The 105620-nt window shown below is 74.7% G+C and carries 56 protein-coding genes; 17 read left to right on the top strand and 39 right to left on the bottom strand.

The window, feature by feature from the left end:
* Positions 1 to 212 precede the first annotated feature (212 nt).
* From ddaH to ACFVHI_RS12030, 23 genes are all read right to left on the bottom strand, one after another.
* Positions 213 to 1052 carry a dimethylargininase gene (gene ddaH, locus ACFVHI_RS12140; protein ID WP_380338278.1) on the bottom strand — a complete coding sequence of 280 codons (840 nt, stop codon included), beginning with the start codon at positions 1050 to 1052 and terminating at the stop codon, positions 213 to 215.
* A gap of 253 nt (positions 1053 to 1305) precedes the next feature.
* A complete protein-coding gene (locus ACFVHI_RS12135; RefSeq protein ID WP_063349723.1) occupies positions 1306 to 1530 on the bottom strand; it encodes an MbtH family protein in 225 nt (74 codons plus the stop codon).
* Positions 1527 to 12551 (bottom strand): amino acid adenylation domain-containing protein, encoded by an 11025-nt coding sequence (locus ACFVHI_RS12130; RefSeq protein ID WP_380338275.1) that lies wholly within the window; start codon positions 12549 to 12551, stop codon positions 1527 to 1529. The genes ACFVHI_RS12135 and ACFVHI_RS12130 overlap by 4 nt, the downstream gene beginning before the upstream one ends.
* Positions 12552 to 12555: 4 nt before the next feature.
* Complete coding sequence (locus ACFVHI_RS12125; RefSeq protein ID WP_380338272.1) at positions 12556 to 17973, bottom strand: amino acid adenylation domain-containing protein; 5418 nt, start codon at positions 17971 to 17973, stop codon at positions 12556 to 12558.
* A complete protein-coding gene (locus tag ACFVHI_RS12120; protein ID WP_380338269.1) occupies positions 17970 to 22574 on the bottom strand; it encodes a condensation domain-containing protein in 4605 nt (1534 codons plus the stop codon). Before ACFVHI_RS12120 ends, ACFVHI_RS12125 begins: the two co-directional genes overlap by 4 nt.
* Positions 22575 to 22593: 19 nt before the next feature.
* Positions 22594 to 24489, bottom strand: a complete 1896-nt coding sequence (locus ACFVHI_RS12115; RefSeq protein ID WP_380338266.1) for a non-ribosomal peptide synthetase — start codon at positions 24487 to 24489, stop codon at positions 22594 to 22596.
* Complete coding sequence (locus ACFVHI_RS12110) at positions 24486 to 25439, bottom strand: 3-hydroxyacyl-CoA dehydrogenase family protein (RefSeq protein WP_380338263.1); 954 nt, start codon at positions 25437 to 25439, stop codon at positions 24486 to 24488. Before ACFVHI_RS12110 ends, ACFVHI_RS12115 begins: the two co-directional genes overlap by 4 nt.
* A gap of 35 nt (positions 25440 to 25474) precedes the next feature.
* Positions 25475 to 26665, bottom strand: coding sequence for an HAD-IIIC family phosphatase (locus ACFVHI_RS12105; RefSeq protein ID WP_380338260.1), 1191 nt, complete (start codon positions 26663 to 26665; stop codon positions 25475 to 25477).
* Entirely contained in the window at positions 26662 to 27768 is a 1107-nt protein-coding gene (locus ACFVHI_RS12100) for an acyl-CoA dehydrogenase family protein (RefSeq protein ID WP_380338257.1), read from the bottom strand. The genes ACFVHI_RS12105 and ACFVHI_RS12100 overlap by 4 nt, the downstream gene beginning before the upstream one ends.
* A 58-nt stretch (positions 27769 to 27826) precedes the next feature.
* Positions 27827 to 28108, bottom strand: a complete 282-nt coding sequence (locus tag ACFVHI_RS12095; RefSeq protein ID WP_079135959.1) for a phosphopantetheine-binding protein — start codon at positions 28106 to 28108, stop codon at positions 27827 to 27829.
* Positions 28105 to 29127, bottom strand: coding sequence for a 3-oxoacyl-[acyl-carrier-protein] synthase III C-terminal domain-containing protein (locus ACFVHI_RS12090; protein WP_063349716.1), 1023 nt, complete (start codon positions 29125 to 29127; stop codon positions 28105 to 28107). The genes ACFVHI_RS12095 and ACFVHI_RS12090 overlap by 4 nt, the downstream gene beginning before the upstream one ends.
* Before the next feature lie 105 nt (positions 29128 to 29232).
* On the bottom strand, positions 29233 to 30654 hold the full coding sequence (locus ACFVHI_RS12085; protein WP_380338253.1) for a PLP-dependent aminotransferase family protein: 1422 nt from the start codon (positions 30652 to 30654) through the stop codon (positions 29233 to 29235).
* 80 nt (positions 30655 to 30734) lie between these two features.
* The gene (locus tag ACFVHI_RS12080) at positions 30735 to 32438 is read right to left on the bottom strand and encodes a 2-isopropylmalate synthase (protein ID WP_380338250.1); all 1704 of its coding nucleotides are present in this window, start codon (positions 32436 to 32438) and stop codon (positions 30735 to 30737) included.
* A gap of 54 nt (positions 32439 to 32492) precedes the next feature.
* Positions 32493 to 32987, bottom strand: a complete 495-nt coding sequence (locus ACFVHI_RS12075; RefSeq protein ID WP_244293482.1) for a flavin reductase family protein — start codon at positions 32985 to 32987, stop codon at positions 32493 to 32495.
* 5 nt (positions 32988 to 32992) lie between these two features.
* Positions 32993 to 34255 carry a cation:proton antiporter gene (locus tag ACFVHI_RS12070; protein ID WP_380338247.1) on the bottom strand — a complete coding sequence of 421 codons (1263 nt, stop codon included), beginning with the start codon at positions 34253 to 34255 and terminating at the stop codon, positions 32993 to 32995.
* 30 nt (positions 34256 to 34285) lie between these two features.
* On the bottom strand, positions 34286 to 35830 hold the full coding sequence (locus tag ACFVHI_RS12065) for a tryptophan halogenase family protein (protein ID WP_079135958.1): 1545 nt from the start codon (positions 35828 to 35830) through the stop codon (positions 34286 to 34288).
* 261 nt (positions 35831 to 36091) lie between these two features.
* The gene (locus ACFVHI_RS12060) at positions 36092 to 36865 is read right to left on the bottom strand and encodes an alpha/beta fold hydrolase (protein WP_363375474.1); all 774 of its coding nucleotides are present in this window, start codon (positions 36863 to 36865) and stop codon (positions 36092 to 36094) included.
* A gap of 55 nt (positions 36866 to 36920) precedes the next feature.
* Positions 36921 to 41531, bottom strand: a complete 4611-nt coding sequence (locus ACFVHI_RS12055; RefSeq protein ID WP_380338243.1) for an amino acid adenylation domain-containing protein — start codon at positions 41529 to 41531, stop codon at positions 36921 to 36923.
* 11 nt (positions 41532 to 41542) lie between these two features.
* Positions 41543 to 54019 carry an amino acid adenylation domain-containing protein gene (locus tag ACFVHI_RS12050; RefSeq protein ID WP_380338240.1) on the bottom strand — a complete coding sequence of 4159 codons (12477 nt, stop codon included), beginning with the start codon at positions 54017 to 54019 and terminating at the stop codon, positions 41543 to 41545.
* Positions 54016 to 60360: an amino acid adenylation domain-containing protein gene (locus ACFVHI_RS12045; RefSeq protein ID WP_380338237.1), complete on the bottom strand. Its 6345-nt coding sequence runs from the start codon at positions 60358 to 60360 to the stop codon at positions 54016 to 54018. Before ACFVHI_RS12045 ends, ACFVHI_RS12050 begins: the two co-directional genes overlap by 4 nt.
* A gap of 18 nt (positions 60361 to 60378) precedes the next feature.
* On the bottom strand, positions 60379 to 61593 hold the full coding sequence (locus ACFVHI_RS12040) for a serine hydrolase domain-containing protein (RefSeq protein ID WP_380338234.1): 1215 nt from the start codon (positions 61591 to 61593) through the stop codon (positions 60379 to 60381).
* 298 nt (positions 61594 to 61891) lie between these two features.
* Positions 61892 to 64462: an FtsX-like permease family protein gene (locus tag ACFVHI_RS12035; RefSeq protein WP_063349709.1), complete on the bottom strand. Its 2571-nt coding sequence runs from the start codon at positions 64460 to 64462 to the stop codon at positions 61892 to 61894.
* A 3-nt stretch (positions 64463 to 64465) separates the two neighbouring features.
* Complete coding sequence (locus ACFVHI_RS12030) at positions 64466 to 65200, bottom strand: ABC transporter ATP-binding protein (RefSeq protein WP_063351478.1); 735 nt, start codon at positions 65198 to 65200, stop codon at positions 64466 to 64468.
* 298 nt (positions 65201 to 65498) lie between these two features.
* On the opposite strand from ACFVHI_RS12030, the gene ACFVHI_RS12025 reads away from it, so the two are divergent.
* Complete coding sequence (locus tag ACFVHI_RS12025; RefSeq protein ID WP_244293481.1) at positions 65499 to 66767, top strand: sensor histidine kinase; 1269 nt, start codon at positions 65499 to 65501, stop codon at positions 66765 to 66767.
* Positions 66755 to 67399 carry a response regulator transcription factor gene (locus ACFVHI_RS12020; RefSeq protein ID WP_363375491.1) on the top strand — a complete coding sequence of 215 codons (645 nt, stop codon included), beginning with the start codon at positions 66755 to 66757 and terminating at the stop codon, positions 67397 to 67399. The genes ACFVHI_RS12025 and ACFVHI_RS12020 overlap by 13 nt, the downstream gene beginning before the upstream one ends.
* 69 nt (positions 67400 to 67468) lie before the next feature.
* On the opposite strand, the gene ACFVHI_RS12015 is transcribed toward ACFVHI_RS12020, so the two are convergent.
* From ACFVHI_RS12015 to leuC, 5 genes are read right to left on the bottom strand one after another with little or no spacing between them, the layout of a single operon-like run.
* On the bottom strand, positions 67469 to 68761 hold the full coding sequence (locus tag ACFVHI_RS12015; RefSeq protein ID WP_380338229.1) for an MFS transporter: 1293 nt from the start codon (positions 68759 to 68761) through the stop codon (positions 67469 to 67471).
* Positions 68762 to 68790: 29 nt separating this feature from the next.
* Positions 68791 to 69819 (bottom strand): TauD/TfdA family dioxygenase, encoded by a 1029-nt coding sequence (locus tag ACFVHI_RS12010; RefSeq protein ID WP_063349705.1) that lies wholly within the window; start codon positions 69817 to 69819, stop codon positions 68791 to 68793.
* The gene (locus ACFVHI_RS12005; protein ID WP_380338226.1) at positions 69816 to 71015 is read right to left on the bottom strand and encodes a pyridoxal phosphate-dependent aminotransferase; all 1200 of its coding nucleotides are present in this window, start codon (positions 71013 to 71015) and stop codon (positions 69816 to 69818) included. The genes ACFVHI_RS12010 and ACFVHI_RS12005 overlap by 4 nt, the downstream gene beginning before the upstream one ends.
* On the bottom strand, positions 71012 to 71695 hold the full coding sequence (leuD, locus tag ACFVHI_RS12000) for a 3-isopropylmalate dehydratase small subunit (protein ID WP_380338223.1): 684 nt from the start codon (positions 71693 to 71695) through the stop codon (positions 71012 to 71014). The genes ACFVHI_RS12005 and leuD overlap by 4 nt, the downstream gene beginning before the upstream one ends.
* Positions 71696 to 71730: 35 nt before the next feature.
* On the bottom strand, positions 71731 to 73131 hold the full coding sequence (gene leuC, locus ACFVHI_RS11995; protein ID WP_380338220.1) for a 3-isopropylmalate dehydratase large subunit: 1401 nt from the start codon (positions 73129 to 73131) through the stop codon (positions 71731 to 71733).
* A 329-nt stretch (positions 73132 to 73460) separates the two neighbouring features.
* Here leuC and ACFVHI_RS11990 point away from each other — a divergent pair, with 329 nt between their 5' ends.
* From ACFVHI_RS11990 to ACFVHI_RS11970, 5 genes are all read left to right on the top strand, one after another.
* Entirely contained in the window at positions 73461 to 73880 is a 420-nt protein-coding gene (locus ACFVHI_RS11990; protein ID WP_159398537.1) for a hypothetical protein, read from the top strand.
* Between the two features lie 715 nt (positions 73881 to 74595).
* On the top strand, positions 74596 to 75225 hold the full coding sequence (locus tag ACFVHI_RS11985) for a hypothetical protein (RefSeq protein ID WP_063349701.1): 630 nt from the start codon (positions 74596 to 74598) through the stop codon (positions 75223 to 75225).
* Between the two features lie 119 nt (positions 75226 to 75344).
* Positions 75345 to 76148, top strand: coding sequence for a winged helix-turn-helix domain-containing protein (locus tag ACFVHI_RS11980; RefSeq protein WP_363375505.1), 804 nt, complete (start codon positions 75345 to 75347; stop codon positions 76146 to 76148).
* Between the two features lie 166 nt (positions 76149 to 76314).
* The gene (locus ACFVHI_RS11975; protein ID WP_107452943.1) at positions 76315 to 77085 is read left to right on the top strand and encodes an ATP-binding cassette domain-containing protein; all 771 of its coding nucleotides are present in this window, start codon (positions 76315 to 76317) and stop codon (positions 77083 to 77085) included.
* A 293-nt stretch (positions 77086 to 77378) separates the two neighbouring features.
* A complete protein-coding gene (locus ACFVHI_RS11970; protein WP_380338215.1) occupies positions 77379 to 77600 on the top strand; it encodes a hypothetical protein in 222 nt (73 codons plus the stop codon).
* Between the two features lie 178 nt (positions 77601 to 77778).
* On the opposite strand, the gene ACFVHI_RS11965 is transcribed toward ACFVHI_RS11970, so the two are convergent.
* The 4 genes from ACFVHI_RS11965 to ACFVHI_RS11950 are packed head-to-tail and all read right to left on the bottom strand — an operon-like array spanning position 77779 to position 81842.
* On the bottom strand, positions 77779 to 78786 hold the full coding sequence (locus tag ACFVHI_RS11965) for a hypothetical protein (RefSeq protein WP_380338212.1): 1008 nt from the start codon (positions 78784 to 78786) through the stop codon (positions 77779 to 77781).
* Positions 78783 to 79148, bottom strand: coding sequence for a PadR family transcriptional regulator (locus ACFVHI_RS11960; RefSeq protein ID WP_063351477.1), 366 nt, complete (start codon positions 79146 to 79148; stop codon positions 78783 to 78785). The genes ACFVHI_RS11965 and ACFVHI_RS11960 overlap by 4 nt, the downstream gene beginning before the upstream one ends.
* Before the next feature lie 47 nt (positions 79149 to 79195).
* Positions 79196 to 81103 carry an ATP-binding protein gene (locus ACFVHI_RS11955; RefSeq protein ID WP_380338209.1) on the bottom strand — a complete coding sequence of 636 codons (1908 nt, stop codon included), beginning with the start codon at positions 81101 to 81103 and terminating at the stop codon, positions 79196 to 79198.
* A complete protein-coding gene (locus ACFVHI_RS11950; protein WP_380338206.1) occupies positions 81093 to 81842 on the bottom strand; it encodes a response regulator transcription factor in 750 nt (249 codons plus the stop codon). The genes ACFVHI_RS11955 and ACFVHI_RS11950 overlap by 11 nt, the downstream gene beginning before the upstream one ends.
* A 143-nt stretch (positions 81843 to 81985) precedes the next feature.
* On the opposite strand from ACFVHI_RS11950, the gene ACFVHI_RS11945 reads away from it, so the two are divergent.
* Complete coding sequence (locus ACFVHI_RS11945; protein WP_380338203.1) at positions 81986 to 82966, top strand: M20/M25/M40 family metallo-hydrolase; 981 nt, start codon at positions 81986 to 81988, stop codon at positions 82964 to 82966.
* 23 nt (positions 82967 to 82989) lie between these two features.
* Positions 82990 to 84432 (top strand): M1 family metallopeptidase, encoded by a 1443-nt coding sequence (locus tag ACFVHI_RS11940; RefSeq protein ID WP_380338201.1) that lies wholly within the window; start codon positions 82990 to 82992, stop codon positions 84430 to 84432.
* Positions 84433 to 84479: 47 nt separating this feature from the next.
* Here the strand turns inward: ACFVHI_RS11940 and ACFVHI_RS11935 are convergent, their stop codons facing one another.
* The 6 genes from ACFVHI_RS11935 to ACFVHI_RS11910 form a co-directional block, all read right to left on the bottom strand.
* Positions 84480 to 85745, bottom strand: a complete 1266-nt coding sequence (locus ACFVHI_RS11935; protein WP_380338199.1) for a hypothetical protein — start codon at positions 85743 to 85745, stop codon at positions 84480 to 84482.
* Entirely contained in the window at positions 85745 to 86101 is a 357-nt protein-coding gene (locus tag ACFVHI_RS11930; RefSeq protein WP_159398533.1) for a type VII secretion target, read from the bottom strand. Before ACFVHI_RS11930 ends, ACFVHI_RS11935 begins: the two co-directional genes overlap by 1 nt.
* A 272-nt stretch (positions 86102 to 86373) precedes the next feature.
* On the bottom strand, positions 86374 to 86574 hold the full coding sequence (locus ACFVHI_RS11925) for a hypothetical protein (protein ID WP_380338197.1): 201 nt from the start codon (positions 86572 to 86574) through the stop codon (positions 86374 to 86376).
* Between the two features lie 283 nt (positions 86575 to 86857).
* The gene (locus ACFVHI_RS11920; RefSeq protein WP_380338195.1) at positions 86858 to 87052 is read right to left on the bottom strand and encodes a hypothetical protein; all 195 of its coding nucleotides are present in this window, start codon (positions 87050 to 87052) and stop codon (positions 86858 to 86860) included.
* A 314-nt stretch (positions 87053 to 87366) separates the two neighbouring features.
* Positions 87367 to 87564, bottom strand: a complete 198-nt coding sequence (locus tag ACFVHI_RS11915) for a hypothetical protein (RefSeq protein ID WP_380338192.1) — start codon at positions 87562 to 87564, stop codon at positions 87367 to 87369.
* Positions 87565 to 88388: 824 nt separating this feature from the next.
* Positions 88389 to 88802 carry an RHS repeat-associated core domain-containing protein gene (locus tag ACFVHI_RS11910; RefSeq protein ID WP_159398530.1) on the bottom strand — a complete coding sequence of 138 codons (414 nt, stop codon included), beginning with the start codon at positions 88800 to 88802 and terminating at the stop codon, positions 88389 to 88391.
* Between the two features lie 43 nt (positions 88803 to 88845).
* On the opposite strand from ACFVHI_RS11910, the gene ACFVHI_RS11905 reads away from it, so the two are divergent.
* From ACFVHI_RS11905 to ACFVHI_RS11890, 4 genes are all read left to right on the top strand, one after another.
* On the top strand, positions 88846 to 89325 hold the full coding sequence (locus ACFVHI_RS11905; protein WP_380338189.1) for a ricin-type beta-trefoil lectin domain protein: 480 nt from the start codon (positions 88846 to 88848) through the stop codon (positions 89323 to 89325).
* A 161-nt stretch (positions 89326 to 89486) separates the two neighbouring features.
* Entirely contained in the window at positions 89487 to 90020 is a 534-nt protein-coding gene (locus tag ACFVHI_RS11900) for a PadR family transcriptional regulator (RefSeq protein WP_363374032.1), read from the top strand.
* A gap of 2 nt (positions 90021 to 90022) precedes the next feature.
* Positions 90023 to 90703: an ABC transporter ATP-binding protein gene (locus tag ACFVHI_RS11895; RefSeq protein WP_063349686.1), complete on the top strand. Its 681-nt coding sequence runs from the start codon at positions 90023 to 90025 to the stop codon at positions 90701 to 90703.
* Positions 90700 to 93198: an ABC transporter permease gene (locus tag ACFVHI_RS11890; RefSeq protein ID WP_380338186.1), complete on the top strand. Its 2499-nt coding sequence runs from the start codon at positions 90700 to 90702 to the stop codon at positions 93196 to 93198. The genes ACFVHI_RS11895 and ACFVHI_RS11890 overlap by 4 nt, the downstream gene beginning before the upstream one ends.
* 53 nt (positions 93199 to 93251) lie before the next feature.
* Here ACFVHI_RS11890 and ACFVHI_RS11885 read toward each other — a convergent pair whose 3' ends face one another.
* Entirely contained in the window at positions 93252 to 94235 is a 984-nt protein-coding gene (locus ACFVHI_RS11885) for a helix-turn-helix transcriptional regulator (RefSeq protein WP_063349685.1), read from the bottom strand.
* Between the two features lie 341 nt (positions 94236 to 94576).
* On the opposite strand from ACFVHI_RS11885, the gene ACFVHI_RS11880 reads away from it, so the two are divergent.
* The 4 genes from ACFVHI_RS11880 to ACFVHI_RS11865 form a co-directional block, all read left to right on the top strand.
* On the top strand, positions 94577 to 95818 hold the full coding sequence (locus ACFVHI_RS11880) for an IS256 family transposase (RefSeq protein ID WP_380338183.1): 1242 nt from the start codon (positions 94577 to 94579) through the stop codon (positions 95816 to 95818).
* Between the two features lie 367 nt (positions 95819 to 96185).
* Positions 96186 to 96314: a hypothetical protein gene (locus ACFVHI_RS11875; RefSeq protein WP_279634940.1), complete on the top strand. Its 129-nt coding sequence runs from the start codon at positions 96186 to 96188 to the stop codon at positions 96312 to 96314.
* Between the two features lie 61 nt (positions 96315 to 96375).
* Positions 96376 to 96588: an MbtH family protein gene (locus ACFVHI_RS11870; RefSeq protein WP_063349684.1), complete on the top strand. Its 213-nt coding sequence runs from the start codon at positions 96376 to 96378 to the stop codon at positions 96586 to 96588.
* Between the two features lie 181 nt (positions 96589 to 96769).
* A partial coding sequence (locus ACFVHI_RS11865; RefSeq protein ID WP_380338179.1) for an amino acid adenylation domain-containing protein occupies positions 96770 to 105620 on the top strand: 8851 nt, incomplete at its 3' end.

Raw genomic sequence — 105620 nt, 5'->3', positions numbered from 1 at the left:
CCATTAACCACCTCAAGACGGAATCCTCGATACTGGTTTGTGTCGTGGGCTGGTAGTTGTTTATACGAGACTGACGCCGCCGGGCGGGGCGGACCTCCTCGGGGGGAGGCCCGCGCGGCCCGTCGCGTTGGTGCGCGGTGGGTCCTACGGCCCGAGTCCGCCCCGTTCGCCCGCCCCGGCGTCACAGGGGTGGGCGAAGGGGCGGGCGGCGGTCAGGCGCGGTGGCGCAGCTCCAGCGTGCAGCACTTGACGCTGCCGCCGCCCTTGAGCAGCTCGGACAGGTCGACGCCGATCGGCTCGAAGCCGCGCTCCCGCAGCTTGTCGGCGAGGCCGGTGGCCGCCTCCGGCAGGAACACGTGCCGGCCGTCGCTGACCGCGTTGAGGCCGAACACGGCGGCGTCGCCGGCGTCGGCCAGCACCGCGTCGGGGAACAGCCGGCCCAGCACCTCGCGGCTGCCGGCGGAGAAGGCCTCGGGGTTGTACATGATCTCGTCGCCGTCCAGCACGGCCAGCGCGGTGTCCAGGTGGTAGTAGCGCGGGTCGATCAGCTCCAGACCGATCACCGGGCGCCCGAAGAACTCCTGGGCCTCGGCGTGGCCGGCCGGCGTGCTGCGGAAGCCCCGCCCGGCGAGCACGTACTCGGCGGTGACCAGGAAGTCGCCCTCGCCCTCGTTGACGTGCTCCGGGTCGTGCAGCTCGGGGTAGCCGTTGGCGCGGAACCACTCCAGGTAGGCGGGGCCCTCGGCGGCGCGCTCGGCGTTGCGGAAGCGGGCGCCGAGCACCTTGCCGTCCACCACGGTGGCGCCGTTGGCCGCGTAGACCATGTCGGGCAGGCCCGGGATCGGGTCGATCAGGTCGACCCGGTGACCGAGCTCCTGGTAGAGCGCGTACAGCCGCTCCCACTGCGCCACGGCGAGCCCGGTGTCGACCGGCTTCGCCGGGTCCATCCACGGGTTGATCGCGTAGGTGACCTCGAAGTGGCTGGGGCGGCACATCAGGTAGTGCCGGGGCCGGGCCGTGCGCTCGGCGGGGCGCGGGGTGACAGCGTTCATCGGTGACTCCTCGTGAGGGCTTCGGACAACGGGCGGTGGCGCTGCGGTCCGGACGGGCGGCAATCGGGTGCCTGCGGGGCTCCGGGGCCGGCTCGCCGGCGGCGCGGCCGGACGTGGGGGAAACCCAGGCGCGCCGCACTCGTTCCTGCGGGCCGGCCCCGCGCCCGTCCCTGACATGCTGTCAGTTCGTTTGCGGGGGGCGGAAGATCCTTAAGCCAGGGTGGAACAGCCCTGATGGACCGGCCGATCGCGCTCAGTCGACGCGGGCGTCCATCGCCTCGGCCAGGCTGCGCGGACGCAGGTCGGTCCAGTTCTTCTCGACGTAGTCCAGGCAGGCCTGCCGGGATTCCTCGCCGAACACGCTGCGCCAACCGGCGGGCACGTCGACGAAGGCGGGCCAGAGGGCGTGCTGGTTCTCCTCGTTCGCCAGGACCAGGAACGCGCCCTGCTCGTCGTCGAAGGGGTTGGTGCTGCTCATCGGACCCTCACTTCGTGGTTGTGGTCGTGCACTTGGGCAAGGTCGTTCAACTCGTCGGCCGGCTCGTCGTCGAGCCCGCCGTCGACCTCGTCGTTCAGCTCGTCGTTCAGCTCGTCGTTCAGCTCGTCGCAGAACTCGGTGACCCGCCGCCGGAAGGCGGCCACCACCCGCCGGGCGGTCGGCTCGTCGCAGCCGTCCAGCGCGTGTACCAGGTCGCACTCCAGCCCGCCGGGTGCGCCGTCCGCCGTCCGCCGCTCCACCAGTTGGAGCAGCAGGTCCACGGCGGTGCGGGCCACCGGGACGGGCCGCTCGGCGACCGCCACGGCGTCGGCCCACCGCCCGCCGTCGGCCGGCTCGGCCCGCACCAGGTGGGAGACCGCCACCCCGAACAGCGGCTGGCGGCCCGCCTGCCGGGCCGGGTTGACCAGTTCCACCACCCGGTCGAACGGCAGGTCCTGATGGGCGTGGGCGGCCAGCAGCCGCTCCCGGACCCGCCCGACCAGGGTGCGGGCCGTCGGGGCGCCGGAGGTGTCGACCCGCAGCACCACGGTGTTGACCAGGCAGCCGACCACGCCGTCCAGCACCTCGTCGTCCCGGCCGGCCAGCGGCACCCCGATCGGCAGGTCGTGCCCCGCGCCGAGGTCGCCCAGCGCGGCGGCGAACGCCGCCTGCACCACCATGCCGGTGCCGGCCGAGCAGGCCCGGGCGGCGGCCGCCAGCCGGCGGTGCTCCCCCGGGTCCAGGGCGAAGCGGACGGTGCCGGCCGCGCCCGGCCCGGCGCCCGGGGCGCCGGTGGCGTCCGGCAGGCCCCGCCACGGCGGCAGGGCGGCCAACGCGCCCTTCCAGTAGGCGGCCTGCCGGGCGGCCGGGCTCTCCGGGCGGTCCTCGTCGCCGAGCCGCCGCCGCAACCACAGCGCGTGGTCGGCGTACTGGACGGCGGGCGACGGCCAACGCGGCGCCCCGCCGACCGCCCGGGCCCGATAGGCGAACCGCAGGTCGGCCAGCAGCGGTTCGAGCGCGTGCCCGTCCACCGTCGCGTGGTGCAGCACCAGCAGCAGGGTGTGCCGGTCGGGGCCGCTGCGCAGCAGGGCGGTGCGCAGCGGCGGTTCGGTCAACAGGTCGAAGCCGCGGTCGAGTTCGGCGGCGATCCAGGCGTCCAGCCGCTCCGGCGGGACGTCGAGGAGGCGGGGCGCGGCGGACGGGACGGCGGCGAGGACGGCCTCGGCGAGGTCGGCGTCGGCGGGCGGGTCGTCGGCGGGCGGGGCGGCGGTGGGCGCGAGGATGCGCTGCTCGGGGCCGTCCGGGCCGTACGGCAGGACGGTCCGCAGGGCCTCGTGCCGGGCCACCAGGTCGCCGAGGGCGGCCCGCAGCGCGGCGGGGTCGAGCCCGCCGGTGAGGTCGAGGGCCAGGGTGGTGAGGTAGTCCGGGCGGTGCTCGCCCAGGTAGTTGGCGGTCCACAGGCGCAGTTGGGCGGGGGCGAGCGGCAGCCGGTCGGGCCGGGCCGTCCGGTCGCCGAACGCCGGGGCGCTGCCTTCGGCACCGTCGGCACCTTCGGTACGGGCGGCGCGGTCGAGCCGGTGGTCCAGCCCGGCCACCGTGGGCGCGTCGAACAGCTCACCGAGCGGCACGTCGACCCCCAGGGTGGACCGGATCCGCCCGGCCAGCCGCATCGCGGCGATCGAGTTGCCGCCGAGCGCGAAGAAGTCGTCCTCCGGCGCGACCGCCGGCACCCGCAGCACCTCCGCGAACAGCGCCGCCAGCACCTCCCGGCGGGGCGAGCGGGTCGGCGCCGGGGCCGACCGCTGCGGCGGGCCCAGGGCGGTCGTGTCGACCTTGCCGTTGGCGTCCAGCGGCAGCGCGTCGACCGGGACGAGCACGGCGGGCACCAGGTGGCGCGGCAGCCGCCCGGCGAGCCGGCGGCGCAGTTCACCGGCGGCCACCGGCCGGTCGGCGACCACGTACCCGACCAGCGAGCGGCCCGCCGGGCCCGCCCCGTGCGGCACCACCCGGGCGGCGGTGACCTCCGGCTCGGCGCACAGCGCGGCCTCGATCTCGCCCGGCTCGATCCGGAACCCGTTGATCTTCACCTGCCGGTCCGCGCGCCCCAGGAAGTGCAGCCGGCCCTCGGTGTCCCACCGGCCCAGGTCCCCGGTGCGGTACAGCCGGCCGCCCGGCGGGCCGTACGGATCGGCGACGAACCGCTCGGCCGTCCGGGCCGGGGCGCCGTGGTAGCCCGCGGCCAGGCCCTCGCCGCCCAGGTGGATCTCGCCGGGGACGCCCGGCGGCACCGGGCGCAGCGCGGCGTCCAGCAGCAGCACCCTCGTCCCCGCGAGCGGGCGGCCGATCGGGACGGCCCCGCCCTCGCGGACCGGGCCCGCCGGGACTTCGTGGCCCAGGGCGAAGGTCGTGCTCTCCACCGGCCCGTACAGGTCCAGCAGCCGCTGGCCGGGCGCGGCCCGCCGGGCCCGGGCGAGCGCCGCCGGGGGCACGACGTCGCCGCCGGTGCAGATCAGGCGCAACCGGGCCAGGGCCGCCGGGATCTGCTCGGTCAGCAGGTCGAACAGGCCCGCCGTCAGCCAGGCCGCGGTGGCGCCGCCGCGCTCGACGGCCCGGGCGTAGTCCGCCGGGGTCAGCTCCCCCGGCGGGGCCACCACCACCTGGCGGCCGGTCAGCAGCGGCATCAGCAGCTCGTACACCATGGCGTCCCAGGCGTGCGGCGAGTGGAACAGCACCCGGTCGTGGTCGGGGCCGTGCCACAGCGGGTCGTCGGCCAGGGCGAGGATGTTGCGGTGGGTGACCGCCACGCCCTTGGGGCGGCCGGTCGAGCCCGAGGTGTACAGCAGCTGGGCGACCTGCCCGGGCCGCACCTCCACGCCGGGGTCGTCCGTACTCCCGCCCGCCCGCCGGGCCGCCGCCAACAGCTCGGCGTCCAGGAGCAGTTCGGTGCCCGCCTCGGCGGCGAGCGCGCGCAGCCGCTCGGCCGGGAACCCCGGGTGCAGCGGGACGCAGACGGCACCGAGCTTGGCCAGCGCCAGCATCGCCACCGGCACCTCCGGGCTGCGCGGCAGCCGCACGGCGACCCGGGTGCCGGGCCGCACCCCGAGGGCCGCCAGGTGGTGGGCCAGCCGGTTGGCGTCGGCGTTCAGCGCGCCGTACGTGGTGGTGGCGTCCGTGGCGGTACCGGTGCCGTTCGCGGTGGCGCCGTCGACGTGTCGCAGGGCGATCCGGTCCGGGTGGTCGGCCGCCAGCCGCTCGAACCGCGCGCCGACCGACACCGGTTCGGCGTCGGCCGCCGGGCCGGTGCCCCAGGCCCGCAGCCCCGCCCGCTGGACGGGCGGCAGCAGGTCGACCCGGCCGGTGGTCAGCGCGTCCGCGCCCGGACCGGCCAGGGTGGCGCAGGCGGCCGTCAGCAAGGTGCGCAGCCGGTCCGCGTCGAGGTACCGGTCCAGTTCGGCGGGGCGCAGTTGGAGCCGCACGTCCAGGCCGCCCTGGCGCGGCAGCACCACCAGCGAGAGCGGGTAGTGGGTGCCGTCGAACGGTTCGACGGCGCCGATCCGCAGGCCCGGCGCGGGCTCGACGAACCCGGCCTCGTCCAGCGGGTAGTTCTCGAACACCAGTGAGCTGTCGAAGAGCCGCCCGGCGCCGGCGGCCTCCTCCACCGCGGTGAGCCCCAGGTGCTCGTGGTCCAGCAACGCGGTGCGCTCCCGCTGGAGCCGGGCGGCGAGCTCGCGCAGCGGCTCGCCCGGGTGCAGCCGGGCCCGGACCGGAACGGTGTTGATCAGCAGGCCCACGAGCCGCTCCGCCTCCGGCAGTTCGGCCGGACGCTGGGCGACGGTGGTGCCGAACAGGACGTCGTCACGGCCGGTGAGGTGGGAGAGCACCAGCGCCCACGCCGTCGCCACCAGGGAGCCGAGGGTCACCTCCCACTGCGCGGCGCGCGCCCGCAGCCCGGCGGTGAGCCCGGCGGGCAGGGTGAAGACGCTCGTCGACGGGCCGTCGTCGGCGCCCTCGCCGCCGGCCGGCGCGGGCCGGCCGACCCGGGTGGGCTCGGCCCCGGCGAGGGCGGCACGCCAGGCGCCGCGCGCGGCCGCGTCGTCGCGCCCGGCCAGCCAGTCGAGGTAGCGGCGGTAGGACGGCGCCGGGGGCAGGTCGACGCCCTGGTGCAGCGCGAGCAGCTCGCGCAGCACGATCGGCACCGACCAGCCGTCCAGCAGCAGGTGGTGGTGGGTGAAGACGAGCCGCCACCGGTCGGCGGCCAGCCGCAGCAGGGTGAAGCGGATCAGCGGCGGCGTGTCGACCGCGAACGGCCGACGGTCCTCCTCCACGAGCCGCCGGGCGGTGGCGGACTGCTCCCGCTCCGCCCGCCCGGTGAGGTCCACGGTGCGCCAGGGCAGCGTCACCTCGACCGGCACGACCTGCTGCGGCGGGCCGGACTCGCCGCTGGTGAAGGCCCCGGCGAGCTGCGGATGGCGCGCGAGCAACCGCCGGACGGCGTCCTGGAGCCGCTCCGGGTCGATCGCGCCGGTGAGGTCGAGGACGAGCTGCACGAGGTACGGGTCGCGGCGGCCGTCGTGGGCGGCGTAGCGGGAGTGGAACAGCAGGCCGGCCTGGAGCGGTGTGGCGGGCAGCAGGACGGCGGCGGGCGCGGCGGCCTCGGCGGAGGCTTCGGCGGACGTTTCGGCGGGCGCCTCGGACTGGGCGTCGGCTGCGGGCCCCTCGGCGCGGGGCGGGGCGGCGGACGACAGGGTGGTGAGGGCCTGCTCCCAGCGGGCGGCGAGTTCGGCCACCGCGTCGGCGGCCAGCACGCCGGCCGGCCAGGCCCATTCGACCCGCAGCCGCGGGCCGTCCGGGCCGGTCTCCACGAAGGCGTCGACCGAGAGGGTGTGGGCGAGCGGCAGGGTGGGGTCGGCCTCGCCGCGCAGGGTGCCGGGGACGGGCTGCCAGGGGCCGCGTCGGGTGGTGTCGAAGCGGCCCAGGTAGTTGAAGGCGATCGGGGCCGGGCGGTCGGGCAGCGTGCCGGACCGCTGGAGCAGCCCGTACGTCAGGCCCCGGTGGGGGGTGGCGCGCAGGCGCTGCCGGGCAGCCGCGACGGCGCGGGCCAGGTCGTCGGCGGGGGCCAGGTCGTCGGCGCGGGCCGCTCCCCCGGTGTCGGGCGCGGCCGGGCCGGTGTCCAGCAGGACGGGGTGGATGACCGTGAACCAGCCCAGCGTCCGGGAGAGGTCGAGGCCGTCGAGGGCGGCGAGTTCCGGGTCGCGGCCGTGGCCCTCGACGTCCACCAGGAGCGGGCCGTCGGCGCTGCGGGCGCGCCAGCCGTGCAGGGCGGCGGCGAGGGCGCCGAGGAGGATCTCCGGTACGGCGGCGCCGAGTCGGTCGGGCAGGTCGGTCAGCAGGGCGGCGGTCGGGCCGCCGCCCAGGGTGGTGCGCAGGGTCGCGGCCCCGGCCACGGTGTCCCGGGTGCGGTCCAGCGGCCGGGTGCCGATGGTCCCGGTGCCGGCGGTCAGCAGGCCGTGCCAGTGGTCGCGGTCGGCGGCGACCGCCGGGTCGGCCTCGGCGGCCCGCAGCGCACGGGCCCAGTCGGCGGCCGTGACGGGGACGGCGGCGAGGTCGGCCGGGTGGCCGTCGGCGGCGGCCCGGTGGGCCCGGGCGAGGTCGTCGAGCAGGATCCGCCAGGAGACGCCGTCGACGGCGAGGTGGTGGATCACCATCAGCAGCAGGCCGCCCCGGTCGCCGTCGAACCAGACCGCCCGCAGCAGGTCGCCCCGGTAGGGGTCGAGGCGGCGGCGGGCGTCGTGCCGCTGTTCCGCGACGAGTTGCAGCAGGGCGGGCGCCGGGTCGCGGCCGGGGGCGGTGGCGAGGCCCTCGCGGGCGAGGTCGATCCGGTGCAGCAGCGGGGCCGCCGGGACGGTCCCGGCGGGCCGGATCTCGAAGGCGAGCGGCTCGCCCGGGGCCCCGGTCAGGCGGGTCCGCAGCGCGTCGTGGTGGTCGACGAGCTGCTGGAGGGCGGTGCGCAGGGTGTGTTCGGTGGCGCCGGGCGGCACCTCGCACAGCAGGGACTGGGCGTAGCCGTGGATCGGTCCGCCGCGGGCCGCCAGCCAGTCCGCGATCGGGGTGGGCGGCAGCACCTCGCCCGGGGGCGCGGGCGCCGCCGGGCGGGCGGCCGGGGCGCGGCCGCCGTCCGGGGCGACGGCCGCGGCGGCGGCGAGGGCGCGCGGGGTCTGGTGGGTGAACACGTCCTTCGGCGTGATCAGCACTCCCGCCGACCGGGCCCGGGTGGCGAGTTGGATCGCCAGGATGCTGTCCCCGCCGAGCCGGAAGAACCCCTCCGACGGCCCGGGCCGCGCCCGGCCGAGGACGCTGCCGAACAGGGTCCGCAGCTGCTCCTCGGCGGGCGAGCCGCCCTCCGGGCCGGTGACGGGCTGCGGGCGGGCAGCCGGCCCTGGCGTGTCCGACAGGTCGAGGGTGCCAACGACGTCGAGGCCGTCGAGGCCGTCGAGGGTGTCGACGGGTGCCGCCGGGTCGGCCAGAGCCGCCGCCAGCAGACGGCCGAGGCCCTGCGCCAGGCGGTCGGCGGTCTCGGGGCGGAAGTGGCCGGTGCTGTACTCCAGGACGCCGCGCACCGTGCCGTCCGGCTGTTCGGTGAACTCGAAGAGCAGCGGGAACTTGGCCATCACCCGCTCGAACCGGTGCGGTGCGCCGGACAGGCCGGGCAGGGTGAGCGCGGGCCGGCGCCCGCCGTGCAGGGTGATCATCACCTGGAACAGCGGGTGGCGGCCGAGTTTCCGGTCGGGTGCGAGGGCGTCCACGACCCGGTCGAAGGGCGCCTGGTCGTGCGCGAAGGCGGTGAGGTCGGCGTGCCGGACGCGGTCGACGAGCTCCGCGAAGCCCGGGCGGCCCGAGAGGTCGGTGCGCAGGGCGAGCGGCTGGGCGAAGTAGCCGACCAGGTCGTCCAGGGCGGGGTCGGCGCGGCCGGCGGTGACCGTGCCGAGGACGAGGTCGGTGCCCGCTCCGGAGCGGGCGAGCAGGCAGGCGACGGCCGCGTGCAGCACCATGAACAGGGTGGCTCCCCGGCCGGCCGCCAATTCGGCCGCTGCGGCGACCAGTTCGGCGTCCCACTGGAACTCGGCGGCGGCCCCGCGCAGGGCCGTGCCGGGCGGCGGCTCGTGGTCCACCGGCAGCGCGGTGCGCCCCGGTGCGGCGTGCAGGGTCTCGCGCCAGTGCGCCAGTTCGGTGGCCAGCGGGCTGTCGGGCCGGCCGGCCGGGCCGAGCTCCCGGCCCTGCCAGAGCGTGAAGTCGGCGTACTGGAGCGGCAGTCGGGGCCACTCGGGGGCCCGGCCGCGGGCCCGGGCGGCGTAGCCGGCGGCGAGGTCGCGGGTCAGCGGGCCCAACGACTGTTCGTCGGCGGTGATGTGGTGCAGGACGATCAGCAGCAGGTGGGTGCCGGGCCCGGCGGTGAACACCACCAGCCGCCAGGGCAGGCCGTGTTCGAGGTCGAAGGGCCGGTGGACCTCCTCGTGCACCGCCGCGTCCAGGTCGGCGGGGTCGGGGTGCCGGACGGTCAGCGGAAGGGGCGGGTCGTCGAGGATCCGCTGGTACGGCTGCCCGTCGGTGGCCGGGAACACGGTGCGCAGGCTCTCGTGCCGCTGCTGGACGTCGCCTGCGGCGGCCCGTAGCGCGGCCAGGTCGAGCGGCCCGGTCAGCCGGGCGGCGAGCGGGACGTGGTAGGTCGACGCCTGCTCGCCGAGCCGGTGCAGGAACCACAGGCCGCGCTGGGCGTAGGAGAGCGGGATGCGCTCCGGGCGGGGGCCGGCCTGCGGGCGCTGCGGGCGCGCCCGGCCGGCCGCCGCATCGCCCTGGCGGGCGGCGCCACGGGCACCGATCCGGGCGGCCAGGCCGGCCACGGTGGGGGCCGCGAAGACGTCCCGGATGGTCAGTTCGGCGGACAGCTCGGCGGGCAGCTCGGCCCGGGCGCGGACCACCAGCCGGTTCGCCGAGAGGGAGTCGCCGCCGAGGGCGAAGAAGCTCTCGTCCGCGCCGAAGCCCTCGGCCCCGAGGAGTTCGCCGAACAGCCGGTGCAGCCAGGTCTCGTGCTCGCCGCTGGGCGCCCGGCCCCGGCCGTCCGCCGCCCTGGCCTCCCGGGCCCGCAGCCGGTGCTCGTCGAGCTTGCCGTTGGCGGTCAGCGGGAAGGCCTCGACGGCGACGAAGGCCGCGGGCACCAGGTGGTCCGGGAGCGACGCGTGGGCGTGGTCGGCGGCCGCGCGGACGGCCTCCTCGGTGCCGAGCAGGTAGGCGGTCAGCGCCTTGCGCCCGGGCTCCCGTTCGGTGGCGAGGACGGCGGCGCCGGAGATGCCGGGCCGCGCGGCGAGCGCGGCCTCGATCTCCCCCGGCTCGATGCGGTAGCCGCGGATCTTCACCTGCCGGTCGGTGCGGCCGAGGTGTTCGAGTTCGCCGTCGGGGCGGCGGCGGGCGCGGTCCCCGCTGCGGTACATCCGGCTGCCGGGCGGACCGTACGGGTCGGCGGTGAAGCGGCCGGCCGTCAGCGCGGGGCGGCCGAGGTAGCCGCGGGCGAGGCCGGGGCCGGCCACGTACAGCTCGCCGGGCAGGCCGTCGGGCACCGGCCGAAGGGCGGCGTCCAGCAGGTACGCCCGCAGGTCGGGCAGCGGCCGGCCGATGGTGGCGGCGCCCGAGGCCACGGCGGCGGCGTCGAGGTCGCCGGCCGTGACGTGCACGGTGGTCTCGGTGATGCCGTACATGTTGACGAGCCGGGGCGCGTCCTGCGGGTGCCGCAGGTACCAGTCCGCGAGCCGCCAGGGTTCGAGCTGCTCACCGCCGAAGATGACGTAGCGCAGGGCGAGCCGGGCGCTCGGGCCTGGGTGGGCGGCGTCGGCTGCGGCCAGCTGGGTGAACGCCGAGGGGGTCTGGTTGAGCACCGTGACGCGCTCGTCGGCGAGCAGGCGCAGGAACTCCTCGGGCGAGCGGGCGGTGTCCCGGGGGACGACGACCAGGCGGCCGCCGTGCAGCAGGGCGCCCCACAGCTCCCAGACCGAGAAGTCGAAGGCGTAGGAGTGGAACAGGGTCCAGGTGTCGTCCGGTCCGAAGCCGAACCGGTCGGCGGTGGTGGCGAGCAGCCGGGTGACGTTGCGGTGGGTGACCAGGACGCCCTTGGGGCGGCCGGTGGAGCCGGAGGTGTGGATGACGTAGGCGACACCGTCCGGGCCGGGGCGCTGCGGCTGCGTCCGGTCGGCGGGCTCGTCCGCGCCGTCGACGGGCAGGGTCTCGACGCCGTCGGGCAGCGCCGCCCGGGCGGAGTCGTCCGTCACCACGAGCCGGGGCGCGGCGTCCTCGATGGTCGCGCGCAGCCGTTCGACCGGGTAGTCCGGATCCAGCGGCAGGTAGCCGGCGCCGGCCTTCTGGACGCCGAGCAGCGCGACCACCAGGTCCGGCGAGCGGGGCAGGGCGACGCCCACCAGGTCGCCGCGGCGCACGCCCCGGGCGGCGAGCCGGCGGGCCAACCGGTCGGCGCGCAGGTCGAGTTCGCGGTAGGTGAGGACATCGCTCCCCAGCACCACGGCGGGTGCCTGCGGGCGGGCGGCGGCCTGCCGTTCGAACAGCGAGACCAGGGTGTCGCCGTCCGGCTCGGTCCGCGCCGATCCGGACGCGGGCGCGGGCGCGGGCGCGGGCAGGGCGACGGCTCCGCCGCCGGTGCGCAGCCGGCCGACCGGGAGCCCCTCGGGCGCCTCGGCCAGCGCCGTCACGAGGTCGAGCACCCGGTCCAGGTGGGCCCGGACGGTGTCCTCGGGGTAGTCGCCGACCGCGTCGGCGAACACCGGCAGGGTGGCGCGGCCGTTGTCGTAGACGCCGAGCGCGAAGTCCTCGGGCAGGCCCGGCGAGACCTCGTGCACGGTGGCCGGGATCCCGCCGAACCGCAGGCCCGGGTCGAGCGGCAGCAGGTTCAGGGTGGGGCCGATCAGCGGCCGGTCGCCCCGGGCGGCGGCGGTGTCGCGGAGCAGGTCCTCGAAGCGGTACCGCTGGCGGCGCAGCGCGGCGCGGACCCGGTCCGCCGTGGCCGTCACCAGGCCGCCGACGGTGGCGGCCGGGTCGACGGCGAGCCGCAGCGGGACGACGTTCGCCGTCATGCCGAGGGCCCGCCGGGCCAGCGCGGCGTCCCGGCCGCGGACGCCGAGGCCGATCACCGCCGTGCCCTCGCCGGTGTCGGCGTGCAGCGCGACGGCGAGCGCGGCCGGGAACAGCGCCGTCCAGCCCGCGCCGACGCGCTCGCGGACAGCGGCCCAGCGTTCGGCGGACAGCTCCGTCCGGACGGCGACCGGCGGGCGCGGGCCCGAGCCGGTCGGGGCGCCGCGCCCGCCCGCGAGGCGGGGCGGGTCGCCGAGGCCGGCCAACTCCTCGGCCCAGAAAGCGGCGTCGGTGCGGAACCGGGCGGAGGCGCGGTAGGCGGCGTCGTCGTCCAGCAGGGCCTGGAGCGGGTCGTGCACGCCGGTGGAGGGCGGCTCGCCCGCGTGCAGCGCCGTGTACTCGGCCGCCACCCGGCGCATCAGCCCGGCCCCGCCCACGCCGTCGCACAGGATGTGGTGCATCCGGAGGTACCAGAGGTACTCCGCCTCGCCGGTCCGCAGCAGGAAGTGGTCGAAGGGCGGGCGGGCGGTCAGGTCGTAGGGGTGGGCGAGTTCGGCGGCGAGGAACGCGCGGGCGGCGGCGGCCGGGTCCTCGTGGTGGCGCAGGTCCTGCCGGTGCAGCGGCCAGTCGGCGGCGTCCTCGATGATCTGGACGGCGCCGTCGGCGGTCGGCTCGAAGCGCACCCGCAGGCTCTCGCTGCCGGCCACCACGCCCCGCAGCGCGCGTTCGAACAGCTCCTCGTCGATCGCGCCGTGGAACTGGACGTACTGGCCGGCGGTGAACCGCCGCCGGGTGGGGTCGGCCTCGTGGCCGAACCAGATTCCCGACTGCGGGGCCGTGAGCGGCCGTCGTCGGGCGGGAGAGGCGGGAGAGGCGGGCGTGGCGGACATCCGGTCAGCTCCTTTCCGGCTCGTGCGGCTGGTGCGGCTCGTGCGGGCTCGGTGACCCGTGCGGCCCGGACGGGTCGCCGAGCCGGTCGAGCAGCGCCGGGGCGAGGTCGAGGAGGGCGGCCGGGCCGCCGAGGTCCTGGTGGCCGTGGTCGGTCCGGTGCCGCAGCAGCCGGCCGCCGCCGAGGTGGGGCAGCCAGCTCTCCGGGTCCTGGACGGGCCCGCTGGTCTCCGGGACGGCCTCGATGAGGAGCAGGTCGCCGCGGTACCGGCCGGGGCGGAAGGCGCGGCCGAGCCGGACGTTGTTGTCGTAGACCTCGGCGAGCGCGGTCAGGTGGTGTTCGGAGAAGACGGAGAGCGGCGAGTCGGAGTCCTTGGCGAGGACGAGGAACTCCTCGGCGGTCGGCGCGGGCGCGTCGGCGGGGCGGTCGACGCCGGTCAGCCGCAGCAGGGCGTTGCGGACGTGGCCCTGCTCGGCGAGCACCTCGGCCTCCGAGCGGGCGGGGAGGTCGGCGAGCACGTAGCTGTCGAGCATCGCGAGCAGGCCCACCTCCGCGCCCTGCTCCTGCAGCCGGGCGGCCACGGCGTAGGCGACCAGGCCGCCGAACGACCAGCCGAGCAGGTGGTAGGGCCCGTCGGGCTGGACGGCGCGGATCTCCCGCACGCAGTCCTCGGCCACCTCCTCCACGCTGGCCGGCAGCGGCCCCCGGCCGTCGAGGCCGCGGGACTGCAGGACGTAGAGCGGCCGGTCGCCGAGCGGCCCCAGCAGCGCCGCGTACGTCCAGCCGATCCCGGCGGCCGGGTGCACGCAGAACAGCGGCGCGCCGGTGCCGGTCGAGCGCAGCGGCAGCAGGGTGGCCAGCATGGGCTCCAGGCCGTCGGCGGGCGGCGCGGGGACGGCGGCGGCGACGGTGGCGTCGGTGGCGGGGAGCGGGGCGCGGGCGGGCCCGGCGGTCGCGGGCCAGGAGTCGAGCAGGCCGAGGGAGGCGACGGTGGTGTCCGGCTCGGCGACGAGGGCGTCGAGCAGCCCCAGCAGCCGGGCCAGCAGGGCGTCGGCGGCCTCGGCGTCGACGGCGTCCTCCCGGTGCAGGATGTCGAGTTCCAGTCCGCCGTCCCTCGGGATGGCCATCAGCGACAGCGGGTAGTGCGCGGCCGTCTCGCTGCCCGAACCGGTGATCCGCACCCCCGGGAGCGCGTCGCCCTGGTCGCCGGACTGCGGGAAGTTCTCGTACACCATGACGGTGTCGAAGAGTTCGCCGAGGCCGGTCGCCCGCTGGATGGCGGGGATTCCCAGGTGCTGGTGGGCGATCATCCGGACCTGCTCGCGCTGGACCCGGGTCAGCAGCCCGGCCAGCGACTCCTCCGGCCGCAGGGTGATCCGCAGCGGCAGGGTGTTGATCAGGAAGCCCATGACGGACTCGGAGCCCGGCAGCTCCGGCGAGCGGCCGTTGACGATGATCCCGAACACGGTGTCGGGGCGGCCGGTCCGCTCGGCCAGCAGCAGCGCCCAGGTGGCCTGGAGCACGGTGTTGAGCGTGATGCCCAGCCCGGCGGCGAGGGCGCCGAGCCGTTCGGTGCGCTCCTCGCCCAGGAGCCGGTAGCGGCGGCCCGGCCACCCGTCGGCGGGCGGCAGCCCGGGCGGCGTCACCAGGGTGGGTTCGATCGGCGCGGCCAGGGCCTCGCGCCACGCCCGGCGGGCGGCCTCGTGGTCCCGGCCGGCCAGCCAGGCCAGGTGGGCGCGCAGCGGCACCGGCTCGGGCAGTCCGGCCGGGTCGCGGTACAGGGCGAACAGCTCCGGCAGGAGGAGCTGGTTGGACCAGCCGTCGATCAGGGTGTGGTGGGCGACCACCTCCAGCCGGTACCGCTGCGCTCCCACGCCCTCTCCGGGGCCCAGCCGCAGCAGGGTGAAGCGGATCAGCGGCGGGTCGGCCGGGTCGAACCGGGTGGTCCTGGCCTCGGCGGCCAACCGCTCGGTCTCCGCCTCCTGTTCGGCCGCCGTGAGGCCGCTGAGGTCCAGCTCCGTGAACGGCGGCAGGCGGTCCGGGACGACCTGCACCGGGCGGCCGTCGGGGAGGCGGACGAACCCGGCCGCAAGGTTCGGGTGGCGGCGGCAGAGCGCCTCGACGGCGCGGCGCAGCGCCGCCGGGTCGAGCCGCCCGTCGAAGAGCATCCACAGCCGCATCACGTAGGCCCCGCCGCCGCCCTGGCTGTGCTGGGTGGGGAAGAGCAGCCGCTCCTGGAGCGGTGTCAGCGGCAGCACGTCCCGGTGGCCCGGGAACCGGGCCTGCAACCAGGCGCGTTCGGCGGCGTCCAGCGGGAGCAGTTCGCCGTCGGCGGGCCGGCCGGCGCCCTGGTCGGCGGGGTCGAGCGCGGTGGCGACGGCCGCGAGTCCGGCCGGGGTCGGGTGCGCGAACACGTCCTCCGGGGCGAGCGCCAGCCCGGCCCGGCGGGCCCGGCGGAGCAGCTTGATGGAGCGGATGCTGTCGCCGCCGAGGGCGAAGAAGCTGTCGTCCGGGCCGACTTCGGGCAGGCCGAGGACGCCGGCGAAGAGCTCGCGCAGCACCTCGACGGGGCCGGCGGCCGGGGCGGCGGCGGGCTCGGGCGAGGTCCCCGCCACGGCACCGGCGGCCAGGGCGGCGAGCGCGCTGCGGTCGGTCTTGCCGTTGGCGTTGGTCGGGAGGTCGTCGAGGAAGACCAGGACGGCCGGGACGACCGGCGCGGGCAGCACCTCGCGCAGCGCCGCCCGGACGGCCTCCGGATCGGCCGGGCGGCCCTCGACGGCGACCAGGAAGGCCGTCGTGCGGCGGTCGCCCTCGCCGTCGTCGGTGGCGACCACCACGGCCCGCCGGATGCCGTCCAGCTCCGTCAACCGGGCCTCGATCTCGCCGAGTTCGATCCGGTGGCCGCGGATCTTCACCTGGTGGTCGGTGCGGCCGGCGTACTCCAGCTCGCCGGCGGCGGTCCAGCGGGCGAGGTCCCCGGTGCGGTACATCCGGGCGCCGGGCGGGCCGAACGGGTCGGGCAGGAAGCGCTCGGCGGTGGCCCCGGGCCGGTGGGCGTAGCCCCGGGCCAGGTAGTCCCCGGCCAGGTAGAGCTCGCCGGTGACGCCGACCGGCGCGGGCCGCAGGGCCGGGTCGAGGACGTGGGCGCGCACGTTGCCGATCGGCACGCCGATCGACGGCTCACCGTCCGCACCGGGCGGGCACGCCCCGGCCGTGGCGTACACGATGGCCTCGGTGGGGCCGTAGAGGTTGAGCACCCGGGCGTCCGGGTTGCGGGCGTGCACCTGGCGGACCAGCGCGGCGGGCAGCGGCTCGCCGCAGAACACGTAGGTCGTCGCCCGCTCGCGCACCCACTCGGCGCGGGCGACCTGCTGGTACACCGACGGGACGGTGTTGACCAGGCTGCCGGACCAGTCCGGGCGTTCCAGCAGCGTGAGCAGGTTGTCCACCAGGTCGACGCTGCCGCCGGTGAACAGCGGCACCAGGAGCTCGAAGACCGACAGGTCGAAGGAGAGCGAGGTGGAGCCGAGCACCCGGGAGAGGGCCTCGGGGCCGAGCTCGGCCGCCGCCCAGGCGGCGAGGTTGGCCACGGCCCGGTGGGTGACCACCACGCCCTTCGGCGTCCCGGTGGAGCCGGAGGTGTGGATGACGTACGCCGCGTTGCCGGGCAGCGGGCGGGTGGGCGTCGCCCCGGCGGGCGCGGAGCCGGCGGGCGCGGGACCGGCGGTCTCGGTGGGAGTGGGCTCGACGGCGGCGGGCTCGTCCAGCAGGACGACGGACGGGCCGTCGGCGGCCGGCTCCGGCAGCACGGCGGCGGCCAGCTGCGCCGTGGTCAGCACCACCCGGGGGCGGGCGTCCGCGAGCACGAACTCCACCCGGCCGCGCGGGTGGCCCGGGTCGACCGGGAGGTAGGCGGCGCCGGCCTTCAGCACGCCCAGCACGGCCGCGACCAGGGCGGGCGTGCGGGGCAGCAGCACCGCGACGACGTCCTCGCGGCCGACGCCGAGGCCGGCGAGCAGCCGGGCGATCCGCTCGGAGCGCCCGTCCAGTTCGGCGTAGTCCAGCACCTCTCCCCCGCCGCGCACCGCGACGGCGGACGGGGTCCGCGCCAGCTGGGCGGCGAACGCCGCGGGCACGGTGGTCTCGGGCACCGCGTGTTCGGTGGCGTTGGCCTTCCGCAGCAGGGCGAGCTCGTCCCCGTCGGCGAGGTCGAAGGAGTGGATCGGCTCGTCGGGCCGGGCCGCCAGCCGCGCCAGCAGCCGGACCAGCCGGCGGTGGGCCGCCGGGTCGGCGCCGTGGCCGCCGGCGGCGACCCGCCACGCCCCGTCCCGGTCCGCCGGGCCGGGGGTGGGGTCGGCGCGCAGGAACAGGCCGGGCAGCGGCTCGCCCCAGGCGCGGGCCAGGACGGCGACCGTCCCGGGGCCGTACGCCACCCGCTCGGCGCTGTCGGCGATCCCGGTGACCAGGCCGTACCCGGAGGACGGGTCCCAGGGCAGGTCGAGGTCCGGCCGGTGGCCGTGGCGCCGGACCGCGCGCAGGGCGCGGCCGGCCTGCCGGAGGACGGCGGTGAAGCTGAGCCCGGGGGCCGGGGCCAGGCGCACCGGGACGACCAGGCCGCGGCCGCCCGGGCCGGGAGCCGGGCGCCAGTGTCCGAGCAGCAGCTCCCGGGCGCCGGTCAGCCGGTGCGCGTGGACGGCGGCGGCGGCGAGCAGCACCGCGGCGGGGCCCGCACCGCCGGCCCGGGCGGCCCGGGCCAGTGCGGCCGGGTCGGCCACCGGCAGCCAGGGCAGCTCGGCCGGCGGCGTGACGGCTCCGGCCGGGCGGGCGGCGGCGGGCTCGGGGCCGGCCGCCCCCAGGACCTCCCGCCAGTACGCCCGGTCGGCGGGCCGGTCGGCGTCCGGGTCCGGGGCGGGGGCAGGTACCAGGGCGGGGACCGGGGCCGTCTCGGCATCCGCGGCGTCCTCGGCGTACAGCTCGCCGGCCCGGCGGACGAGCGCGGCCAGCCCGGCGTCGTCGTCGACCAGCCGGTGGTGGCGCTGGAACCAGCTGAGCCCGCCGTCGGATCGGCGGATCAGCACGTGGCGCAGCAGCGGCCCGCCGAGCAGGTCGAGCGGGCGGACGAGCTCGGCGGCGAGCCAGCCGTCCAGTTCCTCCGGGTCGAGGTCGATCACCGCGACGGCGGGCGGCTGGGCCGGGTCGGCCGGGCGGAGCAGGCCGGGGCCGCCCCCGGCGGCGGCGCGGTAGCCGGTGTGCAGGTCCGGGCGTTCGGCCAGGGCCCGGGCCACGGCGCGGCGCAGCCGGTCCAGCCCGACCGGGCCCTCGAAGCGGACCAGGCGCGCCACGCAGTCGGCGGGAAGGAGCGGGGTGTCCCGCAGGACGGCACGCCGGGCGGCGTCGAGCGGGGTGGCGGTGGAGCTGCTCACAGGGCCCTCACGGTGTCGTCGTCGGGGTGCGGGGTCACGGTCTCGGGCGCGTCGCCGTGGTCGGCGTGGTCGGCGTGGTCCGCACCGTCGGCCTGGTCCGCGTAGTCGGCGTAGTCGGCCGCCACGTCGTGGACCGGGCGGTCGGGCTCGGCGAGCAGGCCGCGCAGCAGCTCGCGCAGGCCGGTGGCGAAGCCGGTCGCGGTCGGCGGGTCGAAGAGTTCGGGGGCGTAGTGCACGGTCAGCGCCGTGGGGGCGGCGCCGCTCTCCGCCCGCCACCCCAGGTCGAGTTCGACCCCGCGCGGGGCGGCGCCGTGACCGACGCCGTGGCCTCCGCCGTCGCCCCGGGAGCGGACCGGGGGCTCGGCTCCGGGGCCGGCCGTCCCGTCGGGGGTGGTGCGCCCGAGCAGGTCGGTGAAGGCGGGCTCGTCGGCGAGGTCGGCCCGCAGCAGGGCGCCGCCGGGCAGGCCGACCGCCACCTCGTCCTGGCCGGCGATCCACGAGAGCAGCACCAGCCAGCCGGCCCGCAGCACCCGGTCGGGGTGCGGGCCGAACCGGGCGATCGCGTTGCGCAGCGACTCGTCGACCGGGACGGTGACGCTGCGCTCGGTGTAGTCGGGGCGGCCCGGGCGGGGGCGGTCGGTGGGGACGTCGAGCCGGACGGGCCCGGGCGGGCCGGCGGGGGCGGCCGGCAGCGCCGCATCAGAGGAGACGGCCGCCGGCGCCCCGGCCCACAGTCGGGAGATCGGCAACTCGCCGTCGGCTGCGGCGAGTTCACGGAGCAGCGCCGTGTACTCCTCGACGAACGCGGCCGCCGTCGCCCCCGTGAACAGCTGGGTGCTGAACTCCAGGCAGGCGGTCATGGCGTCGTCGCCGACCCGGTCGGAGGTGATCAGGGTGAGGTCGAACTTGGCGGTGCCCGCCGGCAGGCCGCCGAACAGGTTGCCGGCGCTGTGGCCGATGTCGAAGTACCCGGTCGAGGTGCCCTCGATCTGCTGGATCGGCGGCAGCTCCTGGTGCACGAAGAACACGTCGAACAGCGGGCTCCGGCCCGGATCGCGCTCGTCCGTCAGCGCCTGGACGACCCGGTCGAAGGGGATCTCCTGGTGCTCCAGGGACTCCAGCACCACGGCGCGCACCCGGTGCAGGAAGGCGGTCACCGACGGGGCGCCGGACAGGTCGGCGCGCAGCGCCACGGTGCTGTTGAAGAAGCCGATCAGGCCTTCGAGTTCGGGCCGGTTGCGCCCGGTGGTCGGGATGCCGACGACCAGGTCGTCCTGCTCGCTGCGGCGGGCCAGCAGCAGGTAGAGGCCGGCGAGCAGGACCACGAAGAGGGTGACGGAGCGGTCGGCCGCGAGCCGCCGCAGCTCCCGCATCAGGGCGGCGTCCACGGTGAACACCGCGAGGTCGCCGGCGTGGTCCTTACGGGCCGGGCGCGGGTGGTCGGTGGGCAGCCGCAGCACCGGCGCGTCCCGCAGGGTCTCGCACCAGTAGGCGAGTTCGCCGTCCATAGCCGAGCCGGCCACCAGTTCGCGCTGCCAGGCCGCGTAGTCGGCGAACTGGACGGGCAGCGGCGCGAGCCGGTGCGGGCGGCCCTCGCGGCGGGCGGCGTACAGCTCGGGCAGCTCGCGTTCGAAGATCCGCGGTGAGGCGCCGTCGTTGACGGCGTGGTGCATGGTCACCTGGAGCACGTGCTGCTCGGGGGCCGTGCGGACCACGAGCACCCGCACCAGGGGGTCGTGGGCGAGGTCGAAGCGGTGCTCGGCGGCCTGCCGGACGAGTTCGCGGGCGGCGGCGAGCGGGTCCGGCTCGGCGGAGACGTCCCGGAGGGTGAAGAAGTCGCCGGGCTCCGGGCGGATGCGCAGCACCGGCTCGTCGTCCTCCTCGGCGAAGTTGGAGCGCAGCACCTCGTGGCGCAGCATCAGGTCGTGCCACATGCCGCGGACGGCGTCGACGTCGAGCGGGCCGCTGATCAGGCTGACCATCGGGAGGTTGTAGAGCGTGGTGTCGGGGTCGAGCTGGTGGTGGAACCAGATCCGGTCCTGGCCGAAGGAGGTGACGGGCGGTGTGTCGCGGGGGGTGATCGGCGGCAGGGCGGGGGCCGCGGGGGCGCCGGCCCGGCGGCGGATGAGGTCGGCGAACGCGCCGACGGCGGGGTGTTCGTAGACGTCGAGCAGCCGGGGGCGGAAGCCGAAGCGGGTCTGGATCCGGTCGGCGAGCTGGAGGGCGATGATCGAGTTGCCGCCGAGTTCGAAGTAGTCGGCCTCCGGACCGGGCGGCTGCTCGCTGTGCAGGAGTTCTCCGAGGACTTCGGCGAGCCAGCGTTCGGGGTCCTCGGCGGGGCCGGTCCCGGTGCGCTCGACGGCGGGCGCGGCGGGCGCGACGGACGCGACGGGCACCACGGATGCGACGGGCAGGGCGGGGGCCGCCGGTGCGGGCCGGATCCAGCACGGGGTGGCGGCCAGCGGGTGTCCGGGCAGGCGCAGCCGCCGGGCGGTGCCGGGCTCGGGGCCGAGCGCCGTCCAGTCCAGGTCCAGGCCGCATTCGTACAGCCGGCCGAGCAGCGCGGCAAAGCCTCCGTCGCCGTCACCGGCGGCCGTGACCAGCCGGGCGCCGTCCTGCCCCTCCGGGCCGAACCGCTCGGCGAGCAGCCGGCCGAGGACGCCGCCGGGGCCGGGGTCGAGGAACACCACCGGCCCGGCGGCGGCGAGCCGTTCGGCCGCCGCGACGAGCCGGTCCCGGTCGGGCGGCGCGGCCTCGGCGCCGGTGGCGGTGGCGGTGGCGAGTTCGCGGGTGTCCTCGGCGGTGAGGGTGCCGAGCAGGTACCGGGCGGCGTACCGGGAGACGCCGCTGCTCAGCACCGTCCCGACGGGTACGCCGCAGCGCGACAGCTCGCGATGGAGGGCGAGTTGGCCCGCGAGCAGCCGGGCCGCCGGGCCGGTGGCGGGCAGCGCGTCGGGCAGCTCCGCCGGGCCGGGGGCGTCGGGCACGGCGTCCGGGGAGAGCAGCAGGCAGACGGCGGGCGGCCTGGTCCGGCCGCCGCGCGGGGCGCCGCCGGCCGGTGCCGAGGCGTCGAGCCGGGCCGCCCGTTCGAGCAGGGCCCGGCCGAGCTCGGCGGTGTCGCGGGCCCACACCGCCGCCCGGTGCCCGTAGTGGGTGCGCCCGGAGTTGAGGGTGAGGGCGACGTCGTCGAGGTCGGTGTCGCGGGCGGCCGGGCCGGTCAGCGCGGCGCCGAGGTCGGCGCAGAGCCGGGCGAGCGCGGTGCGGCTGCGCGCGGAGACGCCGACGAGCCGGGGGGTGCCCGACCGGTCGCCGCGCGGCGGCACGGGCGGCCGCTGGACCACGCAGTGGGCGTTGATGCCGCCGAGGCTGTACGAGCTGACGCCGGCGATCCGCTCCTCGCCCTCCCAGGGGCGCAGCGCGGTGACCACCTCGACGGGTTCGAGGGCGGCCTCGTCGACGGGCCGGCGGAAGTGCAGGGACGGGTACAGCTCGCCGTGGCCGACCGCGAGGACGGCCTTGACCAGGCCGGCGATCCCGGCCGCGTGGTCGAGGTGGCCGACGTTGGTCTTCACCGAGCCGATCGGCAGCCGCCGGCCCCGCGCCCCGAACCCGCGCGGCCCGAACACCTGGGCCAGGCCCTCCAGTTCGACGGCGTCGCCGAGCCGGGTGCCGGAGCCGTGCGCCTCCAGGTAGCCGGCCAGGGCGGGGTCGAGCCCGGCGGAGCGCCAGGCCGCGCCGATCACCGCCGCGTGCGCGGGTGCGCTCGGGGTGCTGATGGTGGCGGCCGCCCGGCCGTTGTGCCGGACGGCGCTGCCGCGGATCACGGCGTGGACGGGCGTGCCGTCGGCGCGGGCCCGGCCGAGGGTGGTGAGCAGCAGGACGGCGCCGCCCTCGCCGCTGGCGGTGCCGTCGGCGTCGGCGTCGAAGGCCCGGCAGCGGCCGCTCGGGGAGACGAGTTCGGTCATGCCTTCGGTCTGCCGGGCGGGCAGGCCGCCGGGGCGCAGGCTGAAGCCGCCGGCGAGCGCGTACTCGGCCTCGCCGTCGCGCAGTTCGCGGCAGGCCTGGTGGACGGCGACGAGCGAGCCGTTGCAGCCGGTGTCGACGGCGTAGCAGGGGCCTTCGAAGCCGAGCACGTGGGCGATCCGGGCGGGCAGCGCGAAGGGCACGTTGCCGAGGGCGCTGAGCGGGCCGGGCTCGGTGGCGGCGCCGAGGTAGCCGGAGGCGGCGGCGCTGAGCACCACGGCGACCTGGCGTCCGCGCAGGGCGCCCGCGGCGTGGCCGGCGTCCTCGACGGCCTGGTGGGCGAGGACCAGCGCGATCCGCTGCTGGGGGTCCATCAGGGCGGCCTCGCGCCGGGAGAGGCCGAAGAAGGCGTGGTCGAAGGTGTGGACGTCGGCGAGGTGGCCCATCGGCAGGTAGCCCGCGTCCGGGTCGAGCCCGGTGGCGGCGGCCCGGGCGGCGGGCATGGCCCCGACGGAGTCCCGGCCGGCGGCGAGGTTGGCCCGGAAGGCCGCCAGGTCGTCGGCGTCGGGGAAGCGGGCGCCGATGCCGACGACGGCGATGTCGGTGTCGGCGGGGGCCGTCGCTGGGGTCCTGGTCACTGCTGCTCTCTCCCGTTCGTCAGACTTCGTACGCGGCGTCGGGCCGGGCGCCGCCCGTGGGCGGTCCGGCCGCCGGGGCGACGGGCTCCCGGGTGGCGGCCTCCGGGGCGACAGCCTCCGAGGCGACGGCCGCTGCCTGCTCGGCGACGGTGCGCAGGTCGAAGAGCCGGCCGACGCGGACGGCGCCGGGCCAGCGGCCTTCGAGGCGCAGGTGGAGTTCGACGATCCGGTGCGAGTTGCCGCCGACGGCGAAGAAGTCGTCGTCCGGTCCGAAGTCGCCGTGCCCGAGGACCTCGGTCCAGTAGCGCGTCACGAGCTGCGGGGCCCCGTCCGCCTCGGCGGGCTCGTCACGTCCGCCGGGCTCGCCGGGGTCTTCGGCGAGCAGGGCGCGCAGCGCCTGGAGGTCGGTCTTGCCGGACGGCGCGAGCGGGAAGCCGGCCACCCGGACGAATCGCTCCGGCCGGGCCTGGCCGCCGAGCAGGGCGGTGCAGTGCGCCAGCAGTTCGGCGGTGTCCGGCGCGGGGGCGGCGGGGTCGGCGGGGAGCCAGCACGCGGCCAGCGCGGTGGCGCCGTCGGGGCCGGTCACGGCGAGGACGGCGGCCTGCCGGACGGCGGGGTGGCGCTCCAGCGCCGCTTCGACGGCCTCGCGTTCGACCCGGACGCCGCGCACCTTGAGCTGCCCGTCGGCCCGGCCGCGGAACACCAGCGCCCCGGTGGGGTCGGCGGAGGCGAGGTCCCCGGTGCGGTACATCCGGGCGCCGGGGGTGGTGGCGAAGGGGTTGGGGAGGAAGCGCAGCGCGGTGTCGGCCGGGCGCCCGGCGTAGCCCTCGGCGACCTGCGGCCCGGCCACGTACAGCTCGCCGGTCCGCCCGGGCCCGACCGGGGCGAGCCGCTCGTCCAGCAGGTGGATCCGGTTGCCCGGGGTGGACCGCCCGATCGGGACGGGGTCGAGCGACGCGGGCGTGACCGGCTGGGCGAGCACGGTGACGGTGGTCTCGGTGGCGCCGTACTCGTTGACCAGCCGGGTGCCGGGCAGGACGGCCCGGTGCCGCTCGGCCTGCGCGGCCGACAGCGCCTCCCCGCCGACGATCCACTGCCGCAGGTGGACGTCGGCGCCGGCCAGGTGGGGCAGCACCAGCAGGTGGAACGAGGGCGGGCCGACCGCCACCTCGACCCGGTGGCGGCGGATCAGCGCGGCGGCGGCCTCCGGGTCGGGCAGGGCCCGTTCGTCGGGCAGCACCGCCGTGCCGCCGCCGCAGAGCGTGTGGAACAGCATCAACAGCGGCGCGTCCCAGGAGAGCCGGGAGGCGGTGAAGGTGGTCGCGGCGGGGTCCTCGGCGCGGGAGGCGACCAGGTGGGCGAGCGCGCCGCGGGAGACCAGGACGGCCTTGGGCTCCCCGGTGGTCCCGGAGGTGGTGACGGCGTAGGCCGGTGCGGTCGGGGGCACCACGGCGTCCGACCGGCCGGCGGCCACGGCCGGAGCAGGGGCCGGTCCGCTCTCGGCCACCGCCGTGACGGGCTGCCCGCAGCCGGTCGTCAGCTCCCGCACGGCGGCGGGCGGGGTGGCCGGGTCGCCGTCGTCGTACACCAGGACGGCGCAGCCGCTGTCCCGCAGCAGGGCGCGCACCATCGCGGCGGGGCGATCGGGTTCCAGGACGCACCAGGCGGCGCCCAGCCGCAGCGCGGCCAGCATGCCGACGACGGTGCGCACGCCCTGGCGGCGGTGGATCAGGACGAGCCTGCCGGGGGCGACCCCGACGGCGGCCAGTCGATCGGCCAACGCCATGGTTTCGATGTCGAGTTGACGATACGTCAGACTCTGCCCGCCGACCGCCACGGCGGTCCGGTCGGGCAGCGTGCGGAACCGTTCCCGGATCAGGTCGAGTACGTCGGGGGCCGGACGGCCGGCGGTCACGGGCGGGTCCCGTAGGCGTGGAAGCCCAGCCCGGTCTTGCGGCCGAAGTGTCCGCGCCGCACCAGGTCGAGCAGCAGGTCGCAGGGCCGGAACCGTTCGTCGCCGGTGGTCTCCAGCAGGACGTCGAGGGTGTCCACGATGGTGTCGAGCCCGATCAGGTCCGCCGTGCGCAGCGGGCCCATGGCGTGGCCGAAGCACTCCTGGAAGATCAGGTCGACGGTCTCCGCGTCGGCCACGCCCTCCTGCACCCGGGCGGCCGCGTCGTTGACCATCGGCATCAGCACCCGGTTGGAGACGAAGCCCGGCGAGTCGCGGACGACGTGGGCGCGGCGGCCGACCCCGGCGAGCAGAGCGAGGGTGGTCTCCAGCGTCCGGGCGGTGGTGGCCGGGCCCCGCACCACCTCGACCGTCTCCTTGAGGTAGGCGGGGTTCATGAAGTGCGTGGCGAGCACCCGGTCGGCCCGGTCGGTGTAGGAGGCGAGCCGCTCGACCGGGATCGCCGAGGTGCAGGAGGCGAACACCGCGGCGGGGGCGCAGACCCGGTCGAGCTCCCGGAGCACCTGCTCCTTGACGGCCAGTCGCTCGGAGGCGCACTCCACCACGAAGCCGGCCGCCGCCAGCCGCCCGAACTCGTCCGTCCAGTCGACCAGTTCGACGGTCTCCGCCGCCGAGGGGCGGGCCTCGCCAGGGGCCCCGGCACCAGCCTCACCGGGGGCCGGACGGCGGCCGAGCAGCCGCGCGGCGCGCAGGCCGTCCCGCAGCCGGCCGGGGCCGGCGTCGAGGGCGGCCCGCTGCCGGTCGACCACCACCACGGGGTGCCCGGCCGCGGCGAAGACCTGGGCGACGGCGGTGCCCATCGTGCCGGCGCCGACGATCCCGACCGGGATCCGGTCGGTGCGGGCCGCCCGGGCCTCGCCTGCCTCGCGGTTCTGGGTGTCTTGCGGGTGCACGGTGTCCTTCCTGGTCACGACGGATTGCGGCCCGGTCACGGCCGGTTCCGGGCCTCGGGGGCCTCAAGGGTGGCAGGGGCGTTGGGCGCCTCGGGGGCCTCGGGAGCGGAGGGGGCCTCGGGGGTGATCAGCCACAGGTGGCCCAGCGGCGAGGGCGGCGGGGCGGCGGGCGGGTAGCCGAGCAGCAGCCGCCCCTCCCCCTCCTGGCCCACCACGGTGAACCCGGCGAACCGGAGGTTCACCAGCATCACCCGGTTGACGTCGGTGGGCACGAACTCGGCCAGCGGGCGGCGCCCTTCGGCGAGCGCCGCGCGCACGACGTGCCCGATCAGCGCCGGCCCGATGCCCCGGGACATCACCCGGCAGGACAGCAGGAGCAGCCGCAGCACCTCGGCCGGCCCGGCCGGGCCGTCACCCTCCCGGTGCCCGGTCCGCTCGCTCAGCGCGAGGCCGATGGTGCCGTAGTCGCCGAACCGGTCGGTCAGTTCGGCGACCAGCACCCGGTGGTCGGGCGAGTCGCACAGGGCGCGCAGCTCCGTCAGGCCGTAGGTCCGGCCGGTGGTGTTGAGCTGGTGGGTGCGGACGGTGAGCTCGTGGGCGCGGGCGAGGTCGTCCGGACCGGCCTGACGGATCGTCAATTCCAGCCCCAGGGAGGCGAGGAACTCCTCGGGGGTGCCCTGGTGATCCTCCCGGGCCTGGGTGCGGAGCGCCTCGCCGCGGTAGCGCAGCCGGCGTTCGCGGGCGTCGGCGGTGACGAACTCGGGCCGGAACTCCGGCAGTTCAGCCAGCTCGGCGACCTGCTCGGCCGGGTAGCAGCGCACCACGGGGTGGGCGGCAGCCACCTCGGCGCGCTCGACCGGGTCGTTGTCGACGAAGGCCACGGTGTCCAGCCCGATGCCGATGGCCTCGGCGATCCGGCGCACCGCGCCCGACTTGGGCCCCCAGCCGATCTCCAGCACGGTGAACAGCTCGTGCAACCCGAGCCGTTCCAGGTGCGCGGTGGCGACGGCCCGGTCGCTCCGGCTGGCGACGGCGTGCAGGACACCGCGCTCGTCCAGCGCCCGCAGGGCGGCGGTCGCGACGGGGAACGGCGCCGGGTCGTCGCCCTCCAGCACGGTGCCGTCCCAAAGAGTGTCGTCGAGGTCCCAGACCAGGACCTTGACGGTCGACTCCGCCCTGCTCTGCTCCGCCCCACTCCGCTGCGGCCCCGGTTGAGCCCCGGTCATCGGCGCACCCCCTGGCGCAACAGGCGGTCGGCGATGTGCAGTTCGGCGACCTGCGGGCTGCCCTCGATGATCTCCATCACCTTGGCGTCCCGGTAGAACCGGCCGGCCCGGACGCCGGGCTCGCAGCCCGCCGAGCCGAGGATCTGGACGGCCCGGTCGGCGACCGCCTTCGCGGCCCCGGCCGCCGCGTACTTGGCGACCACGGTCTCGGTGGCGGCGCCCAGCGGCGAGCCGGCCCGGGCCTCGGCGGCCCGCTCGGCCAGCGCCCGGGCGGCCGCCGTGTCGACGGCGGAGCGGGCGAGCAGCGAGCGCACCAGCTGGTGCCCGGCCAGCGGCACGCCGCCCTGGACCCGGTGCGCGGCGTGCTCGGCGGCGTCGGCCAGGCAGGCCTCCGCCATGCCGACGCAGCCCCAGGCCACCGTGAACCGGCCGTGGTCCAGCGCCACGGCGGCGGTGTGGGTCAGGCCCAGCCCGGGCGGCGCCACCAGGTTCTCCCGGGGCACCCGCACCCGGTCGAAGGTGAGGTGGGCGATCCGCGCGGCGCGCAGGCCGAGTTGGCCGCCGACGGGCTCGCGGACGATCCCGGGCCGGTCGGCCTCCACCAGGACGGCCGTCGGGCCGGCGTCGGTGCGCCCCAGCACCAGGAACACGTCGGCGCTCTGCCCGAAGGTCACCCAGCGCTTGGCGCCGGTGACGACCAGCCGTTCGCCGTCGTCCTCGATCCGCGTGCCGACCTCGGCGAGCGCGCTGCCGGCCTCCCGTTCGGTGGCGGCGAAGCCGGCGAGGCGTTCGCCGGAGGCCAGTGCGGGCAGCCACCGCGCGCGCTGCTCCTCGCCGCCCCAGCGCAGCAGCGCCGCGGCCGTCATGCCCTGGACGGTGAGCAGCGCGCGCAGGGCGCCGCAGACGCCGCCCAGGTGCGCGACGGCCTCGCCCAGCTGGGCCGGGGTGGCGCCGGCGCCGCCGTGGCGGGCGGGCAGGTCGAGGCCGAGCAGCCCGGCGGCGGCCACCGCGCGGACGGCCTCGTCGGGCAGCGCGCCCTGCTCGTCCCAGCGGGCGGCCTCGTCGCGGACGGCGGCGGCCAGGTCGGCCGCGGCGTCGACCACCGAAGTCCCCGGGGCCACCGAAGTCCCCGGGTCGGACGGGGCGGACGGCCGGGTCTCGCTAGCCGTGGGCGGCACAGCCGGCCCCCGTCTCCTCGCCCGTGCCCAGGCCGGCCCGCTTGCGCTCGACCAGCGCGGCGATCCGCTCGGCGGTGCGGAAGGAGTCCAGGTCGAGGTCGTCCACCTCGATCCGGATGTCGAACCGCTCCTCGACGAAGACCACCAGCTCCAGCGCGAACAGCGAGTCCGCGAGCCCCAGTGCGAAGTAGTCCTCGTCCGGCGCCACCGGCCGGCGCAGTGCGACGGTCAGGAACTCCCGTATCTCGATTGCCGTGTCGGTCACGCGGTGCTCTCCCAGGGTCCGATTTCCACCAGCAGCAGGTTCCAGGCCGCCACCGGGCTGACGTTGACCAGGACGACCCGGTCGCCCTCGGCCAGCCGCCCGTTCGCCAGCGCCGTCCAGAGGTTGAGGAAGACGTCGTTCGGCCCCAGGTGGCCGTACCGGGCCAGGTTCTCCCGGCACTCCGGCAGGAGGTCGACGCCCAGCGACTCCGCCAGGAAGCGCAGTCCGCCCGCCGAGAGGTTCTGGCTGGCGTAGCCGGCGACGTCGGCGCGGTCGAGGCCGTGCCGCTTGAGCAGCCGCTCCAGGAGCGCGGTGAGCCGGTTCCTGGTCTCCACCGCGAGCCGGAAGGAGTAGCCGGGCAGGTCCCGGCACTCCTCCTGCCAGCTCTCCCAGGGGCGGTCCCGGTAGTCCACCCGGAAGAGGTCCCAGTACGCGCCGTTGGTCTCCTGGACCAGGTCGAGCACCCGCACCGGGCCGGTGCGGGCGAGCAGCAGGGCCTGCCCGGCGTCCCCGTTGACGGTGACGGGGTGCCGGTAGCGGCCGGGGGTGGCCGGGGTGGAGGCGTGCGCGACCAGGACGTGCCGGACGTCGGGGTCGGCGGCGAGCAGTCCGCGGGCGGCGAGCAGGGCCGGGCCGAGCGAGACGCAGCCGAGGCCGCCGACGCCGAAGGTGACGGCCCGGTCGGCGCCGAGCCGGGCCTGGAGCCTGGTCGCCTCGGAGCTGAGCAGGGTCTCGGGGGCCCGGGAGTCGACGACGATCAGGGCGTCCAGGTCCTGGGCGGCGAGCCCGGCGCCGGCCAGCGCGCTGCGGGCCGCCCGCTCGGCCAGCCCGGTCGGGCCGAGCTCGCGGTCGACGGCCACGGTGTCGATGCCCAGGCCGGCCAGCGTGGTTCTGCGCTCGCCGGCCAGGCCCGCCAGTTCGGGCAGCTCGCCGACCGGCACCCGCTGCTCCGGCAGGTGCCAGGCCGCCTCGCGCACCGCGAGCGGCGCGGGGGCGCCACCCGTCCTCGTCGTCACCATGCCGTGTCCTCGACTCTCCGCTGTCTGTCCGCTGTCCGGCCGGGCGTCCGTCCGGGGTCTCTCGGTGCCGTCCCTGCCGCGTTCCGGGCAAAGCCGGGGCGCGGCTCAGGCACTGCGCAGGCAGCCGTCCGCCGCCGACTCGGCGTAGGCCTCCCCCAGTTCCCGCACCGCCTCGGCGACGCCGCTGCGGGGCACCCCGGCGTACCCCACCACCAGGGCCGGCCCGGACTGCCAGGACCGGTGGTGGTAGGAGCGGCCGCCGCGCACCAGCACCGAACGGCGCAGCGCCCGGGCGACCAGCGCCGCCTCGTCCACCCGGTGCGGGAGCTGGACGTAGGCGTGCAGGCCGGCGAAGGCGCCCACGATCCGGGCCCCGGGCAGCCGTCGCCGCACGGCCTCGTGGAAGACCTCGCGGCGGGCCCGCAGCCGTTCGCGCTGGCGCCGCAGGTGCCGGTCGAGTTCGCCGCCGTCCAGCAGTTCGGCGAACGCGTGCTGGGTGAACACGTCGCAGCCGAGGTCCCGTTGGGATCGGACCTCCTCCAGGCGGCGGCGCAGCCGGGGCGGGGCGACCAGCCAGCCCAGCCGCATCCCGGAGGCCAGCGACTTGCTCGCGGTGCCCGCGTAGAGCACCCGGGAGGGGGACAGCCGTTGCAGCGCGGTGGGCCGGCGGCCGTGGTCCAGCCAGAGGTCGCCGTCGTAGTCGTCCTCGATGATCCAGCCGTCCACGTCCTCCGCCCAGCGGACCAGGGCGGCCCGCCGATCCGCGCTGAGCACGGCGCCGGTGGGGAACTGGTGGGCGGGGGTGACCAGCACCGCGCGGGCGCCGGTGCGGGCGAGTGCGGCCACGTCGATGCCGTGCTCGTCGACCGGGACGGACGGGCAGTCCAGGCCCGACTCGACGATGAACTGGCGCTGCTGCGGGTGGCACGGGTCCTCGACGGCGAGCGCGCCGAGGCCGGTGCGGGGCAGCGTGGCGCAGACCAGGCCGAGCGTCTGGGCGAACCCGGAGACCACCATGACGTGCTCGGGGGTGGTGTGCACGCCGCGCGCCCGCCCGAGGTAGCGGGCGAGTTCGGCGCGCAGCGCCGGGACGCCGGACACCGGCGGGTACCCGAGGTCGCGCGGGCCGAGCCGGCGCGCGGCCCGCTGGTAGGCGGCCAGCCACTCGCGCTGGGGGAAGGCGGAGGCGTCGGCGCCGCCGGCCCGCAGGTCCCAGCGGATCACCGGGGCGGGGCGGGCGTCGCCGAGCAGGGTCGGCATCCGGGTGCCCCGGTCCAGGTGGGTGGCGACCCGGGTGCCCGATCCCCGGGTGGCCTCCAGGTAGCCGCCGGCGACGAGTTGCCCGTAGGCCTCGACGACGACGCTGCGGGACACCCGGAGGTCCTCGGCGAGCTGACGGCTCGACGGCAGCCGGGTGCCGGGGTGCAGCGCCCCCTCGGCGATCTCCCGCTTGATGCCGTCCCGGATCTGGGCGGTCAGCGGGAGCACGTCCTCCCGTGCCACGTCGATCAAGGTGTTCCAGGGCATGTTTGGCTCCTCCCTCCCCCGCCCACGGCGGCCCTGTTAAAGCCCTGCGGACCTGTTAAGCCCTGCCCGGCCCGCCGGCCCTAGCGGGCCTCGGACAGACCGGCCCGCTCGGTGTCCAGCAGCGCCCGCAGGCACGCGACCCGGACGGCCCGCCCGACGGCCGTGCCCTCCTCCTGGGCGATGCCGACCCCCCAGTAGGAGTGGGAGTCCACGACGATCTCGAAGGCGGCGGTGACCGCGTTCAGCGGTGCGCCCGCCCGCTCCACGACGAGGCCCTGGATGACGGCGTCGAGCCCGTAGCCGGCCACCGCCTCGGCGGTGGCCCCGCTCCAGCGGGTGTCGCCGGGCTCCGCCGCCAGCGGCTCCGGCTCCGGCAGGCCGGGCACGGTCTCGGTGCCCAGCGCCACGTACCGCTCGACGAAGTGCTCCCACAGCTGGTCGCCGGTGATCTCGCCGCCGATCTCCTCGCAGACCGCCTGCATCTCGGCGGCGAAGTCGATCTGGAGGCGGCGCGGCAGCTCGATGCCGTACTCGGTGCGCAGCAGGTGGGCGATGCCGCCCTTGCCGGACTGGGTGTTGATCCGGATCAGCGCCTGGTAGTCGCGGCCGATGTCGCGCGGGTCGATCGGCAGGTACGGCACGTCCCAGACCTCCTGCCCGGACTCCTCGCGGGCGCGCAGGCCCTTGGCGATGGCGTCCTGGTGGGAGCCGGCGAAGGAGGTGTAGACGAAGTCGCCGGCCCACGGGTGGCGGGCGGGGACGGGCATCTGGTTGCAGCTCTCGACGATGCGGCGGATGCCGTCGATGTCGCTCAGGTCCAGCATCGGGTCGACGCCCTGGGAGAACAGGTTCATGGCCAGGGTGACCAGGCAGACGTTGCCGGAGCGCTCGCCGTTGCCGAACAGGGTGCCCTCGACCCGGTCGGCCCCGGCGAGGACGGCGAGTTCGGCGGCGGCGACGCCGCTGCCGCGGTCGTTGTGCGGGTGCACGCTGAGGATGGTGCGCTCGCGGTGGAGCAGGTTGCGGTGGGTGTACTCGATCCGGTCGGCGAACTCCTGCGGCGGGAACACCTCGACGGTGGAGGGCAGGTTGATCCGCAGCGTGTGCGCGGCCCGCGGGGCCCAGAAGTCGAGGACGGCGTTGCAGAGTTCGAGCGCGTAGTCCGGCTCGGTCTGGGTGTAGGACTCCGGCGCGTACTGGAGGTAGATCTCCGTGCCGGGGATCGAGTCCTGGAGTTTGAGGGCCTGTTCGGCCCCGTCGAGCGCCATGGCGGTGGTCTGCCGGCGGTCCTTGCGGAAGACCAGGCGGCGCTGGACCTCCGAGGTCGGGTTGAAGATCTGGAGGACGGCGCGGGGCACGCCCTCCAGGGCCTTGACGGTGCGTTCGATGAAGTCGCCGCGGATCGGCGTCATGACCTGGACGACGACGTCGTCCGGGATCGCGCCGGTGTCGACGAGGTGGCGGAGGAAGGCGTGGTCGTCCTGCGAGGAGGTGGGGAAGCCGACCTCGATCTCCTTGAACCCCATGGCGACCAGCAGGTCGAACATCCGCCGCTTGCGGGTGATGTCCATGGGGTCGGTCAGGGCCTGGTTGCCGTCCCTCAGGTCGACGCTGCACCACAGCGGGGCCTGTTCCGCGCGGCGGCCCGGCCAGCCGCGGTCGGGCAGCCCGACCGCCTGGTACGGCTGGTACTTCCGGACCGGCATCGCGCTGTGGCGCTGGATGCCCTGGTCGCGGGCGGGTGTGCCCTGCGGCGTGTCCGCGTCGGTGGGTTGAGCGGTCATCTCTCCTCCACAACGGTGGTCTGGGCGTCTTGTGGGGACGCTCTGCTAGCTCTGCTAGGCGGGCCAGGAGCTGAACTGTCTCCTCCCGTAGAGCAGCGGCGACGCGTCGCTGAGCTCGGTGATCCGGATGACCTCGCCGAAGACCATCCGCTGGCCGCCGACGGGGACCAGCTGGCTGACCCGGCAGTCGGCCACCGCGTGGGCGTCGTGGACGAGGTGGGGTCCGCCGGCGCCGGGGGGCAGCCGCCAGGTGGTGGCGTCGAACCGGTCCGGGTCGCCGGAGGCGAACAGTTCGGCGGTGCCGCGGCCCTCGGCGTGCAGCAGGTTCACCGCGAACTGGCCGCTGCGCAGCACGGCCTTCAGGGTCGGGCTCTCCGCCCGCATGCCGACCAGCAGGGTGGGCGGTTCGACGGTGACGCTGCACAGGGCGGAGCAGGTCATGCCCCAGGGCCGGCCGGCGTCGTCCAGCGAGGTGACGATGGCGACGCCGCTCGGGAAGCCGGACATGAAGGTCCGGAAGTCGGAGGGGGTTGAGGTGACGAGTTCCACGTGATTCACCACTCGACTGGGTAGGGGACCGGCTCCGCGGTCCGGGGCGCGTCCACGCTCGCCGTGCGCCGGTCGATGACCCACAGCAGCGGGCCGCTGAGCACCGTCGTGAACAGGGCCATCACGACGAGGGCGAGGAAGAGCGCCGGGGTGAGGATCCCGGCCTGGTAACCCGTCTGGAGGACGGCGAGCTCGGTCAGGCCGCGGGCGTTGAGGAACACCGCGATCCGCATGCTCTCCACCGGGGGCCGGCCGGCCGCCCGCGCGCCGTAGTAGCTGCCGACCAGCTTGCCGAAGATCGCGAGCACCACCGACAGGACGACGGCCTGCCAGGAGAACACGCTGAGCGGCGCCGAGGCGAGGCCCATGCCGGTCACCGTGAACAGCAGCGGCAGCACGATCCGGCCCCAGCCGCCGACGGTGTGGGCGGCCCTGGTCCAGGGGCCCGCGCCGTCGTCGCCCGGCAGCGCCAGGGCGACCAGGACGGCGCCGAGCACGTCGGTGAGGCCCAGCCGCGAGGTGGTCAGCGCCGCGGCCACGGCCGCGGCGGCGGTCAGCCCGATCGGCACCGCCACCGGGATCCGCTCGGCCCAGGCCCGGGGCCCGGGCAGGGCCCCGGCCCGGCGGATCAGCCAGGCGCCCAGCAGGCCGACGACGAACACCAGGTACGGGGTGATCTTCCCGCCGCCGTGCGCCAGGCCGACCGCGATCGCCAGCAGCGACCAGGTGACGGCGTCGATGGAGACCGCGACCGCCATGCAGAGCCGGCCGATCGCGGTGTTGAGCATGCCGCGGTCGTCCAGGATGCCGGCCAGCACCGGGACGGCGGTGACCGCCAGCGCGATCGCCAGCATCAGGACCAGCACCCCGGCCGGGGCGCCGCCGCGCAGCGCCGGGGAGCCGTCGGCCAGCACCCACGCGGCGAACGCGACGCCGCAACCGAGCGGCAGCAGCAGCGAGCCCACGGCGGTCAGTGCGATGCTGCGCCCGCCCAGCCGGCTGCCGCCGGCCCGGATCTCGTGGACGGCGCCCACCAGGAAGAGCGCGAGGCCGAGGTGGCCCGCCTTCTCCAGGAGGGCCCCGCCGTCCATGGTGGCCGGCTTCCAGTGCCACTGGCTCGCCAGCAGCGCCCCGAGCAGGAGGCAGGCCATGATCTCGCCGACGATCTCCGGCTGCCGCAGCAGCTTCGCCAGCCGGCGTCCGAGCAGTGCCACGGGGACGAGCAGAGCGAGCGTCACCGCGGCCGGTACGTACGGAAGACTGTCCATGGTGCCTCCTTTCTCGGGGAGCCGAAGGGGTCAGTGCATCTGGGCGAGGTACTCGTACTGGCTGGGCAGGCGCTTCAGGAGCTCGGCGGACTGGTCGCTCAGCAGCTGGAACTCCTTCTCCGCGCGGCTGCCGTCCTGCAGGGCGAGTGCGGGCGGGGCCTTGAGCTCGATGCCGCCGAGGCCGAGCAGCATGGCCAGGTAGGAGTAGGACTCGAACCCGTGGAAGTGCGGGAAGATGGTGGCCTCCGTCGGAGGCTTGGCCTTCCACAGCTCGATCCGCTCGGCCAGGCCGTCGGGCATCACCCGGGTCTTGGCGTCCCGCCAGTAGGCGTTGTCCTCGCGGGCCGCGGCCTTGTAGTGCAGGACGAGGAACTCCCGTACGCCGTCGATGGTGTTGCCGACGATGCGGTTGTAGGAGCGGCGCAGCCCCGGGTCCCAGTTGGCGTCCGGGAAGTGCTTGACCAGTTCCTCGATGCCCTGCTGGATGAAGAAGATGCCGGTCGACTCCAGGGGCTCGACGAAGCCGCTGGACAGGCCGATGGCGACGCAGTTGTTGACCCAGGCGTTGCGGGTGCGGCCGATCCGCATCCTGATGTGGTTGGCCTCCAGGCCCTCCGACTCCGGGCCGACCTTGGCCCGCAGCGTGGCCTCGGCCTCCTCGGGCGTCGCGTACTCGTCGGAGTAGACGTAGCCGGTGCCGATGCGGCCGAACAGCGGGATGGTCCAGATCCAGCCGGCGTCCGAGGCGGTGGCGGTGGTGCAGGGGCGCAGGCCGCGCTTCTCCATGTCGACCGGGACGCGCAGCGCCACCGCGCGGTTGTTGGGCAGGGTGTCCTGGAAGGAGTTGAACGGCTCCTCCAGGGTCTGGTTGATCAGCAGGCCGCGGAAGCCGGTGCAGTCGATGAAGAGGTCGCCCTCGATCAGGCCGTGCTCCTTGGTGCGCACGCCGCTGATCCAGCCGCGGTCGTCCTGGACGACCTCGACGACGTCGTCCTCGATGTGCTTGGCGCCGCGCTCGGTGGCGTACCCGGAGAGGAAGTCGGCGAGCAGCGAGGCGTCGAACTGGTAGGCGTACGGGAACTGGGTGTCCTGCTCCGTGAGGGTGTCGCGCTCGGTCGTGTTGCCGCCCTCCTTGAAGTCCTGCTCGAAGAGGGTGCCGTCGAGGTAGCGCGGGGACTTCTCGGCGTCGCAGATCGCGGCCATCAGGAACACGTCCTGATCGAAGCGGTCGCCGGAGCGGCTGTTCAGCCACCAGTCGGTGAGCGGCAGGCCGTCGACGACCCGGAGGCGCTCGAAGGGGTGGTAGAAGTAGTGGCCCTTGCGCCGCCAGTTCTCGAATCGGATGCCCAGCTTGTAGGTGGCATTGCACTTGGGCATCCAGACGTGCTCCGGCAGGCCCAGGTAGTTGAAGAAATGCCGGACGGTGCTGAAGGTCGCCTCGCCGACCCCGATGGACTTGATTCGCTTGGATTCCACCAGCGTGACGGAAATGCGATCGCCGAATGCGGCGCGCAGGTACGAGGCGGTCATCCAACCGGATGTCCCACCACCGACGATGACGACGTTGCCCAGCATTCCTGACCCTCTCAGCCGGTCGTTCAACCCGGAGCCCCGGGCTGTCCCATGGCTCGAAATCCTGCGGCAGCGGAGCCTCCGGAAAACAGGCTTTTAAGCCTCAGCGGAAACACGCACTCCAGCGCGTCCCGGCCTTCGCCGGGTGTTTTCCGGCATGCCGAACAGATGACACCCGATGGTTGGGGGTGCCATCTGTTCGGCGGAACTCGCCGGAATTCGGCGGGGGTTCGGCAGTGGCTGAGCCTGACCGGCAGGGCCGGCTCAGCCACCGTCCAGCAGGTAGTCGTGCAGCAGGGAGATGACCCGGGCCCGCTGCGCGGTCAGGTAGAAGTGCCCGCCGGGCAGCACGTGGAACGCGAACTCCTTGCCGGCCAGCGCCTCCCAGCCGCGGGCCCGCTCGACGCTCACCGTGACGTCGGAGTCCCCGGTGAGCACCACGACCCCGCAGTCCACCGGGCGCAGCGCGGTGGGCCGGTAGGAGTCGATCAGCAGGTAGTCGTTGCGCAGGATCGGCAGCACCATCTCCCGGATGTCCGGGTCGTCGAAGATCGACATCTGGGTCCCGCCGTGGCCCGCGACCGTGGCGAGGAGCTCGTCGTCGCCGCGGGGCAGGGCCGGCGCCCGCCCGGCCGGTCCGTCGCCGGAGCCGGCCGGCGCCTGCGGCGGCGGGTAGCCGGAGAGCACCAGCCGGGCCACCGGCAGGCCCTGCGCGTGCAGGGACTGCACGGTCTCGTACGCGAGCAGCGCGCCCATGCTGTGGCCGAAGACGACCGTCTCGACACCGGGGCGGTCGGTCTCCAGCAGCGCCTGCGTCAGCTGGGCCACCAGGGTCGCGGCGTCCTGGACGAAGGGGTCCTCGATCCGCTCCTCCCGCCCCGGGTACTGGACGAGCTGGAGTTCGACGGCCGCCGAGAGGTGGTTGGCCCAGGGCCGGTAGAAGCCCGCGCTGCCGCCGGCGTGCGGCAGGCAGACCAGTCGCCGGGTCGCCTCCGGGCGCGGCCGGGGGATCACCAGCCAGGGTTGGTCGTCGTTCAAACGGTCACTTCCTTCCGTCGGCCCCGCGGGGCCGTGTCCGTACCGGCCCGGCCGGTCATCCGCAGGCCCGGACGATCTCGCGCAGGGCCTCGTGCATGCGCTGGAGCAGGGCGGTGGCCGCCGCCTCGTCGAACCGGCCGCCCGCGTACACGCAGGACAGCTCCATCCGGCCGCCCTCGACCGCGGCGGCGACGTCCAGCTCGTAGGTGCGGGTCTCGCCCGGCTCGTGGTCGCCGCCGCCGTGGTCCAGGTGGCGCAGGATCAGCCGGTCCCCCTCGGGCAGCTGGTTGTCCCACTGGCCGAGGTAGTTGAAGCCGATCCGGGCCCTGGGCGCGGGGACCAGCAGGTCCTCCCGGGCCTCGGCGGCCGCCGCCAGCCGCAGGACGCCGTGGCCGATGCCGCGGCGCGGGACGGCCCGCAGCCGGCGCTTGGCCACCCGTACGGCGGCGGTCGGCGCCAGCTCCGCGGGCACGTCGAGCAGCACCGGGTAGATCGTGGTGAACCAGCCGACGGTGCGGGACAGGTCGACGCCGTCCAGGATCTCCTCGCGGCCGTGCCCCTCCAGGTCGATCACGGTGCCGCCGTCGCCGGCGTGGCCCTGGGCGGCGAGCGCCTGGGCGAGGGCGGTCAGCAGCACCTCGTGGACCTGCGCGCGCAGCACGCCGGGCACCCGGCGCAGCAGCGCCTCCGTCTCGTCCCCGGTCAGGGTGTGCCGCGCGGTGCGGCGGTCGCCGAACAGGCCGGTGTCCAGGGGCTCCCCGGCGGGCTCGGGCAGCGACCGCCAGTGCGCCAGCTCGTCGTCGAAGCCGCCGGTCAGGGCGTGCTCGCGCAGTCGGCGGGACCACTGGCCGAAGGAGGTGGAACGCGCGGCGGGCCTCGCGGGCCGGCCGGCCGCCAGGTCGGCGTAGGCGGAGCGCAGGTCGTCGAGCAGGATGCGCCAGGAGACGCCGTCGACCACCAGGTGGTGCGCGGTGAGGAACAGCCGGGCCGGGCGGTCCGGCCCCAGGTCGGCCAGGACGGCGCGCAGCAGCGGCCCGTCGGCCAGCCGCAGGCCGCTCTGGGCCTGCCGGAACGCCTCGGTGGCGCGCTCCTCGGCGTCCGGCGCCCCGGCGAGGTCGAGCCGCTGGAAGTCCCAGCAGCCGTCGGCCTCGGCCGCCACCTCCTGGGACCAGGCGCCCTCGGCGTCGCGGGTGTAGCGGGCGCGCAGCATGTCGTGCTGCCCGACCAGCGCGGCCAGGGCGGCGCGCAGGGCCTCGGTGTCGGCGCCCGGGACGAGTTCGAACAGCAGCGACTGGTTGAAGTGGCCCGGGTTGACGGTGTGGTGCTCGAAGAACCACTGCTGCACGGCGGTCAGCGGCACGGGCCCGGTGGCGTACGGGTCCTCCTCCGCCGGCCCGCTCTCCCCCGTCCCGGCGGCCTTGGCGAGCGCGGCGACGGTCTTGTGCTGGAAGAGGTCCCGGGCGGTGAAGTGCAGGCCCTCCTGGCGGGCCCGGGCGACCACCTGGGTGGAGAGGATGGAGTCGCCGCCGAGCAGGAAGAAGTCGTCCTCGGCGCCCACGTCCTCGATGCCCAGCACCGAGCGGAACACCTCGGCCAGCGCGGTCTCCACCGGGCCCTTCGGCGGGGTGGAGACCCTGGTCAGGGCCTCCCGGGCGTCCGGCAGGGCGTCCCGGTCGACCTTGCCGTTGGTGGTGAGCGGCATCGCGTCCATCGGGATCAGCGCGGCCGGCACCATGAAGGCGGGCAGTTCCTCGGTCAGGGCCTCGCGGACCTCGCGGACCGCCTCGCCCCGGTCGCGGCCGGGCGCGGCGACCAGGTAGCCGACGAGCTGCTTGCCGCGGTCGCTCTCGCGGACCACCACGGCGGCCTGGTCGACCGCGGGGTGACGCTGCATGGCCGACTCGATCTCGCCGGGCTCGACCCGGAAGCCGCGGATCTTGACCTGGTCGTCGGCCCGGCCGCGGAAGTCGATCCGCCCGTCGGGCAGCCAGGCGCCGAGGTCGCCGGTGCGGTAGAGCCGGGCCCCGGGGTCGTCCGCGAAGGGGTGCGGGACGAACCGCTGCTCGGTCAGCTCCGGGCGGCCCAGGTAGCCCTGGGCGACGCCGCGGCCGCCGAGGTGGATCTCGCCGGTGACGGCGGGCGGCACCGGGTTGCCGTGCGGGTCCAGCAGGTAGACCTCGGTGTTGGGCAGCGGCCGGCCGATCGACAGCCGGCTGCCGGCCTCCTCGTCCTGGACCTCGAACATGGTGGCGCCGACGGTGTTCTCGGTCGGGCCGTAGCCGTTGATGAAGCGGTGTACCCGCGACCACTTGCGGGCCAGGCCGACCGGGCAGCGGTCGCCGACGGCGAGCACCACCGAGCCGGCGGGCAGCGCCTCGGGCTCGACCGCCGCGAGGGCCGCGGGCGGCAGCGCGAGGACGGTGGGCCGGCCTCCCGCCATGGCGCGCAGCTGCTCGCTGCCCAGCGCCTCGGACTCGTTCGCCGGGAGGGCGAGCGCCGCGCCGGAGACGAGGGCGAGGAAGGTCTCCCAGACCGCGCCGTCGAAGCTGGGCGAGGAGAGCTGGGTCACCGTGTTCTCGGGGCCGGTGCCGACGATCAGCCGGGAGGCGTTGACGACGTTGGTCAGGCCGCCGTGACCCAGCAGCACGCCCTTGGGCGTCCCGGTGGAGCCGGAGGTGTAGACGATGTAGGCGAGCGCGTCCGGCCCCACCCGGTCGCCCTCGGGCACCGGTCCGGTGTGCGCGTCGAGCTGCGGGCGCAGGTCCTCCAGGATCAGCGGCTCGGCGGCGGACTCGCCCGCGTCGGCGGCCAGCGCGCGTTCGGTGAAGACGAACCGGGCGCCGGTCTCGGCCAGCATCAGCTCCCGGCGGGCGGCCGGGAAGCGCGGGTTCAGCGGCAGGAAGGCGGCGCCGGCCTTGAGCACCGCGAGGGTGGCGGCCACCTGGTCGGGGCCGCGCTCGCAGCACACGCCGACGACGTCGCCGGGGCGGGTGCCGCGGGAGCGCAGCAGCTCGGCCAACAGCCCGGCCCGGCGGTCGAGTTCGGCGTAGCTGAGGCGCTCGTCGCCGCGCACCACCGCGAGGCCGTCGGGGCGTTCGGCGGCCCGCTTGGCCACCAGCAGGTGCACCGGGTCCTGTTCGGGGAAGGCCACCGGGTTGCGGGCCCAGTCCACGGTGAGCCGGTTGTGCTGCTTCGGGTCGAGCAGGTCGAGCCGGCCCAGCTCCTGGTCGGGGTCGGCGGCGATCGAGCCGAGCAGGGTGGTCAGGTGGCCGGCGAAGCGGCGCACCGTGGCCTCGTCGTACAGGTCGGTGCTGTACTCCAGGGCGGACCAGAGGCTGCCGTCGGGGCGCTCCTCGAAGGCCACCACGAGGTCGAAGCCGGTGCTCGCCTGCGGCAGGGCGAGCTGCTCCATGGTCAGCCCGGGCAGGTCGAGGGTCGCCTCGGGGGCGTTCTGCAGGACGATGAGCACCTGGGCGAGCGGCATCCGGCTGGGGTCGCGCTCAGGCTGGACGGCGTCCACCACCCGCTCGAACGGGACCTCCGCGTGGTCGAAGCCGGCCAGCACGGTGTCGCGGACCTGGCCCAGGAAGTCCCGGAAGCCCAGGCCCGGCTCGATCCGGGCGCGCAGCACCAGGGTGTTGAGGAACAGGCCGACCAGGTCGGCGAGTTCGGGCTCGTCACGGCCGGCCACCGGGGTGCCGATCGCGACGTCCTCCTGCCGGGAGAGCCGGGCCAGCAACAGCTGGGTGGCCGCGGTGAGCGTCATGAACAGCGTCGCCGCGGCGGACTCGGTGAGCTCGCGCAGCCCGGCGACGGTCTCCGCCGGGACGCTGAACTCGTGGAAGGCGCCCGCCCCGGTGGGCACGGCGGGGCGCTGCCGGTCGGTCGGCAGCTCCAGCACGGGGACGCCGTCGAGCTGCTCGCGCCAGTAGTCGAGCTGCTCGTCGAGCCGCCCGCCGGAGGCCCGCTCGCGCTGCCACACCGAGTAGTCCGCGTACTGCGGCCCCGTCGCGGGCAGGTCGGGTTCGCGCCCCTGGAGCGCGGCCGCGTAGTACTGGCCCAGCTCGCGGGTGACGATCGACAGCGACCAGCCGTCGTGCGCGATGTGGTGGATGCTCAGGACGAGCACGTGCTCGCGGTCGGAGAGCCGGACGAGGAGGGTCCGCAGCACCGGGCCGGTGCGCAGGTCGAAGGGCCGGCCGGCCTCCTCGCGGACCAGTCGCAGCAGTTCCGCCTCCCGCTCCTCGGGCGTCCCGCCGCCGGCCTCCACGACCGGCAGCGGGATGTCCACGCTCGGGTGCGGGACCTGCACCGGGACGCCGTCCACCTGGTCGTAGGTGGTGCGCAGCGCCTCGTGCCGGTCGACGACGGCGGCCAGCGCGCCCTGCAGCGCGGCGCGGTCGAGGTCGCCGCGCAGCCGCAGCGCGAAGGAGGAGTTGTAGCCGACCGACTCCGGGTCGAACTCGTACAGGAACCACATCCGCTGCTGGGCGAAGGACATCGGCAGCGGGCGGTCGCGGTCGGCGGGGCGCAGCGCGGTGCTCGCGGCGGCCTCGGGGGCGGGCGTCTCGGTGCCCGCCAGGCGGTCCCGCAGCAGGGCCCGCAGGTGCTCGGGCAGGGCCGCTATGCGGTCCTCGCGGGACGTGGACGTCTGGGTTTCACTCATGTCGGTTGCCCCTACTCCGCCGCCGGCGCCGACTGGCGCGCGGCCTCTCGCTCCAGTTCCTCCAGCAGCGCGTCCTCGACGAGTCGCGCCACCCCCGCCACGGTGGGGTTCTCCAGGAGGCTGCGGAAGGCGATCCGGATGCCGAAGGTCTGCTTGATCCTGGTGATCGCCTGCACGCTGGTCAGGGACTGCCCGCCGAGGGCGAAGAAGCTGTCGTGCGCGCCGACCCGCTCCACGTGCAGGGTCTCGGACCAGATCCCGGCGATCAGCTTCTCGGTCTCGTCGCGCGGCTCCACCCACTCCTCGGCGGCCTCGACGGCCGTCTCGGCGGGGTCGGGCAGCGCGGCCCGGTCGATCTTGCCGTGCCGGGTGAGCGGGAAGGACTCCACCTCGGCGAAGGCGGCCGGCACCAGGTGGGCCGGGAGCCGCTCGGCGAGGTAGCCGGTGAGCTCGGCGGCGCCGGGGACGCCGCCAGCGGCCGGCCGCAGGTAGGCGACCAGGCGGGCGTGCTCGGCCTCGCCGCGGACCAGGACGACGGACTCGGCGACGCCCGGGTGGGCGTCCAGGGCCGCGGTGATCTCGCCCGGCTCGATCCGGTAGCCGCGCAGCTTGACCTGGTCGTCGAGCCGGCCGAGGAACTCCAGCCGGCCGTCGGACAGCCGGCGGACCCGGTCGCCGGTGCGGTACAGCCGCTCCTTGGGGTCGAACGGCGCGGCCAGGAAGGCCTGTTCGGTCAGGTCGGGGCGGCCCAGGTAGCCGCGGGCGAGGCCGTCGCCGGCCAGGTACAGCTCGCCGGGCGCGCCGACCGGGGCGAGGTTGCGCTCCGGGTCCAGGACGTAGGCCCGGACGTTCTGGACGGGCAGGCCGAGGACGGGCCGGGGGCTGTCGGCGACCCGGCAGACCAGCGCGTCCACGGTGGCCTCGGTGGGCCCGTAGAAGTTGTAGGCGATCAGGTCGGACTGGGCGCGCAGCCGGTCCCACTGGGCCTGGCCGATCGCCTCGCCGCCGAGCGCCGCGCCGCGCAGCGGGTGGCTGCCGGGGGCGAGCAGTCCGGCGTCGTCGAGCTGGCGGAACCAGGACGGGGTGGTCTGCAGGAAGTCGATCCGCTGCTCGGCGCGGTAGGCGACCAGGGCGTGCGCGTCGCGCCGCACCTCGTCGTCGACCAGGTGCAGTTCGTGGCCGGCGACCATCCACAGCACCGGGTTCCAGGAGGCGTCGAAGGACGCGGGCGCCAGGTGGGCGACCCGGACCTGCCGGTCGCCGCAGGCCTCGCGCAGCGGCTCGAAGACGGTCCGCAGGTGGCTGTCGAGCAGGTTCGCCAGGCTGCCGTGCTCGACCAGCACGCCCTTGGGCTTGCCGGTGGAGCCGGAGGTGTGGATGACGTAGGCGGCGTGCTCCGGGGCGAGGTCCGGGTCGGGGGCGGTGGCGGGCCGGGCCGCGATCGCGTCCCGCTCGCGCTCCGGGACGACCAGGGCGACGTCGGCGGGCAGCGCCAGCGTGGTGCTCGCGGCCTCGTCGGCGATCACCACCCGGGGCTTGACGTCCTCGACCAGCAGCCGCAGGCGCTCGGCCGGGGCGGCCGGGTCCAGCGGGGTGTAGACGCCGCCCGCCTTGAGCACCGCGAGCAGCGCGGTGATCAGGCCGGGGCCGCGCCGCAGGCAGACCGCGACCGGCACCTCGGGGCCGACGCCCCGGTCGGCGAGGTGGTGGGCGAGCCGGTTGGCCCGCTCGTCCAGCTCGGCGAAGGTGATCCGCTCGCCGCCGTGGACCAGGGCGACGGCCTGCGGGGTGGCGGCGGCCTGGCGGGCGAACCGCTCGGGCACCAGGGCGTCGGTGGTGAGCGCGGTGGCGGTCTCGTTGTGGCCGGTGAGCAGCCGCTCCCGGTGGGCGGGGGCCAGCGCGCGCAGCTCGGCGAGGGTGCGCTCGGGCTCGGCCGCGATCTCCTCCAGCAGGGCGCGCAGGTCGCCGGTGACGCGGTCGGCGGTGTCGGCGTCGAAGAGCCCGGGGTCGTAGGCGAGCCGGAAGGAGAGCTGCTCGCCGGCGAAGACCGCGAGCACCATGGCGTAGCTGGTGGGCTCCTGGGAGCGCACGTCACAGATCCGGATGCCCTGGTCGGAGCCCAGTTCGCCGTCGAAGGGGTAGTTCTCGACGACCACGTAGCTGTCGAACAGGTCGACCCCGGCGGGCAGTCCGGTCCAGCCGCGGATCTGCGCCAGCGAGACGTACTCGTAGCTGCGGGCCTGGACCTGGTCGCGCTGGAGGTCGCCCAGCCAGTCGAGGACGGGCTGTTCGGGGCGGACCTCGACCCGCACCGGCAGGTTGTTGATGAACAGGCCGATCATCGACTCGACGTCGGGCAGGTCGGCGGGGCGGCCGGAGACAGCCGAGCCGAAGCAGACCTCCCGCTCCCCCGCGTAGCGCGAGAGCGTCAGCGCCCAGGCGCCCTGGGCGAGCGTGTTGGTGGTGAGCCGGTGGCGCCGGGCGACCTCGGCGAGCCGCTCGGTGACCTCGGGCTCCAGCTGGAAGACGCTGGTCGCCTCGCTGCCCTGGCGGGCCGCCTCCTCGCCGGCCCGGTCGGCCGGCAGGGCGGTCGGGGCGGTGAAGCCGTCGAGCAGCTCGCGCCAGTAGCGCTCGGCGTCGGCCAGGTCCTGCTCGCCGAGCCAGGCGACGTAGTCGCGGAACGGGCGGCGGGCGGCCGGGCCGGGCCGGTCGTGGCCGGTGAGCCGGAGGTAGTCGTCGACCACCTCGGAGACCAGTTCGGCGCTGCTCCAGCCGTCCAGCAGCAGGTGGTGCGAGGTCCAGACGACCCGCAGGGCGCCGTCCGGCTCGTCGATCAGGGCCAGGCGCATCAGCGGCGCCACGGCCAGGTCGATGCCGCGGGTGCGGTCCTCGGCGAGGTAGGCGGCGAACCGCTGCTCGCGCTCGGCCGCCGGCAGGGCGCTCCAGTCCAGCCGCTCGACGGGCACGGTGACGTGCTCGCGGACCACCTGGAGCGGCTGGTCGGTGTCGACCCGGGCGAAGCCGGTGCGCAGCATCGGGGTCCGGTCGGCGAGGCGCTGCCAGGCCTCGGCGAAGGCGTCCGCGTCCACGCCGCCCTCCAGCAGGAAGGACAGCTGGCCGAGGTAGACGCCCTCGCCCTCCTCGGTGAGGCTGTGGAACAGCAGGCCGTGCTGCATCGGCGTGGCCGGGTAGAGGTCGGCGATCCGGCCCAGGGCGGTCAGTTCGTCCAGCAGCGGCTGGTCGACCCGGGCGAGCGGGAAGTCCGAGGGGGTGGCCCCGGAGGCGGCGGCGCCGGCCTCGCGGCAGTGCGCGACGATCCTGCGCAGGGCCTCGACCAGCTGGTCGCCGACCCGCTGGACGGTCTCGGTGGTGTGGGTCGCGGTGGAGTGGAACAGCTCGAAGCCGAGCTTGCCGTCGCGCACGTACGCCACGATGTCGAGCGGGTACTCCAGCAGTTCCCCGGGCGCCTGCTCGGTGCCGTAGCCGAGCCGCACGTCGTGCAGCAGGCCGCCGTCGTGGCCGTCGACGACCCGGCCGAGGTAGTTGAAGCCGACCTGGGCGCGGGGGCCTTCGGCGAGCAGCTCGCCGGGCGCCCCGGCCGGGCTGAGGTGGCGCAGCGCGCCGTAGCCGATGCCGCGCTGGGGGACGGCCCGCAGCTGCTCCTTGACGGAGCGGAGCCGGGCGCCCCAGTCGGCGCCGTCGGCGGTGTCCAGGGCGACCGGGAAGGAGGTGGTGAACCAGCCGGTGGTGCGGCTCAGGTCGACGTCGTCGAAGATCTCCTCGCGGCCGTGGCCCTCCAGGTCCACCAGGACGGCGGAGCGGCCGGTCCAGTCGGCGAGCACCCGGGCGAGCGCGGTCAGCAGGACGTCGTTGACCTGGGTGCGGTAGACCGCGGGGACCTCGCGCAGCAGCGCGTCGGTGCTCTCCGCGTCCAGGCCGACCCGGACGGCGGCGGCGGTGGCGACGGTCGGGGTGCCGGTGAGGTCGGCGGGCAGCGGCTCGCCGCCGGCGCGGCCGGCCGCGAACCAGTGGTCCAGCTCCTCGTCGAAGCCGCCGACCGCGGTGTGCTCGGAGAGCCGGCGGGACCAGTCGAGGAAGGAGGTGCCGCGCGAGCCGAGGTCGACCGGCCGGCCCTCGGCGGCCTGCCGGTAGGCCGTCTCCAGGTCGCCGAGCAGGGTCTGCCAGGAGACCGCGTCGACCACCAGGTGGTGGGCGGTGAGGAAGAGCCGGGCGCCGGCGGTGCCGCCGAGGTCGGCCAGCACGGCCCGCACCAGCGGGCCCTCGGCCAGGTCGAAGCCGGACTGGGCGGCGGTCGCGGCGGCCAGCAGCGCGCCCTCCGGGTCGGCCTCCAGGGTGAGGTCCAGCCGCTCCAGCGGCCAGCCGTCGCCGGGGGCGGCGATCTCCTGCTGCCAGCGGCCGTAGACGGTGCGGAAGCGGGTGCGCAGGGCGTCGTGGTGGGTGAGGAGCGCGTCGAGCGCGGTGCGCAGGTGCGCCTCGTCGGGGAGTTCGCGCAGCTCGGCCAGCACGGACATGGTGCTGTGCTGGGGGGCCTCGGTGTGGTGTTGGAAGAAGGCGCGCTGGATCGGGGTCAGCGGCGCCCTTCCGGTGACGGGTTCGGTGTTCACGCCGGCCGGCTCCTCGGGTTCGTGGGTCGAGATCGCGGCGGCGATCCCGGCGATGGTCTGGTGGCTGAAGATGTCCTGCGAGCTGAGGCGCAGTCCCAACTGCCGCGCCCGGGAGACGACCTGGATGCTCAGGATCGAGTCACCGCCCAGGTCGAAGAAGTTGTCGTCGACGCCGACCTCGGGCACCCGGAAGACCTCCGCCCAGAGCCCGGCGAGCGCCTGCTCGGCGGGGTTGCGGGGGGCCGTCCTGGTGGTGGCCGGGCGGTCGTCGGCGGCCGCGGCCGGCAGCGCCCGCCGGTCCACCTTGCCGTTGGCGTTCAGCGGCAGCCGGTCGAGCCGGACGAAGGCCTGCGGCACCATGTGGCGGGGCAGCGAGCCCTCCAGGTAGCGGCGCAGCTCGGCGCTCTCCGGTGCGGTGCCGGGCCGGGGCACGACGTACCCGGTCAGGACGGCGCCCGGCTCGGAGCGCAGCGCCGCGACGGCCTCCAGGACGTCGGGGTGGCGGCGCAGGACGGCCTCGATCTCGGCGAGTTCCACCCGGAACCCGCGGATCTTGACCTGGTCGTCGCCGCGGCCGAGGAACTCGACGTCGCCGGTGGGCAGGAAGCGGGCCTGGTCGCCGGTGCGGTAGAGCCGGCCGTCGGGGTGGGGCGTGAACGGGTCGGCGGAGAAGCGCTCCTCGGTGAGGTCGGGGCGGCCCAGGTAGCCCCGGGTGACGCCGCTGCCGCCGAGGAAGAGCTCGCCGACGACGCCGACCGGCAGCGGCTCCAGGTCCGCGTCCAGGACGTACATCCGGGTGCCCGGGATGGGCCGGCCGATCGGCACGGACGCGACGTCCGGCAGGCTCTGCGGGGTGACGGTGAAGTACGAGGACTCGACGGTGGCCTCGGTGACGCCGTAGGAGTTGAGCACGACGGTGCCGGGGGCGACGCTCTTCAGCAGCCGCCGGCAGTCGTCGGTGCGCCAGTTGTCCGAGCCGATGGCCAGGTAGCGCAGCGGCGGGAAGGCCCGGCCGGCGCGGGCGGCCTCGTCGGCCAGCGCGTTGGCCAGCGAGGGCACCGTCTCGACGTGGGTGACGCGCTGGCGCTCCATCAGGTCGAGCAGGCGCACCGGGTCGGTGGTGGCGTCCTTCGGGCAGAGCACCAGGGCGCCGCCGGTGGTCAGCGCGTGCGTCAGGTCGGAGACGAAGACGTCGAAGGCCATGCTGGCGAGGTTGAGCTGGCGGACGGGGCCGCGGTCGAGCCGGTAGGCCTCGCGCCAGGCCGCGGCGGCCCGGGCGACGCTGCGGTGCTCGACCGTGACGCCCTTGGGCTTGCCGGTGGAGCCGGAGGTGTAGATGACGTAGGCGAGGTTGTCCGGGGTCACCTCGGTGCTGGGCGCCTCGGCGGGCCAGCTGTCGATCTCCTCGCGGTCGGCGTCCAGGCAGAGCACGGTCGCGTCGCACAGCGGGAGCCGCTCGGCGAGGTCCCGCTGGGTGACGAGCATCGCGGCGGCGCTGTCGTCCAGCACCAGGCGCAGCCGCTCGGCGGGGTGGGTGGGGTCCAGCGGCAGGTAGGCGGCGCCGGCCTTGAGGACGCCGAGGGCGGCGACGACGGTGTCCGGGCCGCGGTCCAGGCAGATCGCGACGACGGTCTCCGGGCCGATGCCCTGGCCGACGAGGTGCTGGGCGAGCCGGTTGGCCCGGGCCTCCAGTTCCGCGTAGGTCAGCACGGTCTCCTCGAAGACCACCGCCTCGGCGTCCGGGGTCTGCTGCGCCTGCTCGGCGATCAGCTCGTGCAGGCAGGCGTCGGCGCCCGGGGTGCCGGTGTCGTTCCACTCGTACAGGACGCGGTCGCGGGCGCGCAGCGACAGCATCGGGACGTCGCCGACCCGCTGGCCGGGGGCGGTGGGCATGCTGCCGAGCAGGACGGCGAGCTGGTCGGCGAGCACCTCGGCCTGGGCGCGGTCGTAGAGCGCCGGGTCGTAGGAGAGCAGCAGGGTCAGCGAGCCGTCGTCGTCGTAGGCGGTGAGGTCCAGCGTGAAGCTGGTGGTGTCGACGGCGCGGACGTCGCTGAGGCGCAGTCCGTGGCGTTCGGCGGCGGCCCCGTTGCCCGGGTAGTTCTCGAACACCACCAGGGTCTGGAACAGCGCGCTGCCGCGCGGGACCTTGCTGCTGCGCTGGATCTCGGCGATCGAGGAGTACTCGAAGCGCCGGGATTCGGCCTGCTCGGCCTGGAGGGCCGCCAGCCACTCCACCAGCGGGGCGTCCTGGTCGACCTCGGTGCGCAGCGGCAGGGTGTTGAGCAGGTTGCCGACCATGGTGTCGGCGCCGGGCAGCTCGGTCGGGCGGCCGGCCACGGTGGTGCCGAAGCAGACGTCGCGCTGCCCGGAGTGGCGGGCCAGCAGGATCGCCCAGGCGCCCTGGACGGCGGTGTTGAGGGTGAGCCGGTGGCGGCGGACCATCGCGACCAGCGCGTCGGTCTCGGCGCCGGACAGGCCCACCCGGACCTGCCCGGCGGACTGGGACTCGTGGCCCTGGGGCACCGAGCGGCCGAAGGGCAGCTGGGTCGGCGCGTCCAGGTCGCCCAGCAGGGCGCTCCAGTGGGCGGCGGCCGCGGCCTTGTCCTGCCGGGCCAGCCAGGCGACGTAGTCGCGGAACGGCCGGCGCTCGGGCAGGGCCGGGGCCTTGCCCCTGCCGTCGGTGAGCGCCTGGTAGGCGGCGAAGAGGTCGGCGAACAGGTGCGAGGTGCTCCAGCCGTCCAGGACGGCGTGGTGGAAGGTCCACACGACGCGGACGGTCCGCTCGTCCTCGCGGGCGAGGGCGAGGCGCATCAGCGGCGCCCGGGACAGCTCGATCCCGGTGGCGCGCTCCTCGTCGATCAGCGCCTTGAGCCGGCGGTCCAGTTCGGCGGCGGGCAGGCCGGTCCAGTCGAGGTGGCGCACCGTCAGCCGGGCGGAGCGCTCGACCACCTGGACGGGCTCGGGGACGCCGTCCCAGACCAGCCGGGTGCGCAGCGCGGGGGTGCGGTCGACCACCTGCTGCCAGGCGGCGGCCAGCGCGTCGACGTCGCGGACGCCCTCCAGCCGGAAGGCGACGTGGTCGGAGTAGGCGCCGACGCCGTCCTGGTTGAGGGTGTGGAAGAGCATCCCGCTCTGCATCGGGGTCAGCGGGTGGATGTCCTCGACGGCGGAGCCGGCCGGCACCAGCCGGTCGACGGTCGCCTGGTCGAGGGTGAGCAGCGGGAAGTCGCCGGGGGTGGCGCCGCCGGCGCCGGGGGTCAGGCAGTGCTCGACGAGTTCGGTCAGGGCCGCCGCGAAGTCGTCGGCGAGCCGCTGCACGGTGGCCTGGTCGTGGCGCTGCGGCGCGTAGTGGAAGTCGAAGGTCAGCACGCCGTGCCGGACCTCGCCGACGATGTCCAGCAGGTGCGGCCGCTCCTCGTCCGGGTGGTGGTCCAGGCCGTAGTCGGGTTCGACGGCACGGAACAGCTCGCTCCCGGCCGCGGCGTCGCTCCACTGGCCGAGGTAGTTGAAGCTGACCTGGGGCTGCGGCGCCGCGGCCAGGGCGGCGGCCTGCGGCTGGTCGCCGCGCAGGTAGCGCAGCGGGCCGTAGCCGGCGCCGCGGCCGGGCACGGCGCGCAGCAGTTCCTTGGTGTCGCGGATGAGCCGGCCGAGCGGGCGGTCGGCCGGGGACTCCAGCAGCACCGGGAAGATCGAGGTGAACCAGCCGACCGTCCGGGAGACGTCGGTGCCGTCGAGGATCTCCTCGCGGCCGTGGCCCTCCAGGGTGATCAGGGTGCGGGCCCGGCCGGTGAAGCGGGCGAGCGCGCGGCCGAGCGCGGTCAGCAGGACGTCGTTGACCTGGGTGCGGTAGACGGCGGGCACGTCCTGGAGCAGTTGCCGGGTGCGCTCGGCATCGAGGCCGGCCGAGACGGCGCGGGTGTCGCCGACGCTGTTGCGGCCCTCCCGGTCGGTGGGCAGGTCGGCGGAGCCGGCCGGCACCGGGCGGGCCCAGTGCGCCAGTTCGTCGTCCAGGCCGCCGTCCCGGGTGAAGGCGGCGAGGCGGCGCGCCCAGCCGCGGTACGAGGTGCCGGCCGGGCCGAGGTCGACGTCCTCGCCGCGGACGGCCTGCCGGTAGGCGCTCTCCAGGTCCTCCAGGAGGATCCGCCAGGAGACGCCGTCCACGGCCAGGTGGTGCACGGTGAGCAGCAGCCGCGCGGGCTCGCCGGCGCCGTGGTCGAACAGCAGGGTGCGCACCAGCGGCCCTTCGGCCGGGTCCAGCGAGGCCTGCGCGGCCTCGGCGAGGGTGCGCATGGCGGCGGCGCGCTCGCCGGGGGCGGCCTGGTCGAGGGTGATCCGCTCGATCCGGGCCTCGGCCGGCACGGCGTCGGCGTCCGGCGCGGTGACGGTCTGGACCCGCCGGCCGTCGGGGCCGGTGGCGAAGCGGGTGCGCAGGGCCTCGTGCCGGCGGACGAGGCCGGCCAGGGCGCGGGCCAGCGCGGGTTCGTCGACCGCGCCGTCCAGGGTGATCAGCACGGACTGGTTGAAGTGGTGGGCGCCGCGGGTGTGGTGGGCGAAGAACCACTCCTGGACGGGGCCGAGCGGGGCCGGCTCGTGGTCGTCGGCGTCGACCTGGACGACCGGGGCCTGCTCCACCGGGCGGGCGGCGCGGGCGAGGTCGGCGAGCGACTGCCGGGAGAAGATGTCCTTCGAGGTGATGACGAGGCCGGCCCGGCGGGCCCGGGCGACCACCTGGATGCTCAGGATGGAGTCGCCGCCGAGTTCGAAGAAGTTGTCGTCGGCGCCGACCTTGCCGATGCCGAGCACCTCCGACCAGACCTCGGCGAGCGCCTGCTCGGCCGGGTCCTCGGGGGCCCGGTAGTCCTCCCGCTCCAGGGGGGCGTCCGGCGCCGGCAGGGCCCGGACGTCGACCTTGCCGTTGGGGGTGAGCGGGAAGGCGTCGAGGGTGGCGAAGGCGGTCGGGACGCTGTAGGAGGGCAGCCGCTGCTCGGCGAAGGCGCGCAGGTCCAGCGGCGCGATGACGGCGCCGGGCTCGGCGCGCAGGTAGCCGACCAGCCGCTTGTGGTCGCCGTCCGCGAGGGCGACCACCAGGGCCTCGGCCACCGCGGGGTGGGCCTCCAGGACGGCTTCGACCTCGCCGGGCTCGATCCGGTAGCCGCGGACCTTGACCTGGGTGTCGGCGCGGCCGAGGTACTCGACCAGGCCGTCGGCCCAGCGCACCACGTCCCCGGTGCGGTACATCCGCTCGCCGGGCTCCGCCGCGAACGGCGAGGGCTGGAAGCGCTCCTCGGTCAGCTCCGGGCGGCCCAGGTAGCCGCGGGCGACGCCGGGGCCGGCGATCCAGAGCTCGCCGGGCGTGCCGGGCGGGACGGGGCGGCGGCGCTCGTCGAGGACGTACACCGCCGTGTTGGAGATCGGGCGGCCGATCGGGATGGCGCGCACGCCGTCGGTCTCGCGGATCAGGTGGGAGACGGCGAAGGTGGTGGTCTCGGTCGGGCCGTAGCCGTTGACCAGCCGCTGCGGCGGGGCGCCGCCGGCCAGCAGTTCGGCGATCCGGCGCGGGTTGAGCGCCTCGCCGCCGACCAGCAGGTGGCGCATGCCGCCGAAGGCGGTGGGCTCCAGGCCGACGACCTGGTTGAAGACGCCGGCGGTGAGGAACATCGCGGTGGCGCCGGTCGAGCGCAGTGCGGCGGCGAAGGCCGGCGGGTCGAGCAGGACGTCCTTGGTGATGACGGCGATCCGCGCCCCGGCCACCAGCGGGCCCCAGAACTCGAAGGTCGCCGCGTCGAAGGTGGCGTCGGCGACCTGCGCCACCACGTCGTCGGCCGCCAGCGGGGCGTAGTCGGCGCCGCGGACCAGCCGGACGATGGAGCGGTGCTCGACCACGACGCCCTTGGGCCGGCCGGTGGAACCGGAGGTGTAGATGACGTAGGCGGCGCTCTCGGGCCCCGCGTCGGTGGCTGGCGGCCCGGCCGGGAGGGCGGCCAGCTCGGCGGTGCGCTCGGCGGGCAGCAGGGCCGGGACGGCCAGGTCGGGCAGCCGTTCGAGCAGCTCCCGGTCGGTGACGCAGAGCGCGGCCCCGGTGTCCGCGAGCATGAACTCCAGCCGGTCGGCCGGGTAGTCCGGGTCCAGCGGCACGTAGGTGCAGCCGGCCTTGAGCACGGCCAGCAGGGCGACGACCAGGCCGGTGCCGCGGGGCAGGCAGACCGCGACGTGCTGGCCGGGGCGGGCGCCGTGGTCGAGCAGCAGCCGGGCCAACCGGTCGGCCTGCTCGTCGAGTTGACGGTAGGTCAGCTCGCCTTCGGCGGCGGTGACGGCGATGGCGTCGGGGGTGGCCGCGGCCTGCTCGGCGACCAGCGAGTGGACGGTCCGGTCGGCCGGGTAGGGCACCCGGTTCTCGGCCCAGTCGCGGGTGACGGTGTCGAGTTCGGCGGCGGTGAGCAGCGGCAGGTCGCCGACCGGGTGGTCGGCGTCGGCGGCGACGCCCGCCAGCAGGAGCAGCAGCCGGGTGCAGAGCGCGTCGACGGTCGAGGCGTCGAACAGGTCGGTGTTGTACTCGACCGTCCCGCCCAGCGTGCCGTCGGCGGCCGGGGTGAACTCCAGCGTCAGGTCGAAGATGGAGGACACCGAGGGCGCGCGGAACTCCTCGACGGCCGGGCCGCCGAAGTCGGGCAGGGCCCCGGGGTCGTTCTGGAGCACGAGGGCGGCCTGCACCAGCGGGGTGCGGCTCGGGTCGCGCTCGGGCTGGATCTCGTCCACCAGCCGGTGGAAGGGGACGTCCTGGTTGCTGAGGGCGTCCCAGAGCTGGTCGGTGGTGCGCTCCAGCAGGTCGCCGAAGGCCTCGTCCAGGTCGATCCGGCCGTGCAGGACCAGGGTGTTGACGAAGAAGCCGACCAGCGGCTCCAGTTCGGTGCGGTCGCGGCCGACCGACACGGTGCCCAGGCCCACGGTGCGCTGGCCGGTGTGCCGGGCCAGCAGCACCTGGGTGGCGGCGGCGAGCACGGCGAAGAGCGTGGTGCCGCGTTCGGCGCCGAGCGTGTCGAGGCCGGCGGCGACCTCGGCGTCGACCTGGAAGGTGTGCAGGGCGCCGACGGTGGTGCGCACCGCCGGGCGGGGCCGGTCGGTGGGCAGCTCCAGCGGCTGGATGTCCGCCAACTCGTCGCGCCAGTAGTCCAGTTGCCCGGCCAGGCGGTCTTCGGTGCAGCGCTCGCGCTGCCAGCGGGAGTAGTCGCGGTAGCTGACCGGCAGCGGGGCGAGGGTGTGCGGGCGGCCCTCGACGGCGGCCCGGTAGAGCTCGCCGAGCTCGCCGGTCAGCAGGCCCTTGGACCAGCCGTCGGCGGCGATGTGGTGCAGGTTGAGGAAGAGCGCGTGGTCGTCCGGGCCGTGCCGCACGACCGTGGAGCGCAGCAGCGGGCCGCTGGCGAGGTCGAAGGGGGTGGCGAGTTCGCGGCGCAGCAGCGCGGCGAACTCGGCCTCCCGCTCGTCGGCGCCCAGCGCGCCCAGGTCCACCGGCTCGGTGTCCGGGGCGTAGGCGGGCCGGACCTCCTGGCGGGCCACGCCGTCCTCGGTGGTGAAGACGGTGCGCAGCGGCTCGTGCCGCTCGACCAGGCCGGTCAGCGCGGTGCGCAGCGCGGCCAGGTCGAGGCGGCCGCGCAGCCGCAGGCCGAAGGAGGTGGTGTACTCGACCGCGTCGGTCTCGAACTCCTGGAGGAACCAGAGCCGTTCCTGGCCGAAGGAGAGCGGGGCCGGGCCGTCGCCGCCGGGCCGGATCGCGTCGCGGTCGCCGCCGCCGGCGCCGGCGGCTGCCAGTCGCTGCCGCAGGATCTCGTCGGCGTCCTGGCCCTCGCTGTGTCGCTGCTCTGTCATCGGTTGCTCCCCCGCGCGCCACCGCGCGTCGTCGTCCGGTCCGCCGGTGTCCGGCGCACGTCTTCGAGTACTTGCTTGCGGACCTGGTCCGCGAGGGCCGCCACGGTGCGGGCGGCGAACACGTGCCGGGCCGAGACCCCGACGCCGAACACCTCCCGGATCCGGGCGGTGACCTGGAGGGTGAGCACCGAGTTGGCGCCGTGGTCGAAGACGTTGTCCTCGGCCCCCACGACGGGCACACCCAGCACCTCGGCCCAGATCCCGGCCAGTGCCGCCTCGGTCTCGTCCCGGGGCGCGGTGGGCTCGGCGGCCGGCCGCTGCTCCTCCGGCTCCGGCAGGGCCCGCCGGTCGATCTTGCCGCTCGTGGTCATCGGGAACGCGTCCAGGACGATGACGACCGGCGGGACCATGTAGCCGGGCAGCCGCTCGGCGAGCCGGTCCCGGATCTTCTCCGGGTCGGCGGCGCCGTCCGCGGGCACCACGTAGCCGGTCAGCACGGTCTGCCCGGACGGCTTGGTCCGGGCGACCACCGCGGTCTGCTCGACGCTCTCGTCGTCGAGCAGCGCGGTCTCGATCTCGCCCAGCTCGATCCGGTAGCCGCGCACCTTGACCTGGTTGTCGATCCGCCCGAGGAATTCGAGCGTGCCGTCGGGCAGCCAGCGGACCAGGTCGCCGGTGCGGTAGAGCCTCGCGCCGGCGGTCGCGGCGAGGTGGTCCGGGACGAACCGCTCCTCGGTGAGCTCCGGGCGGCCCAGGTAGCCGCGGGCCACCCCGGCGCCGCCGACGTACAGTTCGCCGGGCACGCCCACCGGGACGGGCTCGCGGTGCTCGTCGAGCACGTAGCCGGTGGTGTTGGCGATGGGCCGGCCGATCGAGGGCAGCCGCCCGACCGGGGCGTCCTCCTCCGCCTCCAGCACCGTGCCGGTGGTGAGCACGGTGGTCTCGGTCGGGCCGTACAGGTTGGACAGCGCCATCGCCGAGCCGCGCGGCAGCCGGCGGCGCACCACGTCGGCGCCGGTGAGGATGTGGCGTACCCGGCCCTGGTGGAGCGCGGGCTGGTCGAGCAGGCCCTCCAGGCGCGGGGCCGGGATGAGGATGAGGGTGATCCCCTGCTCGACGATCCAGCCGGCGAGCAGGTGCGGGTCCTCCAGGACGCGGTCGGAGGCGAACCGGATCTCCACGCCGCAGGCGAGGGCGCCCCACTGCTCCAGCACCGTCGGGTCGAAGCCGGGCGGCACCATCTGGGTGGCCCGGTCGCCGGGCCCGGCGTCGAAGAAGTCCCGGTACCAGTCGCACAGGTTGACCACGCCGCGGTGCTCGATCAGCACGCCCTTGGCCTTGCCGGTGGAGCCCGAGGTGTAGATCACGTACGCGAGGTCGGACGGGCCGACGGCGACCTCGGGCGGCCCGTCGTGCGTGCCGGGCCCGGTGTCCTCGACGTACAGCACCTCGACGCCTTCCGGCGCCTCGGGCCCGGGCAGGTCGCGCTGGGTGAGGAGCACCGGCACCCCGGCGTCCTGGAGCACGTAGACCGTCCGGTCGTCGGGCAGTTCGGGGTCGAGCGGCAGGTAGGCGGCGCCGGCCTTGAGCACGGCGAGCTGGGCGATCGTCATCTCGGCGGCGCGCCGGGTCCGGACGCCGACGACGCTGCCCGGGCCGACGCCGCGGTCGGCCAGCCGGTGGGCCAGCGCGTCCGTCAGCGCGTCGAGTTCGGCGAAGGTCAGGCTGCGGTCCTCGGTGGTGACGGCCGCGGCGTCCGGGGTGCGCCGGGCCTGGTCGGCGACCAGGCCGTGGATGGTCGCCGTGTGGAACCGGGCGCCGGTCGCGGTGGCGTTCCAGCCGGTGGTGACCAGCCGGCGTTCCTGCTCGTCCATCAGCGGCAGCTCGTCGACGAGCCGGTCCGGGTCGGCCGCCGCCATGCCCTCCAGCAGCACGGTGAGGTGGCGGGCGGTCCGGGCGACGGTCTCCGGGTCGAAGAGCGCCGTGCTGTACTCGACCAGGCCGCCGAGCCGCCCGTCGCGCTCCTCGAACTCGAAGCCGATGTCGAACAGCGCGTGCATCCGCGGCAGGGCGCTCTCCTCGACCCGCAGGCCGTCGGGGCCGGGCAGCGCGTCCTGGGCCCGCTTGAGCATCAGCGCGGCCTGGATCAGCGGGGTGCGGCTGGGGTCGCGGTCCGGCTTGAGCTCGTCGATCAGCCGGTCGTACGGCAGGTGCTGGTGGGTGAAGGCCTCCAGCACGCCCTGCCGGACGTCGGCCAGGAAGGCGCCGACGGTCGTGTCGGGGGTGGTCCGGGAGCGCAGCACCAGCGTGTTGACGAAGAAGCCGAGCACGTCCTCCAGTTCGCTGTGCTCGCGGCCGGAGACGATGGTGCCGACGGCGACGTCGCGCTGGCGCGCGTACCGGGACAGCAGCAGTTGGACGCCCGCCGTGAGGACGGTGAACAGGGTGACGCCCTCCCGGCGGCAGAGCCGGGTGAGGGCGGCCACCAGCTCGGGGCTCAGCTCGAACGGGTGGCCGGCGCCCCGGGTGGCGCGGGTGGCGGGCCGGGGCCGGTCGGTCGGCAGCTCCAGCGGCACCACGCCGTCCAGCCGGCGCTTCCAGTAGGCGAGGTCGGCGGCCTCCCGGGCGCCCCGCTCGCCGTGCTGGTGCACGGCGAAGTCGGCGTACTGCAGGGGCAGTTCGCTCAGCGCGGCGGGCCGGCCGGTGGCCTCCTGGCCGAGCAGGGCGACGAGCTCGCGGGCCATCACCTCCTTGGACCAGCCGTCGGTGACGACGTGGTGCATGTCGAGGACGAGCAGGTGCTCGGCGTCGGCCAGCCGGATCAGCCAGGGGCGCAGCAGCGGGCCGCCGCGCAGGTCGAAGGAGCGGCTCAGCTCGGTGCGCAGCAGCTGGTCGAGGTCGTCGACGCGCCCCTCGGCCGCGAGGTCGGTGAAGCGCACCGGCCGGTGGCCGGGGGCGTGGACGACCTGCACGCCCTGGCCGCCCTCGGTGGCGAAGGTGGTGCGCAGCGCCTCGTGCCGGGCCACCAGGGCGTCGACGGCGCGCCCGAGGGCGTCCCGGTCGAGCGGCCCGGTCAGCCGCAGGCCGAGCGGCGAGTTGTACTCGGTGCCCTGGGACTCGTAGTCGTACAGGAACCAGAGCCGCTGCTGGCCGTAGGAGAGCGGCAGCGGCCGGTCGCGGCCGACCGGCACCAGTCCGGCCCGGCGGGCGGGCTCGCTGCCCAGCCGGCCGGCCAGCCCGGCGACGGTGGGCGACTCGAACAGGATGCGGATCGGCACCTCGACGTCCAGCACCGAGCGGATGCGCCCGATCAGCCGGGTGGCGAGCAGGGAGTGGCCGCCGAGGTCGAAGAAGCTGTCCTCGACACCGATCGAGGCGACGCCGAGCACCTCGCAGAACAGGTCGCAGAGCTGCTCCTCGCGGGCGCTGCGCGGCCCGTGCCCGCTGCCGGCGGCGACGGTGCCCGGGTCCGGGAGCGCGGCCCGGTCGGTCTTGCCGTTGGGGGTCAGCGGGATCTCGGGGATCGGCACCACCACGGCCGGGACCATGTAGCCGGGCAGCGTGGCGGCGGCGTGCGCGCGCAGTTCGGCCGGGTCGGCGCCGCCCTCGCCGGCCGGCACCACGTAGGAGACCAGCCGGGTGTCGCCGGCCCCGTACTCGCGGGCGACGGTGACGGCGCGGGCCACCGCGGGGTGCCGCTCCAGGACGGCGTCGATCTCGCCGGGCTCGATCCGGAAGCCGCGGACCTTCAGCTGGAAGTCGGCGCGGCCGACGTACTCCAGGTTGCCGTCGGCGGCCCAGCGGACGATGTCGCCGGTGCGGTACATGCGCTCGCCCTCGGCGCCGTACGGGTCGGGCAGGAAGCGGTCCCGGGTGAGGTCCTCGCGGTGCAGGTAGCCGGTGCCGACGCCGTCCCCGGCGATGTACAGCTCGCCGGCGGCGCCGATCGGCACCAGGCGCAGCGCCTCGTCGAGGACCCGGACCCGGGTGTTGCCGATCGGCCGGCCGATGGTCGGCGCGCCGGGGCGGTCGTCCAGGCGGGCGGCGGTGGACCAGATGGTGGTCTCGGTGGGCCCGTACAGGTTGGTGACCTCGCTGCCGAGCGCGCGCATCCGCTCGGCGAGGGCGGCCGGCAGGGCCTCCCCGCCGACCAGCATCCGCAGGCCGCGCAGCGCCTGCGGGACTTCGTCGCACAGGGCCTGCCAGAGGCTTGGGGTGGCTTGCATGATCGTGGTGCCGGTGCGGCCGACCAGGGCGCCCAGCCCGGCGGGGTCGGTGACGGTCGCGCGGTCGGCGAGGACCACGGTGGCGCCGCCGACCAGCGGCAGGTAGAGCTCCAGGGCGGCGATGTCGAAGGCGATCGTGGTGACGGAGGTCCAGACGTCCTCGGCGGCGAGCGGGAAGAGGTCGGCCATCGAGACCAGGAAGTTGGTCAGCGCGTGGCGGCTGATGACGACGCCCTTGGGGCGGCCGGTGGAGCCGGAGGTGTAGATGACGTAGGCCGGGTCGGCGGCGGTCGCGGCGGGGCCCTGCGGCCCGGCGGGCTCCGTCGCCAGCCTGGCGCGCACCTCCTCGTCGTCCAGCAGCAGCCGGTGGGCGGCGGTGGCGGGCAGCCGCCCGGCCGTCGCGCTGTCGGTGACCAGTGCCGAGGGGGCGGCGTGGTCGAGGATGTAGCCGATCCGGTCGGCCGGGTAGTCGGGGTCGAGCGGCACGTAGGCGGCGCCGGTGCGGGCCACCGCGAGCAGGGCGACGACGAGGTCGGCGGAGCGCGGCAGCGCCAGGGCGACGAGCCGGCCCGGGGCGGCGCCGTGGCGGCGCAGCTCGCCGGCCAGCCGCTCGGCCCGGTCGTCGAGTTCGGCGTAGCTGAGCACGGTGTCGCCGGCGATCAGGGCGGTCCGCGCGGGCTGGGCGGCGGCCCGGGCCCGGAACAGTGCGGAGACGTCGGCGTCGGGCACCGGCCGGTCGGTGGCGTTCCACTCGGTCAGCAGGGCGTGCCGCTCGGCCGGGTCCAGCACCTCGTAGCCGTCCGGGTCGGCGTCCGGCGCGGCGACGGCGGCGGCCAGCAGGCGCGGCAGCGCATCGGTGAGCCGCCGGACGGTCGCCGGGTCGAACAGCTCGGTGCTGAAGGTCGCGGCCAGCCGCAGCCCGGAGCCGTCGGGCGCGCTGCGAAAGCGCATCTGGAGGTCGAACGGGGAGTGCTGGCGGGGAAGTTGGGCCACCTGGGCGTCGAGCGGGCCGAAGTCGAGCCGGGCGGGCAGGTCCTCGGCGAGGTCGAAGGCCACCTGGGCCAGCGGGTGGCGGTTGAGCGCGCGCTCGGGCCGCAGCTCGCCGACCACGGTCTCGAACGGGACGCCGCCGTGGCGCCGGGCCGTGTCGGCGACCGCCGCGCAGTCGCCGACCAGCTCGCGGAAGGAGGCGCCGGGGCGGCGGACGACCCGCAGCACCACCGGGTTGGCCAGCGGGCCGACCACGGCGGCGCGCCGGGCGTCGTCGCGGCCGGGCAGGCTGCCGACCAGCGGGACGTCGGCGCCGGCGCCGAAGCGGCCCAGCAGCGCCACGACGGCGGCGTGCAGCACCGCCTCGACGCCGGCGCCGCAGTCGGCGGCCAGGTCGGCGAGGGCCGCCGCCAGCGGGCCGTCCAGCTCGCTGCGGTACTCGTCGGCGGCGTAGCGGGTGACGGCCGGGCGCGGCCGGTCGACGGGCAGGTCGAGCTGCGCCGGCGCGCCGTCCAGGGCCGCGCGCCAGTGGGCGAGTTCGGCCGCGGCGTGCTCGGTGGGCCGCTCGGGGGCGCCGTTCAGCTCCCGGTCGGCAGCGGCCGCCGCGGCGTACTGCGGGGCGGGCTCGGACGCGCCGGGGGCGGCCGGGGCGGTGGCCGCCGCGTACGCCCGGGCCAGGTCGTCGACGATCACGGCGAGCGAGCGCTCGTCGGCCGCGATCTCGTGCACCGTCAGGACCAGTACGTGGGCGTCCGGACCGGTGGCCAGCAGCCGGGCCCGCAGCGGGGGCTCCCGGGTGAGGTCCAGGCCCTGGCCGGCCGCCCGGGTCAGCGCCTCGTCGAGCTCGTCGGGGGCGACCGGCTCGGGCCGCAGCCCGGCGAACGCCCCGCCGTCGGGGGCGGGTTCGGGGCGGCAGCGACCCTCGGCCTCGCGGTGCACGGTGCCCAGCAGCGGGTGCCGCCGGACCAGGGCGTCCAGCGCGGCGCGCAGCTGCTCCGGACCCAGGCCGCCGGCCAGCCGCAGCGCCACCGTGTGGGTGTGGCCGGCGGCGCCCTCCTGGAAGCGGTTCAGGAACCACAGGCGCTGCTGCGCCGGCGACAGGACACTGTCGTTGGTGATCGTCACGTTCGCTCTCCAGCCTGTTCAGGCGACGCGTCGCAGGACGCGGCCGCCGAACTGCATGTGGTCCGCGCGCCCGGTCTCCGGGTCGAGCAGGAAGCGGCCGAGGTGTTCCACCTCGGGCAGCCGCGGGTGCCGGGCGGCGAAGAAGCGCTCGCCTCGGCCGGTCAGGTCGTACTCCATCCCGTCGTCGTCGACCAGGACGGTGGCGCCGGGGTGTGCGCCGTCCGCCGTGTCGGCGCCGGGGCGGATCCGGTACACGGTCTCGCCGTTGGCCCACTGCCCGACGCGGTCCGACAGGTCCTGCGCGGCGCCGGCGGCGGGGCCCGGCGCGTAGCCGGCGACGTCCACGCCCTCGGCCCGGAGCTGGGCCAGCAGGTCCTGCCAGGCGCCGAGGCCGGCCGCGGAGTCGGCCTGGAGGGCGATCACGGTGCCGCGTTCCGGCTGGATCCGCAGGTGGCAGGTGGCGCCCGCGCCCACGCCGTCGAGGCCGAGCCAGCGGTCGGCGCCGTTGCCGTACCGGGCCCAGCCGTGGCCCCAGCCGTCGGCCAGGCCGAACGGCAGGGTGTCGAAGGGCGGTTCGGCCAGCTCCCGGACGGCCTCCTGGTCGAGCAGGGCGGCGTGCGAGGCGTCACGGTCGTCCAGGTGGAGCCGGGCGAACGCGACCAGGTCGGTGACGGTGCCGGCGATCGCGGCGGCGGGGGCGAGGTCGCGGGGGATCTCGTCGGCCGCCAGGAAGGCCGGCTCGATGTCCAGCGGCCGGAGCAGGAAGTCCGTCACGGCGTTGCGCCAACTCACCCCGGCGGCGGCCTCGATGACCTTTCCGGCCAGCGCGAACCCGGCGTTGGAGTACGAGAACGCGGTGCCGGGGGCGAACAGCGGGCCGGCCGCGACGGCGGCCCGCAGCCCGCCGTCGCCGGGGCCGTCGCAGACCATTCCGGAGGAGTGGCTGAGCAGGTGGCGGGTCGTCAGTCTCAGCTCGGCGAAGGGTGGTTCGTTCAGGTACTCGCCGACCGGCAGGTCCAGGTCGAGGTCGCCGTCGAAGGCCAGCTGCATGGCCAGCGTCGCGGTGAAGAGCTTGGTGAGCGAGGCGAACGGCGCGGCGGGCGCCGGCCCGGGCTCCGCACCCGCCTCGGCGACGTGGAGTTCGCCGGCGTCGTAGAACGCGCACCGGAGGGAGCGCACACCGTGTTCGCGCGCGAGCCGTCCGGCCTTTTCACGCCATGACTGTGAATTCACTAAAACCCACCCACCGCATTCACCGGAATCCGAAAAAGGCGCAGCACAACAGCCCCGTTCGGCCGTGTTCCGTCCACGGCTCGTCGGTACGGGGATTACGCAAAAGGGGAATTCGCTCTGGTGAATGCAGGCTAACACCGGGCGGCGGGGCCGGTCAGGGTCGTTAAGCGGCAGCCGAATGACCCTGGTTGCCGCACTGCGAAACGCCGTTCGACCTGCCCGGAAACCCGAAAACGCCGATGGGGTCCGCGGTCGCGGACCCCATCGGCGGGTCGGTGTGGCAATGGTGGGGGCGGAGCTACTCGCGCAGTCCGATGGCCTCCACCGGGCGGGCGCGCAGGGCGAGCTTGGTCGGCACCAGAACGGCCGCCGCGGCCAGGGCCGAGGTCGCCGCCACGATCGCCAGGTAGAGCAGCGGCGGAATGTGCGGAACCAGGGACCCGGTCAGGCCCATGCTCACCGTCATCAACGGCACGATGGGCACCAGGCTGCCGACCACCACCGCGATCAGGATCAGCATCAGCGTCTCGGTGCGCATCATCCGCATGACCTGTTCGGGGGTCGCGCCCACCAGCCGCAGCAGCGCGAACTCCCGTGCTCTGGACAGCGTGGTCATCACCAGGGTGTTGGCGACGGCCACCGCGATGTACCCGAAGACCAGGACCAGCGGCAGCGCGCTGCCGAACAGGTTGGCCGTGCCGGCCTTCTCCTGGGCGGCGGACAGGCCGCCCTTGTCCTGGACGTGCACCCCGGGGTAGCGGTCGTTGAGCCCGGTGAGCTCCCCGATCACCTTCTTCTTGTCGGCGCCGTCCTTGGCCCGCACCAGCACCGAGTCGTACATCCGGCGCGAACTGTGCTGGAGCACGGTGTCGTAGGACAGGGTGATGTCGCCGAAGCCCAGGCCGCGCTTGTACACGGCGATCACCTTCGGCTCCAGCGTCTGCCCGTCGGGCATGTGCACCTTGATCTGGCCGCCGACGCCCGCGCCGAGCGTGGCCGAAGCCCCGCTGCTGATCGCCACCGTGTCCGTGGACAGGTTGTCCAGGGAGCCCTCGGAGACGTCCAGGTCGACGACCCGGCTCAGGTTGCCCGGGGTCAGCCCCTGCGCCTTGTAGTCGAAGATCTCCGGCGAGCCGAGCATCTTCGTCGAGGCGAACAGGTCGACCCGCACCGTCCCGGCCGCGGCGTCCACCCCGTCCAGGCCGGCGATGAACTTCGGCGCGGTGACCGGCAGGCCGCCGGAATCGCTCGTCACCGTGTAGTCGGCGACGACGCCCGCCTGGGCCTGCGCCTCGGCCGCACCCGACGTGGTGGTCGGGATGAACAGCTGCACCGAGGCGAAGCCGATCGCCAGGATCAGCGGGCCGATGCCGGCCGCCAGCCGCCGGGCGTTGGCCCGGGTGTTGGCCACGGCCAGGAACCCGAGGGTCCCGAACCGCCGCTGGAACGGCGCGGCCATCAGCCTGGTCGCCTTCGCCACCACCGGCGGGGCCAGCATGAGGATCGCGATCACCATGATCAGACCGCCGCTGCCGGCCGCGGCCACGGCGAAGATGCTGCCGAAGAACAGCGGCAGCAGCGACGCGCAGAAGCCGAGGACGAACAGCAGGATCCCGATGGCCACCCGGGCGCCGCCGATGCCCGGCTGCTCGGTCTGGGCCTCGCTGAGCGCCTCCACCGGCCGGATCGACACCACCCGGCGGGCCACCGCGAACGCCGCCACCTGCGCGGCGATCACGCCGATGCCGACCGCGGCGATCGCCGGGATCGGGCCGTAGGAGAACTCGAAGTCGTCCGGCAGGATGCCGATCGCCCCGAGCGCCCCGCGCAGCACCCCGGCGGCCAGCATGCCGGGGAAGCAGCCCAGGATCGAGGCCACCAGCGAGATCACCAGGGCCTCGCCCGAGATCATCTTGTGGATCTGCTTGGGCGTCGCGCCGACCGCGCGCAGCAGCGCCAGCTCGCGCCGGCGCTGGTGCACGCTGAGCGCCAGGGTGCTGCCCACCACCATCATGGTGATCAGCACGACGGTGCCGCCGAGCGAGCCCGCCAGCTCCTTCAGGCTGCCCCGGGCCGAGGCGACGTCCGGGTTCTCGACGCTGCTGCGCCCGTCACCGGTGTAGACGTCGATCGCGGAGCCCTTGAGCGCCTTGTCGATCCGGTCGCCGAGCTTGCCGGCGTTGGTGTCCTTGGGCGCCAGCACGCCGATGGCGCTGACCTGGTCGGTGCGGCCGAACAGGGTGCGCGCCTCGTCGTCGGAGAAGAACACCGGCGGGGTGCGCAGCGCCCCGCCGCCGCCCTTGTAGGTGACGATGCCGACGATCTTGTACGAGCTGGCGTCCCGGGTGGAGGCGATCTTGACGCTGTCGCCCACCTTCACCTTGCGGTGGTCGGCGACGGACTTCTCCAGCACCACCTCGCCGGCGCGCTTCGGCTCGTCGCCGTTGCGGTCGTACGGGCCGAGCGCGGCCGCGCCCCAGTTGGTGCCGTTGGACGTCCGGTCGTCGGCGCCCTTGACCAGCTCCTCGCCGTCGTTGGAGACGACCTGCGCGGGGAAGGTGAGCACCGGGACGGCCTTGTCGACACCCTCGGTCCTGGCGACCTTGTCGACCAGGTCGATCGGGACGCCGACGGCGTCCTTGAGGTCCTTGGACTTGCTCTTCTTGGCCTCGTGGACCGTGAAGTGCTTCTGACCGCCGACCACGACCGCAGCGCCGGAGTAGCGCTGGACCGGCACCCCGTTGCCGATGCCGGACTGGAGGATGATTCCGAAGGCCGTGACGAGCACGGACGCGCCGAACAGGGCGACGAACGCCCCGACGAACCCGGCCTTACGCTCCTTGACGGTCTGTACGACGAGCCTGAACACGTCTCACCACTCCCCCAGCCGGGTCATGCGCTCGGCCACCCGGTCCGGAGTGGGGTGCGTCATCTCCTCCGCGTAGCTCCCGTCCGCGAGGAACACCACGCGGTGCGCGTAGGAGGCGGCGATCGGGTCGTGGGTCACCATGATCACCGTCTGTCCGAGGCTGTCCACGACCTCGCGCAGCAGCGTCAGCACCTGCTTGGCGGTGCGGGTGTCCAGCGCGCCGGTCGGCTCGTCCGCGAAGACCACCTCGGGCCGCGCCGCCAGCGCCCGGGCGATGGCCACCCGCTGCTGCTGGCCGCCGGACAGCTCCGAGGGCCGGTGGCTCATCCGGTCGGCGAGACCCACCTGCGTCACGACCTGCTGCAACCACTGGTGGTCCGGCTGGCGGCCGGCCAGCATCAGCGGCAGGGTGATGTTGTCCGCGACGGTCAACGCCGCCATCAGGTTGTACGCCTGGAAGATGAAGCCGACCCGCTCCCGGCGCATGATGGTCAGATCGACCTCGCTCAGCTGCGCCAGCTCGGTACCGCCGAGCACCACCGAGCCGGCGTCCGGGCGGTCCAGCCCGGCGGCGCAGTGCAGGAAGGTGCTCTTGCCCGCCCCGGACGGACCCATCACCGCGGTGAAGGTGCCCCGGGCGAAGGCGAGGGACAGATCGCGCAGCGCGTGCACGGCCCCGGCGCCCTTGCCGTACGTCTTCCGGACCCCGTCGAGGCGGACGACCCAGTGGGCGTCCAGAGCGGCACTGCCGTCCGGCCGCGGCGGCGCCGCGTACTCCTCCTCCGCGGCCGCGCTCTGGAACTCCTCCGTCCGCGCTCCGCGTCCCTTTCTGCTCACTTCCGGCCTCCACCACTCGCACGCACTACTTGACGTTCACGAAGGTAAGTCCTGGAGCAGGTGCGGAACCAGGGCACGAACTGGAGAGTCGATGGTGCAGAAAAGTGCCACCCACCGCCGCATTTGGGACGGTGGTAGGGTGATCGGGATGACGACTCGGAGGGTTTTAGGAGCCGTGCGCGCCCCCAGCATTGCCGAGTTGCGACGCTTACAACCCGAGCAGTGGGTCCGCCAGACGGTGATCCGTTTCCCTCCGGCCGCGGGCTACGTCCTGCTCTGCCTGATGACCGGACTCGCCGGGCTGCTGCTGTTCTACCTGATCGCCATCATCTTCGCGCTCTGCCTGGTCGGAACGGGCTTCCTGCTGCTGCCCAGGACACTGCGGGTGCTGCGCAGGTACGCGGAGGTCCACCGCCGGTGGGTCGGCCGGCTGCTGGAGACCGAGGTCCGCACGCCCTACCGCGACCTGGAGCCCGGCCGCACCGGCCCCCGCAAGCCCTCCCTGCGCGACCCGGCCGTCCGCAAGGACCTGGTCTGGGTGATCACCCACGGCGTCGTCGGCTCGGCCCTGTGCATCTTCGCCCTGAGCATCTGCGGCAACGCCTTCAACTGGCTGTCCGCACCGGTGTGGTGGAAGCTCGCGTCGGGCGAGCGCAACTCGATCATCCTGATGAACGTCGACTCGTGGCTGAAGTCCTTCGTCGCGGTGTTCATCGGCGTCGGCTACGCCGTGGTGGCGATGGCCGCGATGCGCGGGCTGGCCCTCGTGCACGCCCGGATGTCCCGCCGGCTGCTGACCGCCCGCCCCCGGGTCGCGCTCGCGCAGCGGGTCCGCGAACTCTCGGTGACCCGCGCCGAGGCGCTCGACGCGCACGACGCCGAACTGCGCCGGATCGAACGCGATCTGCACGACGGCGCGCAGGCCGGCATCGTCGCCGTCTCGCTGCGGCTCGGCATGATCAAGCGCGCGCTCGGCCAACGGCCCGAGCAGGTCCCGGAGATGGTGGACGCGGCCCAGAACCTCGCCGAGCAGGCGTTGGAGTCGCTGCGCCACCTCGTCCGCGGCATCTACCCGCCGGTGCTCGCCGACCGCGGGCTGACCGACGCCGTCCGGGCGCTCACCGCGCTGTGCGGGGTCCCGACCCGGATAGACATCGACGAGTCGGCCGGCGCGGCGCCCCGCGCGCCCGCCGCCGCCGAGGCCGCGGCCTACTTCGTGATCTCCGAGGCGCTCACCAACATCACGAAGCACAGCGGGGCGCGCAGCGCGCTGGTGTGGCTGCGGATCGCGTCGGACGCCATCTCGATCAGGGTCGAGGACGACGGCAAGGGCGGCGCCACCGAGGGCACGGGGAGCGGGATCCTCGGACTCCGGCGCCGGGTCGCCGCCTTCGACGGGACCACCGACCTGTTCAGCCCGCCCGGGGGCCCGACCGTACTGAAGGTGGAGATTCCATGCGGATCCTGATCGCCGAAGACAACGCCCTGCTCCGTGAGGGGCTGGTCCTGCTGCTGAACAGCGAGGGGCACGAGGTGTGCGTCACCGTGGACAACGGGGACGACCTGCTGCCCGCGCTGCTCGAACACCGCCCGGACGTCGCCGTGGTGGACGTCCGGCTGCCGCCGACGTTCCGCGACGAGGGCCTGCGCGCCGTCGTCGAGGCCCGCAAGCAACTGCCCAACCTGCCCGTCCTGGTGCTCTCGCAATACGTCGAACGGGCGTACGCGACGGAGCTGCTGGCGCAGAGCGCCTCCGGGGTCGGCTACCTGCTGAAGGACCGGGTGGGGCGCGCCGAGGAGTTCCTGCTCGCGCTGGAGCGGGTCGCCGACGGCGGCACCGCGATGGACCCGGAGGTCATCTCGCAGCTGATGGTCCGCCGGGCCGGCGACGACCCGCTGTCCTCGCTGACCCAGCGCGAGCGCGAGGTCCTGGCGCTGATGGCGGAGGGGCGCAACAACGGCACCATCGCCGAGATGCTGTTCATCGCGGAGAGTTCGGTGAACAAGCACATCGGCAACATCTTCGCCAAGCTGAACATGCCCACGCCGGACAGCGGCCACCGCCGGGTGCTCGCCGTGCTCACCTACCTGCGGGCCTGAACGCCCGAAGGAAGACACGCGGAGAGGGGCGGCGCCGGTCGGGCGCCGCCCCTCTCCGCATCCCCCTCCTCAACTCCCGGACGGGTGCTCCCGGTTGTCGGGCAGGGCGGGGAAGGCGCGGACCGCGGGGGTGACGGTCACGCCGAGTGCGATCAGCAGGAACGCCGCCGCACAGCTCAGGACGGTGGGCACGGCGTGCACCGTCTCCAGCAGCAGCCCGCACAGCAGCGGGCCGAGCGCCGCGCCGGCGCCCATCGAGACCCCGATCAGGCCGGCCAGCCGGCCGCGCATCTCATCGGGGGTGACCATCATCTGATGACCCGCCACCAGGGCGGTGGCGGTGGGTGCGAGGAACGCGGCCGCGCCCAGCACCAGCCCGGACGGCCAGCCGGTCGGCACCACCGCGAGCAGCGGCACCAGCACGGCGGTGGCCCAGGTCAGCACCATGAGCGCCGTGAACGGCGAGAGCGAGCGGCGCAGCCGCCCGGCCGCCAGCGCACCCGACACGCCGCCCGCGCCGACCAGGGCGCCGATGGCGCCGATCTCGGCACCGGACCGGCCGTCCTGCTGGGCCATCACCACCACGGCGATCAGCAGGCCGCTGAACACCAGGTTGAAGGCGGTGCCGAACAGCACGGTGGCCCGCACCGCCGGGTTGCCGCGCAGCCAGCGCAGCCCCGACGCCATCGCCTGCAACGTCCCCTCGGGCCGGTCCACACCCTCGCCCTCGCCCTCGCCCTCGCCCTCGGGCGACGACACCGGTGCGGCCGGCGGCGCCGGCAGCCGCAGGAACAACAGCGTGACGAAGGCGATCGCCGAGGTCACCGCCTGGGCGACGAACGGCAGCAACCGCTGGACGCCGTACAGGAATCCGCCGATCCCCGGGCCCACGATGGTCGCGAGGTAGTAGCGGGCGGTGTTGCGGGTCACGGCGTCGGCGAGTTGCGAGGACGGCACGACGCTCGGCAGCAGCGCCTGGTCGGCGGTGCCGAACAGCGAGGTGCACACCCCTTCGACCACCGCCACCACCACGATGGCCGCCAGCGGCGCGTGCCCGATCGCCACCAGCAGCGCGAGCACGCCCAGCGCCGCGGCCCGCCCGAACTCCGAGACCAGCATCAGCGTCTTGCGGCTGACCCGGTCGGCCAGCGCCCCCGAGGGGAGCGCCGCGAGCGCCCGCGACCCGGCGATCGCGAACTCGGCCAGCGAGGCCTCGAAGGCGGAGCCGCCGAGCCCGAGCACCAGCAGCGGGTACGCGATCAGCGTGCCCTGCGCCCCCAGCTGGGAGACCATGTTCGCGGTCCACAGCACGTTGTACTCGCGGTTGCGGGACAGCGGCGGCGGGCCCGGCTCCGCGGCCACGGCGGCATCGGCCGTCGTACTGCCCGAGGTCACTGCGGCGGGGTCGGCAGCGCCACCGCGGGCGCCGACGTCCGCTCCACCGGGCGGAGTTCGGACCACGCGTGCGCCCCGGCCATGCTGACGAACAGGTCACGCGGCGGCACGAAGGGAGCCCGCCCGTGCGCCACGCTGATGTTGTCCACGATCAGGACCTCACCGGTGTGCACGTTGACGTCGATCTGCTGCGCCCGGTACGCGGCCTGGAGCTGCCGGACGACCTCGTCCGGGATCTCGCTGCCGTCCGCGTAGAAGGTGTTGGTGGGCATCCCCCAGGGGCCGTACTCCTCCAGCAGGAAGTCGGCGACGTCCTCGCGCAGGGTGCGGGCGTGGAAGAAGGTCAGGTGGTTGAACCAGGAGCGGACGCCGGTCTCCGGGTGGGTGGCGACGGCCCAGCGGAGCTGACGCGTCCTCAGGTGGTTGCGCTCCAGCCACTCCAGCTCGATGCTGTTGGCGTCGCAGTAGGCCTTGACCTCGTCCGGGTCGCTGGTGCCGAACGCCTCCTGCCAGGAAAGGCCCAGGCCGGGGCGGAAGTTGCGGACGAGCAGGTAGCCCTCGCGCTCGAACCGCTCGGCGGTCTCCCGGGGCAGCCCGGCGTGCAGGGCGCGGCAGTCGGCCAGCAGGCTGGCGCCGCCGTCCGGCGACTCCTGGCGGCAGAAGAAGAACAGGTAGCGCGGGACGTTCAGGTTGTACGACTGCTCGGTGTGGAGGAAGATCTCCTCGGTCGCCGGGTGGTCGGTGGCCGTGAACACCCCGGGGTGCAGCTCGGTGCGCGGCGAGGAGCGCTCGGTGTAGTCGAGCGGCCGGCCGACGACGGCGTTGACGAAGGTGTCCAGCTCCGGCCACTCCTGCCAGTCGAAGCCGCTGAGCACGACCGCGCCGTGCTCGGTGATCCGCCGGCGGATGAACTCCCCCTGCTCCTTGCCGAGGTCGACCAGCCGGTTCCCCGCGGTCTCGGCGGTGATCCCGAGGACCAGTCCGTCGTGCCGCGCTTCGGTCGAGATGCTGATGGCGGTTGTCACGGAGTGACTCCCTTCTGCGGGCTGCGGGCGCGAAGCCGCTCGGCAGCGGTGTCGAGGGTCTGGAGTGGACGGTTGAAGGCGATCCGGACGTAGCGCTCGCCATCGGCCGGATCGACGAAGAACGAGGTGCCCGGCGCCACCAGCACACCGGTCTCGGCGAGCAGCGTGCGGATGAAGCGCGGACTGGGCTCGTCGGTCAGCCCGTCGATCCGGGCCAGCACGTAGCAGCCGCCGGCCGGGGGCGTGAAGTCGAAGCCGGCGTCCCGCAGCAGGGCCACCGTCCGGTCGCGCCGCTCGCGCATCCCCGCCGCGTGGTCCCAGCGCTCCGGCAGCAGCAGGTCCGCGTTGGCGGCGGCGTGCTGGAGCGCGGCCGCCGCACCACCGGTGGTGGCCACGTGCACCTTGCGCAGCAGGGCGGTGAGCTCCGGCGCCGCGCGCAGGAAGCCGAGCCGCCAGCCGCTGATCGCATGGCTCTTGGAGAGGCTGCCGACCACCACGGACCGGTCGGCCAGGCCCTCGATCTCGGCGACCGAGCGGTAGCCGGCCGACTCGTAGACGTACCCGGCGTACACCTCGTCCGAGATCACCACGGTGCCCCAGCGCCGGCACAGCTCGGCGAGCAGGTCGAGGGTGTCGCGCTCCAGGACGACGCCGGTCGGGTTGGCCGGGCTGTTCACGATGACGGCGCGGGTGCGCGGTCCGAAGGCCGCGGCCAGCTCGTCCGGGTCGACGCTCCAGTCGGGCTCCCGCAGCCGGACCGGGCGCGGGCGGGCGCCGGTGAGGGCGATGGCGCTGAGGAAGTTCTCGTAGAAGGGCTCGAACACGATCACCTCGTCGCCGGGGTCGACGAACGAGAGCAGGGCGACGGCCAGCCCCTCGCTGCCGCCGACGGTGACGGTGATCTCGGAGCCCGGGTCCGGGGCGCCGGGCAGGGCCGCGGCGATCCGCTCGCGCAGCAGCGCCAGCCCGGCCGGGTCCTGGTACTGGTGGACGCCGGCCCGCAGCGCGGTCACCGCCGCCTCGACCAGCCCGGGCGGCGTGTCGGGGTAGGCCGGGGTGCCGACCGCGAGGTCGACGGTGTCCGGCGGCAGCCCCTCCAACAACAGCGCGGCCAGCCCCCCGCCGGGCAGTCCGGCGACCCGCTCGGCGCCCAGGGCGCGGCGGGCCGGGGTGTCATGGTGCGTGGTGGCGCTCATCGGCTCACTCCCGCGGCGTCGGTCCGCAGCCGCTGTTCGGTCTGGAGCGGCGCTTCGCCCTGGAGCCGCTGCTCGGCCAGGTCGAAGGCGCCGCGCGGGATCTCGGGCAGCCAGGACGGGCGGCCCGCCTCGTACGCCTCGATGTCCCCGGTCCTGAGCAGGGTCTCCGCGATCACGTCCTGCCCTTCGAGCAGCCGGGCCCGGGCCCGCGCGTCGACCGTGAACGGGTGCTCGCCGCCCGGCCGGCGCAGCAGGCCGACCCGCAGGTCCACGGTGAGCCGCAGGCCCTCGGCGGACTCCGCGAGGTCCATCAGCTCCTCGACCACGGGGGTCGGCAGGTCGACCGGGACGAGCCCGTTGTTGAGGGCGTTGCGGCGGAAGATGTCGCCGAAGCCGGTGGCGACGACGGCACGGAACCCCCAGTCGCGCAGCGCCCAGACGGCGTGCTCGCGGGAGCTGCCGATGCCGAAGTCCCGGCCGGCCAGCAGGACCGTCGCGCCCGCGTGGCGCGGCTGCTCCAGGACGAAGCCGTCCTCGGCGCGCCAGCGGGCGAACAGCGCGTCCTCGTAGCCGCTCTTGGTGACCCGCTTGCAGAACTCCGCGGGCAGGATCTGGTCGGTGTCGACGTCGTCGCGGCGCAGGGCGACCGCGCGACCGTGGTGTTCGACGAAGGGTTCCATACTCAGCTGTCCTCTCTCCGGCCGGGCCGGCGCTGTCAGGCCAGGTCGGCCGGGGCCGCGAGCCGCCCGGCCACCGCCGTCGCGGCGGCGACCGCGGGCGACACCAGGTGGGTGCGGGCCCGCGCCCCTTGGCGGCCTTCGAAGTTACGGTTCGAGGTGGAGGCGCAGCGCTCGACACCCTCAAGACGGTCGGTGTTCATCCCCAGGCACATCGAGCAGCCGGGCAGCCGCCACTCGGCGCCGGCGGCCGCGAAGACCTCGTGCAGCCCCTCCGCCTCGGCCTCGGCCCGCACCTGCATCGAGCCGGGGACGACCAGCATCCGGGTGCCGGCGGCGACGGTGCGCCCGCGCAGCACCCCGGCCGCGGAGCGGAGGTCCTCGATCCGGCCGTTGGTGCAGGAGCCGACGAAGACGACGTCGATCGCGAGGTCCCGCATCGAGGTTCCGGGCCGCAGGCCCATGTAGGCCAACGCCTTCTGCGCGGAGGCGCGTTCGAGCGGGTCGGCGAAGGTCTGCGGGTCGGGCACGGCGGCGGCGAGCGGCACGGTCTGGGCGGGGTTGGTGCCCCAGGTGACGAGCGGGGTGAGCCCGCCCACGTCGAGCACCACCGTCCGGTCGAACACGGCGCCGGGGTCGGTGGCCAGGGTCGACCAGTCGGCGACGGCGGCGTCCCAGTCCGCCCCGGCGGGGGCGTGCGGACGGCCGCGCAGGTACTCCAGGGTGGTCTCGTCGGGTGCGACGATCCCGGCCCGGGCGCCGGCCTCGATGCTCATGTTGCAGAGCGTCATCCGGGCCTCCATGGAGAGCCCGCGCACCGCGTCGCCCCGGTACTCGATGAGGTGGCCCTGCGCCCCGTTGGCCCCGATCCGGGCGATCAGCGCGAGGATCATCTCCTTCGCCCCGACCTCCGGGGGGAGTTGGCCGGTGAACTCGACGGCCAGGGTGCGCGGCCGGCCGATCTCCAGGCACTGGGTGGCCAGGACGTGCTCCACGTCGCTGGTGCCGATGCCGAAGGCGAGCGCGCCGAACGCGCCGTGCGTGGCGGTGTGGCTGTCCCCGCAGACGATCGTCATGCCGGGCTGCACCAGGCCGAGTTCGGGTCCGACGACGTGCACGATCCCCTGCCGCCGGTGGCCGACCGAGTAGAGCTCGACGCCCTGTTCGGCGCAGTTGCGGCGCAGCGTGTCCAGTTGGACCAGGCTGACCGGGTCGAGCACCGCGGTCGCCGTGGTGGCGACGTTGTGGTCCTCCAGCGCCAGGGTCAGTCCCGGCCGCCGGACGCTGCGGCCGGCCAGCCGCAGCCCGTCGAAGGCCTGCGGGGAGGTGGCCTCGTGGGTGAGGTGGAGGTCGATGTAGAGGAGGTCCGGTCCGCCGGGCCGGGAGGCCACGACGTGGCGCTCCCACAGCTTCTCCGCGAGTGTCCGTGCTGGGCCCATCGTCGTCCCTCTCTCCCCTGCGCTGTCCGTGCACTACGGCCTTGGGGCGGAACCCCGGCCACCGCATGCCGTCCCGGCCGTACGGACCTCAGCCTCCATGGCGCCACCCGCCGCCCACCACGTCTTTAAGCCGGTGCGAAAACGCCCAGCACAGGCGATCACGTGCACGAAGAAAGGTGCAGAGAACTGCACCTCGGATCGGAAGTAAGCCCCCATGAAATCGGCGGCGCCCGGGTTCAGGATGGAGTCATCGAAGGCGGAACCAACGCCGGGACGACGGGCAGAAGATCATCGGATCCCACGGGACCCAGGGAGGAAGCATGTACCCGATGCGCAGGAGCCACGGGGCCGAACCCGGACACCGGCGGAGCAGGACGGTCGTGCTGACCCTGGCCGCCGTCCTCCTGGTCGGCGCCGGAACGTCCGCCTGCCAGGTCAGTACCAAGGCCGCCGACCGGATCGAGCTGTGCGCGAAGATCTTCGGCAAGACCTTCACCGATCCGTTCCCGGACAACGTGGAGGAGGCCCGCAAGAAGATGCGGGCACGGGCCGACGAGCTCGACGGGCTGGCCAAGCAGGCCGGGGACGACAAGCTCCGCAATGCGATCCAGTCGACCGCCGACAAGATGCGCAACGCCGACATCCGCGAGAAGGGTGCGGTGCGCACCGTGGTCGGATACATCGGTGAGCAGAACGACCGCATCAAGGAACTGCGCCAGACCTGCCTCGACCACCACGACTACCCGTGATGACTGGGCTTCCGAACCAGCGTCACCGTTGAGGCTCCCAGCGAGCGCACGGTGACCACAGACCGGAATCGGTGAACAGGGCACTAACAGTTCCCCCCACCGATTCCCTTGGCCGGGCCCCTCGTTGGGTCCCCCGTCTTCCGGGGGGCCCGGCCGTAAATCTCCCCGTACCAATACAAGCCAGGAGCAGTCATGCCCGATTCGAGCGGCTGGAAGCCCACTAAGGAACGCCCGATGTGGCCCTGGGTCGTCCTCGCGGTGGTCGCCGTTGGCGTTCTGATCAACGTGCTTATCACGATCTGACGAGCAGATCGAATCCGCGCCTGAGGAACTTCCGCGCTCTTGGCAGGTAGGCCGAGAGCGCGGACCCACGTCCGGCGCGACTCCGGCCCCACAGACCTCTCTCACCCCACCCGCCCCACGGGTCACACGACCCGTCAGGGGGCGGCCGAACCGAGTCGAGTCCGCTATCCGGATCAGGTGCAGAGAACTGCACCTTCGAACTGGCGAAGACTCGACTGTCACCCCCCTAAAGCGCCACGTAGCGTAGTCGGTACGGGAACGGGCATGGCCATGTCGAACTTGCGGTCACGCACGATCGACCATCCACCTCACCGTGGATCCCGGCTCCCGACCCGCCTACATCAACGGCATTCATGGGGGACTCGTGCCACGTCTGCACTTCACGTCGGCAAGCCTGTTGAGAACGCGTATCATGCCGACCCCGGACTGGGTCAGCGAATCACTCTTCGCCCTGGACCTGCTCTCTTCCCGGCACCGCCAGGCGAAACGCCGGCTCCGATGGCATAAAACCCGTCCCGTCGGACCGGCCCGCCGGCTGGGTCCCACCCACCGGCTCGGCTCCACCCAGCGGCTCGTCGAACTCGCCCGGACCATCCGCCCGTTCCCCGACATGGACACCATGGTCCGGCGCGCCCGGCACTCCGGGAACGGCGCCGACCTGCGCCTGCTCCGGGACCTGGAGTCCTTCTACCGCATCATGGTCGCCCCGCACTGGGACGTGATCTCCCTCACCGTTCAGAGCGACCGGAAGAAGCGGCTGGAAATCCTCCAGGACTGCGGCGCCCGCAGCCTGCTGAGCACTCTTCACCCGACCGTCCGGCTCTCCACCTGCTCGCTGGAGATACCCGGACAGAACGAGGACGTGCAACTGGAGGAGGTCGGGCTGACCATTGCGCCGTCCTACTTCCTGGCACCCGATTCCCCGGTCCTGGTGGACGACCACACCATTGCCGACGGACCGACGCTCTTCTACCCCATTCTCCCCGACGGACCGAACTGTGCGACCGAGGGCGTGATCGAAGCGGCAGCGATGCCGGCCTGAGACCGATGACCTCCGATCGCGACAGCATCGGAACTTCAAGGGGGAAAACAGCAATGCGACGCATATTCTTCAGTCCGGCGAGCCTGGCCAAAGTATCGTCGGCCGCCCATCTGGATCCGATGAGAGAGGCGCTGTGCGCCCTCGAAACCTTCGCGACGGGCGGCGGAGGCCCCGTCTTCCATTCCTGGCGACGCCGGGTCGCGGGTGAACGGGACGGCCGGGCGCTGGCCGAACTCGCCCGCACCGTCCGCCCTTTCCCGGATCTCTACCGAATTCTCGAAAATTCCTCCGCAGCCGGATCCGGGAACGAATTCCGACCGCGGGTCCTGCGCGATCTGGAGACATTCCACCGGATCGCCGTGGAGCCGTACTGGAACCAGGTGTCGACCCTGCTCGAAGTCGACCGGAACGCTCGGGCCCAGATCATGATGAGCGGCGGCGTCGACCAGTTGCTCAGCACCCTGCACCCGGCGATCCGCTGGCGCCCCCCGGTGCTGGAGGTCCCCGGGACGGGGCACGACATCAAACTGGAGTCGACCGGCCTGGAGATAGCACCGTCGCTGTTCCTGTTCTCCCGGTCGCCGATCCTGGTCGAACAGCAGGGCGACCGGCCCCTGCTGCTGCTCTACCCGATCCCCGTCCCGCGCGACCGGGAGAACCTGTGGGACCCGGCGCCCGACGGCGACCAGGCCCTGGGCGCCCTGCTGGGGCGCACCCGGGCGGCCGTCCTCCAGGTGCTGACGACCACCTGCACCACCACCGAGGTCGGCGAGCTGGTGGGCATCTCCACCGCCGCCGCGAGCCAGCACACCGCCGTCCTGCGGGCGGCCGGCCTTATCACCACCCTGCGCTCGCTCAACAAAGTGCACCACACCCTGACCCCCCTGGGCGGGGCGCTTCTTCGTGGGGATCCACTCGTCTGACAATTCGCCCTATACCGACGATTCCCGAAGTAACGAACCCGCAACACGCCCCGAGGAGCGATCTGGATCCGACACGGATGGTCTAGGAAAGTGCACCATACATACGGATGCGGGCAGCATGGCCTAAACCCATTACGAGCGAGTAGGTTCTGGGCATGCACGCACGATGCCTTGTCGCCGCACGCATCATTTACGGAAGCCTGGGAGCGGATTCATGATGGGAGGTGGACCAGCTGAGCGGGAAGCCGCCCCAGACTGTGCCGTCACGCTGGAAAACGTGTCGAAAATCCACCCGGGCACGAACGGTCCCACAGCGGTCCTGCGCGAGTTCTCACTCGGCGTACGAAAAGGCCGCTTCTGTGCCGTCATGGGAGACGAACGCGCCAGCACCACAGCACTCCTGGAGTGCATGGCCGGCGTCACCACCCCGTCCACCGGAACGGTCCACTGGGCCGACGGTGGACGGGGTTCCGTCGGTGCACTCTGGGGCCAACACGAGCCCGTCCACCCGAATGTGACGGTTCGTGAATTCGTCGACCCGGGCGTTTCCGCACTCGGCCGCCGCCAGGCCTGGCAGATCAGTCGGGTCACCCGACTGTGGCTCTGGCGGCGGCCGCTCCGGAGACTGGGCCGGGTCCAGCAGCACAACGCCATGCTGGCCCGGCTGCTGGCCGGCTCCCCGCGCCTGCTGCTGGTCGACACCCCCGGCCACGACGACTCGCCCGAACTCGCCCGCGCCATCGGCGCCTCACTCCGCCGCGCGGTCCGCGCCCTCGACCTCACGGCGGTCCTCGTCACCACCGACCCGGAAGCCGCCGCGTGCGCGGACAGCGTCGTCTTCCTCCACCACGGCCGCCTCGCCGACGCCCTCGGCCCCTCCACCCCCGCCGAGATCGCCGACTGCCTCCAGCACCTCCGAAGAGGCTCGACCACCTGATCCGCCCGCCTTCCCCGGCGCCCCTCTCCCAGGGCGCCCCCGGCGCCCCTTCCCCGGCGCCCCTCGCCCTCCCCGGCGCCCCCCGGTCAAGCGGTGCACAGCGCTTCCCCAGTCGCGGCTCCCGCGCCCCGTACGCCCTCCCGCGCACCGCGCCGGCGCATCCCGGACCGCCGCCCGCCGCACCCGCCGCCGCCGCCGCGGGGCAGTGCGGCGGCAACGTCGCCGACTCCACCACCTCCGGCACGTGGGAGCTGCGCGACCCCGACGGGCCGAACCCCGCGAAGATCGGCGTGGTGACCTTCTGCACCACCGCCTCCCCCGGCGTCACCGGCGACGGCGTGGCCGCCATCCACCACTGCGTCGGCCAGCCCGTCTGCAATCCCACGGCCGCCGACCCGGCCGAGAAGCTCTTCCAGATCGTCGGCGACGTCCAGCTCCAACCGGTCTGCGCGGACGGCGGCTTCGGCGCCCTGAGCGCCCTGAGCGTCATCAACGGCTTCTCCGCCGACCGCTGAGGACCGGCCACCGCGCACCGATCACCGCGCACCGATCGCCGATCGCCGAGGACGGACCGCCCGACCGCCGAGGACCGACGCCGAAAGATCCCCGAGCCCCTTCCGGAAGAAGGGACTCGGGGATCCTCGGACCGGCCGGCCCGACACCGGCGGTCAGTTCGGGGCACCGCCTGCGCGGTCAGGCCGGCTCGACCGGCTCCGGGTTCCGGGAGGCGGCCAGGGTGCGGCTGAACGCGGCGAGGGTGGCGGCGACAGCCAGCAGACCGACCACGACCGCGAGGTTGCGCCCGAGGTCGGCGAGGTCGCGCGGCAGCGCCCAGTAGTAGGGCGCGGGGAGCATGACCGCCCAGGGGAGGGCGGCCAGCGCCACTCCGACGGCGCGCGGCCGGTCGGGCCGGCGGGCGGCGAAGTGGACGAAGAAGGCGATCGCCATCACCACGGCGGGCCAGGCCGACGACGCGTCGAGCAGCATCTGGGTGCTGCGCGGGAAGATGACCTCGGAGTAGTCCTCCAACTCGCGCCAGGGCCAGGCGAGGACGAGCGCGCTCATCGGCAGCACGATGGCACCCGCCGCGACGACCGTCCCGACCCGGGCGCGGACGCGCTGGTCGACGCCGTCGGGCGGGGCGATGAGCAGCGGCACCCCGAGCAGGAGCCAGAGGGGCAGCTGGTAGAGGGACAGGAAGAGCACCCCGGCCGGGTGGACGAAATAGCCGACCGCGGCGCCGATCCGGGCGAGGACGCCGACCAGCACCAGGACGCGGGCGGCGCCCCAGTGCCCGAGGCCAGCGCCGAGCAGCGCGAGGAGCCAGGGAACGGTCTGCACCACGCCCACCGCGGACGCGGCCGTGCTGTGCAGGCCCATCAGTTCGGAGTGCGGCTCCCTGATGAAGAGGCCCATCAGCAGCTGGACGAAGGCCAGCGCCGCCCCGGCGGCCAGCAGGTACGGCGCGGCGCCGGCGAGCGCCCGGCCCGCGGGGTCGCCGGAGCTGAGCCGGGTCCGCAGCCGGGCGGCGTGCGCGGCCAGGGTGACCCATTCGCGCAGCACGGTGCGCCGGTCGGCGCCCTCGACGGACTCGGCGAAGACGGCGGCGATCTCCTCACCGTGCGAGGCCCGGTAGGCGGCGGGGTAGATGCCGATCAGCGGGAGCCTGCCGGGCAGCGCCCCGGCCTGCTGCGCGGTCATGCCGCACCGCCGCTCAGCCGGAGCGCCCCGAGGCGCGGACCCCGCCCGAGCGCGAGCCTGCGCTCGGCCTCGACGACTCCGGCCCGCAGCCGCGCCGTCTCCGCGCCCAGGACGTCCCGGCCGTCCTCGGTGAGGGCGAAGGTGCGCCGCATCCGGCCACCGACGACCTCCTCGTGGTCGATCCGGATCAGCCCCTGCTGGAGGAGCCGGTCCAGCGCGGTGTAGAGCGTGCCGGTGAGCAGCTTGGTCCGGCCGTCGGAGATGGCCAGGACTTCCTGGACGATCGCGTAGCCGTGCCGCGGGGCATCGGCGAGCGCGGTGAGCACGAGCCGGGTCGGCTCCTGTAGTTGACGGTTAGCCATGACCGTGAGCATAGATCAATGGCAAACATATGTCGATGATTTAGCTATCAGCCCGCTCCGCCCCCGCACCCGGCGGCCGCCGGAGCCGGCAGGCGCACGGTGAACACCGAGCCCGCGCCGGGGCTGCTGGCCGCGTGGACGCCGCCGCCGTGGAGCTCGGCGAGCTTGCGGACGATGGCGAGGCCCAGACCGCTGCCGCCGCTCTGCCGGTTGCGGGACTTGTCGGCCCGCCAGAAGCGCTCGAACACCAACGGCAGGTCCGCCTCGGCGATGCCGCCGCCGGTGTCGGCGACCTCGATCAGCAGGGCGTCGGCCTCCGGGCGGGTCCGCAGGGTGACCGTGCCGCCCGCCGGGGTGTGCCGGACGGCGTTGGCGACCAGGTTGCCCACCAGCTGGCGCAGGCGCACCGGGTCGGCGAACACCTCGCACCCGGCTGGAGCGTCGGCGGTCTCGACGACCAGGGCCACGCCCGACGCCTGTGCCCGGGCGCCGTGCGCGGTGGCGACCTGGGCCAGCAGGTCCTCGACGTCCACGGGCTCGCGGTGCAGGGCCAGTTCACCGGCGTCGGCGTCGGCGAGGTCCCGCAGGTCGTCGATCAGGTGCTGGAGTTGCAGGGCCTCCTCCAGCAGCGAACTCGTCAGGGCGCCGTCGGCGGTGACGACGCCGTCCTCGACGGCCTCCAGCCAGCCGCGGATGTTGCTGAGCGGGGTGCGCAGCTCGTGCGCGATGTCGCCGACCATCGCCCGGCGCAGTTCCTCCAGCTGCTCGCGGCGCTGCGCCATGGCGTTGAAGGCGGCGGCGAGTCCGGCGATCTCGTCGCGGCCGGTCGCGGACACCCGGGCGGAGAGGTCCCCGTCGGCCATCCGCCGGGCGGCGCGGGTGAGCGCGTTCAGCGGCCGGGAGAGCCGCAGGCCGACGATCGTGGTGATCGCCACGGTGACCACCAGCACCAGCGCGGCGACCTCGGCGACCCGCCCGCGGTGCGGGGCGGACAGCGCGGGGGCCTGGTCCGCCGCGCCGGCGGGCGCGCCGACGAACAGCAGCACGGGCGGCGCCACGTACCGGACGAGCTGCTGCCGGCGGGAGTTGGCGAGGCAGGCGGAGATCACCTGCTCCTGCTCCCGGTCGCGGGCCGGGGCCCACTGCAGCCCCAGGGACAGCGTCACGGGCCGGATCTGCTGGCGCTCCAGGCAGGCGTTGACGAGCGCGGTGAGGTCGGCGAGGGCGGCGCTCTCGGTGCGGGTCGGGGCGTCCAGCACCAGCGGGGGCGCGCAGCGCACGCCGAGCGGCCGGCCACCGGGGACGCTCACCACGGGGCGGCCGGCGGCGTCGTCGGTGACGGTCGCCTCGACGCCCAGTTCCGACCGCAGGCAGCCGGCCCGGTCCCGCGCGGCCTCCTCCATGGCCGCGCGCTCGGCGGTCGTCAGCCGGAACGGGCCCACGGCGCGGGCGTCGATCCGGTCGGCCGGGGCGTCGGGCAGCATGGCGAGGTCGACGGAGAGCGGGTCGACGGTGGTGGTGGGCGTCCGGGGCAGCACCGTCCGGTCGGCGGCGCCCGGGGGCGGCGCCGACGACGTGGCGGCCGACGGTGTGGCGCCCGGTGACCCGAGTGCGGTGGCGGCCGACGGCGGTGACCCGGGTGCGGCGGCCGCGGAGTCGACGACCGGCTCGAAGCGCGGAGTGGTCAGCAGGATGCGCTGCCCGGTCTCGGCGGCGAGCCGCCGCACGGTGCTCTCCGCACCCGTCCAGTCGGGGTGGGTCGCGGCGTAGCCGAGCAGTTCGTGGTAGATCCGGGCCTGGTCCGCGAGGACCTGGCGCTGCTCCTGCCTGATCGCGCCCGTCGTGGTGCGGGCGGTCAGCCAGGCCGTCGCGGCGATCGAACAGAGCGAGACCAGGGCGGAGAGGGCGAGCAGCCGGACCAGCAGGCTGCGGCGCGGCGGGGCGTCACGACGCACCGCGCGGCCCCTCCGCGAGCTTGTAGCCGATGCCGTAGACCGTCAGCAGGCGGGTGGGGCGCCGCGGTTGGGGCTCGATCTTGCGGCGCAGGTTCATCACGTGGGTGTCGACGGTCCGGGTGGTGATGTACCGGTCGATGCCGTGCAGGTGCTCCAGCAGCTGGGCCCGGGTGAAGACCCGGCCGGGCTGGGCGGCCAACACCTGGAGCAGCCGGAACTCGCCGGGCGTGCAGCTGACGGGCCGTCCGTCGGCGGTGACCTCGTGGCGCAGGGGGTCGATGGTGAGGGCCCCGGCGGTCAGCACCGCCGAGGGCGCGGCGGCGGGCGGCAGGGTGGGCGCGGCGGGCGGCGCGGGAGCTCCCGGGGCCAGCGGCCGGGACCCGCGGCGCAGCAGGGCCCGGACCCGGGCGACGAGCTCGCGCGGGCTGTACGGCTTGGTGAGGTAGTCGTCGGCGCCGAGGTCGAGGCCGAGCAGCAGGTCCTCCTCGGCGGTGCGGGCCGTCAGCATCAGTACCGGCAGGGCGGATTCGGCGCGCAGGGCGCGGCAGACGTCGAGCCCGTCCATGACGGGCATCATCACGTCGAGGACCAGGAGGTCCGCCGGGCCGCGCCGGGCCTGTTCCAGCGCGGCCCGGCCGTCGTGGACGACGACCACGCGGTGCCCTTCCCGCTCCAGGTACAGGCGGGCCAGGTCGGCCTGCTTGGGATCGTCCTCGGCGACCACGACATGTGCGCACATGAGGATGATCGTAAGTCGCCCTCCGGAAGCACCCCTACCGGTTCCCGACAGCCTCTCGACAAGTTCCTGACATCGACGGACCAGGGTGGGTCGAGTCCGCCGGGGGAAGCCCCCCGGCCCCGCCTCCGAAAGGCTCCCGCGTGATGCCCTCCCGCCGTCTGGTGTCCCTCGCCGCCCACGTCCTCGGGGCCGCCCTGCTGCTGTCCACCGTCCCCGCCGTCGCGGCGACGGCCGCCGAGCGCAGGCCCGCCCCCGCCGCGCCCACCGTCGAGGCGGCCGAGGTGATGCCGCACCTCCAGGCCCTGCAGCGGATCGCGGACCGCAACGGCGGCAACCGCGCGCACGGCACCAAGGGGTACGCGGAGTCGGTGGCGTACATGAAGCACGCGCTGGACCGGGCCGGCTTCCAGACGCAGCTGCGCCGCTTCTCCCACGACGGCAAGGACGGCTACAACCTGATCGCCGACTGGCAGGGCGGCGACCCCGACCACGTGCTGCTCACCGGCGCCCACCTGGACAGCGTCACGATGGGCCCGGGGATCAACGACAACGGCTCCGGCTCGGCGGCCGTCCTGACCACCGCCCTCCAGGTGGCCAAGGCCAAGCTGAAGCCCGAGCGGCACCTGCGCTTCGCCTGGTGGGGGGCGGAGGAGCTGGGGATGGTCGGTTCGGCGGACTACGTCAAGAACCTGTCCGCCGGTGACCGCAAGGCCATCGACCTGTACCTCAACCTCGACCAGGCGGGCAGCAAGAACCTCCAGCAGTACCTGCTGGTGAAGGACGCGAAGAACAACGAGACCGCAGCCTTCCAGGCCTTCGAGAAGTGGTTCACCGACCGCGGCCTGGCCACCTTCGACATCCCGCTGGACAGCTCCGACAGCCAGCCGTTCGGGGACGCGGGCATCCCGTCGTCCGGCTTCAGCAGCGGCGTCTCGGACTGCATCCACAGCGCGTGCGACAACCTCGCCAACGTCGACCCCGCGACGCAGGCGACCAGCACCAACGCCATGATCGGCGTGGTCTGGCAGTTCGCCACCACCAAGCCCGCCCCCGCCAAGCCCGCCGTCCCCACCGCTCCCGCCACCACCGCCCCGGCCACCGCCTCCGCCGCCCCCCGGTCCTGACCGCCCGCCCCCAGGAGCCACAGATGCGCACACCGCTGAGTCGCCACCGCCGCAAGGCCGTCACCCTGGTGGCCGCCGCCACCGCCCTCGGCGTCGCCCTGACCGCCGCCCCCGCGGGAGCGGCCGGCATCGGGGACCCGTACTTCCCCGAGGACGGCAACACCGGCTACGACGTGGCGAACTACGACGTCCGGATCGCCTACGACCCGGCGCACCCCGACCAGTTGAACGGCGACACGACCGTCACCGCCCGGGCCCTGCAGTCGCTGGACCGCCTCTCCCTGGACCTCAAGGGCTTCCAGGTCACCTCCGTCACCGTGAACGGCACCCCGGCCAAGTCGTTCTCCCGCTCCGGCACGCACAAGCTGGACATCGTGCCCGCCCGCCGGGTGGCCGGCGGCGCCACCTTCGCGGTGCGGGTGGTGTACGCGGGCAAGCCCGACCCCGAGGGCTGGCACCAACTGGTGTCCGGCGGCGTCAACGCGATGGGCGAGCCGCACTCGGCGACCTCCTGGTTCCCGTCCAACGACCACCCGTCCGACAAGGCCACCTTCTCGCTCGCCGCGACCGTCCCCGACGGCTGGACCGCCATCGGCAACGGCCGGCCCGGCCAGACCACCAGCAAGGACGGCTCGACGACCTTCCGCTGGCGCGAGGACAAGCCGATGGCGACCTACCTCAGCACCGTCGCCATCGACAAGTTCACCGTCCACCGCTCGGCGCTGCCCGACGGGACGCCGGTCATCACCGCCTACGGCCCGGACGTGCCGATCGACGACATGGCCAAGGCGACCGAGGCCCAGCAGCCCGAGATCATCGCCTTCCTGGCCTCCAAGTTCGGCCCGTACCCGTTCTCCTCCGCGGGCGCCATCGTCCGCAGCTGGACCAAGGAGACGGGCACCGGCGCGCCGGACCTGGAGACCCAGAGCCGGCCCACCTACACCAACTACTTCTGGGACTCCGCGGCGGTCCACGAGATCACCCACCAGTGGTTCGGCGACAGCGTCTCGTTCACCGACTGGCGCGACGGCTGCATCGCCGAATGCGTCGCCCAGTACGCCAACCAGCTGTGGGACGAACACCAGGGCAGCAACCTCGACACCGGCTTCTACGCCCCCGGCGTCGAGGAGAACCGGAACAAGCCGGAGTACTGGTCCACCAAGCTCTACGACCCCGGGCAGGGCAAGGAACTCGCCTCGGCCCTCTACTTCAAGGGCTCCCTGATGATGCACGCCCTGCGGCGCACCGTCGGAGACGACACGTTCTTCGCCACCCTCAAGCGCTGGACCGCCGACCACGCCTACGGCAACGCCTCCTTCCCCCAGTTCGAGGCCCTCGCCGCCAAGGTCTCCGGCAAGGACCTCAAGGGCTTCTTCGACGCCTGGGCCCACGGCACCACGATCCCGGCGAAGGAATACCTCTACCCCGGCCCCCTGGCCCCCCTCGCCCCGGCAGGCAGCCGGTAACACCCCGCCCGGCCCCCCGCACCGACACCAGCCCTCCTGATCCTCCATCAGGAGGGCTGGCGCACGCCCGGGCTGAGCTCCTCCAGGACGATGTCGGAGACGGTCCTCGGCTGCGGGCGGTGCGGAACCGAGGTGCCGCCGTGCGTCGGCCTGAAGTCGCCGACGGGGGCCGGGAAGTGGCCCATCTCGTGGAACAGGCCCGAGAGGTCCGTGTCCTGCGGCGGCAGCGGCGGCAACTCATGGGGCAGGTCCCCGACCGGGACGAGCTCGATCTCCGACGGGCCGCCCCCTGGCGTGCCGTCCCCCGTCGTACCGCCGCGCGGTGGGCGCGGGCCCTCCAGCCGGCCGTTCAGCCAGCCCTCGATGTGGTCGCCCGGCGAGATGGAGAACTTGTTCCCGGGGTTCATCACCCCGTGCCGCCACCCCCACGCCCCGGCGAACGCGCCGTTGGCCGCGCCGGAGACGTAGTCGCCCGACAACCCGAACACCGCATCCTGCGCCGCACCTTCGGCCATCCCGGTCAGCGCCCCGTAACCGGTGTTCCAGACCAGCCCGGCCGCGCCCTTGGCGAACGCGCCGGCCTCCTTGCCGGTCAGCGAGGTGAAGCCCTTCCCGAGCCCCTTGCCCAAGCCCTTGCCCAGCCCCTTGCCGAGCCACCCGGCACCGACACCGACCGCGCCGCCCACCGCCCCGTTGACGGCGGCCGTGCCCAGCTCGCCGCCGTCGATCGACGTGCGGTGGCCCTGGCCCAGCTCGATCACCTGGGCCAGCAGGTCGAAGCCCACCTGGGCCAACACCGACTCGGCGACCCGGGTCACCGCACCGATCAGCGCCTTGCGCAGGAAGGCCCACACCAGGGCCCTGGTGAAGGCGATCTCCACGGGCGCCGCCTCGGCCCCGCCGAAGAGGAACAACGCTGCGTCGATGGCCAGTTGAACGGCCAGGACCACCAGCGCACCGATGATCTCGATGCGCAGGGTCTCGATCTGGTTCGCCAGGTTGTGCAGCGCGTCGGCGGCGGCGTCGCAGCACTGGGCGATGAGCGGCAGCGCGGCGTCGTCGGCGACGGCGAGCCTGGCCAGATAGGCGTCGAACGCGTCCCTGGTGGCACCGCTCAGACCCTGGTCGAGCTGGGACTTGGCGTCCGCCAGGTCCAGGACACAGGCACGGATCGACTTCGCCGCCTCGGTCCAGGCATCCGCCTCGGCCCGCAGCGCACTCTCGTTCCCCGTGGGCCACTTGTTTCCCACCAGGATCATCAGCAGGTTCTGCAACCCGTCCGGCAGCGAGGCGTTGGGGGCGTCGACCGCCATCACGCGCCGCCGCTACCGGGCACCGGGAACGTCCAGGCGAGTTCCGTGGCATGCTCGTCGGCCTTCTCGAACGTGCTGCGAGTGGCGCCGAGGGCATCGGCCAGCTTGCGCAAGGTGTCCGGCAGCGCCTGCACCGCCTTCAGCAGATCGTCCCGCGGCTGGGCGAAGACCTGGTCGAAGCCCTGCCCGAGCGCCGGATCATCCCCCCAGGGCGCCGCGCCGGACAGGGCCGCAGAACTCAGCGCCGTCCAGGCGGCAGCCATGCCGTCGGCCGCCCGCCCCGCATCCGCCCCGGCCTTGCCCACCAACGCGAAGTCGACCACCAGCGTCCCGTCCAGAGCCGGCAGCTGCGGCACCGCCGGCCCGCCGTACGGCGGCACCCCGGTAGGCGCATTGCGGTAACCACCAGTGGGACCAGGCACATCAGGCAACGGAGGACTCGGCACCCACCCACCTCACCCGACCCCACCCCGGACCTCGACCACTCTTGACGACATCCCAACGATCACCGCCCCACTCCTGACACCCCCCTGACGCCCCCTGACGCCCCCGGACCCCGCGTCGCCCATGCTCCATCGCGAGAGCCGCCCCATCCGACACATCGGATGGGGCGGCTCTCGAAACGGACCTACTGCCGAAGGAACGCGGCGAACGGCACGCCGCCGTCGTCCGCATCGGTCAGTCCCAACCGCTCCTCACCTTGGCGCTTGACGTACTGGAAGAACCGCTCGCACCTCAGATCGCCATCGACGGAGACCAATTGGGCGACCGCGCCAGGTCCAGCATCGGAAAGCGTCCCGTACTTCCAGGTGCCGGTGAACTTCACCACGGTCGGAGACTTCCCTCCACGACACATGGCGGGGAGCAGACTCACCTCGCCGAGCTTGCCGCCCTCCAGGAACTGAATCGAAGCAACGGGCGCCTTCCAGGACCCGATGACAGCCGGAACAGGCTCCTTCGCCACCGTGCACGAAGCCGCCAGCGGCAGAGCCGATGCCACACAGACAGCCAGAACAGGCAGCCTCCCACGTCCACGCACCCGGCTCGGCCTCTGCATCCCGATCACTCCCACCCCGTTCCATATCGCCAGGAATCGAATCCACCGCGACATCTCAGTCCTTCTTCATGACGAACCCCTGATCGACCAGCACCCACAGGTCCTTTCCGTTCTCCTCGGCCGTCAGCCAGAACCGACAACTACCGCTCCCATCCTTCCGAGTCGCATCCACATAGACCCCCGGCCCCACGTCATCGAGAACCGACTTCTTCCAGCGCCCCTCAATCTCCGTCGGCTGTTCCCGGTCCACCAAGGCAACGCTGCACACGCGGGCCGGCACTTGTGCCGATCCGACCCGCCCATCCGGAAGAAGCTCGACAGCCGCCGCTCCTCCGGCCCACCGTCCGACCGGATCAGGCACCTCAGGTGCGGAAGGTCGGACCGTCACCCACAGGGCCCAGCCCAACCCGAGGACACCCAGCACCCCACCGAGCACACTCCACAGGACAATTCGCCGCCCCTTCACACGCCCCCTCCGTCAAAGGATCCGGCGGCGAGGCCGTCCCGAAGACCACCCCACCGCCTCAGAAGTCACGCGCCACCATCCGCGACAGTCCGAACAGGTCAGCGCAGGATCGCCTTGACAGCCATGCCGAGGACAGCCGCCCCAGGAACCACAATGAAGAACCAGCCGACAATCAACGCGATCACCGGGATCGACTTCTTCTCAGCACCCTCCACGAAGAAGTCGCGGATTCCACGAAAATTTGCGACCAAGGCTAATCCCAGGACAACCGGTATCAGCATTCCAAGGACGACCATGAAAAACTCCCGACCTCACAGGACAAGGACCGCATACGGTATCACCGCCCAGCCGGAACTGACAATCAATCAGTTCATTCTGGATCCTGGCCTCCCCACCCTGCAGCGAAAGCCTTCCCCGTCCACTTATTATCCTCCACACACAGCTCCACGAGTTAACCCCTCAACAGCTGAGCGCCCCATCCGGCAACCGGATGGGGCGCTCATGGCACAGACCTACTGGCTATCCACAGCCGACGGACTACTGTCGGGCGAACGACTCTTGACCAGCGTCCACCCCCTCCCTTCCATGATCCCCCACTCGTGGCGGGCTCGCCGAGCGATTACTCGATGAACCCCACCAGGATTGAACGGGAAGTTACCGTAAGTGCCCAGAATAAACATCTGGGTCCCCGATGCGCATCACGCGCCCGGGGACCCAGATGTCGCAAAATCAGGATCTAGACGCAGGCGCGGGCATCACTACCATTGCGTAGATCACACCGAGTGCGCTCATCAGCAGGAAGGGCCAAGCACCCGCAAGGAGATAGAGCACTGGGGGCAGAGCAAACAACACGGCAGCCACCCCCCGAACATTCCTCCCCCTGGCCGCCCAAAAAGAGACCAGGAAGAGAAAGAACAGTGTGGGGACAGTTATTGTGAGCGAGATAAGCGCCAGCAGCTTGAGGCCATCCAAAGAGTCGGCTCGAGAGAACCCATTGGCGTCATGCCCTCCGGGCGCAAATGCCGAAAGAACGAGCATAAAAACGCACACGGGAGCCACGCACACCGCAAGATATCTCAGCAGCGCCCGACTGAACCACCGGCCGACTCGATTAAATCTGTTAATCAGCACCTTGATACACACCCGCCATTCTGGTAGGTACGGCCCGAAGGCGAGAAGAGGGATGACGCAAACGGAACTGCAAGCAGACCAGGATCTCCCTCTCTTTCGCTGGAACTATCTGCAGCGGCACCCGGACATTCCTCGTAGTCGGATGGCGCGACGTACCGCCAATTACCGTATCGTGATGCCCCGCCACAGTTGACGGCATCACGGTAAACGTTGCGCCACCGGTATCGGCATCCCAGAAAACCTCAAGGGCCATGCCGGTGGGGTCGGTCTTGTTGACCGGGTCATTGTTGCTGTACACGTAAGCGTTCCACTGCTGCGGGTCGTTGGGCAGGGGCAGTGGGTCCGGGCTGAGGAAGCGGTCGAAGGTCCCTGCGGGCTGGAAGGCCAACGGCAGTCTGAACATCGGCGGGGAGACCACCACCCGGTACCCCGGGCCTGACAGCCGCGTGAACGGCGCGGTCAGCGACGTCCGGATCTACCCGTACGCGTTCACCGACCAGCAGGCCAACACGCTCGCCACGGCCGGCTCCAGCGTCCAGATCCAGAGCGCCTACAACCCCGGCAGGTGCATCGACAGTTGGGGCGGTTCCATCGGCACGGCGGTCGCCTTCTACAACTGCTACAACGGCAACGCCCAGCACTTCAACCTGACCATCGACAACAAGGTCAAGGTCTCCGGCACCGACCGGTGCGTCGCCACCAACGACAAGCCGGCCGGCAACGGCACCAAGGTGTCCTTCCAGACCTGCGCCGCCGACGACGCCCAGACCTGGGTCCGCCGCTACGACGGCACGCTCTACAACCCGATCTCCGACAAGTGCCTCGAACTGCCCGGCTGGGCGGACGCGAACGGCACCACACTCGGGGTCTGGTCCTGCACCGCCAGCGCCAACCAGCGTTGGCTGGTGCGCGCCCAGGCGGGCTGACCACCGGTGCCCACGGAAGTCTGAAATGACCAGGGCACCGAACCGCTCCGGCCTCCCCGAGCCCTGCTCGGGGAGGCCGCGGCCGTAGCGGCGGCGCCGGCCGGGCCCCAGGGGGCCCGCTATACACCCATGTGTATACATGGCCTGTATAGTCCCGGAGCATGTCACTCGGACAGCTGTTCCTCGGCTTGCTGGAGACCCAGCCCCGCCACGGATACGACATCAAACGCCTCCACGACGAGCACTTCGGGCGCGACCGCGGCCTGCACTACGGGCAGGTGTACGCGACGCTCTCCCGGCTGCTGAAGAACGGGCTGGTGGTGGTCGACGGTGTCGAGGCCGGCGACGGCCCGGAGCGCAAGCGGTACGCGATCACCGACGCCGGGGTCACCGACCTCGCCAACTGGCTCGCGCACCCGGAGAGCCCGCAGCCGTACCTGCAGAGCACGCTCTACCAGAAGGTCGTGCTCGCCCTCCTGACCGGCCGCTCCGGCGCCGACGTCCTGGACGCGCAGCGGGCCGAACACCTCAAGGAGATGCGGGAGCTGACCCGCCGCAAGCTCACCGGGGACCTCACCGACCAGCTGATCTGCGACCACGCCCTGTTCCACCTGGAAGCCGACCTGCGCTGGCTGGAGCTCACCGCCGCCCGCCTGGACGAACTCGCCGCCCGCATCACGGAGTCCCAGCGTTGACCATGCCCGAACCCCTGCTCGCCGCCCACGACCTGCACAAGAACTTCGGGCTCACCCCGGCGCTCGGCGGGGCCTCGCTCACCGTCGCGGCCGGCGAACTCGTCGCCGTGATGGGCCCGTCGGGCTCCGGCAAGTCCACCCTGCTGCACTGCCTCGCCGGGATCACCCGGCCCGACAGCGGCCGCCTCCGCTACCGGGAGCGCGACCTCACCGCCTGCTCCGACGCCGAGCTGAGCGCCCTGCGGCGCACCGAGTTCGGCTTCCTGTTCCAGTTCGGCCAGCTCGTCCCGGAACTCTCCTGCCTGGAGAACGTCGCGCTCCCGCTGCGCCTCAACGGACTGCGCCGCCGGGCCGCCGAGGCCCGGGCCCGCGAATGGCTGGAGCGCCTGGAGGTGGACGACGTGGCCGCCAAGCGCCCCGGCGAGGTCTCCGGCGGCCAGGGCCAACGGGTCGGCGCCGCGCGGGCCCTGATCACCGGGCCCAGGGCAGTCTTCGCCGACGAGCCGACCGGCGCGCTCGACTCCCTCAACGGCGAGCGGGTGATGAAGCTGCTCACCCTGGCCGCCCGGGAGACCGGCGCCGCCGTCGTCCTGGTCACCCACGAGGTCAGGGTCGCCGCCTACGCCGACCGCGAGATCGTCGTCCGCGACGGCCGCACCCGCGACCTGGCGGGCGCGATATGAGCAGTTCCACCACGAGCGGCCCCGGCGTGAGCAGCCCCGACGCGAACACCCCCGCCGCCGACCGGGTCCGCTCGCCGTTCCTGGACCAGCTCGGCCTCGGCGTACGCCTGGCCCTCACCAACGGGCGGGATGGCTGGGGGCGGCTGCTGCTCACCGCCTGCGGCGTCGGCCTGGGGGTGGCCCTGCTGCTGTTCACCGCCTCCTTCCCCGGCATCGTCCAGCACCGCAACGAGCGCCTGTACGTGCAGAACGACACCTTCCGCGACGAGGACCTGCCCACGCCCGGCGACCGGACGGTCCTCATCGCCACCGCCGACACCACCTTCCGGGGCACCCCGATCCGTGGACGGGTCGTCCAGCCCGAGGGCCCGGACGCGGCGCTCCCGCCCGGAGTGGCCGCGTACCCGCCGCCGGGGCGGATGGTCGTCTCGCCCGCCCTGGCCGAGCTCCTGAAGGACCCGGCCAACCAGCTGCTGCGCGACCGCCTCCCCTATCCGGTGGTCGGCGGCATCGGCCCGGCCGGTCTGCTCGGCCCCGGCCAGGCCGGCTACCTGCTCGGCAGCGACCGGCTCTCGCTGGACGCCGGAGCCGACCGCATCACCTCGTACGGCCATTTCTCGCCGCCCAAGCCGATGGACCCCCGGCTGATCCTGCTCAACGCCGTCGGCCTGACCGTGATGCTCGCCCCGGTCGGCGTCTTCCTCGCCGCCGCCGCCCGCTTCGGCGGCGAACGGCGCGACCGCAGGCTCGCCGCACTGCGCCTGGTCGGCGCGGACCGCCGGATGACCGCCCGGCTCGCCGCCGGGGAGTCCCTGGTCGGCGCGGTGCTGGGCCTGGTCGCGGGCGCGGCGCTGTTCCTGCTCGGCCGGCGGCTGACCGGCCACCTGCGGCTCGCGGGCTTCAGCTTCTACCCCGAGGACATCGCGCCGCACCCCGCCATCGCCGCCGCGATCGCCGTGGTCGTGCCGCTCCTCGGCGTCGGCGTGACCCTGCTGGCGATGCGCCGGGTCACCGTCGACCCGCTCGGCGTGGTCCGCCGGTCCGGTCCCGGCCGGCGCCGGATCGGGTGGCGGCTGGCGCTGCCGCTGGCCGGTCTTGCCCTGACGGCGCTCGCGCTGGCGCTGCCCACGCAGTACAACCCGTCCGGGATGGGGCGCACCGCCGTCTTCAACTCCGTTCAGGACACTCGCGGTTCACTGCTGGTCGCGGTCGGCGTGCTGCTGATGCTGGTGGGCGTCTGCACCCTGCTGCCCTGGCTGGTGGAGGCCGCCACCCGGCGCTCCGGCGGCGGAGTGTCCTGGCAACTCGCCATCCGAAGGCTCCAGTTGAGCTCGGGCCCCGCCTCGGCCGCGGTCAGCGGCGTGGTCGTCGCCGTCGCCGGGGCGATCGCCCTGCAGACGCTCTTCCTCGGCGTCAGCGCGAGCTACGAGGACCGTCCCGGCCCCCGCGCCGCGGTCGGGCCGTACCAGCAGTCGGTGTCCTTCCCCGGCGGCGGACCGCAGGCCGACCTGCTCGCCGAGCGGCTGGCGCACTCCCCCGGGGTGCAGGCCACCGCCGCCTACACCGAGTTCGCCCTGGAGACCCCCACCGCCAAGTCCTGGGAGCTGCCCGGCGTCCGGATCGCCGGCTGCGCCGTGCTGCGCGGCTTCGCCACCCTGCCCGACTGCAAGGACGGTGACGCCTTCGCCGTCCAGGGCCGGACCATCCGACCGGGCGGCGGCACGAGCACCGGAGCGAACGACGGCACGAGCACCGGAACGAACCGCGGCACGGACGCCGCCGCCGAGACCAGGCCCGGCACGACCGTCCACGCCGCCTACTTCCGCGGTGACGGCGAGCCGCCGTCCTGGCCACTGCCCGCGGTGACGGCCACCGTCGAGCCCGTCGAAGGCGCCGACCCCAACGGGCGGCTCGGCTCCGGCCTGCTGCTCCTCACGCCGGCCGCCGCCCCGGCCGCCGCACTGCGCGGCCAGCCCGCGACCGTCCTGGTCGCGATGGCCCCCGGCCTGCCGGACCCGAAGGAGCAACTCGCGACCGCCGTCATGGCGATCGACCCGCAGGGCTTCGCCGGCTCCCCCCTCGACCGCGTCGTCGACCCGACCTACCTCGCCGTCAAACGCCTGCTCACCGCCGGCTCCGCCGTCACCCTGCTGCTGGTCGCCCTCAGCCTGCTGGTCGGCCAGTTGGAGCGGTTCCGGGAGCAACGCCGCATCCTCGGCGTGCTGAACGCCGTCGGCACCCGGCGCCGGATCCTGGGCCTGTCGGTGCTGTGGCAGACCCTCGTCCCGATGGCCCTGGGCATGCTGCTGGCCACCGCCGGCGGCCTGCTGATGGGAGCCGTCCTGCAGTACACGGCGGGCCTGCCCTTCGCCCTCGACTGGGGCTCCATGCTGGCCATGTCCGCGATCGCCGCCGGCGCCGTCCTCCTCACGACCGCGCTCGGCCTGCCGCAGCTCCTGCGCCTGATGCGGCCCAGCGAACTGCGCTACGAGTAGCACCGGCCACCGGGGCCGTCCCGCCAAGCGACGGCGACGGCCCCCGGTGCCGGTCACAGGTCGTCGAGGGGTTCGTCCAGGACGCCCTCGCGGGCGATGATGTAGCCGAGGTGGCCGCGGCTGCGGCTGCCGAGGAGTTCGCTGGCCTTCTGGATGTGGCTGGAGACCGTACGGGTGCTCATGCCGAGGCGGGAGGCGATGGCCTCGTCCGTGTAGCCGTTGACCATCAGGCGCAGGACGTTCTGGCGGGTGCGGTCGGTGAGCAGTTGGGGGCGGTGGCGACCCTCCAGGTAGGTGACCGGTTCGGCGCGTTCCCACATCAACTCGTAGATCTTGAGCAGGTACTCGACCAGCGGTGGGAACTGGATGAGCATCGCGGCGGCCTCGCGGTCGGCCGCGGCCGGGACGAAGGCGGTGGAGCGGTCGCAGATGATCACCCGGTCGAACACCTCGTTCAGGGTGCGTATCCGGGCGCCCTGGGCGGTGACCTGCTCGATGTAGGCCAGCGTCGGGCCGTGCGCGCGCACGGTGTGCTGGTAGAGGGTGCGCTGGCGCACGCCGCGCCCGGCGAGGGCGAGGTCGCGCGGGAGGGCGTCCGCGAGGTGCTCGGGGCTGCGGCCGCCGCCGGGCTGGGCGGTGCGCAGTTCCTCGGCGCAGGCGGCGACGGCCTTCTCCAGCGCGGGGTTGATCTCCTCGCCCGTCAGGAGGCGGACCGGCAGCTGGGCCCGGCGCATGACGTCCTGGTAGGCGCGGTCGGCGGCGGTGAAGGCGGTGCGCAGCTCGGCGAGCCGCTCCTGGTGGCCCAGCACGGCGAGTTCGAGCGGCCGGGTCAGGCCGGTGACCGCGATGTCGGGCGGGACGGGGGTCAGCCGCTCGCCGGAGCCGGGCACGGAGCGCAGCAGGCCCATCGCGAGCAGGCACTCGGGGGCGTCTCCGGCGGCGCAGCCCTCGGCCAGCGCCACCCGGTAGAACTCGACTCCCCGGTCACAGAGCTGCGGTGTCCCCATTCCCGCGCTGTTGTCCTGGGATAGGCACATCTGGGCATCCTTCCGGCTTCGGCATTGCGGTTTCACGAATGCCCGTACCGGCCACCGCCAGGCGTCTGAAATGGCAGGATGGAAATCACCTGTCGGTCGGAAGCCGTCCCCCCGGGCTCTGACTGCCGTGAGTGTACGCCCAAGTGGCGCGGAAATCAGCGGCCGACGGCGAAGCCGAGCGCGCCCGGAGGCGGGGGAGCCGACCGCGGCAGTGGCGGACCCGACCGTACCCGGCCGCGGTGACAGGCGGATGGCCGCCGTGTCGCGCCTGTCGCCCCGTCAGGGCGGCCGGGGCGGACGGTCGGCGGACGGAACGGCCGACAGACGGAGGGCACCCCTTGTTGCGAGCTGATCCCGGCCCGGCGGTCCCGCCCGTGGACCTGGCCGAGCTGGTGGACCAGCGGCTGGTGCGGCAGTTGGCGGAGGCCGCCGCCGAGCAGGTCGGCTCCGGCGCGATCCGGCTGCTGGGCGACGGCGGGCTGTTCCAGACGCTCGCCAAGCAGCTGATCGAGCACGCCCTGGAGCTCGAACTCCAGGAGCACCTGCGCGGGGCCGAACCCGGCACCGACCCCGGCGCCAACGTCCGCAACGGCGCCCGGGCCAGACGGCTGCTCACCGAGGTCGGCCCGGTCGAGGTGCGGGTGCCCCGGGACCGCCAGGGCAGCTTCACCCCCCGGGCCGTCCGCCCCCGGGCCCGCCGGCTGCCCGGCCTCGACCGGCTGGTCATCTCGCTCACCGCGCGCGGTCTCAGTTCGGGCGAGCTGGTGGCGCACCTGGCCGAGGTGTACGGCGTGGAGCTCAGCCGGGAGACCGTCTCCGCCATCACCGACCAGGTGCTCGACGAGCTCGACGAGCGGCGCCGGTGCCCGCTCGACCCCGTCTACCCGGTGGTCTTCCTCGACGCGGTGCGCAGCGGCCGCTCGGGCGGCCCGCTGGTGCACCTGGCGCTCGGGATCTCCACCGACGGCCGGCGCGAGGTCCTGGGCCTGTGGCCGGCCACGGACGGGGAGCACTGGCCGCAGGTGCTGGCCGAGCTCGCCGAGCGCGGGGTGCGCGAGGTCTGGGTGCTGGTCGGCGACACCGGCGGGGGCCTGGCCGAGGCGGTGGCCGCGCGGTGGCCGCGCACCGTGGTGCACGGCTCGATGGCCCACCTGTTGCACGCCGCGCTGCGGCACGCGCCCGGCGAGGACTGGGGTGCGCTCGCGCGGACGCTGCGCGAGATCTGTGCCGCGCCCACCGAGCGGGCGGCGATGGCGCGGCTGTCCCGGGCCGAGCGGGAGTGGGGTCCGGGCCACCGCGAGGTGTTCCGGGTGTGGCGGTCGGCCTGGCCGCTGCTCGCCGCCGGCTTCCGCTTCGGCCCCGAGGCGCGGCGTCTGCTCGCGGGCGGGGGCGCGCTGGAGCGGCTGCACGCCCGGCTGCGCCGGATCGAGCAGGCTTCGGGCCGGGTGCAGGACGAGCGGGCCGCGCTCAAGCGCGCCTACCTGGCGACGATCGCCCTGGAGTCGCCCGCCTCGGCGGGGCGGACGTGGACCGACGACTGGCCCGCCGTCCGCGAGGAACTGCGCCGGGGCTCGCACTGCTGACGCTCCATCACCTCTTGCGCTGACGCTCCGTAACCCCCGCCCCCTGCGGCAGCTTCGGCGGCTTCCGGGGGCCGGGGGCCGGGGCCTCCCTCGCCGACGCGCCGGGGGCGTGGTTTGACCGAAACCCTCGCCAGTGACCGGTTCCCACCACTGATCTGACAGTGCCAGGCACTCTTTGGATCAGATCTGTCTGTTTTTGACATGGTCTGTTCGGGCTTCCGGTTCCCGCAATGCGTGTTCCCGATCATGGCCAGAGCTTCCACCCCCGTTTGAGCCTCGGCAGGATGAATTTCCGAGCGAAGAGGGCCGACCGCCCCCTCGGAAAAAGGAATTAACGATGAAGAATCTTGCCGTTCGCATTCACCATATGCTCGGGATTCTCGCCGTTCTGCTGGTCGCCGGACTGGGCGTCCAGAGCAGCGCCGACCCGCACGCGCCCCTGGCCGCCGCCGCCCTCGTCTCGGCGCCCAACCCCGACTCCGGCTGGGGTCCGTGAGCCGCGCTCCGGCGTAATTCCCCCCTCCCCGAAATTTCTCCGAACAAAGAGGAAACCGACGATGGCGAACCCGTTCGAGGACCCCGACGCCAGCTACCTCGTCCTGGTGAACGACGAGGGCCAGCACTCGCTGTGGCCGGCCTTCAGCCCGGTGCCCGACGGCTGGCAGCAGGCCTTCGGCGCCGCCGGCCGGCAGGACTGCCTCGACTACGTCGAACAGCACTGGCAGGACCTGCGGCCGAAGAGCCTGCTCGCCCAGCAGTCCGGCCACTGACCGCGGCAGCCCAGCGCCGAAACCGCACCACCGCACCACCAGAACCGCCAGAACCGCCAGAACCGCGCCACCACGCCACCGCACCGCCGCTCCATCGACCGCCCGGGCCGACCGCCCCGAAGGTCGCCGAGCAAGCCGTTCCCGCCACCGCGGGGGCCAGCCGTACGAGGGAGAGAGCCACATGTCCGGGGTCCAGCAGACGCACAGAGCCGACCAGCGGCCGACCCTGACCGCGCTGGTCGACGCCCAGACGTCCCGCACCCCGCAGGCCCCAGCCCTGTACGCCGAGGGCACCACCCTCACGTACGCCGAGCTGGACGCCCGCGCCAACCGGCTGGCCCGGGTGCTCGCCGCCCGCGGCCTGGGCACCGAGGACATCGTCGCGCTCGCCCTGCCGAAGTCCCCCGAGGCCGTCGCCGCGATCCTCGCCGTGGCCAAGACCGGCGCCGCCTGGCTGCCCGCCGACCCGGCCTACCCCGCCGAGCGGCTGCGCCACATGCTGACCGACTCCCGCGCCGCCCTGGTGCTCACCACCGCCGAGGCCGCCGCCCAGCTGCCCGGGACCGGCGCCCCCCGGCTGCTGCTCGACGACCCCGGGCACCTCGCCGAGCTGGCCGCCCAGGCCGGCACCCCCTTCACCGCCGCCGAGCGGGTGCGGCCGCTGAGCGCCGGGAACACCGCGTACGTGATCTACACCTCCGGCTCCACCGGAGTGCCCAAGGGTGTGGCCGTCACCCACACCGGACTGCCCAGCATGATCGACACGCAGGTCGCCGCCACCGGGGTCGGCCCCGGCAGCCGGGTGCTCCAGGCCGCCTCGCTCAGCTTCGACGTCTCCGTCTCCGACCTGGCCGTGGCGCTCTCCACCGGCGCCGCCCTGGTGCTCCCCCGCGAGCAGAGCCAGCTGGTCGGCGAGCCGCTGGCCGCGCTGATCGAGCAGTACGGCGTCACCCACGCCGACATCGCCACCGCGATGGCGGCCACCCTGCCGGACGTGCCGCTGCCCTCCCTGCGCACCCTGATCGGCGGCGGCGAGGCCATCCCGCGCGAACTGGCCGCCCGCTGCGGCCGCGACCGCCTGATGCTCAACAGCTACGGGCCGACCGAGACCACCGTCATCGTCACCATGAGCGAGCCGCTCACCGGCGAGGAGCAGCCCCCGATCGGCCACCCCTGCCAGGACGTGCGCATCCACGTGCTGGACGAGCGGCTGCGCCCGGTCGAGCCGGGCACCGTGGGCGAGCTGTACGTCTCCGGCCCGCACCTGGCCCGGGGCTACCTCGGACGCCCCGGCCTGACCGCCGAGCGCTTCGTCGCCTGCCCCTTCGGCGAGCCCGGCGACCGGATGTACCGCACCGGCGACCTCGGCAGCCAACGGCCGGACGGGCAGCTGGACTTCGTCGGCCGGGCCGACGACCAGGTGAAGATCCGCGGCTTCCGGGTGGAGCTCGGCGAGGTCGAGCAGGCCCTCTCCGCCCACCCCGAGGTGCGCCAGGCCGTGGTGCTGGTCCGCGAGGACCGCCCGGGCGAGCGCCGCCTGGTCGGCTACACCGTCGGCGCCGCCGACCCGGCCGAGCTGCGCGCGTACTGCGCCGAGCGGCTGCCCGACCACATGGTGCCCACCGTCGTGGTGCTCGACCGGCTGCCGCTCACGCCCAACGGCAAGGTGGACAAGCGCGCCCTGCCGGCGCCGGTCTTCGCCGCCGCCGAGGAGGGCGGCCGGGCCCCCGCCGGGGAGCTGGAGCACACCCTCGCCCGGCTCTTCGCCGAGGTGCTGGGCCTGCCCGCGGTGGGCGTCACGGACTCCTTCTTCGAGCTCGGCGGCGACTCCATCGTGGCCATCCGGCTCGTCTCCCGGGCCCGGCACGCCGGGCTGCAGCTCACCCCCCGCGAGGTGTTCCTCTCGCCGACCGTCGAGGCACTGGCCCGGATCGCCCGACCGCTGGAGGGGCCGGTCGTCGCCGAACCCGCCGGGGCCGGCCTCGGCGAGGTGCCGCCGACGCCCATCGTGCACTGGCTGGCCGCGCAGCACGGCGCCGTCGAGAGCTTCTACCAGTCCACCCTGCTCACCCTCCCCGCCGGGAGCGGGCCCGAGCACGTGGCCACGGCCCTCCAGGCGCTGCTCGACCACCACGACGTCTTCCGCGCCCGCACCTCCCCGCTCGCCGAGCGCCCCTGGACGCTGCACGTCCCCGCCCCCGGCGCCGTCCCCGCCGGGGCCGCGCTGCGGCACGTCGCGGGCCCGGCCACCCAGGAGGCGCTGCGCGCCGAGACCGAGGCCGCCCGCGGGCGCCTCTCGCCCGAGGACGGCCGGATGCTCCAGGCCGTCCGGTTCGACGCCGGGCCGGGCCTGCCCTCGCAGCTCCTGCTCGTGATCCACCACCTGGCGGTGGACGGCGTCACCTGGCGCATCGTCGAGGAGGACCTGCTCGCCGCGCTCGCCGCCGCCCGCGAGGGCCGGGCCGTGGAGCTGGCGCCGGTGCCCACCTCCTTCCGCCGCTGGGCCCAGCGGCTCACCGCCGAGGCCGGGACCGACCGCCGGGCCGCCGAACTCCCGCTCTGGGAGGCCGCCCTGGCCACCCCGGACCCGCTGCTCGGCGCGCGCCCGCTCGACCCGGCCCGGGACACCTACGCCACCGAGGGCGTCCTGCGGCTCGTACTGCCCGCCGAGACCACCCAGGCGCTGCTGACCCGGGTCACGGCCGCCTACCACGCGCAGGTCAACGACGTGCTGCTGACCGCGCTGGCGCTCGCCCTCGGCCACTGGCGCGGCGCGGCGACCACCGGTCCGGACGGCGCCGTGCTGGTGACCGCCGAGGGCCACGGCCGCGAGGAGATCGTCGACGGCGTCGACCTGCACCGCACCGCCGGCTGGTTCACCTCCCTCTACCCCGTCCGGCTCGCCCCCGGGGCGCTGCCCTGGTCCGAGGTCACCGCGGCCGGCCCCGGGCTCGGCCGGGCCCTCGGCCGGGTCAAGGAGCAGCTACGCGCCGTCCCGGACAACGGCATCGGCTACGGCCTGCTGCGCCACCTCAACCCGGCCACCGCCGCCGTGCTGGAGGGGTACGCCGATCCGCAGGTCGAGTTCAACTACCTGGGCCGCTTCGCGCCGGAGGGCGTCACCGCCGAGGACGTGCTCGCCGGCACCGAGGCGATGAGCGAGGGCGCCGCGACCGGCCTCGCGCTCGGCCGGGTGCTCGGCCTGGACGCCACCACCGTCGACACCCCGCAGGGCCCGCTGCTCGTCGCCCAGTGGTCCTACGCCACCGGGCTGCTCGCCGAGGAGCGCGTGGCCGCGCTCGCCGAGGCGTGGTTCACCGCGCTGCACGCGCTCGCCGAGCACGCCGACCGGCCGGACGCGGGCGGACACACCCCCTCCGACTTCCCGCTCGTCACCCTCGGCCAGTCCGAACTGGACCAGCTCGCCCAACACCACGCCCCCGCCCGCCTGGTGGACGTCTGGCCCACCTCGCCACTCCAGCAGGGCATGGCCTTCCACGCGGCATACGACACCGACGGCGCCGACGTCTACACCTCCGTCTGCACCTTCGACCTCACCGGCCCGGTGGACGCCGACCGGCTGCGCGCCGCCGCCGAGGCGCTGCTGCTGCGCCACCCCAACCTCAAGGCCGGCTTCCACCAGCGCCCCGACGGCCCGCCCGTGCAGGCCGTGCCGGACGGCGTCGAACTGCCCTTCACCGCCCTCGACCTGACGGCGCACGCCGACCCGCAGGCCGAGGCCGCGCGGATCGCCGCCGCCGAGTACGGCCGCCGCTTCGACCTCGCCCGGCCGCCGCTGCTGCGCTACACCCTGCTCACCCTCGCCCCCGGGCGCCACCAGCTGATCGCCGCCGCGCACCACATCCTGCTGGACGGCTGGTCCACCCCGCTGTTCGCCGAGGAGCTGTGGGGCCTGTACTTCCAGCAGCCGATGCCCCCGGCCGCCCCCTACCGCGAGTACCTGCGCTGGCTCACCCGGCGCGACGGCGCCGCCGCCCGCGCCGCCTGGGCCCAGGCCCTGGCGGGCGCCGACGAGCCCACGCTGCTGGCCCCCGGCCGCTCCGCCGCCGCCCCGCAGCTGCCGCTGCGCCTGCACACCGGCCTCACCCCGGCGGCCACCGAGGCGCTGGCCCGCACCGCCCGCCGCTACGGCGTCACCCTCAACACCCTCGTCCAGGCCGCCTGGGGCGTGCTGCTGGCCCGGCTCACCGGGCGCGAGGACGTGCTCTTCGGCACCACCGTCTCCGGCCGGCCGCACGACCTGCCGGGCGTGGAGCGGATGGTGGGCCTGCTCATCAACACCGTGCCGGTGCGCGTCACCCTCGACCCGGCCGAGAGCTGGGGGCAGCTGCTGCTGCGCCTCCAGCACGAGCAGTCCGCGCTGCTGGACCACCAGCACCTCAGCCTCACCGAGATCCAGCAACTCGCCGGAGTGGGAAGCCTGTTCGACACCGTCACGGTGTACGGCAACTACCCGGACCCGTCCGCCCTGGACGAGGCCGACCCGAGCGGCGCCACCCACGTCACCCTGGTCGAGGACGTCGACAGCGCGCACTACCCGCTGCTGCTGGCCCTCACCCCGGGCGACGGCCTCCAACTGCGCCTGGACCACCGGCCCGACGCCTTCACCCCCGCCGAGGCGCGCGCCCTGCTGGACCGCTTCCTCGCCCTGCTCGACCGGATCGTCGCCGACCCGGCCGAACTCGTCGGTACTGTCCAGGTGTTGACCGAGAAGGAGCGCGAGCAGCTGCTGACCGGCGGGACCGGCGCCACCGCGCCGCTGCCGGAGGCCGCACTGCCCGAGCTGTTCGAGGCGCGGGCCGCCGCGACGCCCGACGCGGTCGCGCTCACCGCCGACGACGTCGAGCTGACCTACGCCGAACTCAACGCGCGGGCCAACGGGTTGGCCGTGCGGCTGGTCGAGGCCGGGGTCCGCCCGGAGACCCCGGTCGCGCTGCTGATGGAGCGCTCGGCCGCCCTGGTGGTGGCGATCCTGGCCGTGCTCAAGGCCGGCGGCGCCTTCGTGCCGCTGGACGGCGCGCAGCCGGCCGAGCGCCTGCGGGCCGTCCTCGCGGACTCCGGGGCCCGGCTGGCGCTGGCCGACACCGCCCACCGGGCGCACCCCGCGCTGACCGGACTGGACGTGCTCGACCCCGAGGGCGCACGAGACCCCGAGGGCGACGACACCTCCGGGAACCTCGGACTCCCCTTGAGCGCCGACCAGTTGGCGTACGTGATGCACACCTCCGGCTCGACCGGCGTGCCCAAGGGCATCGGCGTCACCCACCGGTCCGTGGTCGACCTCGCGCTCGGCGGGGCGTTCGCGGGCGGCGGCCACGAGCGCGTCCTGCTGCACTCCCCCGTCGCCTTCGACGCCTCCACCTACGAGCTCTGGGTGCCGCTGCTCTCGGGCGGCCGCGTGGTGGTCGCCCCCGCCGGGCGGCTCGGCGTCGCCGAGCTGGCGACCGCGATCGGCCGGGGGCGGGTCGGCGCCGCCTGGATGACGGTCGGGCTCTTCAACGTGCTGGCCGCCGAGGCCCCGGAGACCTTCGCCGGGCTGCGCGAGGTGTGGACGGGCGGGGACATCGTCTCGCCGGCCGCCATCCGGCGGGTGCTGGAGCACTGCCCCGGCCTGCGGGTGGTGAACGGCTACGGACCGACGGAGACCACGACCTTCGCGACCCGCCACCCGATGGCCACCGCCGCCGAGGTCCCGGCCGCCGTCCCGATCGGGCGGCCGCTGCCCAACACCCGGGTGTACGCGCTGGACGCCGGGCTGCGCCCGGTCCCCGTCGGCGTCGCCGGTGAGCTGTACGTCGCGGGCGCCGGGCTGGCCCGGGGCTACGTCGGCCGCGCCGGCCTGACCGCCGAGCGCTTCGTGGCCTGCCCCTTCGGCGAGCCCGGCGGCCGGATGTACCGCACCGGCGACGTGGTGCGCTGGACCACCACGGGCGAACTGGAGTTCGTCGGCCGCGCCGACGACCAGGTCAAGCTGCGCGGCTTCCGGATCGAACTCGGCGAGGTGGAGGCCGCGTTCACCGCCCACCCGGCCGTCGGCCAGGCCGTCGCCGTGGTCCGCCAGGACCAGCCGGGCGACAAACGCCTGGTCGCGTACGTCACGGGCCCCGTCCGGCCCGACGAGCTGCGCGCCTTCGTCGCCGACCGCCTGCCCGGCTACATGGTGCCCGCCGCGATCGTCACCCTCGACGCGCTGCCCGTCACCCCCAACGGCAAGGTCGACCGCCGCGCCCTGCCCGCCCCCGACTACAGCGGCGCCGCCGCCGGCCGGGCCCCGCGCACCGAAACCGAGCAGGCGCTCTGCGAACTCTTCGCCGACGTCCTCGGGTTGGCCTCGGTCGGCATCGACGACAGCTTCTTCGACCTGGGCGGCCACTCGCTGCTCGCCACCAAGCTGGTCAGCCGCGTCCGCACCGCCCTCGGCACGGAGCTGCCGATCCGCGCGCTCTTCGACCACCCGACGGTGGCCGCCCTGGCCGCCGCCCTGCCCGCCTCCGGCGCGGCCCGCCCGGCCCTGCGGCCCGTCACCCGGCCGGAGCGCGTCCCGCTGTCCTCCGCGCAGCAACGCCTGTGGTTCATCGAGCAGTTCGAGGGCCCGAGCGCGCTCTACAACACGCCCGTCGCCCTCCGGCTGACCGGCGCCCTCGACCGCCCCGCGCTGGAAGGCGCGCTGCGGGACGTGGTGGCCCGGCACGAGGTGCTGCGCACCGTCTTCCCGACCACCGACGGCCAGCCGCACCAACTGGTCGCCGAAACCCCCGGGTCGGTCCTGCGGACCATACCCGTGGCCACCGAGGCGGCGCTCCGGGCCGCCCTGGCCGAGGCTGGCGGGGAGGTCTTCGACCTCGCCCACGACCTGCCCGTCCGCGCGACGCTGTTCTCCCTCCCGCACGACGAACACGTCCTGCTCGTCCTCATGCACCACATCGCCACCGACGGCTGGTCCGTCGCCCCCCTCCTGCGCGACCTCGCCACCGCGTACCAGGCCCGACTGGCCGGCACCGCACCGCAGTGGCAGCCGATGCCCGCGCAGTACGCCGACTACGCCCTCTGGCAGCACGAACTCCTCGGCACCCCGCAGCAGCCCACCGCCCTGCTCACCGAGCAACTCGACTACTGGCAGCAGGCGTTGTCCGGCCTCCCCGAGGAACTGGCACTCCCCTACGACCGCCCCCGCCCGACCGTTCCCAGCCACCGGGGCAGCGCCGCCGAGTTCGAGGTCGACGCCGAACTGCACACCGCCCTGGCCGAGTTGGCCGCCGCGCAGAACGCCAGCCTCTTCATGGCCCTGCAAGCCGCCGTCGCCGCCCTCTACACCCGCCTCGGCGCGGGCACCGACCTCCCGCTCGGCACCCCCGTCGCCGGACGCACCGACGAAGCCCTCGACGACCTGGTCGGCTTCTTCGTCAACACCCTGCTGCTGCGCACCGACACCACCGGCAACCCCACCTTCCGGGAACTGCTGGACCGCGTCCGCCGCACCGACCTCGACGCCTACGACCACCAGGACATCCCCTTCGAGCGCCTGGTCGAACACCTCAACCCCACCCGCACCACCCGCCACCCCCTCTTCCAGTCGCTGATCGCCCTGGAGAGCGGCCCGGCGGTGCCCGCCGCCTTCGGCGACCTGGCCTGCGCGGACCACCCCTTCGAGCTGGACGTGGCCAAGTTCGACCTGTCCTTCCGCTTCACCGAACAGGACTCCCAGGCGGGCCTGTCGGTGGCGGTCGAGTACGCGGCCGACCTCTTCGACCACGCCACCGTCACCGCCCTCGCCGAGCGGCTGCTGCGCGTCCTGCGCGCCGTCGCCGCCGACCCGGACGCCCCGATCGGCAGCATCGAGATCCTCGACCCGGCCGAACGCGAGCACCTGCTCACCGGCTGGAACGGACCGGCGGCGCCGGTGCCCGACACCAGCCTGCCCCGGCTGTTCGAGGCCCAGGCCGCCGCCACCCCCGACGCCCCCGCCCTGATCACCGACGCCGAACAGCTCAACTACGCCGAACTCGACTCCCGGGCCGAACACTTGGCGGCCCACCTCGCCGAGGCGGGCGTCGGCGCCGACACCCCGGTGATCCTGCTGATGCACCGCTCCGCCGACCTGGTGACGGCGATCCTGGCGGTGGCCAAGGCCGGCGGCACCTACGTCCCGCTGGACGACCGGCACCCGGCCGAGCGGCTGCGGCAGATCACCGCCGAGACGCGGGCGGCGCTCGTCCTGGTCGATCCCGCGCACCAGGGCCACCCGCTGGCCACCGACGCCCCCTGCCCCGTCCTGCCGCTCACCGAGGGCTGGTTCGACGGCCCGCGCAGGCGGCGCGCCCAACCCGCCGGGCTCCACCCGGAGCAGCTCGCGTACGTGATGTTCACCTCCGGATCCACCGGGGTGCCCAAGGGCATCGCCATCACCCACCGGGACGTGGTGCAGCTCGCGACGGACCCGTGCTGGCACCACCCCGACGGGCTGCGGGTGCTCTTCCACGCGCCGCACGCCTTCGACGCCTCGACCTACGAACTGTGGGCGCCGCTGCTCTCCGGCGGCCAGGTGGTCGTCGCGCCGCAGGGCGACCTGGACGCCTCCGCCATCCGCGAGCTGGTCCGGGCGCACGGGCTCACCCACGTGCACGTCACCGCCGGGTTGTTCCGTGTCATCGCGGAGGAGGACCCGGGCATCTTCACCGGCGTGCGCGAGGTGCTGACCGGTGGGGACGTCGTCTCCGCCCCGGCCGTCCGCCGGGTGCTGGAGGCCGTCCCGGGCATCGCGGTGCGAGCGCTTTACGGGCCGACCGAGACGACCCTGTGCGCGACCCAGTTCCCGATGCCGACCGCCTCGGCGGTCCCGAACGTGGTGCCGATCGGCCGTCCGCTGGCCAACACCCGGACGTACGTGCTCGACACCGCACTGCAGCCCGTACCCGTCGGCGTGGCAGGCGAGCTGTACATCGCCGGCGCCGGACTCGCCCGCGGCTACACCGGCCGCCCCTCCCTCACCGCCGAACGCTTCGTCGCCTGCC

This window comes from Kitasatospora sp. NPDC127121, from assembly GCF_042677305.1.
Lineage (GTDB): Bacteria > Actinomycetota > Actinomycetes > Streptomycetales > Streptomycetaceae > Kitasatospora.
The sequence above is the reverse complement of the archived record's forward strand: the minus strand, read 5'-3'. Positions and strand labels throughout refer to the sequence as shown.

Bases quoted from the DNA above. Each gene is read 5' to 3' on its own strand.
- ddaH (WP_380338278.1), bottom strand. From the start codon at position 1,052: ATGAACGCTGTCACCCCGCGCCCCGCCGAGCGCACGGCCCGGCCCCGG.
- ACFVHI_RS12135 (WP_063349723.1), bottom strand. From the start codon at position 1,530: ATGAGCAGCACCAACCCCTTCGACGACGAGCAGGGCGCGTTCCTGGTC.
- ACFVHI_RS12130 (WP_380338275.1), bottom strand. From the start codon at position 12,551: ATGTCCGCCACGCCCGCCTCTCCCGCCTCTCCCGCCCGACGACGGCCG.
- ACFVHI_RS12105 (WP_380338260.1), bottom strand. From the start codon at position 26,665: ATGACCGGGGCTCAACCGGGGCCGCAGCGGAGTGGGGCGGAGCAGAGC.
- ACFVHI_RS12090 (WP_063349716.1), bottom strand. From the start codon at position 29,127: ATGGTGACGACGAGGACGGGTGGCGCCCCCGCGCCGCTCGCGGTGCGC.
- ACFVHI_RS12085 (WP_380338253.1), bottom strand. From the start codon at position 30,654: ATGCCCTGGAACACCTTGATCGACGTGGCACGGGAGGACGTGCTCCCG.
- ACFVHI_RS12080 (WP_380338250.1), bottom strand. From the start codon at position 32,438: ATGACCGCTCAACCCACCGACGCGGACACGCCGCAGGGCACACCCGCC.
- ACFVHI_RS12070 (WP_380338247.1), bottom strand. From the start codon at position 34,255: ATGGACAGTCTTCCGTACGTACCGGCCGCGGTGACGCTCGCTCTGCTC.
- ACFVHI_RS12065 (WP_079135958.1), bottom strand. From the start codon at position 35,830: ATGCTGGGCAACGTCGTCATCGTCGGTGGTGGGACATCCGGTTGGATG.
- ACFVHI_RS12055 (WP_380338243.1), bottom strand. From the start codon at position 41,531: ATGAGTGAAACCCAGACGTCCACGTCCCGCGAGGACCGCATAGCGGCC.
- ACFVHI_RS12050 (WP_380338240.1), bottom strand. From the start codon at position 54,019: ATGACAGAGCAGCGACACAGCGAGGGCCAGGACGCCGACGAGATCCTG.
- ACFVHI_RS12020 (WP_363375491.1), top strand. From the start codon at position 66,755: ATGCGGATCCTGATCGCCGAAGACAACGCCCTGCTCCGTGAGGGGCTG.
- ACFVHI_RS12005 (WP_380338226.1), bottom strand. From the start codon at position 71,015: ATGAGCGCCACCACGCACCATGACACCCCGGCCCGCCGCGCCCTGGGC.
- leuD (WP_380338223.1), bottom strand. From the start codon at position 71,695: ATGGAACCCTTCGTCGAACACCACGGTCGCGCGGTCGCCCTGCGCCGC.
- leuC (WP_380338220.1), bottom strand. From the start codon at position 73,131: ATGGGCCCAGCACGGACACTCGCGGAGAAGCTGTGGGAGCGCCACGTC.
- ACFVHI_RS11990 (WP_159398537.1), top strand. From the start codon at position 73,461: ATGCGCAGGAGCCACGGGGCCGAACCCGGACACCGGCGGAGCAGGACG.
- ACFVHI_RS11985 (WP_063349701.1), top strand. From the start codon at position 74,596: ATGCCGACCCCGGACTGGGTCAGCGAATCACTCTTCGCCCTGGACCTG.
- ACFVHI_RS11980 (WP_363375505.1), top strand. From the start codon at position 75,345: ATGAGAGAGGCGCTGTGCGCCCTCGAAACCTTCGCGACGGGCGGCGGA.
- ACFVHI_RS11975 (WP_107452943.1), top strand. From the start codon at position 76,315: ATGCCTTGTCGCCGCACGCATCATTTACGGAAGCCTGGGAGCGGATTC.
- ACFVHI_RS11965 (WP_380338212.1), bottom strand. From the start codon at position 78,786: ATGACCGCGCAGCAGGCCGGGGCGCTGCCCGGCAGGCTCCCGCTGATC.
- ACFVHI_RS11960 (WP_063351477.1), bottom strand. From the start codon at position 79,148: ATGGCTAACCGTCAACTACAGGAGCCGACCCGGCTCGTGCTCACCGCG.
- ACFVHI_RS11950 (WP_380338206.1), bottom strand. From the start codon at position 81,842: ATGTGCGCACATGTCGTGGTCGCCGAGGACGATCCCAAGCAGGCCGAC.
- ACFVHI_RS11945 (WP_380338203.1), top strand. From the start codon at position 81,986: ATGCCCTCCCGCCGTCTGGTGTCCCTCGCCGCCCACGTCCTCGGGGCC.
- ACFVHI_RS11940 (WP_380338201.1), top strand. From the start codon at position 82,990: ATGCGCACACCGCTGAGTCGCCACCGCCGCAAGGCCGTCACCCTGGTG.
- ACFVHI_RS11935 (WP_380338199.1), bottom strand. From the start codon at position 85,745: ATGGCGGTCGACGCCCCCAACGCCTCGCTGCCGGACGGGTTGCAGAAC.
- ACFVHI_RS11915 (WP_380338192.1), bottom strand. From the start codon at position 87,564: ATGGTCGTCCTTGGAATGCTGATACCGGTTGTCCTGGGATTAGCCTTG.
- ACFVHI_RS11910 (WP_159398530.1), bottom strand. From the start codon at position 88,802: ATGTTCAGACTGCCGTTGGCCTTCCAGCCCGCAGGGACCTTCGACCGC.
- ACFVHI_RS11900 (WP_363374032.1), top strand. From the start codon at position 89,487: ATGTCACTCGGACAGCTGTTCCTCGGCTTGCTGGAGACCCAGCCCCGC.
- ACFVHI_RS11895 (WP_063349686.1), top strand. From the start codon at position 90,023: ATGCCCGAACCCCTGCTCGCCGCCCACGACCTGCACAAGAACTTCGGG.
- ACFVHI_RS11890 (WP_380338186.1), top strand. From the start codon at position 90,700: ATGAGCAGTTCCACCACGAGCGGCCCCGGCGTGAGCAGCCCCGACGCG.
- ACFVHI_RS11885 (WP_063349685.1), bottom strand. From the start codon at position 94,235: ATGTGCCTATCCCAGGACAACAGCGCGGGAATGGGGACACCGCAGCTC.
- ACFVHI_RS11875 (WP_279634940.1), top strand. From the start codon at position 96,186: ATGCTCGGGATTCTCGCCGTTCTGCTGGTCGCCGGACTGGGCGTCCAG.
- ACFVHI_RS11870 (WP_063349684.1), top strand. From the start codon at position 96,376: ATGGCGAACCCGTTCGAGGACCCCGACGCCAGCTACCTCGTCCTGGTG.